This is a genomic window from Pseudomonas sp. SWI44 (assembly GCF_002947915.1).
Lineage (GTDB): Bacteria > Pseudomonadota > Gammaproteobacteria > Pseudomonadales > Pseudomonadaceae > Aquipseudomonas > Aquipseudomonas taiwanensis.
Genome location: NZ_CP026674.1, coordinates 3718323 through 3832246, shown reverse-complemented (window position 1 = coordinate 3832246; position 113924 = coordinate 3718323). Strand labels below are relative to the sequence as shown.

Here is a 113924-nt window from a genome sequence, read left to right as displayed (position 1 = left end):
GCGGTGCAGGTTGTACAGCTCAAGACGCTGGGCCCGCAGCGCACGCAAGCGCAGTCGCCGCTCCAGCAAGTCCATCTGCTCGGCCAGTGCCCGCGCTTCGGCGGTGTCGTTGTAGCTGTCCAGCTCGTCCCGGTATTCGGCCATCAACCGCGCCTTCAGCTCGGTGGCCAAGGTCGCCTGCGCCGCATCCTGGGGTGCGCTGGCATCGATCACTTCTTCTGCCTCCAAGGCATGAATGGCCGCCTCCGCGGTGCGCCGCCAGGCTTCCTGCACTTCCTGGTGCAAACGCTCATCCGGACTTCTGGTAACGCCCCGCAGCAGGAACGGCAAGGCGACGCACGCGCTGATCAACGACAACAGGATCACCCCCGCGGCGATGAAAATCAGCAGATCACGCTCGGGAAACGCCTTGCCCGCCCCTATCAGCAGCGGGATCGACATCACACCGGCCAGCGTCACGGCACCGCGCACGCCGCCCAGAGTCAACAGCCAGCAAGAGCGCGCGGTGGGCATCAGCACCAGGTCCGGTTTACCGCGCCAGCGCCGCACCACACCGATCGCTCGCCAGATGCTCTGTACCCACACGAAACGCAGCAGTATCAACGCAGCGAAGATCGCCAGCACATCGAGACAGCGCCAGGCCAGGGTCGGCCAGACAGTGGTCTCATGGCTGACCACCGCCTTGATGATGTCCGGCAACTGCAGGCCCAGCAGCAGGAAGATCAGGCCATTGAAGGCGAACTCCAGCAACGACCAGACACTGCGGTTCAACAGCCGTGTGCTGGTCTGGCGGGGCAGCAGGTCGAGCCAGCTCTGCATCATGCCGGCAGCCACGGCGGAAAGAATGCCAGAAACGCCCAGGCGCTCGGCCAATACGTAGGCCGCGAACGGCAGCAGCAGCATGAACACGACATGGGTGGCCGGGTCGTCCCAGCCCCGGGCGATCATCCACGCACGCAGGCGGCCGATCAGCCAACTAAGCGCGACCCCCACCGCCAAGCCACCGATGGCAACGAGGACGAAACTCATGCCCGCGTCGGCAAGCGAGAATGCCCCTGTGATCGCCGCTGCCAGGGCGAACTTGAAGGTCACCAGGCCCGAGGCATCGTTCAACAGCGCCTCGCCCTGCAGCATGTGCATGAGCGGGGTTGGCAGGCGGTCCTGGGTGATGGCCGACACAGCCACGGCGTCGGTGGGCGAAAGCACGGCTGCCAACGCGAACGCTACCGGCAGCGGGATAGTAGGCAACAGCCAGTGGATGAAATATCCGGCGCCGACCACGGTGAACAGCACCAGGCCCACCGCCAGGGCCACCACTGGTCCGCGAATACGCCACAGCTCACGCTTGGGAATGCGCCAGCCATCGGCGAACAGCAACGGTGGCAGGAACAGGAACAGAAACAGTTCTGGGTCCAGGGCCACATGCAGGCCCAGGGTCGGCCATGCCAGCAAGGCGCCAGCGGCGATCTGCACCAATGGCAGCGGTAGCGGAATGACTCGCCCGACCAGTTTCGACACGCTTACCAGCGTCAGCAGGATGAGGACGGTGTAGGCGGACTGCATCCGTGAAAGCTTCCTTTGTGAACCAAAAACGACATCAGGGCGAAACATCGCCATTGAAACAATATGTTAGCGGGGATAGGTAAATCGAGACCGCTGCACGATAGTCGCAGGTGGCAAATGTATATGTAACATGATGATACTGGGGTCATGGCTGCCAGGTGTGCGCCTTGAGATCTTGGCGCCCAAGAGATAGAGCGCCCGAAATTTCAAGGCAGGCACCTGGCAATCTCCGAGGTGCTGCAGGACACAAGGCATGCACACCCGTGGCGCTCAAAGAATCGTTCCCGCATAATCCCGCGACTGACATTCGGAAAACGGAGAGATTGGGGGCACCTTTGAACCCCAATTTACGCGATGACTTACACGCTCTACGGCATCAAAGCCTGTGACACCATGAAAAAAGCCCGCACATGGCTCGAAGAACACGCCATCGGCTACGAATTCCACGACTACAAGACTCAAGGCATCGACCGCGACAGCCTGAACCGCTGGTGCGATGAACACGGCTGGGAAGTCATCCTCAACCGTGCCGGCACCACCTTCCGCAAGCTCGACGACGCCAGCAAGGCCGATCTCGACCAGGCCAAGGCCGTGGAGCTGATGCTGGCCCAGCCGTCGATGATCAAGCGCCCGGTGCTCGACCTCGGCGCACGCACGCTGGTTGGCTTCAAGCCTGACCTGTACGGCGCTGCGCTGGCCTGAGCCCATCCCCTATTTCGCACGAGGTAATCACATGTCCAATAACCTGTTCAGCCTGGCCTTCGGTGTCGGCTCCCAGAACCGCCAGGGCGCCTGGCTCGAAGTCTTCTACGCACAACCCCTGCTCAACCCGAGTGCCGAGCTGGTCGCCGCCGTTGCGCCGATCCTCGGTTACCAAGGTGGCAACCAGGCCATCGCCTTCAGCAACGCCCAGGCCGCGCAACTGGCCGAAGCCCTCAAAGGCGTCGATGCCGCCCAGGCCGCCCTGCTGACCCGCCTGGCCGAAAGCCACAAGCCACTGGTCGCCACCCTGCTGGCCGAAGACGCCGCACTGACCTCGACCCCAGAGGCCTACCTGAAGCTGCACCTGCTGTCGCACCGTCTGGTCAAGCCGCACGGCGTAAGCCTGGCCGGCATCTTCCCGCTGCTGCCGAACGTCGCCTGGACCAACCAGGGCGCCGTTGACCTGGCCGAGCTGGCTGAGCTGCAACTGGAAGCACGCCTGAAGGGCGAGCTGCTGGAAGTGTTCTCGGTGGACAAGTTCCCGAAGATGACCGACTACGTGGTTCCGGCTGGCGTGCGTATCGCCGATACCGCCCGTGTACGTCTGGGCGCCTACATCGGCGAAGGCACCACCATCATGCACGAAGGCTTCGTCAACTTTAACGCCGGCACCGAAGGCCCGGGCATGATCGAAGGCCGCGTCTCGGCTGGTGTGTTCGTCGGCAAGGGCTCGGACCTGGGTGGCGGCTGCTCGACCATGGGTACCCTGTCCGGTGGCGGCAACATCGTCATCAAGGTCGGCGAAGGCTGCCTGATCGGCGCCAACGCCGGCATCGGTATCCCGCTGGGCGATCGCAACACCGTGGAAGCCGGTCTGTACATCACTGCCGGCACCAAGGTGAACCTGCTCGACGAAAACAACGAGCTGGTCAAAGTGGTCAAGGCCCGCGACCTGGCCGGTCAGACCGACCTGCTGTTCCGCCGCAACTCGCTGAACGGCGCCGTCGAGTGCAAGACCCACAAGTCGGCCATCGAGCTGAATGAGGCGCTGCACGCCCATAACTGAGAACCCTGCACGGTTTGAAGTGATAAGATCGGGTCTGGCGTAATGCCAGACCCGATTTTCATTCCAGGCCTTGCGAACATGTTCCAGCCCTCCCCCTGGCGTGCCGATTTCCCCGCCATCGCCGCCCTGCAACGGCAGCACCAGACCTACCTGGACAGCGCCGCCACCACCCAGAAACCCCAGGCGCTGCTCGATGCCCTGAGCCATTACTACGGTCATGGTGCAGCCAATGTGCATCGCGCCCAGCACCTTCCCGGCGCCCTGGCGACCCAAGCATTCGAAACCAGCCGGGACAAGGTCGCCGCCTGGCTCAACGCCGCCGATGCCCAGCAGATCGTGTTCACTCACGGAGCCACTTCGGCACTGAACCTGTTGGCCTATGGGCTTGAGCACCGTTTCGAGGCCGGTGACGAAATCGCTGTCAGCGCCCTGGAACACCACGCCAACCTGTTGCCGTGGCAACAACTGGCGCGACGGCGCAATCTGCGCCTGGTGGTGTTGCCGCTGGACGCACACGGACGCATCGACCTTGACCCGGCCCTGCAACTGATCGGGCCGCGCACCCGGGTCCTGGCGGTCAGCCAGTTGTCCAACGTACTGGGTACCTGGCAGCCGCTACCTGCCTTGCTCGCCCACGCCCGTGCCCAAGGCGCGATCACGGTGGTCGACGGCGCCCAGGGGGTGGTCCATGGCCGCCATGACGTGCAGCAACTGGGCTGCGACTTCTACGTGTTCTCCAGTCACAAGCTATACGGGCCGGACGGCGTTGGCGTGCTCTACGGCCGGCGCCAGGCCCTTGACCTGCTGCATCACTGGCAATTCGGTGGCGAGATGGTGCAAATGGCCGATTATCAGAGCGCCAGTTTCCGGCCAGCGCCGCTGGGGTTCGAGGCAGGAACACCGCCCATTGCCGGCGTGATTGGCTTGGGCGCAACCCTTGATTACCTCGCCAGCCTCGACGTCCATGCCGTCGAGAACCACGAAGCGAGCCTGCACCAGCACCTGCTGCGAGGCCTGGCGGACCGCGACGGTATTCGTGTACTCGGCACACCCCAGGCGGCCTTGGCCAGTTTCGTCATCGAAGGCGTGCACAACGCCGATATCGCCCATCTGCTGACCGAGCAAGGCATCGCCGTGCGCGCCGGCCATCATTGCGCAATGCCGCTGCTCAAGGGTTTGGGGCTGGAGGGGGCGATTCGGGTGTCGTTGGGGATCTACAACGACAGCGACGACCTGCAACGGTTCTTCGCTGCGCTGGACCAAGGCCTGGAGTTGCTGCGATGAACTTGTCAGAGCAGGCGCGCCAGGCGCGGGAGAGCTTCGAACAAGCGCGCGGCTGGGAGCAGCGGGCACGACTGCTGATGCAGTGGGGCGAACGGCTGGAACCGCTGGAGGACACGCAGAAGACCGAGAGCAATCGGGTGCATGGCTGTGAGAGCCTTGTGTGGCTGGTGGCCACTCAGGTCGACGGCCAATGGCAGTTCAAGGCGGCCAGCGATGCGCGCTTATTGCGCGGGTTGCTGGCGCTGCTGCTGGTTCGGGTGCAAGGCTTGGCCACCAGCGAACTGAGCAGGCTGGATCTGCAAGGCTGGTTCACCCAACTGGGCCTTGAGCGCCAATTGTCGCCGTCGCGCAGCAACGGGCTGCATGCGGTGTTGCAGCGGATGGCGCAGTTGACGCTGGATCAGCGCTGAAGCGATCGCGCAAGCTGGCCTTTACGGGGTCGGCTTGCGGCTACTGGGCCTTGACCCGCTCCGAAGGCCGCCGCGCGCCTGCCACCAGCTTCTCTATTGCCTTGCTCGCCGCCACCATGCCGAACGTCGCGGTCACCATCATCACCGCGCCGAAGCCCCCGGCGCAATCCAGGCGCACGCCTTCACCGACGAAGCTCTTCTGCAGGCACACGCTGCCGTCGCCCTTCGGATAGCGCAGTTGCTCGCTGGAAAACACGCACGGTACGCCATAGTTGCGGCTCACGTTGCGCGAGAAGTTGTAGTCGCGGCGCAGGGTCGAGCGTACCCGTGACGCCAGTGGGTCATTGAAGGTCTTGTTGAGGTCGCCGACCTGGATCTGGGTCGGATCGATCTGCCCACCGGCGCCCCCGGTGGTGACGATGGCAATCTTCCGCCGCCGGCACCAGGCGATCAGCGCGGCCTTGGCCATCACACTGTCGATGCAGTCGATGACGCAGTCCATCTGCTCGGTGATGTATTCGGCCATGGTATCGCGGGTGACGAAGTCGGCCACCGCATGCACCGTGCAGGCAGGGTTGATCGCCCGCAGGCGCTCAGCCATGACGTCGACCTTGGGCCGCCCCACCTGCCCCTCCAGCGCATGCGCCTGACGGTTGGTGTTGCTGACGCACACATCGTCGAGGTCGAACAGGGTGATTTCGCCCACGCCACTGCGGGCCAGGGCCTCGGCCGCCCACGAGCCAACCCCGCCGATGCCGACGACCGCCACATGGGCCTGGCTCAGTCGTTGCAGGCCTTCGTCGCCGTACAGCCGGGCTACGCCGGCAAAGCGTGGATCTTCTGTGCTCATGTTGGTACCCCGAAAAAACCGGCGCGCATTATAGGCCAAGAGCGCTTGTGGCCTCCATCGTTAGGAAAGTACCTACCAACCCTGCTTTAATGTCCTATCCCTTCGACAGAATTGAACGAACATGTCTTCACGCAAATTCGGCCTCAATCTGGTGGTGGTGCTGGCCATTGCCGCGCTGTTCACCGGGTTCTGGGCGCTTATCAACCGGCCGGTCACCGCACCAGCCTGGCCGGAACAGATCTCTGGTTTGTCGTACTCGCCCTTCCGTCTTGGCGAGAGTCCGCAAAAGGGCCAATACCCCAGCGACGATGAGATACGCCAGGACCTGGAGCAGATGAGCAAGCTGACCGACAGCATCCGCATCTACACCGTCGAGGGCACCCAGGCCGACATTCCCCGCCTGGCCGAAGAACTTGGCCTGCGCGTGACCTTGGGAATCTGGATCAGCCCGGACCTTGAGCGTAACGAACGCGAAATCGCCACGGCCATCGAACTGGCCAACAAATCCCGCAGCGTGGTGCGGGTGGTCGTCGGCAACGAGGCGCTGTTCCGCGAAGAGGTCACGCCCGAGGCGCTCATCCAGTACCTGGACCGCGTGCGCGCCGCGGTGAAGGTGCCGGTCACCACCAGTGAACAATGGCACATCTGGAAGGAACACCCCGAGCTCGCCAAGCATGTCGACCTGATTGCCGCACACATCCTGCCCTACTGGGAATTCGTGCCGATGAAGGACTCGGTCGAGTTCGTGCTCGACCGCGCCCGTGAGCTCAAGCAGCAGTTCCCGCGCAAGCCATTGCTGCTGTCGGAGGTGGGCTGGCCGAGCAACGGTCGCATGCGCGGCGGTGCCGACGCCACTCAGGCTGACCAGGCCATCTACCTGCGCACACTGGTCAATACCCTGAACCGGCGAGGCTACAACTACTTCGTCATCGAAGCCTACGACCAACCCTGGAAGGCCAGCGACGAAGGATCCGTGGGTGCTTACTGGGGCGTATTCAATGCCGAGCGACAGCAGAAGTTCAACTTCGACGGGCCGGTGGTGGCGATCCCGCAATGGCGGGCTCTGGCGGTGGCCTCGGTGGTGCTGGCGATGATCGCGCTCACCGTACTGCTGATCGATGGCTCGGCCCTGCGCCAGCGCGGGCGCACCTTCCTGACCTTCATCACCTTCCTGTGCGGGTCGGTGCTGGTGTGGATCGCCTACGACTACAGCCAGCAGTACAGCACCTGGTTCAGCCTGACCGTGGGCGTGTTGCTGGCGCTCGGCGCACTGGGGGTATTCATCGTCCTGTTGACCGAAGCCCACGAGCTGGCCGAAGCCGTGTGGATTCACAAACGGCGTCGCGAGTTTCTGCCAGTACAGGCCGATACCGCCTATCGGCCGAAGGTGTCGGTGCATGTGCCGTGCTACAACGAGCCACCGGACATGGTCAAGCAGACCCTCGATGCCCTCGCGGCGCTCGATTACCCGGATTACGAAGTGCTGGTGATCGACAACAACACCAAGGACCCTGCCGTGTGGGAGCCCCTCAAGGCCCACTGCGAGAAACTGGGCGAGCGCTTCAAGTTCTTCCACGTCGCCCCGCTGGCCGGCTTCAAGGGTGGCGCGCTCAACTACCTGATTCCGCACACGGCCAAGGACGCCGAAGTGATCGCGGTCATCGATTCGGACTACTGCGTGGACCGCAACTGGCTCAAGCACATGGTGCCGCACTTCGCCGACCCGAAGATCGCCGTGGTGCAGTCGCCCCAGGACTACCGCGACCAGCACGAGAGTGCCTTCAAGAAACTGTGCTACAGCGAGTACAAGGGCTTTTTCCACATTGGCATGGTCACCCGCAACGACCGTGACGCGATTATCCAGCACGGCACCATGACCATGACCCGGCGCAGTGTGCTGGAGGAGCTGGGTTGGGCCGAATGGTGCATCTGCGAGGATGCCGAACTGGGCCTGCGCGTGTTCGAGAAGGGCCTGTCCGCGGCGTACGCCCACAACAGTTACGGCAAAGGGCTGATGCCCGACACCTTCATCGACTTCAAGAAGCAGCGTTTCCGCTGGGCCTACGGCGCCATCCAGATCATCAAGCACCACGCCGGCGCTTTGTTGCGCGGCAAGGGCAGCGAATTGACCCGTGGCCAGCGCTACCACTTCCTGGCCGGGTGGCTGCCGTGGATCGCAGACGGCATGAACATCTTCTTCACGGTCGGCGCGCTGCTGTGGTCGGCGGCGATGATCATCGTGCCGCACCGGGTCGACCCGCCGCTGATGATTTTCGCCATTCCGCCGCTGGCGCTGTTCTTCTTCAAGGTCGGCAAGATCATCTTCCTCTATCGCCGGGCGGTCGGGGTCAACCTCAAGGACGCATTCGCCGCGGCCCTGGCAGGGCTGGCACTGTCGCATACCATCGCCAAGGCAGTGCTGTACGGTTTTTTCACCAGCAGCATGCCGTTCTTCCGCACACCGAAGAATGCTGACAGCCATGGACTGATGGTGGCGATTTCCGAGGCGCGGGAAGAGCTGTTCATCATGTTGCTGCTGTGGGGCGCGGCGGCCGGGATCTACCTGGTGCAAGGGCTGCCGAGTTCGGACATGCGCTTCTGGGTGGCGATGTTGCTGGTGCAGTCGCTGCCGTATCTGGCGGCGCTGGTGATGGCATTCCTTTCGTCGCTGCCCAAGCCTGCGGACAAGCTGGCAGAGCCACAGGAGGCCTGAGCTTGCGGGGCCGCACTGCGGCCCCAATGCCCCGTGCCGACACACCTTGTTTGATATAAGATAACGCCCCTCGTTTTCTCGCCTTGCCTTGCCCCGGAGTCCCCCATGACGGCCCCAGCCGAGCTCTCGCCTACCCTTCAACTGGCCTGCGACCTGATCCGTCGCCCCTCGGTCACCCCCGTCGACGCTGACTGCCAGGCGCAGATGATGAATCGTCTGGGCGCCGTCGGCTTCCAGCTCGAGCCGATGCGCATCGAGGACGTCGACAACTTCTGGGCCACCCACGGTACCCAGGACGGTCCGGTGCTGTGCTTCGCCGGCCACACCGATGTGGTCCCCACCGGCCCGGTACAGCAATGGCAGCATGAGCCCTTCGAGGCCCTGATCGATGCCGATGGCATGCTCTGCGGACGCGGCGCCGCCGACATGAAAGGCAGCCTGGCCTCCATGGTGGTGGCCAGCGAGCGCTTCGTGCGCGACTACCCCGACCACCGTGGCAAGGTCGCCTTCCTGATCACCAGCGACGAAGAAGGCCCGGCCCATCACGGCACCAAGGCCGTGGTGGAGCGCCTGAAGGCGCGCAACGAGCGCCTGGACTGGTGCATCGTCGGCGAACCGTCGAGCACCACCCTGCTCGGCGACGTGGTCAAGAATGGCCGTCGTGGCTCGCTCGGCGCCAAGCTGACCGTGCGCGGTAAGCAGGGCCATGTGGCCTACCCACACCTGGCACGCAACCCGATCCACCTGGCGGCACCTGCCCTGGCGGAACTGGCCGCCGAGCATTGGGACGAGGGCAACGCATTCTTCCCACCTACCAGCTTCCAGATTTCCAACCTCAACTCCGGCACTGGCGCCACCAACGTCGTGCCGGGCGAGCTGACCGCCCTGTTCAACTTCCGCTTCTCCACCGAATCGACCGTCGAAGGCCTGCAAGCGCGGGTCTCGGCCATCCTCGACAAGCACGAGCTGGACTGGACGATCGACTGGGCGTTGTCTGGCCTGCCCTTCCTCACCGAGCCAGGCGACCTGCTCGATGCCGTGTCGGCCAGCATCAAAGACGTTACCGGCCGCGAAACCCAGCCGTCCACCAGCGGCGGCACCTCGGACGGTCGCTTCATCGCCACCATGGGTACACAGGTGGTCGAACTGGGCCCGGTGAATGCCACCATCCACCAGGTGGACGAGCGGATCCTGGCCAGCGACCTCGACCTGCTGACCGAGATCTACTACCAGACCCTCGTCCGGTTGCTCGCCTGATGCTTGCCTGCCCTCTCTGCCAGGCGGCCCTGACGCGGCTCGACAATGGCGTCGTGTGCCCTGCGGGGCACCGTTTCGATCGCGCGCGCCAGGGTTACCTCAACCTGCTGCCGGTGCAGCACAAGAACAGCCGCGACCCCGGCGACAACCAGGCCATGGTCGAGGCGCGCCGCGACTTCCTCGAAGCCGGGCACTACGCCCCGGTGGCCCGGCGCCTGGCCGAGCTGGCCGCCGAGCGCCAACCCGGTGCCTGGCTGGACATCGGCTGCGGCGAAGGCTATTACACCGCGCAGATCGCCCAGGCACTGCCATCGGCCGACGGCTATGCCCTGGACATCTCCCGCGAGGCCGTCAAGCGCGCCTGCCGCCGTGAGCCGTCGGTCACCTGGATGGTCGCCAGCATGGCCCGTGTGCCGCTGGCGGACGCCAGCTGCCAGTTCATCGCCAGCGTGTTCAGCCCGCTGGAGTGGGCCGAGGCCAAGCGCCTGCTAGGCCCAGGCGGCGGCCTGATGCGGGTCGGTCCAACCAGCGGTCACCTGATGGAGCTGCGGGAAGTGCTCTACGATGAAGTACGCCCTTACGCCGACGACAAGCATCTGGCCCTGGTACCGGAAGGCATGGTTCACGCCCATAACGAGGTCCTTGAATTCCGCCTGAGCCTGGTCGAACCCAAGGCCCGCGCCGACCTGCTGGCCATGACCCCGCATGGCTGGCGTGCCAGCGCCGAAAGACGAGCGCGGGTGATCGAACAGCCCGAGCCGTTCGAGGTGACGGTTTCCATGCGATATGACTATTTCGTGCGCCAAGACTGAGCACATCCGGAGCCCCCATGCGCCAACCTGATATCGAGATCTACCTCAAGGACGCCGACGTCGACCACCAGCGAATTGCCCAATGGCTCGCCGAGGCGATCGGCCCTTGCAGCGAGTGGCAACAGAAAGGCCAGACCTTCAAATGCAAGGCCGGTAACATTCCAGTCACTTGGTTACCCAAGGCTGTAGGGAAATGGAACAGCCTTTACCTGGAAAGCGACCAGACGCCATGGGAGGATGACGTCGCCTGCGCCCGCGCCGCATTCGCCGCGCTGGGCGTGGAAGTGCGCTGTGCGCCAGGTGGCTGGGTCGAGGAAGACGGTGAAGAAGATGCCGACCGCTGGGTCCGCATCAGCGCCGACGGTGAAGAAGAAATCACCTGGCGTACCTGAGCGTTTACCTGGTAGGAGCCGACTGGCCGACGACGCGGACGCCGAAGCACCCGATCCCAGCTTCGTGGGTGATCGCCGGCTAGCCGACTCCTACAACCCGGGGCTCAGAGCCCGACTACGTCCTCGGCCTGCAGGCCTTTCTGGCCCTGCACGCAGGCGTATTCCACCCGCTGACCTTCGACCAGGGTACGATGCCCCTCACCGCGGATCGCCCGATAGTGGACGAAGACATCCGCACCACCTTCGCGCTGAATGAAGCCATAGCCCTTGGCATCGTTGAACCACTTTACATTCCCAGTCTCACGAGACGACATCTGAACTACTCCGGATTTTTATTGTGAAGATCGCCTTGTAGGCACAGGGTCACGGACCTGTGCCGACGCCGCTTGCCGAAATATCCTGCAAGTGGCAGGCCGAGTATATGACACAGAACAAAAAAATTTCATGACTGCCCTGCCAATTACCGTATTTTGCTGAACTTGCGCATATACGGCAGACTAACTGGCTGGAAATTCATTGAAATTCACACCCAAGGCTCACACCCCATGACCCGTTCTCCCCTGCGCCGCCTGATCTTCGGTGCCCTGCGCCGCGTGCTTTACCTGTGGGTGCGCTCCGAGACCATCAACCAGTCGTCCTTGACCCTCAAGCTCGACCGCAGTCGCCCGGTGTTCTACGCCCTGCCTTCGCCATCGCTCACCGACCTGGCCGTGGTCGACCGCGAATGCACCAAAGCAGGGCTGCCACGCCCGGTACTGCCCGTGGCCGTGGGCACCCTGCACGAACCTGCCGCCTTCTTCTACCTCACGCCCGACCCGGACTGGCTGGGGCGCCACGACAAGCGTGGCGCCCCACCGACACTGGAGCGCCTGGTGGCGGCCGTGAGCCAACATGCCGAGGAGGATGCCCAGATCATCCCGGTCAGCGTCTTCTGGGGGCAGACGCCTGCCAGCGAATCCAGCCCCTGGAAATTGCTGTTCGCCGACAGCTGGGCTGTCACCGGCCGTCTGCGCCGACTGCTGACCATCCTCATTCTGGGCCGCAAGACCCGTGTGCAGTTCTCCGCCCCCATTCACCTGCGCGAACTGGTACAGCACAACAAAGGGCACGAGCGAACCGTGCGCATGGCCCAACGCTTGATGCGCGTGCACTTTCGCAACCTCAAGACCGCGGTCATCGGCCCCGATCTGTCGCACCGACGCAACCTGGTCAAAGGCCTGGTTCACGACCCCCTGGTGCGCCAGGCGATCACTGACGAAGCCGAACGACAGAATATCCCGTATGCCAAGGCCGAAGCCCAGGCGCTGCGCTATGGCAATGAGATCGCCTCGGACTACACCTACACCGCCATCCGCTTCCTGGAAGTGGTGCTCAGCTGGTTCTGGAACAAGATCTACGACGGCATCAAGGTCAACCATATCGAGCAGGTGCAGGGCATCGCCCCCGGCCACGAGGTGATCTACGTCCCTTGCCACCGCAGCCATATCGACTACCTGCTGCTGTCCTACCTGTTGTTCCGCAACGGCCTGACGCCGCCTCACATCGCCGCCGGGATCAACCTCAACATGCCGGTCATCGGCGGCTTGCTGCGCCGTGGCGGGGCGTTCTTCATGCGCCGCACCTTCAAGGGCAACCCGCTGTACACGGCGGTTTTCAACGAGTACCTGCACACCCTGTTCACCAAGGGCTTCCCGGTGGAGTACTTCGTCGAGGGTGGCAGGTCGCGCACCGGTCGGATGCTGCAGCCACGCACGGGGATGCTGGCCATCACCCTGCGCAGCTTCCTGCGCTCGTCGCGTACGCCAATCGTTTTCGTGCCGGTGTACATCGGTTACGAGCGCGTGCTCGAAGGCCGCACCTACCTGGGCGAGCTGAGGGGGGCGAGCAAGAAGAAAGAGTCGATCTTCGACATCTTCAAGGTCCTGGGGGCGCTGAAGCAGCGCTTTGGTCAGGTCTACGTCAACTTCGGCGAGCCGATCCGCCTGGCAGGCTTCCTCGACCAGCAGCAACCCGGCTGGCGCGACCAGCAGCTGGCCCCACAATTTCGCCCAACCTGGCTCAACGAAGCCACCACACGCCTGGGTGAGACCGTGGCCCGGCACCTGAACGAGGCGGCGGCGGTCAACCCGGTCAACCTGGTGGCGCTGGCGCTGCTGTCCACCAGCCGCCTCGCCTTGGACGAACGGGCGCTGAGCCGTGTCCTCGACCTGTACCTGGCCCTGCTGCGTCAGGTGCCCTACTCGCCTCATACCACGTTGCCCGAGGGCGATGGCTTGGCACTGATCGAACACGTCAGGCGCATGGACCTGCTGTCCGAGCAGAAGGATGCCCTGGGCCGAATCCTCTACCTGGATGAAGCCAACGCGGTACTGATGACCTATTACCGCAACAACGTCCTGCACATCTTCGCCCTGCCAGCACTGCTGGCGAGCTTCTTCCTCAGCAGCTCGCGCATGAGCCGCGAGCTGCTTGGTCAGTACGTGCATGCGCTGTATCCGTACCTGCAGGCCGAACTGTTCCTGCGCTGGACGCCAGAGCAACTGGATGAGGTGATCGACCAATGGCTTGCAGCGCTGGTCGCACAGGGCCTGCTGCGCCAGGAGAACGACCTGTACATGCGCCCGGCACCGAGCTCGCGTCAATTCGTCCTGCTGACCCTGCTCGCCCGAACCATCACCCAGACCCTGCAGCGCTTCTACATGGCCACCTCGCTGCTGCTCAACAGCGGGCAGAACACCCTGAGTGCTGAAGAACTGGAAGACCTCAGCGTGATGATGGCCCAGCGACTGTCGATCCTGCATGGCCTGAACGCCCCGGAGTTCTTCGACAAGACCCTGTTCCGCCATTTCATCCAGACGCTGGTCGAGCAGAATGTGCTGCGCCCCGATGGCAACGGCAAGCTGGGCTACCACGACAAACTGGGCGAGCTAGCCGAGGGCGTGGCCAAGCGAGTGCTGTCGGCGGAGTTGCGCTTGTCGATACGGCAGGTGGCCCTGCACCGTGACGATCCCGTGGAAACTTCGCAGCCCTGAAGGCTTCGCGGGGAGTGAAAATCCGCTACAGTCCCTGGGGTTGGCCACAAGCCAGCTCCAAGGACACCGGAGATTCCATGAAAAAACTCTTTATGCTGTGTTGCGCATCCCTGCTCGCAGCCTGCTCCAGCCACACCCCGTCCAACCAGGCCAGCCTGGAGGGCGAAGTCTTCTACTTGCAGCGCATGGCCCTGCCACCGACAGCCACCTTGAGCGTGAGCCTGCAGGACGTTTCTTTGATGGACGCGCCAGCGGTCACCCTGGCCAGCCAGGCCGGGCCGGTCAAAGGCAACGTGCCGCTGCCGTTCCGTCTCAGCTATGACCCGGCCCACGTCAAGCCCGGCCACCGTTACGCGGTCAGCGCCCGCATCGAACTGAACGGCAAACTGTTGTTCATCAACACCGAACACCACGGCGTTAAACTCGATGGCAGTGACCAGCAGCCGGTACGCATCAAGGTCGATCCGGTTCGCTGAGCCTGTACATTTTCGTTGATAAGGAAATACTCATGATTCGCGCCTCCCTGCGCTTCACTACCCTGTGCGCCGGCCTGCTGCTGTCGGCCAGCGCCCTGGCCCTGTCGCTCGGCGACCTGAGCCAGAAAGACGCCACTGGCGGTCTGAAAGATGCCCTGACCCAGGGCGCCCAACTCGCCGTCAAGCAACTGAGCACCCCAGGCGGGTTCAGCAACAACCCGGATGTGCGCATCGAACTGCCGGGCAACCTGGGCAAGGCTGCCAAGGCGATGAAAATGTTCGGCAAGGGTGAACAGGTCGAAGCCCTGGAAAACAGCATGAACAAAGCCGCTGAAGCTGCCGTGCCGCAAGCCCAGGCGATTCTGGTCGATGCGGTGAAGAACATGAGCGTGACGGACGCCAAGGGCATCCTCAGCGGGGGTGACGATTCGGCGACCCAGTACCTGAACAAGAGCAGCCGCGAACAGATTCGCGCCAAGTTCCTGCCGATCGTCAAGCAGGCGACCGACAAGGTTGGCCTGGCCCAGCAGTACAACAACTTCGCCGGTCAAGCCGTGGCGTTGGGCGTGGTCGATGCCAAGAGCGCAAGCATCGAGAACTACGTGACCGAGAAGGCACTGGATGGCCTGTTCGAAATGATTGGCAAGCAAGAGCAGAGCATTCGCCAGAACCCGGCCGAGGCCGCTACCAGCCTGGCCAAGAAGGTGTTCGGCGCCCTCTGAAGCCTGATCGCGCAAGTCGGCCCCTACAACCGCGTGCGTAGGTGCCAGCTTGCCGGCGAAAGGAGGGCAACGCCCTCCTCACGCTCCTCAGCCCTTCTTCACCCTGAACCAAGCCGCATACAACGCCGGCAGGAACAGCAGCGTCAAAACGGTCGCAACGATCAACCCCCCCATGATCGCCACCGCCATCGGTCCGTAGAACACGCTGCGCGACAGCGGAATCATTGCCAGTACCGCCGCCAACGCAGTCAGCACGATGGGCCGGAACCGTCGTACCGTGGCCTCGATGATCGCTTGCCAACGCTCCATACCCGCCGCGATGTCCTGTTCGATCTGGTCCACCAGGATTACCGAGTTGCGCATGATCATCCCTGCCAGGGCAATGGTGCCGAGCATGGCGACGAAGCCAAACGGCTGGCGGAACACCAACAGGAACAAGGTCACGCCAATCAGCCCCAACGGCGCGGTGAGGAATACCATCACCGTGCGCGAGAAGCTGCGTAACTGGATCATCAGCAAGCTCAACACCACCACGATGAACAACGGCATGCCGGCGTTCACCGACTTCTGACCGCGCTCGGAGTCCTCCACCGTACCGCCAACCTCCAGCAAATAGCCGTCCGGCAGCTTGGCCCTGATGTCTTTCAAGGTCGGCTCGATCTGCCGCACCAGCGTTGCCGGTTGTTCGTTGTCGTAGATGTCCGCACGCACGGTGACGGTCGGCAGGCGGTTGCGGTGCCAGATGATGCCTTCCTCGAAACCATACTCCAGGGTCGCGACCTGCGAGAGCGCAACGCTCTGGCCGTTGTCGGTGGGTAACGCCAGGCTGCCGAGGTTGCCCAACTGGCTGCGTTCCTGCGGGGTACCGCGCAGCAGGATCTCGATCAGCTCGTTGTCTTCGCGGTACTGGCTCACCGAAGTGCCGGTGAGCGAGCTCTGCAGGAAGCTCGACAGATGCGAGGTGCTCACGCCCAGGGCTCGCGCACGATCCTGATCGATTTCCAGGAACACCGCCTTGCTCGGCTCCTCCCAGTCCAGGTGCACGTTCACCACATGAGGGTTCTCACGCACTTTTTCGGCCACCTCGCGGGCCAGGGCGCGGGCCTTCTCGATGTGCTCGCCGGTGACCCTGAACTGCACCGGATAGCCCACGGGCGGACCATTTTCCAGGCGCGTGACACGGGCGCGCAGGTCGGGGAACTGCTGGTCCATGGTGGCGATCAGCCAACTGCGCAGGCGCTCGCGGTCCTCCATCGACTTGGCCAGCACCACGAACTGGGCAAAGCTGGCGGCGGGCAACTGCTGGTCCAGTGGCAGGTAGAAGCGTGGCGAGCCGGTGCCCACGTATGCCACGTAGTTGTCGATGCCGTCCTGCTGCCTGAGCAGCGCTTCCAGTTGCTTGACCCGCTCGGCGGTATTGCTCAACGACGCGCCTTCGGCCAGCTTCAGGTCGACCATGAGCTCGGGACGACCCGAGGCTGGGAAGAACTGCTGGGGAACGAAGCGGAACAGCAGGATGCTGCCGACGAAAGCGGCGATGGTCAGCAGGATCACCGTCTTGCGACGCCGCACGCACCACTCCACCACGCGCCGTACCCGTTGGTAGAAAGGTGTGGCGTAGGGGTCTGGCGCGTGGCCGTCCTTGCCGTGCCGTGCGGCATGCAGTTTGGCCAGGTCTGGCAGCAGCCGTTCACCCAGGTAGGGCACGAACACCACGGCCGCCACCCATGAGGTCAGCAGGGCAATGGTCACCACCTGGAAGATCGAACGGGTATATTCGCCGGTGCTGGAGGCCGCCGTGGCAATCGGCAGGAAACCTGCAGCGGTGATCAGGGTCCCGGTGAGCATCGGGAATGCCGTGCTGCTCCAGGCGTAACTGGCCGCCTTGAGCCGGTCATAGCCCTGCTCCATCTTGATCGCCATCATCTCCACGGCAATGATGGCGTCATCGACCAGCAGGCCCAGGGCCAGCACCAGTGCGCCGAGCGAGATCTTGTGCAGGCCGATGCCGAAGTAGTGCATCGCGGCGAAGGTCATTGCCAACACCAGTGGAATGGCCAGGGCCACCACCAGGCCGGTGCGCAGGCCCAGGGAGAAGAAACTTACCAGCAGCACGATGGCCAGGGCTTCCACCAGCACCTGCACGAACTCGCCGACCCCAGCCTTTACCGCCGCCGGTTGGTCCGAAACCTTGCGCAGCTCCATGCCGGCCGGCAGGCCTCGAGCCAGGCGCTCGAATTCGCCCTCAAGCGCCTTGCCCAACACCAGGATATCGCCCCCGTCCTTCATCGATACCGCCAGGCCAATGGCATCCTCGCCCATGAAGCGCATGCGCGGCGCGGGCGGGTCGTTGAAGCCACGGTGCACATCGGCGACATCACCGATACGGAAGGTGCGATCCCCCACTCGAATAGGGAACTGACGAATCTGGTCGACACTGTCGAAACGCCCGCTCACCCGCAGTTGCAAGCGCTCGCTAGGGGTTTCGAAGAAGCCAGCCGTGCTGACCGCGTTCTGCTCGCGCAGAGCTTGCTGCACGGCCTCCAGCGGCACACCGAGGGTCGCCAGCTTGAGGTTGGACAGTTCGATCCAGATTTTCTCGTCCTGCAGGCCGATCAACTCGACCTTGCCCACATCCTTCACCCGCTGCAGCTGGATCTGGATACGGTCCGCGTAATCCTTGAGCACGGCGTAATCAAAGCCTTTGCCGGTGAGCGCGTAGATATTGCCGAAGGTCGTGCCGAATTCATCGTTGAAGAACGGCCCTTGAATTTCGGGCGGCAAGGTGTGGCGGATGTCCGCGACTTTCTTGCGGATCTGGTACCACAGCTCGGGGATGTCCTTGGAGTGCAACGCGTCACGGGCCATGAAGGTCACCTGGGACTCGCCAGGGCGGGAGAACGAGACGATCCGCTCGTACTCACCGGTTTCCATGAGCTTTTTCTCGATGCGCTCGGTGACCTGCCGCGATACTTCCTCGGCCGTGGCGCCGGGCCAGAGGGTGCGGATGACCATGGCCTTGAAGGTGAACGGTGGGTCCTCGCTCTGCCCCAGCTTGGTGTAGGACATGGCACCAATGGCGGCCAACAATATCATCAGGAACAGCACGATCTGGCGGTTACGCAGCGCCCATGCGGAAAGGTTGAAACCCATCGGGACTTACTCCTTGGCCGTCAGGTTCACCACACGGTTGGTGCGATCCACAGGCCGCACCTCCTGCCCTTCGCGCAGCACATGGCCGCCGGCGGCGACCACCCAGTCGCCAGGGTTGAGGCCTTCGAGCACTGGCACAGTGTCACTGCCGTAAGCCCCAAGACGCACGGCAGCCCGTTCCAGTCGGCTGTCCTGGGTAACCCGCCAGACATAGGCCTGGCCGTTCTCTGCCGTCACTGCCGAGAGGGGCACCGACAACGGGATCAGACCGTCGTGGGCGATGAACACCCGGGCACTCTGACCCAGCTCGGCCGGTGTTTGCGAGGAGGCGAACGCAATACGTGCCGCGAAGGTACGCGAGCGCGGATCGGCGGCGGGTGACAACTCACGAATGCGTCCTTCGAACCGTTGATTGGGGTGCGACCACAGCTCGATGCTCACGCTTTGCCCCACGCTGAAGCGGGCAAACTGTTGCTCCGGCAGGCCGATGGCCACTTCACGCTCACCGTCGGCGGCGAGGGTGAACACCGTCTGGCCGGCTGCTACCACCTGGCCAACCTCAACTTGGCGTTTGGCGATCACTCCTGCCTGTGGCGCGCGCAGTACCGCGTACTCGGCCTGGTTACCCGCCACCTCGAACTGGGCCTTGGCCTGCTTGAGCCGCGCCAGACCAGCCCGATAGAGGTTTTCGGCATTGTCGTACTGGGAATGGCTGACCATCTGCCGGTCCAGCAGCTTCTGGTAACGATCACGTTCGGCTCGGACCAGCGACAGGTTGGCCTCGGCTGCCGCCAACTGGGCACGGTTGGCTTCCAGTTGCAGGCGCACGTCCTGTGGGTCGAGTTCGGCCAGCGGCTGGTCGGCCTTGACCCGCTGCCCTTCCTCGACCAAACGTTTGCTGACCTTGCCGCCGATACGAAACGCCAGCTCGGGCTCCAGGCGTGCACGCACTTCGCCGGGGAAGCTGTCGGCAGCGGCTTGCGCGGGTTGCGGTTGCACCACCAGAGCCGGACGAGGCGCGGCTGGTGAAGCGGCTTCCTGGCCACACGCCGCCAACAACAACGCGGCGACGGCGGGCAAGGCGAGGGACAAGGCATGACGCAACATGATGAATCCTTTCGCGAAGTGCACATCGAATATTTATACTGACGAGTATATTAAATCAGGCCACCCGCGCCGGGAAGCGGGTGCTGGAAAGAAAATCAACATTAACGATTGGTCTGACCTTGCAGCCGGATGCCGTCCGAACCGGTAAGATGGTCGACTTTTCCACCAGATGCGGACTCCAATGCCCAACGACGCAACCATTGGCCCGGGCCGGCCGAAGGACCTGGCCAAGCGCGAGGCCATCCTCGAAGCGGCCAAGTCGCTGTTCCTCAGCCTTGGCTATGCCAACACCAGCATGGATGCGGTCGCTGCGGCGGCAGGTGTTTCAAAACTCACGGTCTACAGCCACTTCCAGGACAAGCAGACGCTGTTCTGCTCTGCGGTAATGGCCACCTGCCAGATCCAACTGCCCGACCTGTTGTTCGAGTACCCTGAAGGTGTGCCCGTGGAAGAGGTGCTACTGAACATTGCCCGTGGCTTCCAGGCACTGATCAGCAGTGACGAAGCGGTCAAGCTCAGCCGCCTGATCATGGCCCAGGGCAGCCTGGACCCGAGTTTCGGCGAGTATTTCTACGAAGCCGGGCCCAAGCGTGTGCTGGCGGGGATGGAAGCGCTGCTGCGCGGGGCGCATGAACGCGGGCTGCTGCGCATCGACAACCCGCTGCGGGCGGCGGAGCACTTCTTTTGCCTGGTGAAAGGCGCACCGGATTATCGGCTGCTGCTGGGGTGTGCGGGGCCGCTGGAAGGTGAAGAGGCCGAGGCTCACGTGCGGGAGGTGGTGGGGGTGTTCTTGCGGGCGTTCAAGCCCTGAGCGGGATTTGTTTACATACCTGTTCAAACGCCTATTCGCGAAATTTCTGCCTTCTGCATTGATAGATGCAAAAGGCAAAGGGTATAGGGCTCATGACACCATGCGCTTTATGCGGTGCGCGTTCTAATTTCTTCTTGTAACGCGGCCTGAATCGTTAGGTCTGGCGACGATCCCGCTCCAGAAAGGCGAGAATTAACCGCATCCAAGTCCCTAAAAAGATGTTCCAAATCGCGAACTTTATTTTCTTCTTGGAGAGAAATTTTATATGCATGCAATGATTGAGCATGGCGCTTTGTGGCCTCGAGATCCGGGCCTCTATTATGCGACTGGAAATATACTTTCTTTGAAATTGAGCTCTCGGACACACCAAACTGCGCAAGTAAACGACGCTGCTCAGCAATCTCGTGTGGCTTGAATAGTGATTCAAATGCAACAGCATCGCCAACCGTCTGCGAAGGACTTGATATAAAACTACCAGATCCATCGCGCTTATTTATATATTTTTTCGACAATGGCAAGTTAGGCTTAACTACTTGCCGGCTAGGCCTTGTGTTGGGTTCTCTTGGATTTAGCCTTCTTATGATTTTCCCCCAGACGCCAGCATGGCCTGTCGGATCAGTATGGTTAGTGGGATCTCCTGCGCAATACATATAGGCATTTACGCCACCGTCCCCAAACGGACTCCAACTATCCGAACTGCAAAACCGCATCATGACCGGGCTGAACTGCCTGTAACCATTCCCCAGCAGATAGTTTCCAGTGATCGCATCCGGTCGCTCGCCATTGAAGGCAAGCAATGAAGGGACGCCACCACCCCGCGTAAGCTGGCCGTATGGCGAATAGACCTGCGGTACCGAGCGGCCTCCTTCAAGCATGGAAAGTACTGAGCGCTTCTGATCGCATGCCATTAGTGCGCTGGGCAAGCCGGGCGCATTCTCGTTCTTTTGCGCGAGTAAATGGCCAGCGGCCTGAAGGACGCGCCAGTGGCCTTGACCATTAATTTCAGTAGACAGAAGGCCCTTACAATAGAAGCGCTTGTGTCCCTGTTGTTGGGTAGCGGGTACGGTAATCATGGCCCAAACACCTTCGCTGTGGAGAATGCTCTCTATTTTTGGCAGACGGACTGTAATTTACAACTAGCAAATTTAACAGGTCCACTCAGGATCTGCGCTTTTCACAGGTATAAGCATTGACCTCAGACTGCGCTTTGCCCAAGGGAATTCGCTTGTTCGCAAAGATGTGACGAAGGTATGACACCGACTTCGTCGGTGTTCGCGGCTAAAGCCGCTCCTACAGAGATTTCACACACTTCGGATTCAGTGAGATCCCAGTGGGAGCGGCTTTAGCCGCGGAGAGTCCCGCACATGCAGAACAGCATCAGGCCTTCAACGCCTTCTTCGGATAAATATCATACCGGCTCGACTTGCCCTCAAGGCTATGGCTCGGCTTCGGCCCCTCGATGATTGGCGCCTTGCGCGGTCGCTTCACCACCACCCGGTGGCTGGCCAGCGCAAGGGCCGCTTCCAACAATGCCGGCGCATCCAGATCGTCACCCACCAACGGCCGGAACACGCGCATTTCCTTCTTCACCAGCGCGCTCTTGTCCCGGTGCGGGAACATCGGGTCGAGGTAGATTACTTGTGGCGGCTCGCCCTCCCAGGCGCGCATGTGCTCGATGGCATTACCGGTCAGCAAGCGCATGCGCCCGACAATCGGCCCCACTTCTTCATCCGCGCGAGCCCGTGCCAGGCCATCCTCCAGCAATGCGGCAATCAGCGGCTGGCGCTCGATCAGCGTCATCTGGCAACCCAGGCTGGCCAGCACGAACGCATCCTTGCCCAGGCCCGCCGTGCAGTCGAGCACCTGCGGGCGCACACCCTGGGCAATGCCCACGGCCTTGGCGATCATTTGCCCGTTGCCACCGCCGAAGAGGCGCCGGTGCGCGGCCTGGCCTTCCACGAAATCCACCCGCACCGGCCCTGGCGCCTGCGCGCCCAACTGCTGGATCTGCAAGCCATCGGCGCCCACCTGCACGGCAAAGCCTGCGCCATCGTCAGACAGCGGCAGCCCCAGGCGCTCGGCCCACGCCACGGCCTGCTCCGCATATTCAACCGACATCGCTTCGACCCTGATCCCCGCACCTTGCTCTTGCATCGTCCACACCTAAAAAATCAAACCAAGCCCTTAATGAATCGGCACCTTCGGCCGATACAGGCAATATCCCGCTATTCTGCCAGAGCACAACGCGCGCGACTGCCATGTCAGATACTCTTCCCATCGGCTTGACCTACCTGTCGCCTGTCGGCAACTACGGTCGACAGAATACCCAGGCACTCGGAGGCGTCAGCCACCTGTGGCAGGACTTCTTCGCCCGCGCGATGGCCGAACAGCAGGCCGAAGAGCCCGACAGCGTCAGCCAGGCGTGGGTGCAGTACGACAAAGACAGCGGTGAGCCGATTGGCGGGGCCAAGGCCCTGGCGCTGATCGAAACCCAGCGCGCCTGCCCGGTGCAGGACACCATCGTCGCGCCGCCCGAGCCGCTGTTCCTCCCCAAGGCAGAGCTTGAGGCCCATTTGCTGGAGCCGGCTCCGGAGCCTTTCAGCGTCGCCGAAATGATCCAGCAGCAGCGCCAGCTCGACGTCAGCAACAACTGGCTGCGCCCTATCGTCATGAGCCAGGGCCACCCTCTCCCAGCGCCAGGCCCTGCGCCCTCGCCGCGCCCGCTGCACCTGCCGATCGCCGAGTTCGAGATGGACCTGCTCGACCCTGCGCCGACCCCGTACGACGATGCAACCATGGCCCAGCAGCAGAACGACCTGGAATTCGATATCCACTGGGCGCGCCCGGTGGTGCTGAACAACGTTCGCGCCCAGGCCTGAAATCAACGGCAGATCTGCCAGCGCCCCATATCGAGATGAAAGTGGTTGTGGTGGGCAGCGTTGTAGTCTGGCCCGAGCACCGTGTTGAAACTGTCACACGCCGCTTGTCGCACCAGACCCAGGAACGCCCTCTTCTGCCCGCCCGCCTGCCAGTCTCGCGCCAGCAGGATGCGCTGGCCGTCCTGTAGGCGAAAACCGCTGATATCCAGGGCATTGGCCGTCGCATGCTGGCTCAGGCGGCCCTGTTCGCGGTTGTAGACATTGCGGCAAGCGAAGCTGCCAAGGTGCTCCACTCGAACCACCGACTGGCCGAACACCCGCTGCGCAGCCGGTTGCAGCCCATGGCGCTCGAACAGCGCGTAAGCCACCGCCAACGGGCAGCTGGCAAGGAAACTACTGCTCAGGTGGGCTTGCCCTTGCTCGATGCGCCACACGTTCTGTAGCGGGCATTTGGCCGACGCCGGGCTGTCGGCTTGCGCCCGGTAGCGCAAGCCAGAGATCTCCAGCGCTTGGCGGCATAAGCGGGGGTCGTTGCGCAGGCGTGACAACTTATAGGCTGTCAGCAGGTTCGGCGGTTGACGCACATCCAGCGCAGCCCAGGGGTTCCAGGCATCAGGCAGGCGCCAGCCGTACTGCCAGGCGAGGCCCGCCGCCAACAGCAGCAAGCCGCACAGCAGCCCCAATGCGCGCATGGCGCCTCAGCGGCGGAACAGGTCGTTGAGCTGGGCGAACGACAAGGCCTGCTCGCCGTAGCTGAAAGTGCCTTGCTCGCGAATCTCCAGCGCTGCGCGCTGCAATGCGCCCAGCGCCGCGCGGGCCAGTGACGAGCCAACGCTGATGCGACGCACGCCCAAGTCCTGCAGCTGATTGACGCTCAGCGGCACACCCGCCAGCCCCATCAGCACATTGACTGGCTTCGGCGCCACCGCCTGTACCACGGCACGCACTTCATCGACAGTGCGCAGTCCCGGCGCATAGAGCACATCGGCTCCCGCCTCGGCAAAGGCCTGCAGACGCCGGACGGTGTCATCCAGATCCAGGCGCCCGTGCAGCAGGTTTTCCGCCCGGGCGCACAGGGTGAAGGGGAATGGCAGGCTGCGGGCAGCCTGCACCGCGGCGCGCACCCGCGCCACAGCCAGCTCGAAGTCGTAGATCGGCGCATCGGCATGGCCAGTGGCATCCTCGATCGAACCACCGACCAAACCTGTTTCGGCGGCACGCAGGATAGTCTGGGCACACTGCTCGGGCAGATCGCCGAAGCCGTTTTCCAAGTCGGCGGCCACCGGCAAAGGCGTCGCATCGACGATCACACCGGCGTTGTCCAGCGTCTCATCCAGGCTCAAGGCGCCTTCGGCATCCGGTCGCCCCAGGCTGAAGGCCAGGCCCGCACTGGTAGTGGCCAATGCCTCGAAGCCAAGGCTGGCCAGCAGCTTGGCGGATCCAGCATCCCACGGGTTAGGGATGACGAAGGCGCCGTCACGCTCGTGCAGTGCCTTGAAGGCCTCGGCTCGTAGGGTCTGTACATCCATGGTCATAACCTCCGGGGTCGGCGAGTGATCAGAGTAGCCCCAGTTGTTCGACCTCGGGGGCGCGCGGCAATTCCGGCAAGGCGGGCAGGCCGGGCAGGCGCGCCATCAGCCGTTGGTGAAACCGTTGCGCCAGCGCCGCGGCCAAGCGATTGTCGGAGGTGTGCAGGAACACATAAGGCATGCGCCCTTGCTCGATCCACACCGCGACCTTGTCCACCCAAGGGGTAAGGAACGTTTCGTTGGCCTCAAGCTGGGGATGGCCGATGAAACGCACCTGCGGGTGCTGGCTGAAGGCAGCAGGGCGTGGCGGCACCTTGGGCTTTTTCGACTGCGCGTGCAGTACGGCAGGGTCACGGGAGTTGCAGCTGAACAGCGCACGGGGATCGAGGCAGATGCGCTCGACACTACGTTCGTGCAACAGCCGGTTGAGCAGCCGTTCCTCCTCGCCCTTGGCGAAGAACGCCAGGTTGCGCACCTCGACAGCTACCGGTACGCCAATCTCGTCGAGGAAATAGCACAGCTCGCCCAACCGCGCGGGGCTGAACTGGGCTGGTAACTGCAGCCAGTACGGCGATACGCGCTGGCCCAGCGGAGCCATCAGGCGGGTGAAATCCAAGGCAGGCTCGAGCTGGTCACGCAGGTCACCCTCGTGGCTGATATCCCTGGGAAACTTGGCGGTGAAACGAAAGTGCTCAGGCATGACCTGCGCCCAGCGGGCAAGGGTGCTGGGCGCAGGGCGAGCATAGAACGTGGTGTTGCCTTCGACGGCGTTGAACACTTGGCTGTAGTAGCCAAGCATTTCAGCGCTGCTGGCATCGGCGGGATACAGGTAGTCGCGCCAGGCGTTTTCGCTCCAGGACGGACAACCGAGAAAATAAGGCAGGGGTGAGGGCGTCATCCCTCAAATGTACAGGTCGAGCCCAAGTACTTCCATGTCCCAATCGGTAAAACCGGCGGTGCTGAGGTAACTGGCCAGCGCAGTGGCGGTTCGGCGGTCTCGGGCACGGGGGAAGATCAGGTCTTGTTGACGGGCGGGCAAGCCGCCATTGCGTCGAGGTGCGGCCGCCTGCTCGTCAACGGCCTCCTCGATCACTTCGGCATCGTCGACAGATTCATCGCGTACCGGAGCCTTGCGCGGTGCACGCTTGATCGGATAGGACTGCGATGAGAAACCGTCGATACGCATGGAGTGAGCACTCAGGACCAATGATGGCAATTTAGCAGCATCAGGGATCCATCGCTAATGCTCGAGTGATAACTGGACCACAGTTCGCACAAAAGGTTTATCGACAACCGCGATAACCGACGAACGACCGTCAACGTGCCTTTGGCGTAGCCACATTATCGCGCAAGTAGACCGGTTGCGCCTGCTCGGCGGCGATGGCCTCGCCACGCGCCCAGGCGTAACCGGCAAGGCTCAGAATATCCAATGCATGGGGCAATGCGCCTGCGTCGCTGGCGCTGACCGGTACGGCCAGGCGCTCGGCGTAGCCCCACCCGGTACCTGCGCCGAACCATTCGTCACGGCTCCCCTCAGGCAAGCTCACGCGCTCTGGCGGCAGTACCGCTTCCTGGCCAACCAGGCGCATTTCGCCGGCCTCGGCCTGGTAGCAACCCCAGTACACTTCGTCCATGCGCGCATCGATGGCGGCTGCCACTTGCTGCACACGGCGCTCGCGCAGAGCGCCCTGGGCCAATGCGGCCAGGTTGGAGACCGGCAATACCGGGCGCTCCAGGGCAAATGCAAGGCCCTGCACGACGCCAATGGCGATGCGCACACCGGTGAAGGCACCTGGACCGCGACCGAAGGCGATGGCATCCAGAGCATTGAGCGCAACGCCTGACTCAGCCAGCAACTGCTTGATCATCGGCAGCAGTTTCTGCGCGTGCATGCGGGGGATGACTTCATAGTGGCTGGTGACCTTGCCGTCATGCAGCAATGCAACGGAACAGGCTTCGGTGGCGGTATCCAGGGCCAGCAAGGTGGTCATCGAACAGGTTTCCAGGCAACGGGGAAAAAGAGCGGCAGTATAAACGACAACGGCCCGCAAGCGGGCCGTCGTGACGCACGGTGATGGATCAGCTCAGCGCTGCCAGCACCTTGGCGGTGATCGACTCGACCGAACCAACGCCTTCGATGTGGCTGTACTTCGGCTTGCCGTTGTGGGCGGCCGACAGCTTCTGGTAGAAGTCCACCAGCGGCTTGGTCTGGCTGTGGTAGACGGACAGGCGGTGACGCACGGTTTCTTCCTTGTCGTCGTCGCGCTGGATCAGGTCTTCGCCAGTGACGTCGTCTTTGCCTTCCACTTTCGGCGGGTTGTACTGAATGTGGTAGGTGCGGCCCGAAGCCAGGTGCACGCGGCGACCGGCCATGCGGCCAACGATTTCTTCGTCGTCCACGGCGATTTCAACCACGGCGTCGATATCGACACCGGCGGCAACCATGGCTTCAGCCTGCGGGATGGTGCGCGGGAAACCGTCGAACAGGCAGCCCTTGGCGCAATCAGGCTGGGCGATGCGCTCCTTGACCAGGCTGATGATCAGCTCGTCGGAGACCAGCTGGCCGGCATCCATGACTTTCTTGAGCTCCAGGCCCAGCGGGGTACCGGCCTTGACGGCGGCACGCAGCATGTCACCGGTGGAGATCTGTGGAATACCGAACTTCTCGGTGATGAACTTTGCCTGAGTACCTTTACCGGCCCCGGGAGCTCCCAGCAGAATTACGCGCATCTTGTGCTCCTCATATTTTTCTATGCAATTCAATGGATTCGGCGACCAGGGCCAAGTCCGGAAAATCGGGTATTGACCAGAAATCGGTCAAAAGGCTGCTCAAGATACACAGCGCCCGGCAGCCAGACAAGCGTCCCAAAGTTTCAGGATTGCGCCATGTACGACCTGCCCAAGAGGCGGTTGCGCTCGGCGCAACCACCCTCCTCACCCGGCCATGCCCCCTTGGCGTAACCCGGGCATGACGGCCGCTTGCAGACCTCAACCGGTGTTGCGCAAGCCCGCGGCGATACCCGCCACAGTCACTAGCAAGGCCTGCTCCAACGGGCTGTCCAGAGCGGCTTCACGGCTGCGCGATCGGGCCAGCAACTCCGCCTGAAGGCGGTGCAGCGGGTCCAGGTAGGTATTGCGCAGGCTGATGAATTCCAGGGTCTCGGGGCTGTGTGCCAGTAGCACCGGTTGCCCGGTCAAACCCAGTACGACCCGGCATGACTGCGACAATAGGTCGCGCAGGTGCGCACCTAAAGGAAGCAGGTGCGGTTGCACTAGACGTTCGTCGTAGGCCTCGGCAATTTGCGCGTCGGCCTTGGCCAACACCATCTCCAGCATGTCGATACGGGTGCGGAAGAACGGCCATTGCTCGCGCATCTGCGCCAGCAGCGGGCCCTGGCCACGGCTCAAGGCATTGGTCAGCGCGGTCTCCCACCCCAGCCAGGCAGGCAGCATCAGGCGGGTCTGGGTCCAACCGAAGATCCACGGAATGGCGCGCAAGCTCTCTATACCGCCGGCGCGGCGCTTGGCCGGGCGACTGCCCAGCGGCAGGCGCCCCAGCTCCTGCTCTGGCGTCGACTGACGGAAATATTCGACGAAATCGGGGTTCTCTCGCACCACCCCGCGATAAGCCTTGAGGCCATCGGCCGCCAACTGGTCCATCACCTCGCGCCATGCCGGCTCAGGGGGCGGAGGCGGCAACAAGGTGGCCTCCAGCACGGCGGCCAGGTAAAGGTTGAGGTTCTGCTCGGCGATGCCTGGCAAACCGAACTTGAAACGGATCATCTCGCCTTGTTCAGTGGTGCGGAACCGCCCCGCCACCGAGCCTGGCGGCTGCGACAGAATCGCCGCGTGGGCCGGGCCACCGCCACGGCCTACGGTGCCACCGCGGCCATGGAACAACAACAGTTCCACCTGATGCTCTTGGCAGATACGCACCAGGTTCTCCTGAGCGCGATACTGAGCCCAGGCCGCTGCGGTAGTGCCCGCGTCCTTGGCCGAGTCGGAATAGCCGATCATCACTTCCTGCGGGCCGCGCAGGCTGGCGCGATAGCCCGGCAGGCCCAGCAGCCGCTCCATCACCGGGCCGGCGTTATCCAGGTCGGCGAGGGTCTCGAACAGCGGCACCACACGCATCGGTCGGGTCAGGCCAGCTTCCTTGAGCAGCAATTGCACGGCCAGCACATCCGAGGCGGCTCCCGCCATGGAGATGACATAGGAACCCAAGGAAGCTGCGGGCGCCGCCGCGACTTCCCGACACGTGGCCAATACCTCGGCGGTGTCGGCCTGGGGCTTGAAATGCGCCGGCAGCAGCGGCCGGCGGTTTTTCAGTTCGGTCTGGAGGAACTCGATCCGCCGGTCTTCATCCCACTCGGCGTAACTGCCCAGACCCAGGTAGTCGGTGATTTCCGACAGCGCATCGCGATGCCGGGCAGCATCCTGGCGCACGTCCAGGCGGCCGAGGAACAGGCCGAAGGTCACTGCCCGACGCAGGCTGTCGAGCAGCGGACCGTCGGCGATCACACCCATGCCGCACGCATGCAGGGACTGGTAGCACAGTTCCAGCGGTGCGATCAGGTCGCGGTTGTCCACCAGCACTTCGGCAGGCATCGGCTGCGGGCTGGCCAGCGAGGCCTGGGCCCAGGCTCGGGTCGCCCGCAGGCGGTCGCGCAACTGCTTGAGCAAGGCCCGGTATGGCTCGGCGCTGTCGCCGACCTGTTCACGCAGTGCAGCGCTGGCCTGCTGCATGGAAAGTTCGGCGGCCAAGGTATCGATGTCGCGCAGGAACAGGTCGGCGGCCATCCAGCGAGCCAGTAGCAAGACTTCCCGGGTAACGCTGGCCGTGACGTTGGGGTTGCCATCCCGGTCGCCGCCCATCCAGGACGCGAAACGGATCGGCGCCGCCTCCAGTGGCAAGTGCAAGCCCGTGGCCTCGAACAGCGCTTTATCGACTTTGCGCAAGTGGTTGGGAATGGCCTGCCACAGGGAGTGTTCGATCACCGCGAAGCCCCATTTGGCTTCATCCACCGGTGTGGGCCGGCTGCGGCGTATTTCTTCGGTGTGCCAGGCCTCAGCGATCAACCTGCGCAAGCGCTCGCGTACCTGTTGACGCTCAGCCGGGATAAGGTCCCGATGGTCCTGGGCGGCCAATTGCCCGGCGATGGCATCGTACTTCTGAATCAGCGTACGCCTGGCAACCTCGGTCGGGTGAGCGGTGAGCACCAGTTGGATATCCAGCTTGGCCAGTTGCCGGGCCAGCGCATCGTTGCTGTGCCCTGCCTGCTTGAGGCGCGCCAGCAGTTCTGGCAATACGCGCGACTCGAACGGCTCTGGCTGGTCAGCGTCACGGCGTCGAATCAGTTGATATTGCTCGGCCATGTTGGCCAGGTTGAGGAACTGGTTGAACGCTCGAGCGACAGGCAGCAGATCTTCGTCGGCCAAGTCCGCCAGGGTCGAGCTCAACTTCTCCCCAGCGCTGCGGCGATCGGCCTTGGCGCTGTGGCGGATGTCCTCGATCTTCTGCAAGAACGCTTCGCCGTGCTGCTGACGAATGGTCTCGCCAAGCAGCTCACCCAACAGATGGACATCTTCACGCAAGCGCACATCGATATCAGTCATTGGCCCTCTCTTTGGCGCGGCTCGCCCGCGCGCTCGCCCAGGTAACAGCACAGGCACCAAGAGTGCCCACAGCCGAGCTGCCATGGCAAGCCGCGATCGGGCAAAGCAAACTAAAGTTAGAGCAAAGCGTCCGATGCAATGCCGTCCTTCAAGGCATAGAAAGAGGTGATCATGAAAATCCGAGAACTCGTCCAGCACTGGGAACAGAATGCAGCAGGCGCCCTGAGCCCAACGCCCCACATACTGCACTTGGACCTTGAGTCCGAAGCGCGTCTGGCTGCGCTGATCGACATGTACCCCAAACGCTCGGCCGAGGAACTGCTCGGCGAGCTGGTCGCCGCCGCACTCGAGGAGCTGGAGGCCAGCCTCCCCTATGTGAAGGGCCAGCGGGTCATTTCCACCGATGAACAAGGCGACCCGCTGTACGAAGACGTAGGCCCGACCCCACGCTTCCTCGCACTGTCCCGCCATCATCTTCACGCACTCAGCGACTTGGCCAAAGACGGCAAGAACTGACCTTCCGGGCCCTGGCCTCTCCCTGCCCTCCTCTCTCGCCGGCAAGCCGGCTCCTGCAGTTGCATTGCCTCGCCTGCAGGAGCGGGCCAGGTGATTTTTTCTGAACTATTCGAAAAACGCCCAAGTCACAGCCATTAGCCACCACGCTAAAACCCTGCACACTTGCGGTTGTGCACTGTGAGGCGCCAGCACGCGGTCGTGTCAGGGAACAAGCGATGGACTGCTACGGACAACGTCGTAAACAGGAGTGATCCAATGGAACTGACTATGAAGCGCCGCACCTGCTCCCCCTCATCCACCCCTGTGCGTGGAATCAAGCTGGCCGCGCTAGCCCTTGGCGGTAGCCTGATCCTGGCCGGATGCGCCGGTAAACCGCCCACCGAGCAGTACGCCGTCACCCAGTCCGCGGTGAATTCGGCGGTCAGCGCCGGGGGCACCGAGTTCGCCGCAGTTGAAATGAAAGCCGCCCAGGACAAATTCAAGCAGGCGGAAATCGCCATGCACGACAAAAAGTACGACGAGGCCAAGCGCCTGGCCGAGCAGGCCGAGTGGGACGCTCGCGTGGCCGAACGCAAGGCCCAGGCCGCCAAGGCCCAGAAAGCCGTACAGGATGCCCGCCAGGGCGCTCAGGACGTGCGTGAGGAAGGCCTGCGCAGTGCTCAATGAGTCTGCCTACGCCAATCCCAGCCTTCGCAACTGATCAAAGGAAGAACACTATGCGCAATGCCATCATGATTCCCACCCTGCTGGCCCTGAGCGTCGGCCTCGCCGCGTGCGCCCACGACCCGAACCCGAACCTGGAGTCGGCCCGCACCAACTTCTCCTCTTTGCAAAGCGACCCTCAGTCGAGCAAAGTGGCGGCCCTGGAAACCAAGGACGCCCAGGACTGGCTGAACAAGGCCGACAAGGCGTTCATGGAGCGTGAAGACAGCAAGAAGGTCGACCAGTTGGCCTACCTGACCAACCAGCGTGTGGAGGTGGCCAAACAGACCATCGCCTTGCGCTCGGCTGAAAACGAGCTGAAGAATGCCGCCGCGCAACGTGCCCAGGCCAAGCTCGATGCCCGTGACGCGCAGATCGCCAAGCTCCAGGAAAGCCTCAACGCCAAGCAAACCGACCGTGGCACGTTGGTGACCTTCGGCGACGTGCTGTTCGACTTCAACAAGGCTGAGCTCAAGAGCAGTGCCTACCCGAACGTCACCAAACTGGCCCAGTTCCTTCAGGAGAATCCGGAGCGCAAGGTGATCGTCGAGGGTTACACCGACAGCGTCGGTTCGGCCAGCTACAACCAGAGCCTGTCGGAACGGCGCGCCAATGCCGTGCGCATGGCACTGGTGCGCGCTGGCGTCGATCCGGCGCGCATCGTTGCCCAAGGGTATGGCAAGGAGTACCCGGTTGCGGACAACGCCAGCAACTCCGGGCGTGCACAGAACCGTCGGGTAGAGGTCACCATCTCCAACGACAACCAGCCGGTGGCGCCGCGGGCGGTGAGCCAGGTGCAGTAAGCTTCAATGACGTGATCGCGGGGGCCGCTTTGCGGCCCTTTCGCGACGCAAGGCTCCCACATCGCCTGCACAATCATTCGCTTGCGGCGGCTGCCCTGTTTCGCGACAGCTTGCGCAGCAGCTTGACCCTTGAACCGCTCCTTTCACTGCGCTTGCTGCGGCGTCTCCTCGCCCATGCAGCGTACCGCCCGCTTGCGGTTGTCCACCAACACGCCGGTCAGGCCTTTCTGCTGCGTATCGAACAGCACCAGCACCCCATCGACGCACTGGGCCACTTGAGGTGCCGGGTCCAGGGAAACCTTGTAGTCCTCCCCTGGAACGGTCTTGAGCATGGTGTAGTCCTGCAACAACAACGCGTCCTCGGGCTTGGCGAAATGCAGGTAACCGTAGTACCAGAGGGCCCCCACCGTCACGATGATGCTGCCGACGCCGGTCAGGATCAGCGGGATGGCGTTGCGTTCTTCACTCATTGCTTGTTCTTCTCGTCAGGGTAATTGGGTATTTCGGCCAGCCGCCGCAGACCGTTGAAACGGCTGGGGTCGTCGAGGAAACGCAGCATCACCTGGCGCCAGACCGGGTCGGCGAAGGTCTGCACATGGCCACCACGGGTCAACTGCAAGACCCGCGGTGGCGGCGCGTGCTGGTACAGGCGAATACCATTGTCCATCGGCACCAGGTTGTCATCGATACTGTGGAAGAACAGCTTCGGCGGTCTGCTCAGTTGCTCGACCGAGCGAATCGCACTGTCGCCGTCCGGCACTAGCCAGGACAGTGGCACCTGCAGCGGCCAGGTCATCCATGAAGTGCTCAAGGCGTAGCGGCCGACGGCGCGATAACTGGCCGGCACGCCGTCGAACACCAGCGCGCTGAAGCGCTGCTGCTGCTCGGGGTGGGCCGCCAGGTAATGGATCGCCATCGCTCCGCCGAGGCTCTGGCCCAGCAATACCAATGGCTTGTTCTTCACCTCGGGAGCCTGGTCCAGCCACGCCATCGCGGCAGCGATGTCCAGGTAGACCTCCGGCAACGACGGCTTGCCTTCGGATAAGCCGTAACCGCGATAGTCAATCATCAGTACCTGGTAGCCCTGCTCCGGCAGCCAGTAGCTGCCACCCAGGTGTCCCGGCAGGTTGCCACCATTGCCGTGCAGGTGCAGCACCGTGCCCTTGAGCTGGACACCGGCCTTGGCCGGCAGCCACCAACCGTGCAGACGGACACCATCCGAGGTCATCAGACTGACATCGCGGTAGTCGAGCTTGGCTCGCGCCGGTGTGAACGCCTGCCCTGGTTCAGGGTAGAACAGCAGGCTGCTGCAGCCACCCAGCCCCAGCAGCACGCTCAGGGCCAGCAGGCGCCAGCATTCAGAGAATGTTCGCGTAGTCGGCTTCAATACGGTCCAGGCTCAGGTGGTTGAGGAAGTTGGAGAAGCACATCCAGGCCGACAGCGCACTCAGGTCCCGGAACTGCTCCGGCAGGTATTTGGGGGGCTCCACCAGGCCTTCTTCGACCAGTTGGCGCAGGGTGCGCATGTCTTCCAGGGTGGTCTTGCCGCAGAACAGCAGTGGAATCTGCTCCAGCTTGCCCTTCTTCACGGCCAACTGAATGTAGTTGTAAACCATGATGAAGCCCTTGAGGTAGGACAAGTCCTTGGTGAATGGCAAGCCATTGGGCACCGAACCGCGGAATACCCGGCTGGCATTGCTGTAGCACTGCGCCATTTCGAAACCTTGCTCGCGGAAGAACGCGAAGACCTGCAAGAAGTCCGCCCCCTCCTCGACCATATGGATGGCCCGGGTGCGGTTGGTCAGCTTGCGCAACCGGCTGGGGTAGGACGCGAAGGCGATCACCTCCATGAGGATGGCCAACCCCTCCTGGGTCACCGTCGACGAGGGCGGGCCCTTGGCCAGGAAGGTGCAGATCGGCTGGTTGAGACCGTTCAGCGTGGTTCCCACATGCACCAGTCCCTCGTGAACTTCCAGCGCGCGCACATCGCGGCTGTTGAACATGGCGTCGGCGCGGACCTTGATGTAGTCGGCTCCCGCCGCGGCATCGGCGACGATACCGTCGGACTCGAATACGCGAATGGTTTCCTCTGCCTCGCCGAACACCTTGTTCAGGCGGTGCTGGAGGATGTCCACGGCCTCCTTGGCGGTAAGGTTCTTCGGTTCGTCCTTGAGGTCGCCACGGCCGTCGATGTTGTTCAGGTAGTCCGAGAGCATCAGGCCCAGATCGGCCAAGGTCGGGTCACCCGCGTGGAAGGCGTCGGAAGCGGCGCCGTAGAGCTCCTGCGAGATCAGACCGAAATCCTCGGTGCCACGCGCTTCGAGCATGCGCACCACCATGCGGTACTCCTTGCACATGCGCCGCATGATCTGCCCAACCGGGTTGAATTGGCCCAACTGGCGGGTGATATCGCGCTCGATGCTCTGGAACTCGGCCTTGACCGCGCTGGAATCGAACGACAGAGGGCGGGACTGGTAATAGGCACGGTCGACGGCCGGCGGTTCCTTGCCCTTGGCCTTGAGAAAGCCTTGGCGGATGCTGTCGTCCCACTTCACCGCGTCCAGGACCCGGATCGGGGTCTGTGCCGCGACGATGCGGTCGGACAGGGCGCGGATGGTTTGCTGGTATTCGTCCACCGGGGACTCCTTATTGGAACTGAGTGCCAAGCCTTTGCATTGCCTGTACCGGCCTCTTCGCGGCTAAATCCACCACAGGTACTGCAATCCCTGTAGGAGCGGCTTTAGCCGCGAAGCAGCCAACACGGTTATTTGCCGGCCCGCTGGAACCGCGCCACCTCGACGAAAAGGTCGGAGTTGGCCGGGTCGTCCAGGTAGGCCAATACCCGCGCCGACGGGCTGTCGATCAATATGCCCTCACCATTGTCCTCAGGCACCTCGGTGCTGCGCCCACTCAGCTCCTTCTTCTCGACCGCCTGCTGCACCTGCTCGACGTCCAGGTTGTAAAGCACCAGCTCCTTGCCATCGACGATGTCGAAACCGCCGATCAGGAAATTGCCGCCCAGGCGCTTGGGAACCCCGGCCGACAGGTACCAGCGGTTGCCGTGGCGCGACACAGTGAACACGTATTCTTCGGGTTTCTTGCCCTTCGCAGTGGCAACCGCCTTGTAGGCATCGGCACCACTGCGGCTGATCACCAGCTTCAGCGGCTCGCCCCACGCGTCCTTGCTGCTCCATTTGCCGAGCAAGGCCTTGGGCGCCGCCTGGTTGCTCGGCAGCGGCTCATGGAAGGTCACCAGACAACCGCCCAGCAGCAGGAATGACAACGTCAACAACACCACACGCCAGGCTTTCATCAAGTTCTCCTTGAAAGTTCGGTCTCAGCTCAGCCCGATGCCAACACCAGGTGCAAGTATCGGGTAAGCATAGCGAGCATCTGCCCATCGGCCTGCGTGTCAGCGTCCTTGAGCAGGCCCTGATATTCCATCTGCTCGATTATCGCCGTCAACATGTGGGCGTCCTGTTCCGGTTGCCGCGAGCCGACCACTTGCAGCAGCTGGCGGGTGCCATGCAGCAGGATCTGCTCGTGGGCACAGACCAGCTCGGCCAGACGCGGGCACAGCAATGCCTCCTGACGGAAGGCCTGCTCGGCCATGAGGAAGTCTCGGCGGTTGAGCAACTGGCGCGACACATAGTCGGCGGTCATGCGCGCCACCTCGTCGGCCAGCCGTGCCCGCGACTCCAGGCTGCCATCACCCTGCGCCACCAACTGGCGCAGCAGCACTTCAGTATTGGCCCACAACTTGGCCATATAGGCGGCACTTCGCTCGACGTACTGGGCGAAGGTATCGGTGAGCAGGTCCTCGATATCCTTGAAGTAATAGGTGGTAGCCGATAGCGGCACACCCGCCTCGGCGGCTACCGCCCGGTGGCGCACACCACGGACACCATCACGCACGACGATCCGCATGGCGGCGTCGAGGATCAGCTGGCGGCGTTGCTCGCTGCCTTGGCGGGCAGTCTTGCGGCCTTGGTATTGCACGCTTTCGGCGACGGCGGTGGCGATGCCGGCGGCGCCCTGGTGAGGCATTGCGGGTGTCACGGGGGGTACCTCATGAACAGTGTTTCGTCAGTGCCGGACGCTTCGCGGCTGCGGATGCGAAGCGGCCGGCACCACCAATACGGATGTACAGGCAAGAAAAAGCCGCCTCGAAAGGCGGCTCGTTCAATTGACTCAGGCCTGCGGACGCATGTGCGGGAACAGGATCACGTCACGGATAGACGGCGAGTTGGTCAGCAACATCACCAGGCGGTCGATACCGATACCTTCGCCCGCGGTCGGCGGCATGCCGTATTCGAGGGCGCGGACGAAGTCGGCATCGTAGTGCATGGCTTCGTCGTCACCGGCATCCTTCTCGGCCACCTGGGCCAGGAAGCGTTCGGCCTGGTCTTCGGCATCATTGAGCTCGGAGTAGGCATTGGCGATTTCGCGGCCACCGATGAACAGCTCGAAGCGGTCGGTAACCGCCGGGTTCTGGTCGTTGCGACGGGCCAGCGGCGAGACCTCGAACGGGTACTCGGTGATGAAGTGGGGCTGCTCCAGCTTGTGCTCGACCAGCTCTTCGAAAATCATCACCTGCAGTTTGCCCAGGCCTTCGTGGCCCAGCACCTTGGCACCGGCCTTCTTGGCGATTTCACGGGCGCGGTCGACGTCCTGCAGGTCGGCAGCGGTGAGTTCCGGGTTGTACTTGAGGATCGAGTCGAACACCGACAGGCGGGCGAACGGCTCGCCAAAGTGGAATACCTTGTCGCCGTACGGCACATCGGTGGAACCCAGGACCAGCTGCGCCAGCTCGCGGAACAGTTCCTCGGTGAGGTCCATGTTGTCGCGGTAGTCGGCGTAGGCCTGGTAGAACTCGAGCATGGTGAACTCGGGGTTGTGACGAGTCGACACACCTTCGTTACGGAAGTTGCGGTTGATCTCGAAGACTTTCTCGAAGCCACCGACCACCAGGCGCTTGAGGTACAGCTCGGGCGCGATACGCAGGAACATGGCCATGTCCAGCGCGTTGTGGTGGGTTTCGAACGGCTTGGCCGCAGCGCCGCCCGGAATGGTCTGCAGCATCGGCGTTTCGACTTCGAGGAAGTCGCGCTCGATGAGGAACTTGCGGATATGCGAGATCACCTGCGAACGAACGCGGAAGGTGTGGCGGGTTTCTTCGTTGACCATCAGGTCGACGTAGCGCTGGCGGTAGCGCTGCTCGGTGTCGGTCAAGCCGTGGTGTTTGTCCGGCAGCGGGCGCAGCGACTTGGTCAGCAGGCGCACATCGGTCATTTCCACGTACAGGTCGCCCTTGCCAGAACGGGCCAGGGTGCCTTCGGCGCTGATGATGTCGCCCAGGTCCCAGGTCTTGACCGCAGCCAGGGTTTCTTCCGGCAGGGTCTTGCGGTTGACGTAGACCTGGATGCGGCCAGTCATGTCCTGGATGACCATGAACGAGCCACGGTTGAGCATGATGCGGCCTGCCACCTTGACCGGAATCGCTGCAGCTTCCAGCTCTTCCTTGGTCTTGTCCGCGTACTGTTTCTGCAGGTCGTTGCAGTAGCTGTCGCGGCGGAAGTCGTTGGGGAAGGCATTGCCTTTGGCGCGCTCGGCGGCAAGTTTTTCCTTGCGCAGCGCGATCAGGGCGTTTTCTTCCTGTTGCAGGTCTTGCGGTTGGGTGTTGAGGTCGCTCATGTCGTCATTCTTTCCATCAGGTGTTCGTTGCCCCTGTCGGGCAGGGCACGCGATACGGGCCGATGGCCTCGTATCGCGGCGGTGGTATGAGATTTACAGGCCCTGCTTGAGGCTTGCTTCCAGGTACTGGTCGAGGTCGCCGTCCAGGACCTTCTGGCAGTCGCTACGCTCGACGCCGGTACGCAGGTCCTTGATGCGCGAGTCATCCAGCACGTAGGAGCGGATCTGGTGGCCCCAGCCGATGTCCGACTTGCTGTCTTCCAGCGCCTGCGAAGCGGCATTGCGCTTCTGCATTTCCAGCTCGTACAGCTTGGCCCGCAGCATTTTCATGGCGGTGTCCTTGTTGGCGTGCTGGGAGCGTTCGTTCTGGCAGGCCACCACGGTGTTGGTCGGCACGTGAGTGATACGCACCGCCGAGTCGGTGGTGTTGACGTGCTGACCACCGGCACCGGAGGAGCGGTAGGTGTCGATACGCAGGTCGGCCGGGTTGATTTCGATCTCGACCTTGTCGTCGATCTCGGGCGAGACGAATACCGCCGAGAACGAGGTGTGGCGACGGGCACCGGAGTCGAACGGGCTCTTGCGCACCAGGCGGTGCACGCCGATCTCGGTACGCAGCCAGCCAAAGGCGTACTCGCCCTTGATGTGCACCGTAGCGCCCTTGATGCCGGCGACCTCACCTTCGGAAAGCTCGATGATGGTGGCATCGAAACCACGCTTGTCGGCCCAGCGCAGGTACATGCGCAGCAGGATGTTGGCCCAGTCCTGCGCCTCGGTGCCGCCAGAGCCGGCCTGGATGTCCAGGTAGGCGTTGTTCATGTCCATCTCGCCGCTGAACATGCGACGGAACTCAAGCTGGGCCAGGATTTCTTCCAGGCCTTGCAGCTCGGTCACGACGTCGCTGACGGCGCCTTCGTCATTTTCTTCGACGGCCATGTCCAGCAGGTCCTTGCAGTCGGTCAAGCCGTTGGACATCTTGTCCAGGGTCTCGACGACCTGCGCCAGCATGGCACGCTCACGGCCCAGCGCCTGGGCGTACTCAGGCTTGTTCCAGACGTTGGGGTCTTCCAGCTCGCGGTTGACTTCGATCAGGCGGTCATGCTTGTGATCGTAGTCAAAGATACCCCCGAATGGACTGGGAACGCTCGGTGAGGTCCTTGATGGTGTTCAGAATCGGTTGGATTTCCATGGGCGGGCAGCTCTCGTGCGAATTCGGTGAAAAGCCCGCGAGTATAACCCAGTCTGGAGCCTGGCGGCAGACCCGCCGGGCGGTAGAAAATGGTGTCGGCCCAGGGGACGTAAAGCGCTTGTACGGTCTTATCGCCAGCAAGCCCGGTGCGACCACGGCAGGCACCCGCTTGCCGGCGATGCGGCCCTGTCAGGCGATACCAACCTGATTGCGACCGCTGTTCTTGGCCAGGTACAACCCCTTGTCCGCCGCCGAGATCAATTGCCGGCAATGACTGCCGATACTCGGCGTCTGCGTTGCCAGGCCAATGCTCACGGTCAGCACCGAGTCGGCGTGGGGGGCACTGTGCGGGATATTCAGCCCGAGGATGGTCTGGCGTAGCTTCTCCGCCACCAGCCGGGCGCCTCCCGGCGACGTGTTGGGCAACACCAGGGCAAACTCTTCGCCACCATAGCGCGCCGGCAGGTCGGAGGGACGCGAGCAGCAGTCCCGGATGGCATCGGCGACCTGACGCAGGGTCTCATCGCCTGCCAAATGGCCAAAGCTGTCGTTGTAGGCCTTGAAGTAGTCGACGTCGATCATCAGCAGCGACAGTTGCTGCTGTTCACGCATGGCCCGACGCCACTCCAGTTCCAGGTACTCATCGAAGTGACGGCGGTTGGACAAGCCGGTAAGGCCGTCGGAGTTCATCAGCCGCTGCAGCATCAGGTTGGTGTCGAGCAGTTGCTGCTGGCTCACGCGCAAGGCGCGGTAGGCTTCGTCTCGTTGCAACAGGGTCAGGTATGAACGCGAGTGGTAGCGAATACGTGCTACCAGCTCGATGGTATCCGGCAGCTTGACCAGGTAATCGTTGGCTCCAGCAGCGAACGCCGCGCTCTTGACCAGCGGGTCTTCCTTGGTCGACAGCACGATGATCGGGATGTCCTGGGTCGCTGCATTGCTACGGTATTCGCGCACCAGGGTCAGCCCGTCCAGGCCAGGCATGATCAGGTCCTGAAGAATCACCGTAGGCTTGATGAGCACTGCCTGGGCCACGGCCTGGTGCGGATCGGCACAGAAGTGGAAGTCGATGTTCTCTTCATGGGCCAGGCCACGACGCACCGCCTCGCCGATCATGGCCTGGTCGTCGACCAACAGGACCATTGCCGAGTTTTCGTTGGTGGTCGTGAAACCGTCGATCGGTAGATCATTCATCCGTAATCATCCAGTCACTGCCGGCCAGGCGGCGTGATGCAATACATATCGTCATTTTGCAAAGATTTCCATCAGTCGCCCGGCGATTCGCTCCAGCGGGCGTATTTCCACCGCAGCATCAATGGCCGCAGCAGCCTTGGGCATGCCATACACCGCGCTGCTGGACTGATCCTGCGCGATGGTCAAAAAGCCTTGCTGGCGCATCAGTTTCAGGCCATGGGCACCGTCGCGGCCCATGCCGGTGAGCAGCACGCCTACCGCGTCACCGCTCCAGAAACGTGCAACGCTCTCGAAGAACACATCGATCGAAGGCCGATAGATTTCGTTGACCGGTTCGGCAGTGTAGGCCAACTGGCCATTTTGCAGCAGACGTATGTGGTGGTTGGTTCCCGCCAGCAGCACCTGCCCAGGTTGCGGCGGCTCGCCTTCACGGGCTAGGCGCACAGGGAGTCCACTGGCGGTGCTGAGCCACTCGGCCATGCCGGCCGCAAACACCTGGTCGACGTGCTGGACCAGCACGATGGCGGCGGGAAACTCTGGCGGCAGGCCCTTGAGCAGCACTTCGAGCGCTGCTGGCCCTCCGGCCGAAGAGCCGATGGCCACCAGTCCGCGGCGCTGTGATGCCGATCGCAGCGGGGCCGATACCGACTTCGCCGCACTGGTGCGTTGCTGGCCGATCAACCAGCCGATATTGAGGATCTTGCGCAGCAGCGGTGCCGCCGCCTCGCGGGCATCTCCCGCCCCCAGGGCCGGGGTATCGACCACATCCAGCGCACCATGGCCCATGGCCTCGAACACCCGGTGCACGTTCTGCTTGCGGTCGACGGTGACGATCACGATGGCGCATGGGGTCTCGGCCATGATCCGCCGTGTGGCCTCGACACCGTCCATCACCGGCATGATCAGGTCCATCAGGATCAGGTCCGGCAGTTCCTCGCTGCAACGGCGCACGGCTTCGGCGCCGTCGCCGGCCACCCAGATCACCTGGTGTGCAGGCTCGAAGGCCAGGGCCCGGCGCAGGGCTTCAACGGCAAGTGGCATGTCGTTAACGATGGCGATCTTCATCCTTGAGCACCCCCAATCAGCTCCACCACGGCATCCAGCAACGCATCGTCATGGAAGCTGGCTTTAGCCAAATAGTAGTCGGCGCCAGCATCCAGGCCACGCCTGCGATCTTCTTCACGATCCTTGTACGACACCACCATCACGGGCAAGGTTTGCAGGCGTTGGTCACGGCGCACCAGGGTGACGAGTTCGATACCGTCCATGCGCGGCATGTCGATATCGGTGATCAGCAGGTCGAAGTCCTCGCCACGCAGCGCGTTCCAGCCGTCCATGCCATCGACCGCCACGGCTACCTCGTAGCCGCGCGTGCTCAGCAACTTGCGTTGCAGCTCGCGCACCGTCAGCGAATCGTCGACCACCAGGATGCGTTTGCGATCCGCACCACGCGCGCCGTGGGCGCTGCGTTCGATGCGCTCCAGGCGGCCGGTGCTGAGCAGCTTCTCGACCGAGCGCAGCAGGTCTTCGACGTCGACGATTAGCACCACTGAGCCATCATCGAGCAGCGCACCGGCGGATATGTCCTGGATCTTGCCCAGCCGCGGGTCGAGCGGCATCACCACCAGCACGCGCTCGCCAATCAAACGCTCCACGGCCACGCCATAAAGCTGTTCGCGCTCGCGGATCACCACCACCCGCAGGCTGCTTTCATCGCCCTGCCCCGCTGGACGGTTGAGCAACTGGGTGGCGGCGACCAGGCCTACATGGCGGCCTTCTTGCCAGAAGTGCTGGCGGCCCTCGACCTGCACGATCTCCTCGGCAGCCACCTCCAGGGTGCGCTCGATGTGAGCCAGCGGGAAGGCATATGCCTCACCGCCTACCTCGACCACCAGGCTGCGCACCACCGACAGCGTCAGCGGCACTTCCAGTTTAAAACGACAGCCTTGCCCGGCCACCTGGGTCAGTTCGATGGCACCGCGCAGGTCGCGCACCATGTGCTGCACCGCATCCAGGCCAACACCACGCCCGGACACCTCGGTCACCTTGTCGCGCAGGCTGAAGCCCGGCAGGAAGAGGAAGGTCAGCAACTCCGCCTCGCTCATTCGCGACAGCGTTTCGGCAGGCGACAATCCGCGCTCGGCGATGCTGCGGCGCAGTCGCTCCAGGTCGATACCGGCACCGTCGTCACTGAGCTCAAGCATCAACTGACCCGCCTGGTGGGAAGCGCGCAAGCGGATCACGCCCTCGGCCGGCTTGCCCGCCAGCACCCGCCGCTCGGGCAGCTCGATGCCATGGTCGACCGCATTGCGCAGCAGGTGAGTCAGTGGCGCCTCGAGCTTTTCCAGCACGTCGCGATCGACCTGGGTCTTCTCGCCCTCGATCTGCAGGCGCACCTGTTTGCCCAGCGAGCGACCAAGGTCGCGCACCATGCGGCTCTGGCCGGTCAGGACATCGGCGAACGGCCGCATACGGCAGGCCAGGGCGGTGTCGTACAACAATTGGGCGCGCTGGCTGGCCTGCCAGCCGAACTCGTCGAGGTCGGCGGCCTGCTGCTGCAGGATCTCCTGGGTTTCCACCAGCAGGCGCTGGGTCTGAGCCAGGGCTTCGAGCACTTCCAGACGCTGACCGCTGCCTTCGAGCTGGGTTTTCAGGCCATCGAGCGCGCGCATGCCTTGGCCATGCATGCGTTTGAGACGCTGCAAGGTGGCCAGGTACGGCTTGAGTCGCTGGGTCTCGACCAGTGACTTGCTGGAAAGATCGAGCAGGCTGTTGAGGCGGTCGGCGGTCACGCGTAATACCCGCTCACTGCCCTCGCTGCCTCGCTTGCCCGCCTTGCGCGGCGTCGGTTCGAGGTCAGCCTCTGGCTCTGCCGGGACAGGCCCGATCACTGGCGGTTGCACGAGCCTCTCAGGTTCTGGAACCTCGACTGCGAGGGGCGCGGCGGCTGTGGCGGGATCCAGCAGGCTCGCCATCTGCGCCAGGAAAGCTGGGACAGCCGCCTCACCGGCGGGGTCTCCCGGCGTGGCGATGTGCATCAGCAAGTCGGTGCCGCGCAACAGGGCGTCGATATGCTCGGCGCGCAGCAACAACCGCCCTTCCTGGGCTGCCACGAGGCAGTCCTCCATGACGTGGGCGACGCTGACGCCGGCATCGATGCCAACGATTCGCGCGGCGCCTTTCAGCGAATGGGCCGCACGCATGCAGGCTTCCAACTGGTCAGCCTGGTTCGGATTGCGCTCCAGGGCCATCAACCCAACGCTGAGCACCTGGGTCTGGGCCTCGGCTTCGAGGCTGAACAGTTCGAGCAGCGAGGCGTCACGCAATTGTTCTGGGGTCATGACAGGCTCCGCTGCACGGCAGACAATAATTGGTGATCGTCCAGCACGCGCACGCTGCGTCCACGCCACTGCAACACGCCTGCGGTGAACGGTGCGCCTTCGTGTTCGCCATCCAGCAAGGCTGGGTCGAGCCGGTGAATACCGTCGATTTCATCCACCGCCATCACCACCGGCCCACCTAAGGCAGCCAGGATCAACAACCGTGGCATGGCCCGAACGCCGCGGGCGTCGCCTTGCACGGCCTCCACCTCGAGCAAGTCGGCCAGCGACAGGCAGGGCACCAAGGCACCGCGCACATTGGCCACGCCCTGCAGCACTCGCGAACGTTGATGAGGCAGCGAATGCACGGGCTGAACCGGGGCGATTTCAGCAAGACTGGCGGTGGCCAGCGCCATCCACTCCTCGCCCAGCCGGAACAGCAGCATCGAGCGGCCCACACACGCTTCCACCGGCACGGCCGCTTGCACCACGTCGTCCTGCAACAGCGCGTAGCGGTCCAGCAAGCGCGTGGCGGCCGCTGCGTAGATTTCACAATTGCGGCAGTGTATGTGCCGATCCAGCAGCGGACACTGCTTGTCACCGTGCACGCCGATGCGGTTCCAGCAGTCATCTATGCGATCGTCATCGTGAGCGATCAATTCCATCGCGCTATCGACCTTCATCGTTCAGACTCCCGCCCTACACGCGCCGCACGCTCCTGCAGACGTCGCGCGCCCGCCTCATCCCCTTGGGCTGCCAATAAGGCCGCCAGTTGCACCAGGGCCTCTGGATGCTGGGGGTCGAGGTAGAGTGCCTTGCGATAGTGGGTCAGCGCCTGCGAGGCGTCACCGTCGGTGTCGCTCAGCAACCCCAACCAGTAATACACCTGCGCCTTGGGGGCGAATTGCCGCAGGTAGCGCTGGCAGCTGGCCCGGGCCTGTGCGCTGTCACCGGCATTGGCCTGGCGCGCGATGCTGGCCAACAGCTCGCTCTCGCTCTCTCGCGGCTCAGGCGAAGGCTGCGCCGGTGGGAGGGTACGTAATGGGCGAGGCTTGGCCGTCGACATCGGTGCCGGCGGCGGCAGCGGCGAACGTGGCGTGAATGGCGGGGGCATCGCACGCCGGGGCCGAACCTCAGGCGTTGGCGCATGGCTGTCCTGGCGAACATAGGCGAACGACTGGGCAATACCCAATGGGCGCATGCCCAAGCGTGCCAGCAGACTGCCCTCGGCGGGGCCGATGAACAAAACCCCCTGGGCATGGATCAGGCGTTTGAGCATCTCGAACACCCGCTGCTGGGTTGCCACATCGAAGTAGATGAGCAAGTTGCGGCAGAACACGAAGTCGTAAAGGCCATCACGGCTCGACAGCGCCGGGTCGAGCACATTGCCTACCTGCAGGCTCACTTGTGAGCACACCCTTTGATCCAGCTGGTGGCCATCCTCGATCTCACGGAAATGCCGCTCACGAAACGCCAGTTCACTGCCCCGGAACGAGTTGCGTCCGTAGATGGCTTGCTGGGCCTTGGTCACCGAATTGGGGCTGATGTCGATGCCGTCGATGTGAAACGAAGCGGGACTCAAGCCTGCATCGAGCAATGCCATGGCCGCCGAATACGGCTCCTCGCCGGTCGAACAGGGCAGGCTGAGCAGGCGTAGGGGGCGCTCGCCGGCGAGCTCTGCCAGGCGCCTCTGGGCCAACCCGACCAGGGCGGTGAACGACTCCGGGTAGCGGAAAAACCAGGTTTCCGGAACGATCACAGCCTCGATGAGCGCTTGCTGTTCGTCGGTCGATTGCTGCAGACGCAACCAGTAATCGTCCAGATCGGCCGCGTCCAGGGCCATGCACCGCTGACGCAGGGCGCGCTCGATCATGGCCTCGCCCACCGACTCCACATCAAGGCCGATGCGTTCCTGCAAAAATCGGAAATATCGATGCAGGTTCATGTCGGCACCTGCAGGGGCTGGGTCGGGAACAACAGCATCCGCACGCTATCGGTCAACAGGTCGTCCACCTCGATGCGTTGCAACATGCCCTCGGCATCCTGAAGCACAGGCCCCAGGTAACGCGCATCAGGGTTATCCAGGCCATAAGGTTGGAAGGCTTCGGGGTGGCAGCGCAGGGTGTCGGTGGCTTGCTCGAGCACCAGGCCGAGCTGCTGGTCTTGGCGGTAGCGTACCAACACCAGTCGGGTGCTGGTGCGCTGCACGGCGGGCCTACCGAAACTCAGGGCCGAAAGGTCGATCACCGGCACCATCACGCCTCGATGGGCAAGGACGCCTGCGACCCACGTCGGCGCCTGGGCGATCGGCTTCAGCGGGCGACGCGGCAACACTTCGATGACTTCCCGGACATCCAGGGCGAAGCGCTGCTCGCCTATACGAAACTGCAGGTACAGCACGCCCTTGGCATCGGCCGCCACTACCGTGTGGGGATGAAGGTCACTCATCGCCGTCAGACTTTGAAGCGCGACACACCGCCGCGCAGCCCCGCAGCCACCTGGCTCAGTTCGTCGATGGCGAAACTGGCCTGGCGCAAGGATTCCACCGTCTGGGTGCTGGCATCACTGAGCTGGGCCAGCGCCTGGTTGATCTGCTCGGCACCGGTGGCCTGGGCCTGCATGCCTTCGTTAACCATCAACACGCGCGGCGCCAATGCTTGTACCTGGTGGATGATCTGGCTGAGCTGCTCGCCCACCTGCTGCACCTCGAACATGCCGCGGCGCACTTCCTCGGAGAACTTGTCCATACCCATGACGCCAGCCGACACCGCTGACTGGATTTCCCGCACCATCTGCTCGATGTCGTAGGTAGCCACGGCGGTCTGGTCGGCCAACCGGCGCACCTCGGTGGCAACCACAGAGAAGCCTCGGCCGTACTCACCGGCTTTTTCCGCCTCAATGGCGGCATTGAGCGACAGCAGGTTGGTCTGGTCGGCCACCTTGACGATGGTCACCACGACCTGGGTGATGTTGCTGGCTTTCTCGTTGAGGATCGCCAGCTTGGCATTGACCAGGTCGGCAGCGCCCATCACCTGGTGCATGGTCTCTTCCATTCGCGCCAGGCCCTGCTGACCGGAACCGGCGAGGCTGGAAGCCTGATCGGCAGCGCTGGTAACCTCGGTCATGGTGCGGACCAGATCGCGAGAGGTGGCGGCGATCTCACGCGATGTAGCGCCAATTTCGGTGGTGGTGGCGGCGGTTTCGGTGGCGGTGGCCTGCTGCTGCTTGGAGGTGGCGGCGATCTCGGTCACCGAGGTGGTGACCTGCACCGATGAGCGCTGCGCCTGGGCGACCAGGTTGGCGAGGGCCTCGGCCATCTCATTGAAGCCACTTTCGATGGCGCCGAACTCATCCTTGCGGTCCAGGCTCAAGCGCATGCTCAGGTCACCCGAGCGCAGTTTGTCGAGGGCATGGACGATACGCTGCATCGGTGCGGTAATGGCCCGCATCAGCAGCAAACCACAGATGCCTGCCGCGACGATCGCCAGCAGCAGTGAGACCAACATGCTGCCCTTGGCGGTGCTTACCGCGCTGACGATTTCCTGGGTGGCTGTACCGGCGGACTCACGATTGTGTTCGATGACGGTGTTCAGATGCTTGCGGCCTTCCAGCCAGGCGGGGGTAAGCACCTCGACGATCAGTCGCTCGGCTTCGGCGTAATTGCGCTGACGGTACGCCTCAAGCACCTGGTTTACAGTCTTGAGGTAGTTTTCTTCCATCTGGATGAAGGTGTCGAACCGGGCCTGATCGTCGGCGCCCTGGATGGTGCCTTGGTAGTTGGCCATCTGTTGCTTGAGCCGATCCTCGAAGCTCTTGAACAACTCCATGTCGGCCGCAGTGATTTCACGCCGCTTGGACAGGCCTACCAATTGTTGGCTGGTGACGTAACTGTCGACCCACGCACTGCGAATCATCGAACTGTAGTAAAGCCCGGGGATGCTGTCGGTCCCCACCGCCTCCTCGGCACTTTCGATCGCCACCAGCCGCGAGTAGGCGGCCACGATCATCAGCAGCATGATGGCGATGATCACGGCGAAACTTGCCAGGATCCGTTGGCGCAAGGTCCAGTTCTTCACATTCAGCCCTCAGGAATTCACAACGAGCGGGAAAAATCGCCGAAGTATAGCCCAGGCTTCCTCTGCAATTGCGGCTGAAATTCGTTGTTTCAGGCATCCTTGCCCGACAATATGGCGTTTTGCCTGATCATGGCGTCGACGCCAACCTGACCTGGGTCTCCAGCTCCTGCCGCAGGGCTGGGTCCAGGCGCAACTGGCGGGCCAGTTCATCCAGGTAAGCACGCTCCATGAAGTTTTCCTGATCGACCATCATCACGCTGGCCAGGTACATCTCAGCGGCCATTTCCGGCGTCTGCGCGGCACGGGCGACTTCCGCCGGGTCCAGTGGCTTGTTCAGCTCGGCGTGCAACCAGTGCTGCAGCTCCTGGTCGCTGTCCAGGCGGGTGAACTCACCCTCGATCAAGGCACGCTCGCGATCATCGATGTGGCCGTCGGACTTGGCCGCTGCCACCAACGCCTGCAGCACCGCCTGGCTGTGCTGCTCGGCCTGGGACGCAGGCAGGCGGTCGAGGGTCTGAGGCTCTGCGCCCGCCCCCAGGCCCTGGCGTGCCTGCCAGTTGCCGTAGGCCTTGTAGGCCAGCACACCGAGCGCCGCCAGGCCACCGTAGGTCAGAACCTTGCCGCCATACTTGCGCGCCTTCTTGTTGCCCAGCAGCAGCCCCATCGCCCCGGCAGCCAAGGCGCCGCCGCCGGCGCCGGAAAGCAGGCCGCCCAGGCCACCGGCACCTGCCGCAGGCTTGCCCGCGCCGCCTGCGGTGGTTTGCTTGTTCAGCAGTTCCTGGCCAGATTTGAGCAATTGGTCGAGCAGGCCTCGGGTGTTCATGTGCACGTCTCCACGGCGCGTAAAGTCACGGCCAGAGTAAGGCTTACCGCCATGAACACCACCTGTGGATTTGCTTCCAGATGTTGCGTTGCCGGCACAAAACCCAACTAGACTCGACTTCGCCGACAACCTGCACAACCGCACTACGCTTATAACAATGGCTTCACAGCTTTCTTGATGACTGCCCCGACCAAGATCTCCAAGAAGAGGGAACACCATGTCAGTGCACAAGACCGCATTGCTCGGCGCCGTGAGCGGCGCGCTAGTGGCCAGCGCCAGCTTGCAGGCCGCCGATTTGCCCAAGGCCCTGGGCGCCGGCGAAGGACGACTGGATATCGTCGCCTGGCCGGGCTACATCGAGCGTGGGGAAAGCGACAAGGCCTATGACTGGGTCACAGGCTTCGAAAAGGAAACCGGCTGCAAGGTCAGCGTCAAGACCGCCGCGACTTCCGACGAAATGGTCAGCCTGATGACCAAGGGCGGCTACGACCTGGTCACCGCTTCGGGCGACGCTTCGCTCCGCCTGATCGCTGGCAAGCGGGTGCAGCCCATCAATACCGCGCTGATTCCCAACTGGAAGCACATTGACCCGCGCCTGCAGAACGGTGACTGGTACGTGGTCGACAAGCAGGTTTACGGCACCCCGTACCAGTGGGGGCCGAACGTGCTGCTGTACAACACCAACGTATTCAAGCAACCGCCCACCAGTTGGAGCGTGGTGTTCGCCCCGCAAGACCTGCCCGATGGCAAGCCCAACAAAGGCCGGGTGCAAGCCTATGACGGGCCGATCTACATCGCCGATGCCGCGCTTTACCTGAAGTCGGCCAAGCCTGAGCTGGGCATCAAGGACCCCTACGAGCTCACCGAAACGCAGTACAAGGCCGTGCTCGAGCTGCTGCGTCAGCAACAGCCGCTGGTCCATCGCTACTGGCATGACGCAACCGTGCAGATGAGCGATGTGAAGAACGAAGGCGTGGTCGCCTCCAGTTCCTGGGGCTACATGGTCAACGGCCTGAAAGCCGAAAACCAGCCGGTGGCCTCGACCATACCGAAGGAGGGTGCAACGGGCTGGGCCGATACCACCATGCTGCACAGCGAGGCCAAGCACCCCAACTGCGCCTACAAGTGGATGGACTGGTCGTTGCAGCCGAAGGTGCAAGGCGATGTGGCGGCCTGGTTCGGCTCGTTGCCGGCCGTTCCGGCGGCCTGTACCGCCAGCGAGCTGCTGGGTGCCGAAGGGTGCAAGACCAACGGCTTCGACAACTTCGACAAGATTGCCTTCTGGAAAACCCCACAGGCCCAAGGAGGCAAGTTCGTACCGTACAGCCGCTGGACCCAGGATTACATTGCGATCATGGGCGGACGCTGAAGCCGGTTGAAACCCGACCTGGCTTCCTCACGGGCAAGCCGCTCCTACAGAGTACCGCGCAGTAGCTGTGGGGGCGGGTTAGCCCGCGAAGGGGCCAGAGCAGGAGTAAGAACGTTTCCTGGAGCCCACACATGCCCCTAGCCGTCCAGTTCACCCAGGTTTCCCGCACCTTCGGCGAGGTCAAGGCTGTCGACCAGGTCAGCATCGACATCGAAGACGGCGAGTTCTTCTCCATGCTCGGGCCCTCAGGCTCGGGCAAGACCACCTGCCTGCGCCTGATAGCGGGCTTCGAACATCCCAGCAGCGGCTCGATCCGTATTCACGGCGTCGAAGCCACGGGCGTGCCGCCCTACCAGCGCGACGTCAACACCGTGTTCCAGGACTACGCACTGTTTCCGCACATGAACGTGCGCGACAACATCGCCTATGGCCTCAAGGTAAAAGGCGTGGCCAAGGCCGAGCGCCATGCCCGCGCCGACGAGGCTTTGGCGATGGTCGCCCTTTCTGGCTATGGCGAGCGCAAACCGGCGCAGCTTTCTGGTGGCCAGCGTCAGCGTGTGGCCCTGGCCCGCGCACTGGTCAATCGCCCGCGGGTCCTGCTGCTGGACGAACCCCTCGGCGCCCTGGACCTGAAGTTGCGCGAACAGATGCAAGGCGAGCTCAAGAAGCTGCAGCGCCAGCTGGGCATCACCTTCGTTTTCGTTACCCACGACCAGACCGAGGCGCTGTCGATGTCCGACCGCGTGGCGGTGTTCAACCGGGGTCGCATCGAACAAGTCGACACCCCACGCAACCTGTACATGAAACCGGCTACCACCTTCGTCGCCGAGTTCGTCGGCACGTCCAACGTCCTGCGGGGCGAACTGGCGAAGCAGCTCAATGGCAGCGCCACGCCGTTCTCCATTCGTCCGGAGCACATCCGCCTCGGTGACGCGGCCACTACGGGAACCGAGGTCCAGGTCAGTGGCTTGCTGCGCGACATCCAGTACCAGGGCAGCGCCACCCGCTACGAAGTCCAGCTCGACAGTGGCCAGTTGTTGGCGGTGAGTCATGCCAACGATCGCTGGCAGGACCAGGCTCAGCCCTGGCAACCGGGACAGCGAGTGCAGGCGCGCTGGCCACGCGAGGCCATGACGGCCCTGCGCGAAACCCTCCTCGATTCACCTGAACGAGCCCTGCCGAAATGAACCCGGCAGCGGCGTCCCCAGGCCTGCTGCGCAGGTTTTCCAACCTGCTGTACCGACGGCCAAACCTGTACCTGGCGCTGCTGCTGATCCCGCCACTCACCTGGTTCGGCGCGATTTACCTGGGTTCGCTGCTGAACCTGCTCTGGCAAGGTTTCTATACCTTCGACGACTTCACCATGGCGGTAACCCCGGACCTGACCCTGGGCAACTTCGCCGCCCTGTTCAATCCGTCGAACTTCGACATCATCCTGCGCACCTTGAGCATGGCCGTGGCGGTATCGCTGGCCAGCGCCGTGCTGGCCTTCCCTATCGCCTACTACATGGCGCGCTACACCACCGGCAGGACCAAGGCGTTTTTCTACATCGCGGTGATGATGCCGATGTGGGCCAGCTACATCGTCAAGACCTACGCCTGGACCCTGCTGCTGGCCAAGGGCGGCGTCGCCCAGTGGTTCGTCCAGCAGTTGCACCTCGAAGGCCTCTTGCAACTGGTGTTGGCGGTGCCGGGGGTGGGTGGCAGCACCTTGTCCACCTCGCACCTGGGGCGCTTTTTGGTGTTCGTTTACATCTGGCTGCCGTTCATGATCCTGCCCATCCAGGCGGCCCTGGAACGCTTGCCGCCATCGCTCCTGCAGGCCTCGGCCGACCTTGGGGCTACGCCGGGGCAAACCTTCGTGCAGGTTGTTCTGCCGCTTTCCATACCCGGTATCGCCGCAGGCTCGATCTTTACCTTCAGCCTCACCCTCGGCGATTTCATCGTCCCGCAGTTGATCGGCCCGCCCGGGTACTTCATCGGCAGCATGGTCTACGCCCAGCAAGGGGCGATCGGCAACATGCCCATGGCGGCCGCCTTTACTCTGGTGCCCATCGTGCTGATCGCAGTCTACCTAGCCATCGTCAAACGCCTGGGAGCCTTCGATGCACTCTGAAAGTGCTTCGCTGGGGCTGCGCCTGGCTGCGTGGGGCGGGCTGCTTTTCCTGCATTTTCCGATCGTGATCATCATCCTCTACGCCTTCAACACAGAGGACGCAGCCTTTAGCTTCCCACCCCAGGGATTCACCCTGAACTGGTTCACCGTAGCCTTCGCGCGCCCGGACGTGCTCGAGGCCATCATGCTGTCGGTGAAAGTCGCCAGCCTCGCCACGCTGATAGCCCTGGTACTGGGCACCCTGGCCTCGGCGGCGCTATATCGACGCAGCTTCTTTGGCAAGGAGAGCATCTCGCTGATGCTGATCCTACCCATCGCCTTGCCCGGCATCATCACCGGCATTGCCTTGCTGTCAGCCTTCAAGATCTTGGGCATCGAGCCTGGTGTGCTCACCATCGTGGTCGGCCACGCGACCTTTTGCGTGGTGATCGTCTACAACAACGTCATCGCCCGCCTGCGGCGCACCTCCCAGAGCCTGATCGAGGCCTCGATGGACCTGGGTGCCGACGGCTGGCAGACCTTCCGCTACATCATCCTGCCCAACCTGGGCTCGGCCCTGCTGGCCGGTGGCATGCTGGCGTTCGCCTTGTCGTTCGACGAGATCATCGTCACCACCTTCACCGCAGGCCATGAACGCACGCTGCCGATCTGGCTGCTCAATCAGTTGAGCCGTCCCCGCGATGTGCCGGTCACCAATGTCGTCGCTCTACTGGTGATGCTGGTGACCATGTTGCCGATCCTCGGCGCCTATTACCTGACCCGCGGCGGCGAAAGCGTTGCGGGCGGCGGCAAATGACCCTGGAGGTGTCTTCCATGCAAACCCAAATGCTCATCAATGGCCGCCTGGTGACCGGCGAGGGGCCAACCTGGACCGTGCTCAACCCGGCCCTGGGCAGTGCCCTGGCGCAAATCAACGAAGCCACCGAGGCACAGGTCGACCAGGCCGTGTGCGCAGCGGACCAGGCGTTCGACAGCTGGTCCCAATCCAGCCCCAAGGACCGCTCCCTTGCCCTGCTGGCGCTGGCCGACACCCTTGAAAATCACGGCGAGGAACTGGCCCGGCTAGAGTCGCAGAACTGCGGCAAGCCTTTCACGGCGGCGCTGAACGACGAGATCCCGGCCATCGCCGATGTGTTCCGCTACTTCGCCGGTGCTGCGCGCTGCCTGGGCGGCTCTGCGGCTGGCGAATACTTGCCCGGGCACACCTCGATGATTCGCCGTGACCCACTGGGCGTGGTTGCCTCGATCGCCCCCTGGAACTACCCGCTGATGATGCTGGCCTGGAAGATCGCGCCAGCGTTGGCGGCGGGCAATACCGTGGTGATCAAGCCCTCGGAGCTGACCCCGCTGACCGCGCTGCGCCTGGGTGAACTGGCGCAGAGCCTGCTGCCGCCGGGGGTACTCAACATCCTCTTCGGCCGCGGCCAGACGGTCGGCAACCCGCTGGTCACCCACCCCAAGGTGCGCATGGTGTCACTGACCGGCTCCATCCCCACCGGTGCGCACATCATCGGCGCCACCGCCGACAGCGTGAAGCGCATGCACATGGAACTGGGCGGCAAGGCGCCGGTGCTGGTGTTCGACGATGCCGACCTGGATGCAGCCATCGATGGCATCCGCACCTTCGGCTTCTACAACGCCGGCCAGGACTGCACCGCCGCCTGTCGCCTGTATGTGCAGGATGGCATCTACGAGCAATTCGTCGAACGACTGGGCAAGGCGGTGGCCAGCCTCAAACCCGGCCTGCAGGACGCTGAAGATACCGAGCTTGGCCCGTTGATCAGCGCCCAGCACCGCGACAAGGTCGCAGGCCTGGTGCAACGCGCCGTCGCCCAGCCGCATATCCGCCTGGTCACCGGGGGCAAGGCCTTGCCGGGTGATGGTTTCTTCTTCGAGCCGACCGTGCTGGCCGATGCCCTTCAGGATGACGAGATCGTGCGCCATGAAGTATTCGGTCCGGTGGTTTCGGTTACCCGTTTCACTGACGAAACCCAAGCGCTGGCATGGGCCAACGACTCGGAGTACGGCCTGGCCTCATCGGTATGGACCCGCGACACGGGCCGGGCACACCGTTTGGCCGCCCGTTTGCAGTATGGCTGCACTTGGGTCAACACCCATTTCATGCTGGTCAGCGAAATGCCCCATGGCGGCCAGAAGCATTCAGGGTATGGCAAGGACCTGTCGATGTACGGCCTGGAGGACTACACCTGTGTGCGGCATGTGATGATCAAACATTGAGGTTGCCGGCTGGGGTATTCCTTTAGAGGTCTAGCGCCAATAATAAGATCGAGCGCACCGCGGGCTGCGCTCGCTCCTACGATCCTTCCGGGCCAATTAATCTGTGGGATTTGTGCGCGAACGTCTTGGCGCATGACGCGATATCGCATCGTACCCACAAGGCGTTCGCGTGCGCCTGTAGGAGCGAGCGCAGCTCGCGATGCGCCGCCCGCGCGGCGCTCGATTTCAGCCCCACCCCACCGCTGTCGCCATACGCCCTAATCCCGCAAATCCGATTCGTGAATTGGGTTGGCTCGGCTGGTTGCCCTTTGATACTGCGCCGGCCAGGTGGCCTTGTTGCCGCCCAGGTCATCATCGGCATGCAGCGGCCAGTAAGGATCGCGAAGGAGTTCCCGGGCCAGGAAGATCACGTCGGCCTGGCCAGTGCGCAGAATGTGCTCGGCCTGGGCCGGTTCGGTGATCATACCGACGGTGCCCGTGGCAATCTCCGCCTCCTTGCGCACGCGCTCAGCGAAGCGCGTCTGATAGCCGGGGCCGGTAGGAATCTCGGCGTTGACCGAGGTGCCACCGGAGGAAACATCGATCAGGTCGACACCCAGCACCCGCAAGCGGCGCGCCAGTTCGACGGTTTCATCCGGGTTCCAGCCATCCTCGACCCAGTCGGTTGCCGAGACGCGCACGAACAGCGGCAGTTCTGCCGGCCAGACCTTGCGAACGGCCTCCACCACCTGGAGGGTCAGGCGGATGCGGTTCTCGAAGCAGCTTCCGTACTCGTCACGGCGCTGGTTACTCAATGGTGAGAGGAACTGATGCAGGAGATACCCATGGGCCGCGTGGACTTCGACGACCTTGAAGCCCGCTTTCAGCGCTCGCTCGGTCGAGGCGACGAAGGCATCGATCACGCCCTGAATCTCTTCCTTGCTCAACTCGCGCGGTGGCGTGTGCTGCGGGTCGAAGGCGATCTTCGAGGGGCCCACCGGCTGCCAGCCACCGTCTTCGATCTTCACACTGCCCTGCTTGCCCAACCAGGGCCGATACGTACTGGCCTTGCGCCCAGCGTGGGCCAGCTGGATGCCCGGCACGGCGCCCTGGGCGGTAATGAAACGGGTAATGCGCTGCAAAGGCGCAATCTGATCGTCGTTCCACAGGCCGAGGTCTTCGGCAGTGATCCGACCATCGGCGGTCACCGCGACGGCCTCGCTGATGACCAAGCCGGCGCCACCCACGGCTCGGCTCCCCAGGTGAACGAGATGCCAATCGTTGGCCAGGCCATCGATCGCAGAATACTGGCACATCGGCGAGACCGCGATGCGGTTGGGCAGCGTCAACTGACGCAGGGTGTAAGGCTCGAGCAGCAGGCTCATGAGGGCACCTCCCAAGGACTCCAATGGTGATCCAGTCCGGACACTCAAGTGCACATCCCTGGCCCGGTGCCGGTCATTAATCAGACTAGACCAGATTGGAGGGCAACAGATTTTCGGTGGCTATGAAACCGAGCGCCGCCCACGCGGCGCATCGCGAGCAAGGCTCGCTCCTACCGCTGCTTCGGGCCAGTCATGCCTGCACAATTTGCGCGCGATCGCCTTGGTGCACGGCCCAATGACCGCACGCGTCTGCAGGAGCGAGCCTTGCTCGCGATGCGCCGCGCGAGCGGCGCTCGATTCACGCCCCCAAACCCTCCAGACAGGCGCGTGGATGCCGTCATGCAGATCTGCCGTCTGAAGGAGCGCTCAGCGCGGCTCCATGTGGGCGATCATCAACTGCACGCTTTCATTACCGCGAAACTCGTTCACATCCAGCTTGTAGGCCAATTCCACCCAACGCACGGTGGGGTTTGGCCAGACCTCGCGGTCGATCCCGAAGGCAATGCCATCCAACTTCACGGCACCACATTCGCTCTTGAGCACCACCTTCAGGTGCCGCTCGCCGACCACCCGTTGCTCGACCAGTTGGAACACGCCATGGAACAGCGGTTCGGGGAAGTGCTGCCCCCAAGGGCCGGCGTTGCGCAGGGCCTTGGCCAGGTCGAGGTGGAACTCTTCGACCGCAAGGGTGCCATCGGACAACAGGCGGCCGGTCAGGTCCTCCTCGCGCAACTGGCGACGGACTTCCTCGTCGAACGCCTCGGCGAATGCCGGGAAGTTGGCCTCCGGTAAGGAAAGCCCGGCGGCCATGGCATGTCCACCAAACTTGCTGATCAGCTGCGGATGCCGGGCTGCCACGGCATCCAACGCATCGCGAATATGAAAGCCCGGCACAGAGCGCGCCGAGCCCTTGAGCATGCCCTCCCCCGCATCGGCAAACGCGATGGTAGGACGGTGGTAGCGCTCTTTCAGGCGCGAAGCAAGAATCCCGATCACCCCCTGGTGCCAGTCGGCGTCGAACAGGCACAGGCCATAGGGCATGGACTCGACCGGCAGGTCCTTGAGCTGGGCCAGGGCTTCGCGTTGCATGCCCTGCTCGATGGACTTGCGGTCCTGGTTCAGGTCATCCAGCTGCTGGGCCATGTCCATCGCCAGGGCGGCGTCCTCGCACAGCAGGCATTCGATACCCAGGCTCATGTCATCCAGCCGCCCGGCCGCGTTCAGCCGTGGGCCGAGAATGAAGCCGAGGTCGGTCGAGGTGATACGCCGATGATCACGCCGCGCCACTTCCAGGATGGCCTTGAGGCCAGGACGAGCGCGGCCTGCACGGATGCGTTCGAGGCCCTGGTGCACCAGGATGCGGTTGTTGGCATCCAGGGGCACCACGTCCGCCACACTGCCAAGGGACACCAGGTCGAGCAACTCGCCGATATTCGGTTGGGCTTGGGTCTGGTAGCGCCCCAGGCTGCGTAGGCGCGCACGTAAGGCCATCAGTACGTAGAAGATGACCCCGACGCCGGCCAGCGCCTTGCTTGGGAACTCGCAGCCCGGCTGGTTGGGGTTGACGATGGCGTCGGCATCCGGCAATTGCTCGCCCGGCAGGTGGTGGTCGGTCACCAGCACCTTGAGCCCCGCGGCCTTTGCAGCAGCCACACCGTCCACGCTGGAGATCCCGTTGTCGACCGTGACCAGCAATTGCGGCTGGCGTTGCAACGCGACCTGGACAATCTCCGGGGTCAGGCCGTAGCCGTACTCGAAACGATTGGGCACCAGGTAGTCGACATGGGCCGCACCCAGCAAGCGCAGGCCGAGCACGCCCACCGTACTGGCCGTCGCACCGTCGGCATCGAAGTCGCCGACGATGAGGATTCGCTGGCGCTGGTCGATCGCCTCCACCAACAGGTCGACCGCCGCCTCGATCCCCTTGAGTTGCTGGTACGGCAATAGGCGCCCCAGGCTTTTGTCCAGCTCAGCCTCGGATTGCACGCCACGGGCGGCGTACAAGCGCGTCAACAACGGGGGTAGGTTACCCAGAAATGGCAGGGTCGGCGGCAGTGGGCGAGGTTCGATACGCATAATGGCTTCGGCAGTCAGGGTCTATGAAGGTCAGCCACGCTCACCGAGCAGCCATTGCAACTGCACTTCGTGCTGGCCACGGTCGTCGGTGACGAAGACCGTCCCTTCGCTGATCATCACGTCCCACTTGATGGTGCGGGGCATGTCGGTGGCCAGGGTTTCCAGCACCTCTTGCGGCACAGCGGCAATGCTGAGGTTCTTCAGGCCCTTGACCGCACCCACCACCTTGCCTTCCCAAACCCGCAGGCTGCCGTAGGCCAGCAGGCTGGTGCGCTCGGTGCGGCGCGAGCACCAGGTCAGGCGCTCGGCGTCCGGCTGGCCGACTTCGATCCAGTGCAGGATGCGATCATCCAGGCTTTTTTCCCACAGCGCCGCTTCATCCACATCGGACAGTCCACGACCGAACGACAGGTTTTCGTTGTACCAGAGGGCATAAGCCAGCAAACGCACGGCCATTCGCTCTTCGGTTTCCGAAGGGTGACGGGCAATGGTCTGCCTGACGTTTTCGTACACGCCACGGTCAAGATCGGTCAGATTCAGTTCGAATTTGTAGGTGGTGGACGGCTGGGCCATGGTCGACGGGCTTCTTGCGCAAAGAAAAGTGGCACAGTCTAACCGATACGCGACGTCGTTGCCGCGCAGCAGTTTCTGCCGCCAGCGACCTATGATAAAACCACCGCTCTGCCCAGTCGCCACGGATGCCACATGCCTACGCCCAGCAAACCCCTCGCAGGTCTGAAAGTCATCGAACTCGGCACCCTCATCGCCGGCCCGTTCGCCTCGCGCATCTGCGCCGAATTCGGCGCCGAGGTGATCAAGGTCGAGTCCCCCGACGGCGGCGACCCACTGCGCAAGTGGCGTAAACTCTACGAAGGCACCTCGCTGTGGTGGTTCGTCCAGGCCCGCAACAAGCAGTCGCTGACCCTTAACCTCAAACACCCGGAAGGCCGCGAAGTCCTCAAGCGGCTATTGGCCGAAGCCGACATTCTCATCGAGAACTTCCGTCCAGGGGTGCTGGAAAAACTTGGCCTGGGCTGGGATGTGCTGCAGGCTCTGAATCCGAAACTGGTGATGGTGCGCCTGTCCGGCTTCGGCCAGACCGGCCCGATGAAAGATCAGCCCGGTTTCGGTGCGGTTGGCGAGTCGATGGGCGGGCTGCGTTACATCACCGGTTTCGAAGACCGCCCGCCGGTGCGCACCGGGATTTCCATCGGTGACTCGATCGCCGCCCTGTGGGGCGTGATCGGGGCATTGATGGCTCTGCGCCATCGGGAAGTCAATGGCGGCCAGGGCCAGGTCGTCGACGTGGCGTTGTACGAGGCGATTTTCGCCATGATGGAAAGCATGGTCCCGGAGTTCGATGTGTTCGGTTTTATCCGCGAACGCACCGGCAACATCATGCCAGGCATCACCCCCTCCTCCATCCACACCACCGCCGACGGCAAGCATGTGCAGATCGGCGCCAACGGTGATGCGATCTTCAAACGCTTCATGCACGCCGTCGGCCGCGACGACCTGGCCAACGACCCAAGCCTGGCCACCAATGATGGCCGCGACCTGCGGCGCGACGAGCTATATGGGGTGATCGACCGCTGGGCCAACAGCCTGACGCTGGAGCAAGTCATGCAGGTACTCACCAGCGCCGAGGTACCGGCAAGCCGGATCTACTCGGCCGAGGACATGTTCAACGATCCACAGTACCTGGCGCGCGAAATGTTCCTCCAGGCTCGCCTGCCTGACGGCAAGCCGTTCAAGATGCCTGGCATCGTGCCAAAGCTGTCGGAAACACCCGGTTCTGCCGAGTGGGTTGGCCCAGCACTGGGAGAACATACCGACGCCGTGCTTGAGCGCTTGGGATATGACGCTGCCGCCATCGCCAACCTGCGCCAGAGTGGCGCAGTCTGATACTGCCGCGCCCGCCCATGCCAGCACCTGGCCTGCTACGTCGGCTGACCGGCCTGCTTGGCCTGCTGGCTACCCTGGCCACTGGGCCGGCGCTGGCCAAGGAACGCGTGCTGTGGCTGGTGCGAGACCTGCCGCCGTTCACCATTTTCGAAGGGACAGAGAAAGGCCAGGGTGTCATCGACCAACTGCTGCCGCTGTTGATCTCGCAGATGCCGGAGTATGAACATGACATCGTGCGGGTTAACCGAGCCCGCGGGATTCAGATGCTCCAGGACCCGCGCAGCCTCACGTGCGACCCGACACTACTGTGGACGCCAGAGCGGGAAAAGTTCGTGCATTTCTCCATTCCATCCCTGGGCGTGCTGAGCGGTGGGCTGCTGGTCCGCAAGCAAGACCGCGACGTGGTCGAACCATTTTTGGATGACCAGCAGGTGGATCTCAAGCGCTTGCTCACCGACACACGGCTTAAACTAGGCATTGTCGCCGAGCGCAGCTACAGCGCCCAGATCGACGCGATACTGCGTCAGTTGCCCGACGAAGCCTTCAGCCGCCATTACGGCAACGACGCTACCGCCAGTCTTCTGCAGATGCAGCAGAAAGGGCGATTGAAGCTGATGCTGGGGTATCGGCACGAGGTCAACTACCTGACAGGGCAACAAGGGGGCTCGGCGGATGACTACCTCTTCTACCCTATCTTGGGTGTGAACCGCTTCCAGTTCCTTCACGTAGGCTGCTCGGACACACCGATGGGGCGCCAAGTGGTCGAGCATATCGACCAGTTGCTACCGGCGCTTCGTCAGGACGCGCTGCCGCTCTATTACTCGCACTGGCTCGATCCCGAGCAACGTGAGAGTTATCTGGAACAGAGCCGCCACTTTTTCCACACCCCATGAAAAAGAAACCCCGGAGCGCTGGGGAAGACGCCCGGGGTCAATCGAAAGCCCTCATGGGCTTCCCGTGACAGCCCCGCCATCACCGGAGCGAAGTTCTGGCTGGCTGCCCTACTGTGTCTGATACCCCCTTCATGCAAAGGTTCCCTGGCTTGCAGGCCGTTGCTGCAGTGCCGCTATCACAGAGGGCTGCAAGCGACCCTCTGCGATCTGCAGGTCGCGGTGCAGGCCATCCACCAAGTCGATCAACAAGCGTTGTTCCTGCAACTGGCGCACACTGACGGTGCGCCTGAGCGTCAGGCTACCAAGACTGTCGTACACGCTCAGCAAGCGATTACCGCTGGCCTGCGCTTCACCGAGTTGGGTTTTATAAGGGGAAAGTGCGTCATTGAGCAGCTTGCAGATTCTTTCCATCCGGATCACTCGCTGGGTGGTGGGACATGAAGGAACTGACCTGCGAATACGGTGCAAAGTTCGCCATGAAGCATTCGCTTCAATGAGCATGCGTAGATGAGATGACAGTTTGAATACGCTGCAAGGCCTGTTGCCAGCGCGGCATTGGCAGCGGCCAAGGCAGCTCGGCCAACACCCAAAGACCGCGCCGCCGGGCTTCGTTGGCGAGGTTCAGGCAGCCCTCGTTCGCCTGGCCGACGAACAGCAAAGCGCGCAAGCAGCGCTTGTTTGCGATCTGCTCCAGCAGGGCCATGCCGCTTTCAGGCGCAATGGCATGGTCGAGGACCAGCACATCGGCGACCTGCTCGCATGCCAGGCACGCATACAGGTCATCGAGCGTTGGAATGACGCGCACATTGAAAACGCCCACGGCATTACAGGCCTGATGCAGGAGGATCTGGTGAGAGGGGCGTGGCTGGTGGAGCAAGACGTGGGGCTGATGCATGAACCGCTCCTGATGGGAGGACCGGTCACTCTAGGCGGGACACCAAACGCCTTATATAGGAGATATCTGAAAGGGGTTTCGGAAAATTCGTCAGCGATAAGTGCGCGCCGCAACCTATCGCCAGCAAGCAGGCGCCTGCAGTACGTCGCAGGCGCCTGTTTGTCAGGTTGCCGGGATTACAGCGGCTTGCCGCGGTTGCCGTGCTGGCTGACGAAGGCCTGGACCGCCTTGAGGTCGTTGGCCAGTACCGTGCAACGTTCCTCACGGCTGAACAGGTCGCTCAGGTGAGCCGGCAGTTCCAGCGCCTTGCCAACGCCCGCCTTTTCCACCGCTTCCGGGAACTTGACCGGGTGCGCGGTACCCAGCACCACCATCGGGGTGTCGAGGCTGCGACGGCACTCACGGGCGGCCTTGACGCCAATGGCGGTGTGCGGATCGAGCACCTCACCCGTAGTGGCGAACACCTCGGCGATGGTCTGGCAGGTCTGCTCGTCGTTCACTGCCAGCGAATCGAACAGCTTGCGCGCTTCGGTCCAGCGGTCTTGCTCGACGCTGAAACCACCCCCTTGCTTGAAGTTCGCCATCAACTCGGCGATCGCTGCTCCGTTGCGACCGTGCAGGTCGAAAAGCAGGCGCTCGAAGTTGGAAGAAACCATGATGTCCATCGACGGCGACAGGGTCGCGTGCAGGGTTTCCTTGACGTACTGGTTGCCGCTCATGAAGCGGTGCAGGATGTCGTTACGGTTGGTGGCCACCACCAGCTGGCTGATCGGCAAGCCCATGTTGCGGGCCAGGTAGCCTGCGAAGATATCGCCGAAGTTGCCGGTCGGTACCGAGAATGCCACCGAGCGAGCCGGGCCACCCAGCTGCAGTGCTGCGTGGAAGTAGTAGACGATCTGGGCCATGATGCGCGCCCAGTTGATCGAGTTGACCGCGACCAGACGAGTGCCTTTGAGGAACGACTGGTCGGCGAAGCTGGCCTTGACCATCTCCTGGCAGTCGTCGAAGTTGCCTTCGATGGCGATGTTGTGGATGTTGTCGCCGAAGATGGTGGTCATCTGACGACGCTGGACTTCCGAAACACGCTGGTGCGGGTGCAGGATGAAGATGTCGACGTTGTCGCAGCGACGGCAGCCTTCGATAGCGGCGGAGCCGGTGTCACCACTGGTGGCGCCGATGATCACCACACGCTCGCCGCGCTTGGCCAGTACGTGGTCCAGCAGACGACCGAGCAATTGCAGGGCGAAATCCTTGAACGCCAGGGTCGGGCCGTGGAACAGCTCCATCACCCACTCATTGGTGTTGAGCTGACGCAGCGGCGCTACCGCGGCGTGGGCGAACTCGCCGTAGGTTTCCTCGAGGATCTTCTTGAAATCGGCATCGGCGATGCTGCCGTCGACGAACGGACGCATCACGCGGAATGCCAATTCGTGGTACGGCAGGCCAGCCCAGGAGGCGATTTCTTCCTGGGTGAAGCGCGGCAGGTTTTCCGGTACGTACAGGCCGCCATCGCTGGCAAGGCCCGCCAGCAGGACGTCTTCGAAGTTCAGGGCCGGTGCCTGGCCGCGGGTGCTGATATAGCGCATGGGTACAAACCTTCGGTGCTGGGGCCCGGGCCGCGCTGGCGGCCCGACGGCGGTATTTGTTAGTTGAGCTGTTCGACGCGGATGCGCACGACCTTGCCGACCACGTCCTGCAAGGCCTCCAGGGCGACGATGGCGTCGTTGATGCGCTGCTCGACCACACCGTGGGTCAGCAGAATCATCGGTACCAGGCCGTCCTGCTCCTCGGCTTCCTTCTGCATGATCGACTCGATGTTGATGCCGCGTTCGGAAAGAATGCTGGCAACCTGGGCCAGTACGCCCGGGTGGTCCTTGGCCTGGATACGCAGGTAGTAGGCGCTTTCACAGGCTTCGATCGGCAGGATCGGGTGAGCCGACAGCGAGTCTGGCTGGAAGGCCAGGTGCGGCACGCGGTTCTCCGGGTCGGAAGTCATCGCGCGGACCACGTCGACCAGGTCGGCCACCACCGACGATGCGGTCGGTTCCATGCCGGCGCCAGCGCCGTAGTACAGGGTCGACCCTGCAGCGTCGCCGTTGACCATCACGGCGTTCATCACACCGTTGACGTTGGCGATCAGCCGGTCTGCCGGAATCAGCGTCGGGTGCACGCGCAGTTCGATGCCCGCTGGCGTGCTGCGAGCAACGCCCAGGTGCTTGATGCGATAACCAAGGGCCTCTGCGTAGTTCACATCGGCGGTGGTCAGCTGGGTGATGCCCTCGGTATAGGCCTTGTCGAACTGCAGCGGGATACCGAAGGCAATGGACGCCAGAATGGTCAGTTTGTGCGCAGCATCGATGCCTTCGACGTCGAAGGTCGGGTCGGCTTCGGCATAGCCCAGCGCCTGGGCTTCGGCCAGCACGTCGGGGAAGGCACGGCCCTTCTCGCGCATTTCGGTGAGGATGAAGTTGCCGGTGCCGTTGATGATGCCGGCCAGCCAATTGATACGGTTGGCCGAGAGGCCTTCGCGAATGGCCTTGATCACCGGGATGCCGCCGGCCACCGCCGCTTCGAAGGCAACGATGACGCCTTTCTCGCGGGCCTTGGCGAAGATTTCGTTGCCATGCACGGCAATCAGCGCCTTGTTGGCGGTGACCACGTGCTTGCCATTCTCGATGGCCTTGAGCACCAGGTCGCGGGCAACGGTGTAGCCACCGATCAGCTCGATGACGATGTCGATCTCCGGGTTGCTCGCAACGTCGAACACATCAGCGGTAATGGGGGTACCGGTAATCTGGCAGTTCGGGTTCTGCGAGCGCATGGCGATCTGTGCCACTTCAATACCGCGCCCGGCACGGCGGGCAATCTCCTCGGCGTTGCGCTGAAGTACATTGAAGGTTCCGCCACCGACGGTCCCCAACCCACAGATGCCTACTTTGACCGGTTTCACTGTGAACTCCCCATTGAACGGCCGGCACCTGCGCCGACCGTGAAACATGCCGTCACCCCATGACGACGGCGTACTGAATGAATTACTTGGCGGCCTGCTGCTGGCCAGCCAGGGCCAGCTTGGCCACTTGCGGCGCGGGCTGGTAGCCCGGAATCACCTGGCCGTTTTCCAGGACGATCGCCGGTGTGCCATTGACACCGATCGACTGCCCCAGCTGGAACTGCTTGCTGACCGGGTTGGTGCACTTGGCGGCCTTGATTTCCTTGCCATCGATCATCTTGTCCAGGGCCGCGCGGCGATCACTGGAGCACCACACCGCCTGCAACTGTTCATCGCCCGGCGAGCCGAGGCCCTGACGCGGGAAGGCGACATAGCGCACTTCGATACCGCGACGGTTCAGCTCAGGCACTTCGGCGTGAAGCTTGTGGCAATACGGGCAGGTGGTGTCGGTGAACACGGTGATGTGCGACTTGGTTTCGCCCTTGGCAGGATAAACCACCATCTCGGCGGCTGGAATGCCGTTGATGAGCTTGGCGATACCAAGGCGTTCGGCCTTTTCGGTCAGGTTGACCGGCTTGCCATCCTGGATCTGGAACAGGTAGCCCTGCATGACGAACTGGCCGTCGGCACTGGCATACAGCACGCGACCACCCTGCAGTTTGACCTCGTACAGGCCACTGACCGGGCTGCTGGCCACGCTTTCCACTGGAACTTCCAGCTCGAGGTTCTGCAACGACTTGCGAATAGCCTGCTCCGCGCCGCTATTGGCATCGGTGGCCGCGGCGACGGCAAAGGTACTGGCCAGCGCCAGGGCGGCGGCGGCGAACATCTGGGTCAAGCGCATGGGAACTCCTGAAGGCGAACCGGGGCCGGGGGACGTTGTACGCGCAAAAACGCGGCAACCAAGCGGCCCTTGGTGCTAAACCGCTCAAGCCTACCACATCAGACGGGTGCTGAATGGGTCTACGGGTACCGGTCGGCGGAACATGAAAATGATTCATCCACGGGGGTGATGCTGGGCGTGCAGTTGCTGCAGGCGCGCCTTGGCTACATGGGTGTAGATCTGCGTGGTCGACAGGTCACTGTGGCCCAGCAGCATCTGCACGACACGTAAGTCGGCGCCATGGTTCAGCAGATGCGTGGCGAAGGCGTGGCGCAAAGTGTGGGGCGAAAGAGGTTTGTCGATGCCGGCAACCCGGGCATGGTGCTTGATGCGGTGCCAGAACGTCTGCCGGGTCATCTGCTCGCCGCGCAAGCTGGGAAACAGCACGTCGCTGGGGCGGCCATTGAGCAGTTCGCTGCGGCCTTGACGCAGGTAACGCTCCAGCCAGACCACCGCCTCCTCGCCCATGGGCACCAGACGCTCCTTGCTGCCTTTGCCCATTACCCGCAGAACACCCTGGCGCAGATTGACCTGATCGAGCGTCAGGCTGACCAGTTCGGTTACCCGCAAGCCACAGGCATACAGCACTTCGAGCATGGCCCGGTCGCGCTCACCGATGGCTTCGCCAAGGTCCGGCGCAAGGAGCAGTGCCTCGACGTCGGCCTCGGACAACGATTTGGGCAACGGACGACCTAACTGGGGCATCTCTACCAGCAGGGTCGGGTCGACCCCCACCCGCCTTTCTCGCAGCAGATAACGAAAGAAGCCACGCAGCCCAGACAAAAATCGCGCGGTGGAACGCGGCTTGTAGCCTTGGTCGAACCGCCATGCCAAATGATCGAGGATCAGGTCGCGGCCGGCGTCGGGCAGACTTACGCCACGCTCCTGCAGCCAGCCGTTGAACAAGGCCAGGTCACTGCGATAGGAAACGCGGGTGTTGTCGGACAGGCCTTTTTCAAGCCACAGAGCGTCGAGGAATTGGTCGATCAGTGGGTGGTCTAGAGCGGGCATGAAAACTCGGTGGCGAAGAACGAAATGACGCTTAGTCTTTCATAACAACGCAGGCATAGGGAGCCCGCATGAGCGAACAGCAAATCCTTCTGAGCTTCGGTGGCATCGGAGCGGCCGCCCTCGCCTGCCAATGGCTGGCCTGGCGCCTGAAATTGCCGGCCATCCTCTTTCTTCTGTTGTGCGGCATTCTCGCAGGCCCGGTGTTGGGCTGGCTCGACCCGCAGGCATTGTTCGGATCGTTGCTGATGCCGCTGGTCTCGCTGGCGGTGGCCCTGATTCTGTTCGAGGGCAGCCTGACCCTGCACCTGTCACAGTGGCGAGAGATCGGCAGCGTGGTGCACCGGTTGGTGACGCTCGGCGCGCTGACCACATGGGCAGTGATCGCTGTCGCGACCCATTGGCTGCTGGGTTTCGACTGGCCTCTGGCGATTCTGTTCGGGGCCCTGACCCTGGTCACCGGCCCCACGGTCATCGTGCCCATGCTCAGGGTCGTACGGCCTAACACCACCATCGCCAACATCCTGCGCTGGGAAGGTATCGTCATCGACCCGATTGGTGCACTGCTGGCAGTGGTGGTGTACAGCTTCATCATTGCCAGCGCAGAGGGTAACGGTCTGAGCCAGAGCCTGGTGACCTTCGCCGGGGTGATCTTCTGCGGTTGTGCACTCGGCGCCGCCGGAGGCTGGCTGTTGGGCCAGATCATGCGCGCCCAGTGGCTGCCGGAATACCTGCATAACCTGGCATCGCTGGCGGCCGTGCTGGGCATCTTCATTGCCGCCAACCAGATCGTTCACGAGTCGGGGCTGCTGGCAGTGACGGTGATGGGCATGTGGCTGGCCAACATGCCGGGCGTGGATGTCCGGCAGATCCTGCACTTCAAGGAAAACCTCAGCGTACTGCTGATTTCCGGACTGTTCATTCTGCTGGCTGCGCGCCTGGACCTGCATGCGCTACTGGCCCTCGGCCCTGCCGTATGGGCCCTGCTGCTGGTCATACAATTGCTGGCACGCCCGTTGAACGTGCTCGTCTCCACCCTGGGCTCACCACTGAACTGGCGCGAACGCGCACTCCTGGCCTGGATTGCCCCGCGAGGCATCGTCGCCGCAGCGGTTTCGGCGATTTTTGCCATCCGCCTGCACGAAGCCGGGCACCAGGATGCCTTGCTGCTGGTACCGCTGACATTCGCCGTGATCATCGGCACGGTGGTGCTGCAAAGCGCCACAGCCAGGCCCCTGGCGCGCCTGCTCAAGGTTGCCGAGCCGGCACCGAGCGGCTTCCTCATCGTCGGCGCCAACGAGCCGGCGCGCGCCATCGGCAAAGCCCTGCAACAGTTGGGTTGCCGGGTACTGCTGACCGATTCGAGTTGGGAGAACATCCGTGCTGCACGCATGGACGGGCTGCCCACCTATTTCGGCAACCCGGCCTCGCAACATGCCGACGCGCACCTGGACCTGGTCGGTCTCGGCCATCTCCTTGGCCTGTCGCCGGCTGGCGAGATCAACACCCTGGCCTGTGCGCGCTTTCGCCATGATTTCGGCCATAGCCGCCTGTTCGTGCTCGCCAGCGGACTGGAAAAACAGCGAAGCGACAAACATCGGGCCGCCGAGGAGCATCGCGGGCATTTACTGGGTGCGAGCCCAATGACCTACCTGCAACTGGCCAACCGCCTGCATCAGGGCGCAGAGCTCTACAGCACCCACCTTACCCAAGGATTCGACTGGGAAGACTATCAGGCGCTGCATGGGGAGCGTGCGCACCTGCTGTTCGCCCGTGACGACCATGGTTGGGTCCATGTGGCCAGCCCGGACAACTCGCTCGCGCCGCAACCAGGGTGGACCTTGGTGGCGTTGATCGAGCCTGCTCCGGCCCAATGAACTCAGGCCTCTGGCAACACTGGCACCGGACGTTTGTCCTCATCGATGGCGACGAAGCTGAACACGCCATGGATTGCGCGCTCACGGCCATCGAGGTACATGTTCTCGACGAATACATCGACCTGCACCTGCAGGCTGGTATTGCCGACCTTGATCACCGTCCCGACCAGCTCGACGATCGAGCCAGCTGGAATCGGGTGCTTGAAATCGATCCGATCAGTGGAAACGGTCACCAACGGCAAGCGACAGAAACGCGTGGCGGCAATGAACGACACTTCGTCCATCCAGGCCAGCGCAGTGCCGCCGAACAGGGTGTTGTGGTGGTTGGTGGTATTGGGGAAAACGGCTTTGGTCACGCGGGTCACCGACAGTTCGGTGCGGCGCAGGATTTCCTGGTCTCGGGTCGTCATGGCTGATACATCGCAAGGGTTTCAAAACGCAAAAAAGCAGCCCGAAGGCTGCTTTTTTGTTCTCGCTGGGTGGCCTTGGCCACCCGGAAAACTGCACTCAGGACAGTTTTTCTTTGATGCGAGCGGCTTTGCCGGACAGGTCGCGCAGGTAGTACAGCTTGGCTTTACGCACGTCACCACGACGTTTCACGGCCAGGCTGTCGATCTGTGGGCTGTAGGTCTGGAAGGTACGCTCTACGCCAACGCCGCTGGAGATCTTGCGCACGGTGAAGGCGCTGTTCAGACCGCGGTTACGCTTGGCGATAACGACGCCTTCGAACGCCTGCAGACGGGAACGCTCACCTTCCTTCACTTTAACCTGGACGACAATGGTGTCGCCTGGTGCGAAGGTTGGGATTTCCTTGTTCATCTGCTCGGCTTCGAGCTGCTGAATGATCTTGTTGGTCATGCTGTGCTCCTAAGATGGATAACTCGATCCACCATCGATACGTTAACTATCGTCCCGCTCGCGGAGATATTCCTCGAGCAGCTTCTTCTCTTCTCCAGAAAGCGAGCGACTTTCCAGAAGATCGGCGCGTCGTTCGAAGGTCCTACCAAGGGACTGCTTCATCCGCCAACGCCGGATATGTGCATGGTTGCCACTTAGCAACACGTCGGGAACACGCTGATCCGCATACACCTCAGGTCGGGTGTAGTGCGGGCAATCGAGCAGACCGTCGGTGAAGGAGTCTTCCTCCGCCGAGTCCACATGCCCTAAAGCTCCGGGCAGCAGTCGTGTAACCGCATCGATCAGTACCATGGCCGGCAGCTCGCCACCGGAAAGCACATAGTCACCAATCGACCACTCCTCATCGACATGAGCCTCGATAAAACGCTCGTCGATGCCTTCATAACGACCGGCGATCAGGATCAACGATTCCTGTTCGGCCAGGCCTTTGACCGCTTGCTGAGTCAGCTTGCGGCCTTGCGGCGAAAGGTAGATCACCTTTGCCGATGCTCCGGTCGCTTGCCTGGCGCTAACCAAGGCGTCTTCCAGAGGCTTGATTTTCATCACCATGCCCGGACCACCGCCAAACGGCCGATCATCCACCGTGTGGTGACGATCTGTGGTGTAGTCCCGCGGGTTCCAGCAAGTCACCTGAAGCAACCCCTGTTTCACCGCGCGGCTGGTAATGCCGTACTCCGTGATGGCCGAAAACATCTCGGGGAACAACGTGATGACGTCTACGCGAAGGTTACCCATCGATTAGAAGTCCGCGTCCCACTCGACCCGCATCACGCCTGCTTCGAGGTCGACGTTGAGCACGCATTGCGCCGTATAGGGCAACAAACGCTCGCGATCATCCAGGCTGCCTGCGCAGGGCTTGACCACCATTACATCGTTCGCACCGGTCTCCAACAGGTGATCGACCTTGCCGAACAGCTGTTCGTCCTGGTTGATGACCTTCAGACCCACCAACTGGTACCAGTAGTACTCGTCAGCAGCCAGGTTGGGCAAAAGGCTCCGCGGAATGCAGATTTCGTAACCGCTCAGAAGACGGGCTTCATCGCGATCATCGAGGCCTTTCAGTTTCACGACCAGGCCCTTTTGGGAGCCACGACCGTTGACCAGTTCGACCTGCTTTACAGTGCCTTCGTGCCGAAGCGTCCAGCGCCGATAATCCAACAGGTTTTCAATCGGATCGGTAAAGGAGTACACCTTCACCTCGCCGCGAACGCCGTGAACCGAAAAAATCTTGCCAACGACGATGAGGTCGTCAGCCTTTTCTGGCGTCGCGTTCATATTACTTAGGCAGCGGCCTTGGCAGCGTCCTTCAGCAGCTGAGCAACACGCTCAGACGGCTGCGCGCCCTGGCTCAGCCAGTAGTTGACGCGTTCCTGGTTGACCGACAGCTTGACTTCAGCGCCCGAAGCGATCGGGTTGAAGAAGCCAACGCGCTCAACGAAACGGCCGTCACGGGCGTTACGCGAGTTGGTCACGGTCAGGTGGTAGAAAGGGCGCTTCTTGGAGCCGCCACGGGCAAGACGGATGGTTACCATGTGAACATCGTTCCTATAGTCGGTGCTGCAAATCTGAATGCCAAATGGGCACACGGGTGCCCAAAAGGCCGCATATTCTCGGGGAATACACGGACATTTGCAAATGCCTTTTTCGGCAAGGCCTCACCTCACCGTCCAGATCTGCCGGTTGAGCCGCGAATTTCACGGCCATTATCCCGCCGCAGCGGGGTTCTGGACGCCTGCCTTGTCAAAGGCGAGCGTCCGAATAGGTTTTACAGTTTCGGCATGCCGCCGCCTGGCAGCATTCCACCAAGGCCGCGCATCATCTTGGCCATGCCGCCCTTGGCGGAGAATTTCTTCATCATCTTCTGCATTTGCTTGTGCTGCTTGATCAGCCGGCCGACATCCTGCACCTGAGTGCCGGAACCCAGCGCGATACGGCGCTTGCGCGAGCCGCTGATCAGCTCCGGATCACGGCGCTCGGCCGGCGTCATGGAGTTGATGATCGCTTCCATCTGCTTGAACTGCTTCTCGGCCGCGCCCTGGGCGTTGCCCATCTGCGCCATGTTGACACCACCGATGCTCGGCAGCTTGTCCATGAGGCCGCCCAGGCCGCCCATGTTCTTCATCTGCTGCAGCTGGTCGCGGAAGTCTTCAAGGTCGAAGCCTTTGCCCTTCTTGAGCTTCTTGGCCAGCTTGTCGGCCTTGGCCTTGTCGATGTTCTGCTCGGCCTGCTCGATCAGGCTGAGCACATCGCCCATGCCGAGGATGCGCGAAGCGACGCGGTCTGGGTGGAATGGCTCGAGGGCCTCGGTCTTCTCGCCCATGCCGATGAACTTGATCGGCTTGCCGGTGATGGCACGGACCGACAGTGCGGCACCGCCACGGGCATCACCGTCGACCTTGGTCAGCACCACGCCGGTCAGCGGCAGGGCTTCGCCAAAGGCCTTGGCGGTATTGGCCGCGTCCTGACCGGTCATGGCATCGACCACGAACAGGGTCTCGATCGGCTTGACCGCAGCGTGCAGCGCCTTGATCTCGTCCATCATGTCGGCGTCGATGTGCAGACGGCCGGCGGTGTCGACGATGACTACGTCGATGAACTTGAGCTTGGCCTCGCGGATCGCCGCTTCGGCGATGGCGACCGGCTTCTGGCTGATGTCGGACGGGAAGAAGGTCACGCCGATGTCGTTGGCCAGGGTCTCCAGCTGCTTGATCGCCGCCGGGCGGTAAACGTCGGCCGAGACCACCATCACGCTCTTTTTCTTGCGTTCCTTGAGGAAGCGCGCCAGCTTGCCGGCGGTGGTGGTCTTACCCGCACCCTGCAGACCGGCCATCAGCACCACGGCAGGTGGCGCGGCATTGAGCGCGAGGTCTTCGTTGGCCGCGCCCATCAGGCTTTCCAGCTCGGCCTGGACGATCTTGACGAACGCCTGGCCTGGGGTCAGGCTGCGCGACACCTCGGTGCCGACCGCACGCTCCTTGACGCTGTTGACGAAATCCTTGACCACCGGCAGGGCAACGTCGGCCTCGAGAAGGGCCATGCGCACTTCGCGCAACGTGTCCTTGATGTTGTCTTCGGTCAGCTTGGCCTTGCCGGTAACATGGCGCAGCGTCTGTGACAGGCGGTCGGTCAGGTTTTCGAACATGGTGATCCTTTCAGGCCCAGTAAAAGCCGAGGTTTGTCAGGCGTCCTGGGGGGGAAACGCACACACCCCGGACACAGCAAGGCGGCGATTATAGCGAAGTGCGGCGGCGGCGCACACCTTGGCGCTGACCCTCTGGATATTCGGTGCTGCAGCCGATCCTTTCGCGGGCAAACCTGCACCCACAGGACAGATGTGCCAGCGAAACGGCCGACCGGGTCGGCCCAGTCTTCCTTGCGCAACGCGTTCTATGCCAAACTCCGTCTCTTTAAGGCTCGCCAACCAGGACTTATGTTCTCCTCACCCAGCCTCATCCCCAACCTGATCGCCGCCGGCCTTTATATAGCAGCGACCATTTATCAGAGCTTGCACCTGGCGCAGGGCCGCAAAGCCGACAAGCGGCTGCTCGGTTTGCTCGGTGCTCTCGCCGTGGCTGCCCAGGGCGGCGCCCTCTACTTCCAACTGATCACACCGTTGGGCTTGAGCCTCGACTTCTTCAGCGCCGCCAGCCTGATCGCCGTGGCCGTGATTGCCCTGACCCTGCTGGCGTGCCTGCGCATTCCGGTAGAGAACCTGCTGGTGTTGCTGTTCCCGCTAGGCGCAGTCACCGCATTGCTGGCCCAGTTCGCCCCTCCCGGCACCGTGCCGTTGATCGACGAGGAACCGGGCATCCTGGCGCATATCCTGCTGTCGATCCTGGCCTACGGCCTGTTCACCATCGCGGTGTTCCAGTCCTTGCTGCTCCTGCTGCAGGACCGCCAGCTCAAGCACAAGCATCCGTCCGGGCTGATCCGCAACTTCCCGCCACTGCAAACCATGGAAAGCCTGCTGTTCGGCTTCCTCTGGGCAGGCTGGGGGCTGCTGTCGCTGTCGCTGATCTCGGGCTGGCTGTTCCTCGAGAACCTGTTTGCCCAACACCTGGTGCACAAGACCTTGCTGGCCTGCGTCGCCTGGGTGGTGTTCAGCGTGCTGCTGTGGGGCCGTACCCGCCTGGGCTGGCGTGGCCACAAGGCGATCCGCTGGACCCTGGCCGGTTTCTGCCTGCTGATGCTGGCCTACTTCGGCAGCAAGCTGGTTCGCGAATTCATCCTGCACATCTGACGACTGCCCATGGACTCCCTGCCGTACGCCCCGCTACTCGGCACCTTGGCACTGGCGCTACTGTGGTCGGCGCTGTTCACCGCCGTGGAGACTGCCCGCGTGCTGCTCAACGGCACGCTGCGCCAGGGCGATGATGGCCATTCCGCCCTGCCGGGCCAAGCCCTGGTGCTGTGCGCCAGCCTGGGCAAGTTGCTGGTGCTGGGCTTGGCATGCCTGATGGGCCAACGCTACAACGGCGAGCACGGTTTCTGGTTGGCCGGCCTGGCAGCGTCCGCGGCACTGCTGGTGTTCGCCGAATTCCTGCCCCGGCGGCTCGCCAGACGCAACCCACAAGCCTTTGCCACCCTCGGTACCAGCCTGCTCAAGCTCCCGCTCACCTTGCTGCAGCCGCTCGCCTTGCTGCTCGATGGTTGCGCCAAACTCATCCTGCGCCCATTCCGTGTGCAACCCACCGCCGTGGCCCTCCACTCTCAGGAAAGCCAGGACTTCGATGAGGACGAACTGCCGGAAACATCCCACGGCTTGCTCGATGGCCTGCAATCGCTGGACAAGATCACTGTCAACGACATTCTGGTGCCGCGCAACGAGGTGGACGGCATCAACCTCGACGACCCGATCGAACGCATCATCGAACAACTGATCGTCAGCCGTCACACCCGCCTGCCGGTCTACCACAGCGATATCAACCAGGTTGAGGCCATCCTCAACACCAAGCTGATCAGCCACCTGCTACCCAAGGCCGAACTGACCCTGGAGAAACTGCACAGCGCCTGCTACGAGCCGTACTTCGTTCCAGAAAGCACGCCGCTGCAGCTGCAATTGCTGAACTTCCACAAGCAGCAACGACGCCTGGGCGTGGTGGTGGACGAGTATGGTGAAGTGCTGGGCATCGTCACCCTCGAAGACATTCTCGAAGAGATCGTCGGCGAATTCGAGGACGAACACAGCCTGGACAACCCCCACGTACACCCCCAGGCCGATGGTCGATTCGTCATCGAAGGCGCGGCCTCGTTGCGAGAAATCAACCGCAGCCTGGGCTGGCACCTACCCTGCGACGGCGGCCCGAAGACCCTCAACGGGCTGGTGACCGAAGCCCTGGAAAGCATCCCGGAAAGCGCCGTTTGCCTGAAGATCGGCCGCTATCGCCTGGAGATCCTCGAAACAGAGGACAATTGCGCCAGCAAGGTACTGGTGTGGACCGTGACCCGATAGCTATACTCGGGTCACGCTTACCCAGCCCCGCCGTTACGCCTGCTACCCGCACCCGGCGCCATACGGCCAGTCCGCTTCACTGACACGCCCCGCGGTCCTGCTTCAACACCCCGAACAGTGCCCGCTCCCGCCCCTATCCCCCTTGGGCTGCCGTCAGTCGAGCGATCACAACAATACGCTTCCGGCGTCCGCGAGACCGTGCCTGCCTGTCGTTTCGAGTGCGCGCGATCGTGGGCCAAGCCCGTGGAGCAAGACCAGACTGTTAGGGACCTACTTAATGACAACCAGCAGCACTTACGCCGAAGCGCCAGCCGCCCCGGTCAATTCCCCGGCTCGGGTCGCCACCGCCAGTTTCATTGGCACCGCCATCGAGTTCTACGATTTCTATGTCTACGCCACCGCCGCCGCGCTGGTGATCGGCCCGGTGTTCTTCCCGTCCGGCTCCGGCACCGCACAGATGCTGGCGGCGTTTCTGACCTTCGGTATCGCGTTCCTCGCCCGCCCGCTGGGTTCGGCACTGTTCGGCCACTTCGGTGACCGCATCGGACGCAAGTCGACCCTGGTGGCCTCGCTGCTGCTGATGGGCGTGTCCACGACACTGATTGGCGTACTGCCGGGCTATGACAGCATCGGCGTCTGGGCCCCGATCCTGCTGTGCCTGCTGCGCTTTGGCCAGGGCCTTGGCCTGGGCGGGGAATGGGGTGGCGCAGCACTGCTGGCCACCGAGAACGCACCAGAGGGCAAACGCGCCTGGTTCGGCATGTTCCCGCAACTGGGCCCTTCGATCGGTTTTCTCGCGGCCAATGGCTTGTTCCTGACACTGGCGCTGGTGCTCAGCGACGAGCAATTCCGTGACTGGGGTTGGCGCATTCCCTTCCTGCTTAGCGCTGCACTGGTGCTGGTCGGCCTGTATGTACGCCTGAAGCTGGAGGAAAGCCCAGTGTTCGCCAAGGCCGTCGCCCGTCATGAGCGGGTCAAGATGCCAGTGGTGGATCTGTTCGCCAGGTACTGGTTGCCAACCCTGCTGGGCGCCGCGGCCATGGTGGTGTGCTATGCGCTGTTCTACATCTCCACGGTGTTCTCGCTCAGCTACGGCGTTTCGACCCTGGGCTACAGCCGCGAGAGCTTCCTTGGCATGCTGTGCTTCGCCGTGGTCTTCATGGCCCTGGCCACGCCGCTGTCGGCCTGGCTCAGCGACCGTTACGGGCGCAAACCGGTACTGATCGTCGGCGGCCTGCTGGCGGTGGCGTCGGGCTTTGCCATGGAACCGCTGCTGACCTCGGGCTCGACCACCGGCGTGGCGTTGTTCCTGGCCATCGAGCTGTTCCTGATGGGCGTGACGTTCGCCCCGATGGGCGCATTGCTGCCAGAGCTGTTCCCGACTCACGTGCGTTACACCGGCGCGTCGGCGGCGTACAACCTGGGCGGTATCGTTGGCGCCTCGGCGGCACCGTTCTTCGCCCAGAAACTGGTGAGCATGGGCGGGTTGAGCTGGGTGGGTGGGTACGTGTCGGTGGCGGCGGTGATCAGCTTGATTGCCGTGCTGTGCCTGAAAGAGACACGCGATACTGCGCTTTGAACATCACGGCCTTCACAGCCTGATCGCCGGCAAGCCAGCGCCTACACGTCAAGGCTGTACCTGTAGGAGCCGGCTTGCTGACGATGGGCCGCAAAGCGGCCCCTTCAGGATCAGAACTCGACCTGAACCGCCTGCGCAGCGCGGGTCGCCTTGGCACGGGCCGCTTCGATCGACTCGTCACGCGCCAGGCATACGCCCATGCGGCGCTGGCCGTTGATTTCCGGCTTGCCGAACAGGCGGATCGCGGTGTCTGGCTCGCTCAGCGCGGCGCCTAGGTTGGCGAAGCTGGTCTGCTGCGACTTCCCTTCAGGCAGGATCACCGCCGAGGCCGACGGGCCAAACTGACGCACCACCGGAATCGGCAGGCCCAGGATGGCGCGGGCATGCAGGGCGAACTGCGAAAGGTCCTGGGAAATCAGGGTCACCAGGCCAGTGTCGTGCGGGCGTGGCGACACTTCGCTGAACCACACCTGGTCGCCTTTGACGAACAGCTCAACGCCGAACAGGCCGCGGCCGCCCAGTGCATCGGTGACGGCCTTGGCCACACGCTGCGACTCGGCCAGCGCCTTCGGGCTCATCACCTGAGGCTGCCAGGATTCCTGGTAGTCACCCTTCTCCTGACGATGCCCCACCGGTTCGAGGTAAGTGGTGCCACCGACGTGGCGCACGGTCAGCAGGGTGATTTCGTAATCAAAGTCGATGAAGCCTTCAATAATGACCCGGCCCTTGCCGGCACGTCCGCCTTCCTGGGCGTAATCCCAGGCCTTCTGCAGGTCGGCATCGCTACGCAGCAGGCTTTGGCCCTTGCCCGACGAGCTCATGACCGGCTTGACCACGCAAGGGTAGCCCAAGTCGGCGACGGCCTTGGCGTAGTCTTCAAAGGTATCGGCGAAATGGTAGGGCGAGGTCGGCAGGTCGAGCTCTTCGGCGGCCAGGCGGCGGATGCCTTCACGGTTCATGGTCAGCTGCGTGGCGCGGGCGGTGGGCACCACATTGAAACCTTCGTTTTCCAGCTCGACCAGGGTCGCGGTGGCGATGGCTTCGATCTCCGGAACGATGTAGTGCGGCTTCTCGGCCTCGATCACCGCACGCAGGGCAACGCCGTCGAGCATGTTGACCACGTGGCTGCGGTGCGCCACCTGCATGGCCGGTGCATTGGCATAACGGTCCACGGCGATCACTTCGACGCCCAGGCGCTGCAGCTCGATCACCACTTCCTTGCCCAACTCGCCGCAGCCGCAGAGCAGTACTCGGGTCGCGGTGGGCGACAATGGGGTTCCGATACAGGTCATTTCAGGTCCTCGAAGGCGTCCGGGGCCGCGCCAGGCTGTGCGCTGCCCGCTGAAAAAAGGACCGCTATTCTACACCATCAACCAGCCACGGCGGCCCGTCGGGCACGAAATGCCATGGCCAGCCACACCGCGGTGACTCCGGCAAACTTGGAAGCCATCGCGGTACCGATGACCACTGGGGTCATTGCCCCGATCATGCCGAAGAAGATGAAGGTATCGACCGGGATGCTCAGCGCCGAGCTCAACCACAGTCGATCACGCAGCGGCCTGCGAGTGATGCTGAACACCAGCCAGTCGATCAGTTCGGAGACGAAGAACGCGGTGGCGCTGGCCAACGCGATGGCCGGTTCCGACGTGACGTACGACAGCACCAGCGCCACCAGCATGGCAACCAGGGCGCCGTGGCCGAAACGGGTCTGCACCATGTCGCGCAGGATGAATACCAGCCCACCCCAGGCGGACCAGATAACGTCCAGGTGCGGTGCACTGGAGAAGGCGTAGTTGATCAGCACTACGCTGCTGATGTAGGCGATGAGATAGAACATGGTGGGGGAGATCTTAGGGCAAGCCTGACAGATTAGCGCCGCCTTCTTCGCGGGTAAACCCGCTGCCACAGGCACGCCGCCCCTTCAAAGGCAACACCCCCATCACTGCCCCATGATCAGGCCAGAAGCCACCGCCCGCTCATGGCAAAGCTTCAACACCGCCCGGCGCTCGTCATTGCTCATGCGCCCCCAACGGCCAATTTCCGCCACGGTGCGCTGGCAGCCGGTGCAGATATCCTGTTCATCCAACGCACAGATGCTCACGCACGGCGAGGCAACCGGGCGCTCGGTCGCTACCACTTCACTCATCGTCGATCACCAGCTCCCGCGCATAACGCTCGGCATTGTGTACATAGTGGGCAGCGCTGGCTTCGAGCATGCGCTTCTGCTGCTCGGTGAGCTCACGTACCACCTTGCCCGGCGAGCCCATCACCAACGAACCGTCGGGAATTTCCTTGCCTTCGGGTATCAGCGCATTGGCGCCGATGATGCAATGCTTGCCGATGCGTGCCCCATTGAGAATCACCGCATTGATACCGACCAGGCTGTAATCGCCGACCGTGCAGCCGTGCAGCATCGCGTTGTGCCCGACAGTCACACCCTTGCCCAGGCTCAACGGAATGCCCTTGTCAGTGTGCATCACGGTGCCGTCCTGGACATTGCTGTCCTCGCCAATGTCGATCAACTCGTTATCGCCCCGAAGCACCGCGCCAAACCATACGCTGGCACGGGCCTGCAGACGCACTTTGCCGATCAGCGTGGCATTGGGCGCAGCCCAGCTGGTGGGATGACTCTCGACCCGCAGGTCGCCGAGGCGGTATTTCATGTTGGCTCCTCATGGCTCAAGGCAGATGGCGGGTGTATCCCGCTCAGTTTTCGATGTAGCGCTCGGGGGGCTCATGCAAGCTGATACCGGCATCGAACAACAGGTTGACCAGCTCGACGATCATGATCGCGGACAATCCCCAGATCTTGTACTCGCCGTAGCGGTAGCTGGGCACGTACCAGCTTCGGCCCTGGTAATCGATGCGATGGGTGTGGTCGCGAGGGTCCTGGCGGAAGAAAGCCAGCGGCACGGTGAATACTGCCGCGATCTCGGCATCATTGGCGCGGTATTCGACGTAATCCGGGATCAAACCGACGAATGGCGTTACTTTCAAGCCATGCAACGAGATCAGCGGACTGAGCGGTCCAATCACCTCGACCAGCCCAGGCGGCAGGCCGATTTCTTCTTCGGCCTCACGCAACGCGGTGAACACCAGGTCAGGGTCATCCGGGTCGCGACGCCCGCCAGGGAAGGCGACTTCGCCACCGTGGGTCGACAACCCCTTGGCACGCAAAGTCAGGACCAGCTCGGGTTCTTCGCTACGGGTAATGGGCAAAAGCACCGCCGCTTCTGGGAAACGTCGGTCGGTTTCCAATGATGCAGGTTCATGGTTGCTCATTCGGCGAAGAAGCTCGTCCAGCATTGCGCACTCTCGTTTCCAAGGCCTTCGAGCATGATGCACCAAAGCCGCGAAGCACCCAAGCCCCGTGAGCTTGCGAGCACCCCGCCTGGCGCGCCAAGATAGGTCGATCACAAGGGAAGAACAGCATGAAATTCTGCAGCGCGTGCGGCCAACCGGTCATTCAGCGGGTACCCGATGGCGACAGCCGCCAGCGGTATGTCTGCGAACATTGCCAGACCATTCATTACCAGAACCCCAACATCGTCGCCGGTGTACTGCCTACCTGGGGTAGCCAGGTGCTACTATGCCGGCGCGCCATTGAACCGCGCCGTGGCTTCTGGACCTTGCCCGGCGGCTTCATGGAGAACGGCGAGACCCTCGACCAGGCCGCCCGTCGCGAAACCGTCGAGGAAGCCTGTGCCCAGGTCGGTTCGATGAGTCTCTACCAATTGTTCGACCTGCCGCACATCAACCAGGTGCATGTGTTCTTCCGCGCCGAACTGCTCGACCTCGACTTCGATGTGGGCATAGAGAGCCTTGAAGTGCGACTGTTCGAAGAAGACGAGATCCCGTGGGACGAGCTGGCTTTCCGCACCGTCACTCGCACACTAGAATGCTATTATCGCGACCGCATCGGGCAGGCCTTCCCCGTTGGCCATGAATACCTGCCACCGATGAACGTCACGTCTACCACTTAAGTTTTCAGGGATACCGCTTCATGCGCTGGTTGTTCGCCCTTTTCTGCCTTTGCATTACGTCGGTGACCCAGGCGGCCTACACCGAGGTCATCATCCGCAAGCCGCAACCGCCCGCGCAGGCGCCTTCGCCCTCCCAGACCGCCATGCAACCGCTGATCGACAAGGTGCTGGTGATCAAGTCCGAGCGCCGCCTACAGCTGATCAGCCGTGGCGAACCGCTCAAGACCTACCGCATTTCGCTGGGCAAGCAGCCCAAGGGCCCCAAGGAACGCGAAGGGGACAAGAAGACCCCCGAGGGGCTGTACTGGCTCGACTGGCGCAAGCAAAGCGACCGCTTCAACCTGGCCATGCACATCTCCTACCCCAACATCAGCGACGCCGCCCGCGCCACCCGCGAGGGCATCAGTGCCGGCAGCATGATCATGATCCATGGCACGCCGATCAACGACGAGTACCCGGAGTGGTACTTCCACACCCTGGACTGGACCGATGGCTGCATCGCCATGCGCAACAACGACATGCGCGAAGTCTGGGACCTGGTCAAGGACGGAACATTGATCGAGATTCGCCCCTAAGGTCCTACATTTCAATTTGAGCTGTAGGAAGCTTCGCACGGTATTTCCACTCCGTGCCTACGCCCGCCTAGGCACGGGATCGCATCCAGGCCCTGCGCTGCATTTTTAGAATCCCCGCATACCGGTACCTGAACGGTACTGACCTTGCGGGGTTGTTCGATGCAGTACCCATCACGCCACTTTCTCATCCTCATCTTTGCCTGGCTGATCGCCGGCGCACTGACCATGGCCCAGGCCCTGGCCGACGACCCCGCCAGCCAGCAACTGCGCGATCAGCAGCGCGCGTTGCGACAGCTGGAACACCAGCAACGTCTGCAACGCTGGCAACGCCCCTGGACGCCTGACAGCACCGAAGTCACCTCCCCCGACCAGCCGAGTGACGGCCACTGCTGGAAAACCTCCGGCGTACGGCTGGCCGGCAGCCAGCTACTGGCGCCGCAACTGCTGGAAACCACGGTACGACCACTGGTCCCCGCATGCATGGGCATCGCCAGCATCAACCGGTTGCTCAAAGCCATCACCCAGCTCTATGTCCAGGCCGGCTACCCCACCAGTCGCGCTTACCTGCAACAAGCCCCCCACGATGGCGAACCGCTCGCCATCGTCGTCATCGAAGGCTTCGTCGAGTCCATCGAATTCGCCGGGGCCGAACTGCCACTGTCGCTGCGCGGCGCATTTCCAGACGTCCTGGGGCGCCCCCTGTACCTTCCCGATCTGGAACAAGGGCTGGACCAACTCAACCGCTTGCGTGCCTACGAACTGGGTATCGACCTATTGCCTGGTCAGATTCCCGGTGGGACCCGCGTACACGTCGTGCCGCACAAAGTGGCTTCACGCTGGCATCTGGACAGCCACTTCGACAACCGCGGCAGCGCGCTCACCGGCCGCCACCGCCTGAGCCTAAGCCTTGGCCTGGACAGCCCGCTGGGCCTGAATGACGACCTGCGCCTGTCACGGGTCTCGACCGTCGTCGATGCGCCGGGCCAGAGCCAGGGCATCAACCTGCACTACAGCATTCCCTACGGTCCATGGACCTTCGCCCTCAACGCCAGCGAACTGCGCTATGGCGCGCCCATTCCCCATAGTCCGCACACCACCAGTGGTCGCAGCAGCTATCAAGGGCTGAACCTCGAGCGCACGCTCTGGCGCGACCAGCGCGGCATGCTCAGTGTCAGCGGCCGACTGAACCGCAAGCAGCTGATCAACCGGAGCAACAACGCGGTACTGGCCTTCCAGAGCCCCACCCTCACGACGCTCGAAGCGGGCGTCAACCTGCTCTGGCTCGACCATGGCTTGTGGAACGCCTACCTGGGCATGAGCCAAGGCGTGGACTGGTTCGGCGCGGACCGATCGGCTCTGCGCGCCGATGCGCCTCGCCCGGATTTTCGCAAGTACAGCGCCAGCCTGTTCCATTTGCGCCAAGGCCCCGCGCACCGGCCATGGCGCTGGCACAGCGAGCTGGCCCTGCAATGGAGCGACGACGTGCTACCCGCCGTCGAACAACGCCTGCTCAGCGATGACTCGGCCGTGCGCGGATTCCGCCAGGCCACCCACGCCGGCGCCAATGCGGCCCTGTGGCGCAACACCCTGAGCCAGGTGCTGCCAATGGACTGGACCGGGCCGGTGCAGGTGCGCCCCTACCTCGGCCTGGACCTTGGCTGGGTGCAGCTTGCCGGGGATTCCCCCTGGCACCGCCTGGCGGGAGCAGCGGTGGGCATGGAACTGAGCCTGCCCAGCAGCCGCCTGCGCCTGGACTACCAACATGCCCTGTATGCCAGCGATTTGCCCCGTTCCGGTCTGGAGCGCGGCTTCTGGGTGCTGGAGTGGTCCCTGAACATCTGATTCACCCACAAAAAGAGAACGAGAACATGCAAACACTCTCGCCGTTGAAATCCCCCCGTCCCGATACCTTGCGCTGGGCCATTTTCCTCGCCGTGCTGAGCCCCGGCACCGCTATGGCCCAAGGTGGCCTGCAAGCGGCACCAGGCCCAGGCGGCACACCCGTGATCAACAGCGGCCACGGCGTTCCGGTCATCGACATCGTCGCCCCCAACGCCAATGGCCTGTCGCACAACCAGTTTCTCGACTACAACGTGGGTAGACCCGGTTTAGTGCTCAACAACGCCTTGCAAGCCGGCCAGTCGCAGCTGGCCGGTGCCCTGGCCGCCAATCCGCAGTTCCAGGGGCAGGCAGCCTCCACCATTCTCAACGAGGTCGTCAGCCGCAACGCATCGTTGATCGAAGGGCCGCAGGAAATCTTCGGCCGCCCGGCCGATTACATTCTGGCCAACCCCAACGGCATCACCCTCAACGGCGGCAGTTTCATCAACACCACCCGTGCAGGCTTCGTGGTCGGCACGCCCGAGATGCAAGCCGAGCAACTCCAGTACCTCGACACGCTCAGTGCCAGCGGCAGCTTGCAGGTGCTCGAAGGTGGGCAGAGCAACAGCGAAGGCGCGCTCGACCTGATCGCACCCCGCCTGAACAGCACGGGGCTGCTGCAGGCCAAGCAGGATCTGAACATCACCGTAGGCCGCCATCGGATCGACCACGGCAGTGGCCAGATCGTCGAGCACCTGCCTGCGCTGCCCTCGACCATCGACGCCAGCCTGTTCGGCGCCATGCGTGCCGGACGCATTCGTGTGGTGAGTACCGCCGAGGGCGCTGGAGTGCGCATGGGGGCGATGGAGGTCGAAGGCCGCGAGGGTATCGACATCCGCTCCGCTGGCGGGTTGCAGGTGAAGGGCGATGCCGAAAATCATGCCAAGCTGCGCAGCGAACAAGGCGCGCTGACGCTCAGCGCTGCCGACGACCTGAGCCTGAGCGCCGTCGACGGCCACGCCAGGCGCGTCGAGCTCAAGGCCGACAAGAAGCTGACCCTGGATGCCGAAACCCGGGAAACCATCGAGCGAAATCGCGACAAGTGGAACAAGAAGTTCCTGTTCGTCACCCGGGAAACCTACAACCGTGAGCGCACCACCACCAACAAGACGCAGCACGGCACAACCCTGCACGGTCGCGACGGCATGGCCTTGCAGTCCGGGGACGACATGCAAATGGTGGCGGCCAACCTCAGCACCCCCAGCGACCTTGAGCTGAACAGTGGCGGCAATCTGAACATCGAAGCCGGTATCGACAGCCTGCGTATCCAGGAAAAGGTGCGCCATCGCAAGGACCTGTGGCGCGGAGACCGTGACTCGGACCTGCTCGCCGAGAAGGCCAATGCCAGCGCCCTCGATGCCGGACGCATGACGGTCAAGGTTGCCGATACCCTCAGGGTCAACGGCAGCACCCTGCACAGCGGCGGCGACCAGACCATCAAGGCAAGGACCGTCGAGGTGCGGACCACAGCCTTGAAAGAACAGGGCACTCAGCGCAATTACCGGGGCGATCTGGTATCCGGCACCTTCTTCGGCGACCGCAAAGGCAAGGAAAGCCAAGGCCAGACCGTGGTCGGCAGCAGCATCACCAGCGACGGCGCCATGCAGGTGGTCGCCGACCAAGTCAGCCTCAAGGGCAGCCGTGTCATGGCCGAGGGCGATGCCGTGCTCTACAGCGAAAAAGGTCACCTGGCCATCGAAGCCGATCAGGGCAGCAGCACGTCCACCCAGCGCGATAGCAGCAGCAAGTTGTTCGGTCTGCTCGGCAACAAGCACGAGAGCAAAACGCAAAGAGCCCAGGTGTTGATCAGTGACGTGTCGTCCACCACCAACCTGCGCCTGGCCAGCGCCGACGCATTGCGTGTGCGGGGCGCCAGGGTGGAGGCCGGCAAGCACCTGCAAGTCGAAGCAAAGGGCGACCTGCTGGTCGACAGTGCACAGTCCCGGGACCTCATCCAAACCTCGTCCCAGCAGCGCAGCTTCAGCGCCGATGCCAGGCAAACCCATGCGGCCCAGGACGGCAAGCCTGAATCGCGCCAGTACGCGGCCAGCGTGGGCTATGAAGTCGCCACGACGACCGGTGAACGCGTCGAGACCCGCCAGGTTGCCAGCGAACTCAAGGGCGCCTCGGTAACCCTCGACAGCGGCGCTCATCTGCAGGTCAATGGTTCGAAGGTTCAGGCCAGCGCGGGTGACCTAGGCCTGCACGGCAAACAGTTGACCCTGGGCGTCACACGCAACGACACGCAAGAAACCACCCGTACTCAGCAGAGCGGTGGCGGCCTGACCGTGACCGGCGGCATCGACCGGCTCGGCAGTGCGTTCGATGGCCACCACGACACCCTCACGGTCACCGCGCTCGACAGCAAAGTGCAACGCAGCGAACTCCAGGCCAGCGGCGACGTGAAGATCGACACGGGCGAACTGGCCAACGAAGCGGCACGCGTCGAGGCCGGTAAAACCCTGCAGGTCGTCGCCACGCACATCGACAACCGCGCCCCGGAAAACATCGAACAGCGTGAGGAAGTCACCGACAACTGGCGTGGCAGCCTGGGGGCCAGCGTGGAGTACCGTGATCTCACCCGCCCGATCGAGCGCCTGATACTGGGCGAGGAGGCTCAGCGCTTCCAGCAAGCTTCGCCCGAAGATGCCATGGCAGCGCCCAGCGTGGGTGCCGACCTGACGCTGGAGCACATCAAGCGCCTGGAAAACCAGCGCCGTGGCTATGCCCAGGTCAGCGAGTTGTCCGGCAGCGCGGTGACCAGCAAGGCTGACATCATCGAAGACCAAGGCACCGCGTGGCGAGCCAACGCCGGCGCCTTGCAGATCGACGCCGACCGGCATCACCTGCGGGCAGCCGAAAACACTCAGCAGACCACTGTGCAGCGGCTGGCCTATGGCGGCGACCTGCGCGTGGACAGCACCACCGGCAGCGACCTGAACATGCGTGCCTCTGGCAAAGGCGGTTCACTGGACAAGCTGGAAGTCGCCAACACAGCGGTGCCCGGCAGCCTCTATGGCCAACAAGGCATCCAGGTACAGTTGGGTAGCGACGGCCGCTACGAAGGCACACGCTTCGATGGCGGTGACGGCCATGTCCTCGTTCGCAGTGGCGGCGACCTGGCCCTGACCCAGGCGACCAACCACAGCAAACAGTCGTCGCGCCAGCTTGATGGCAACGCCTGGGCCAAGGGCGGCAACCGCCCGGACAGCACCGGAGGCGAGACCCGCGGCTACCTCGACCACGTCCAGAAAAACAGCGAGCAAACCAAGGCACAGGTCGCACAGGTCGATGCCAAAGGCGAAGTACGCCTGAGCAGCGCGGGCGACCTGTTGCTCGAAGGCACCCGCATCGGCGATCGCACCGCCAAGGTAGGCGATACCTATCTGGACAGCGGCGGCCGTTTGCAGGTCAAGGCCGCCAGCGATACCCAACAGGCCAGTGGCGCCAACCTGGGCGGCGGCATGGAACTGGCGGCCAAGACGGGCGCTACACAGAGCGGCGCCCTCGGTGGCCACTTCAGCAACGGCAGGGTGGACGAGAACGCCAGCCAGGCGGTCGATGCGCAGATCGCCAGCGGCGGAAAACTGAGCGTGACCAGCCGCGCCCGCGACAACCTCGCTGCGCACTTGCAAGGGCTGCAGGTTTCCGCCGAACAGATTGCGCTGAACGCAAGCAACGGCGGCCTGCGGATCGAAGCGTCGAAGGATATCGAGCGCCGCAACAACCTGGACATCACTGCAGGTGCCGGTTTCAGCATGGCCACGGGCGCGACCGATACCCGCGGCCTGCATGGCCGCGTCAAGGTCGACCTGGACAAGCGCGACAACCAGACCTGGAACGCCAATACCCTGCGCGCCGGGCACATCAGCCTGGCAAGCCTCGGCGACACACAGCTGGAAGGCACCAGCCTGGAAGCCGAGCGCATCACCGGCGATGTCGGCGGTGACCTGAAGCTGGCCAGTCTCAAGGACCGCGTCGATACCCTGACAATCAATGCCGATGCGCGATTGAGCCAGGAAAAGAACCCGCAGGGCTACGTCAATGCCGCCAGTTCGCTGGCCGGGCCATTGGGAGGGAACGTCGCGAAGAAAGCCGGCCCGGCCTTGAGCAAGGCGGAACCCGGCTTCTCGCCAACCTTCAGTCTCGACCTCACCCACGCGCAGCGTGACAGCGTCGCTCACCCGACAGCGCTCAAAGGCAGCGAAGGTATCGACCTGAACGTCGCAGGCGAAGCGCAGTTGATGGGCGCGCGGTTGCAGTCGGCCAAAGGCGATGTCGCACTGCGTGCCCAAGCCGTAACCCGTGAAACCCTGAGCGGCAGCGATTATCGCCGTGACGTGTCGATCGACGCCTCCAACTCGCCAGTCGACCTGGGTACCGCCGTGGCCCAGCTGACCAAAGGCAAGGGGGCGGCCGATGGCGAGAATGCGCTCGACCTGGGCTTGCTGCGCACCAGCGGCTACAACCGCAACCAGGCGTGGGCATCGAGCGTACAGGGCAAGCGTGATTGACTGGACCGGGCGGGTTGGGCGTCGTCGCCCTGCCCGCCTACCACCTCAAGCGACGCTGACCTGAAGTCGCCTGTGCCTCCATCCATTGCGCGCCACGCAGCACGGGCGTCAAGGCGGCATCGGGCTGCATCTGGAATCGGACCTGCGCCGTTCGCTGCATCAGGTCGGCATCCAGGTTCACCTGGTGCTGCCCCTGCAGCGCCAGGTGTCCCAGCAGATGCCAGCCCGCCCGGCAATCCAGCTCGATCGAGCCTTGCCCCAACGCCAATGACCAGGGTGCGCTCACCGCCACATCCACTGCCTGCAGGCGCCCAGCCGAACCCTGGCAGTTCAGCCCCGAGCCTTGCGCCGTCAGCGTGCCTTGCCATTGCCCCGCCAGGCGATAGTCCGCCTGCGCAGTCGCTTGCGCACCTGTCGCCTGCACCTGCAAGCGCCAGCGCCATGGCCAACCTTCGGCACGTAACTGCCAGGCCTGGCCTTGGTAACCCAGCTCGCCGATTGCTACCAGACGCCATGGTTGCAAGGTCCATCGCAACGGACCGACCGCCCCCCAATGTTGCGCCTGTCCGTGCCACAGCGTTCCGCTGACGCCGCCAAGCGCGGCCCCCGAGGCGCGCGCCACCCAACTGGCGGGTAATTCCACCAGCACGGTCAGCCCGAACACCAGTGCCATCCACAACAATCCGCGTCGGCTCATGGCTGCACCAACAGGTCGAACCGCAAGCGCCCGGCGTCCTGCTCCAGCCCCCACTGCAGCGGCTGCACGCCCTCTGCCTGGAGAGTCTGCAACCAGCCCTGAAGATGCTGCGCATCTGCGACCTGGCCGCGCACCTGCCAGCGCTCGCCTTGCGGCTCGACCTGGCTGATGTCGATGCGCGCCACCAGGGCCGACTGATGCAAACGCTCAAGGCTCAACGCCGGCCCTCCAGGCAAACGGCCAGCCGTTTGCGCCAGTTCGCGCCATTGCCCCAGCTCACGCCAAAGGCTCAGCCCTTCACGGGTAACCAGCACCGCCACCAGCAGCCCGATCAGGCACCCTGCGAGCACGCCCCGCTTGCGCTGCAACCCGTACAGGTTCATACCGCATCCCCCAGGTCGAAGGTCACTTGCCACTGCAGCGCCGGCGTCCCGCCTTGAACCTCGACACGCGCACCGGCCGTCTCGGCCATTTCACGCCAGGGCGGCGCAACGCCATCACCCTCCAGGCGCAGGTGCCAACGCTGGCCGTCGAAGCGCACCGCTTGCAGCCGCCACTGGGGGTGCTCACGCAGCCAACCCTGCAGACATGCTTGCAGCTCGTCGAGCTGGCGTAAGCGCAGCTGCTGCTGTACCTGGCCTTCCCGCAGGCGCTTGAGCGCCTGGGCAGCCTGGCGAGGGCTGGCATGCTCGCCGGCAACCGCCGCCACCTCGGCACGCCAGACCTGGGCTTGGTGCCACTGCTGGGTCAGGCACACCCCGCCCCACGTACACGCTAACAGCAGGCAGGCCACCAGCAGACCGCGCTGTTGCCGCGACACGCCAGGCAACTTGCATGCCCCACCGCGCTGCTCGAACACACGAGGCAATTGCGCCAGCGACGCCAAGGGCGTCGGCCATGGGCCTTCCATGAATTGTCTGCGCAGGCTTGACCAAGGGTGTTCTGGCAGCTCGCCCAGTCCATCGGGCCAGGCCAGCCACAGCTCGTTCGCCTCGGCCGTCATGCCCTTGAACAGCGTCAGGCCCGACGATCTTCGCCACTGCCAGGCAGCACCTGGTTCAGGCATCGGCATCAACTGGAACTCGGCCCAACAGTGCTCGGCCTGCAGCCCCCACTCGGCACACTGCTCGCGCCAGCCCGCCAGGGCCTGGCGCGCCACCACCAACAACTGCAGTTGCCCGGGTGGGGCGCAGAGGCGCGCGCACACGACATCCTCCGGGTGCTCAAGCAAGCGATCTTCCAGAAGCATCGGCCACTCCTCGCGCTTGAGCCGCGGCGGTGCCGCCACTTGGAACTGGCTGCAATGCTGCGCGGGGATGATCAGCACAACCTGAACATCCTCCTGCACCGGCGGCTTACCTACCCCTTCTGTTGTCGCGCCCCTCGTGTCGATCAGCATCCAATCCCAGACGATGCCCGGCCGCAGCAACAAGCGGGGCCGATTCGCTGTCCGTCGACGCCACTCAAGCATCATGACCGCCCCCAAGGGAGAACGAAGGTGCAGACATAGGGTGCTCCATCACGCTGCAGTTCCAAGCGCACGCCGCGACCTGGGTGCGCCGGTTGATCGGAAGGCCAGGCCAGCCAACGGCCACCCTGGTGGTAAAGAATGTTCATCGCGCTGACCCGCTCCAGTTGCTCACGCAATACCCAATGGGGCGCGCCAGCGGCGTACAGGTCGGCAGAGCTTTCCAGTAACACGCGCTGTTGGCGGACATCGAAACGCAGACGCTGGCGCTGAAGCCGTGAACCCCCTTCGGCTTCTGGTATGGCGGCAGCAGCCACCCACAGCAGTTGCTGGCGGTCGGGCTGCCAATCGAGCCACCGGCTGGCCAGTGGCAGACGTTGTTCATGGACACGGCGCAGCACCGGGCTGTCGAAACGCCGCTCCAGGGCCAGGCAAAAGTCCAGCACACTGGTTTCCTGGGTCGTCGACTGCAGCCGTTCGCGCACCTTCAGCCAGCCATTGACCAGCGCCGAAAGCATGACGCCCAGTAGCGCGGTCAGGGCCAGTGCGACCAACAGTTCGATCAGGGTCAGGCCCGCCTGGCGCCGCTTCATTGGGTCACTCCCATGGTCGCTTTCATAGCCTGATCTCCGCCAAGCCAGCGCCTACAGAACAGCTGATCGCGGGCATCAGGGGCGCTCCAGAAATACGCTGAACTGGCCCAGCGCAAGGCGCTGGTCGCGGTCGGCGTAAAGCTGCAACTCACCCCGGCGCAAGTCGCGCACACCGGTGCCACGCAACTGCAATTGCCAATGACAGGCTTGCCCGCCCTGGCTCAGCACGCCGCCAACCTGGTTAGCGGTCGGCCAAAACTGCTCGACGGTGAAGCGCGCTTGCAGCTCCCGCGCGCAGAGCAGTCCCAGGCGGTGGTGTTGCACGCTATCCTGAACGGCCAGGCGCTGGCGCAAGACCTGGCTGGTGATGACCGCCAGCACGGCGGTAATCGCCAGGGCGACGGTGACTTCCAGCAAGGTGAAGCCCTGTTGCCTGTGCTTCATGGCGCCGCCGCTACCCGCAAACGGCCATCGTGGCTCCAGTCCCAGCGCTGGCTGCCCTCGGCCCAATGCCAGCGCACACTGCCCGGCTGCGCCCAGCCTTGGGCCGTGAACAGCACGTGAGGTTGCGCGCTGGCCGGCCAGTCAGGGCGCAAGCCCTTGGGCCAAGGGTCGAAGGTGACCGGTTCGACGACCCAACGTGCCCCCTCCCTGCGGACGAACTGTGGATGCTGGCCGGTCCAGCGCAACCCGCGCAGTTGTCCGGTGTGGCGTGCCAACGCAGCCTGTGCGCGGGTCTCGGCGGCCAGGCGCTGCAACGCCTGGTCGACATTCGCCCCACCGCTCTCGAGTGAGGCGACGGCAAGCCCGGTCATCAACCCGGCGATGGCCAGTACCACCAGCAGCTCAAGCAAGCTGAAACCGCGCTGGTCCGTCATGGGCTACAGCTCCCAGTTGCCCAGGTCGGCATCCTGCCCTTCACCGCCGGCCATGCCGTCGGCCCCCAGCGAATACACATCGACCCGACCATGCTCGCCCGGCATGCGGTACTGGTAAGGCGTGCCCCAAGGGTCCTGCGGTAAGCGACGCACGTAACCATCGCTGCGCCAGGCCCGTGGCAGCGGCTCCTGCGCAGGCTTTTTCACCAGAGCGGCCAAGCCCTGCTCGTTGCTGGGAAAGCGCAGGTTGTCCAGGCGATACATGTCCAGGGCCTGTTCCAGGGTGGCCAGGTCGGCCATGACCTTCTGGCGCATGGCCTTGTCCTGGTTGCCCAGTACGCTGGGCGCGACCACGGCGATCAACAGGCCGATGATGAAGATCACCACCATGATTTCCATCAGGGTGAAACCGCTCTGGCGGGTGCGTCGTTGCTGCATGTCGGTACTCCTTGTGTTCACAGTTGCAGGCCCTGGTTCAGTTGCATGATCGGCAGCAGGACCGCCAGCACGATGAACAGCACCACCGCGCCCATCACCAGGATCATCAGGGGTTCGAAAAGCGCCATGGCCGTATCCACCTGGCGGGCGAAGCCCCGCTCCTGGTCGTCGGCCACGCGTTCGAGCATGTCGGACAGGGTGCCGCTGGCTTCGCCGCTGCCCACCATGTTCACCAGCAGCGGCGGGAATTGCTGACTGGCGTCCAGGGCGCGATGCAGGCTGGTGCCGCCCTGCACTTGCAGGCGCACCTGCTCCATGGCCAGGCGGATACGCCGGTTGCCGACGGTTTCGGTGGCCACCTGCAAGGCTTCGAGCAATGCCACGCCACTGCCGCTGAGAATCGCCAGGCTGCGCGCCAGCCGCGCGCTTTCCAGCACCTGCAGCAGGGTGCCGATGCGCGGCAGGCGCAGCAGCAGCTCATCGCGGCGCAGGCACCAGTACGGCTTGCGCAGCAGCCAGCCAGAGAGGCCCGTGAGCAGCAGTGCCAATGCCAGCAACCAGGGACCGGCCTGCACCAAGCCCTGGCTCAGCCCGATCAACAGCGAGGTGATCAGGGGCAGGCCTTGCCCGGCATGGGCGAACTGCTCGGTGAGTTTGGGCACCACGAACGTCATGAGCCCGACCACCACCGCCAGCGACACGCCCATCAGCACGACGGGGTAGATCAGCGCGGTGCGCGCCTTGTGCTGTTGCCTTTGGACTTGCTCCAGATGATCTGCCAGACGTGTGAGCACCTGGGCCAGGCGCCCGGAACGCTCGCCGGCCTCGACCAGCGCACAATAGAGCCCAGAGAATGGCGCCCCTTGACGGGCAAGGCTGCGAGCCAACCCCAGGCCCTCGGCCAGCGAGCCTCGCAAGGCCACCAGCACGCTGTGCAACTGCGGTTCGCGCAGTTGGCGCTCAAGCGTGGCCAGGGCATCGACCAACGGGATACCAGCGCCTGTGAGCGTGGCCAGTTGACGGGTCAGCTCACACAACTGCGCACGGCTCAGCCGCTGTCGACGAGACGTGCGCCCCCCGCCCTTGGCACCGGACAATCGACGGGCGAACAGCCCTTGCTCGCGCAGTAGCTGGCGGGCATGGCGCTCACTGTCGGCTTGCAGGCTAGCCGTGTGGGTTTTGCCGGTTAGATCGACGGCGTGGTAGCGGTAGGTCGGCATGGCTCAGCCCTGCACCACGCGCAGCACTTCGGCCAGGCTAGTCTGGCCGCTTGCCAGGCAATCGCTGGCCATGGCCAGCAGGCTCTGGCGTCGTGGGGCGAGGTAATCGTGCATGGCGACTTCACTGGCACCGTCATACAACAAGCCGATCAGGCCTGCATCCAGTTCGACGAACTCGTACAGGCCAATGCGTCCGACATAGCCGCTACCCTGGCAATCCGCACAGCCTACCGGGTGGTAGCTGTCGCCCAGCGTCGCCAGTTCCGGCCACATCTCGCGTTCGGCCACTTGCAGAGGATGCGCCACCGCACAATGGCATAGCCGGCGCACCAGGCGCTGGGCCAGCACGCCACGCAGGCATGAAGCGATCAGGAACGGCTCGATGCCCATGTCGCGCAAGCGCGTCACGGCACCTACCGCACTGTTGGTGTGCAGGGTCGACAGCACCAAGTGGCCGGTGAGGCTGGCCTGAACGGCGATCTGCGCGGTTTCCTGGTCGCGGATTTCCCCCAGCATGATCACGTCCGGATCCTGACGCAGGATGGCCCGAAGGCCATTGGCGAAGGTCAGCCCGGCTCGTGGGTTGATAGCGGTCTGGCCGATGCCGGTAATGGCGTACTCCACCGGGTCCTCGACGGTAAGGATATTGCGGCTGCCATCGTTGAGGCCATTGAGGCTGGCATACAGGGTGGTGGTCTTGCCTGAACCGGTCGGCCCGGTGGACAGCACGATGCCATTGGGCCGCGCCAGACAGGCGCGCAGGCCTTGCAGCACGGCGGCCGGCATACCCAGGTTGTCCAGCGCCAGCAGGCTGGCCTGCTTGTCGAGTACACGCATCACCACCCGCTCGCCATGGATGCCAGGCAGGGTCGAGACACGCACATCCACTTCACGCCCGGCAGCGCGCAAGGTGATGCGCCCGTCCTGCGGCTGGCGCTTCTCGGCGATGTCCAGGCGCGCCATGACCTTGATCCGCGATACCAGCATCGCTGACAGCGCCCGAGGTGGGCGCAGCACCTCGCGCAAGTGGCCATCGACCCGCAGGCGCACCACCAGGCTCTGCTCGAAGGTTTCGATGTGGATGTCCGAAGCGCGCAGGCGCAAGGCCTGGCCGAACAGCCCGTTGATCAGGCGAATGACCGGGGCTTCGTCGTCACTTTCGAGCAAGTCCTCGATGCGCGGCATGTCGCTGATCAGGCTGTCCAGGTCGACCTGCTCGCCTATGCCTTCTATCAATGCTTCGTTGGCCCCTTCGCCCGCCTGGTACAGCTGGCCAAGGCGCGCATCGAAAGCATCTGGCGCCAGGTATTGGAGTGCACTGGGCTGGCCGTGGACGCGCAGCAGTTCCTGCAACTGGCAGCTGTCGGCCCCGTGGCGCAGCCAGAGTTGCCAGCCACTTTCGGCAGGCGCGATGGCGAGCCCCGCGTGACGCGCCAGGCGGTAGGGCAGCATCACCAGTCACCGCCTTCGAGGCGTGCCCGGCTGGCGGGGAACGCCTGCATCAACGGCGTAGCGCTCTGAGCGCCGGCAAGGCCGGGCAGGTTCAGCGGCGTGGTCTGCTGCAAGGTGCGGTATTTGTCTTCGCTCAAGCCAGCCAGGCTGGGGCCGTCGCGCAGGATGCGCGGGCGGATGAACACCATCAGGTTCTGCTTGGTGTTCTTGCTGGCATCGGAGCGGAACAACCGGCCAAGGCCCGGGATGTCCCCCAGAAATGGCACGCGTTGGTCACTGGTGCTCAGCTCATCGCTGATCAGGCCGCCCAGGATCACCAGGCCGTTGTCCTCGACCATCACCTTGGTCTTGATCTCACGCTTGTTGGTGATCACATCGCTGGCGGTGGTGGAGTCGGCGATGGACGAAACCTCCTGGACGATATCCAGGCGCACGCTGTTGTCGATGTTGATCTGCGGTTTGATCCGCAGCTTCACCCCGACTTCCTTGCGCTCGATGGTCTGGTAGGGGTTGGCGTTGTTCTGGGTGACGGAGCCGGTGACGAACGGCACTTCCTGACCGACCAGGATCGACGCTTCGGCGTTGTCCAGGGTCAGCAGGGTCGGTGTAGACAGCAGGTTGAAGCCGCTCTTGCCTTTGAGGGCGTTGATCAGCATGGCGAAATTGAAGCCACCGCCGATATGGCCGATGCCCGCCGTGGCCCCCGTGGTGGCCGACAGCAGATCGCCAAGTGCCTCGTTGTCGCCACTGGCCGCCGCGCCGGCAATGTTGGCAATGTTCACCCCGTTGCTGCCGAAGTTGACGATACCGGCGCCGAACTTTTCATCCGCGAACAGCCATTGCACACCCAGTTCCTGGGCGCGGCTGTCGGAAACCTCGGCGATGATCGCCTCGACGACCACCTGGGCGCGACGGATGTCCAACTGCTCGACGATCGTGCGATAGGCCGCCAACGCGCTGTCGGGCCCCACCATCACCACCGCATTGGTACCTTCTTCGTACTCCAGGCGGATGCCCAGGTCGTTGGCCGGTGCCAAGCGCTTGTCCTTGCCCTCCTCTTCGCCTTCGCCGGGCACCGCGCCGTCCTGACTCAGCCCGCGCAACACCTTCACCACCTCGCCGGCGTTGGCATGGCGCAGGTAGATCACCTGGGTATTGCTGCTGTGCTGGTTGTCACTGGGGCGGTCGAGCTGCTTGAGCAGGGCACGCACACGGTCTGTGCTGCCGCGTACCAGAAGCGCATTGCTGCGAGGGTCGGCGACCACTTGGGTACTGTCGCCGCCCTGCTCCCGGGCCAACAGACGAGTCAGCAACGGCGCGGTGTCGGTAGCGCTGGCATGCTGCAGGGGCATGACCTGCAACGGTTCGTCGCTGACCTGGTCGAGCTGACGTAGCAGGCTGTCGATGCGTTCTAGATTGCTGCGCCAGTCCGTGACCACCAGCAGGTTAGCCGCCGGATAAGGCGTAATGACCCCGACCCGAGGGTCGATCAGCGGCTTGAGGATGCCGAGCATCTGCTCGCTGGCGGCGTTGCGTACATTGAATACCCGCGTGGCCACGCCATCGCTGCCTTCACCTGGTTGGCCGGCGGACTCCACCGGCACCGGCTCCAGGCGCGCAGCCTGGTCGGGTACGATCTTCACACTGCCATTGGGCAGGTCGACGGCGGCGTACCCCTGTGCGCGCAACTGCGCCAGGAAGATATCGTAGATGGCATCGGCATCGTGACGGTCGACGGTGCGGACCGTGACCTTGCCCTTGACCCGTGGATCGACGATGAAGGTAGTGCCGGTGATACGCGACACGCTGTCGATGAACTCGCCCAATTCGGTATCGACGAAATTCACCTCATACCGCGGTGTGCCATCCTCCTCGAACACCTCGGGTTCCTCGGCCCACGCAAGCGTCAGCGCCAGGCTCATGGTCGCGGCAACGCAGTATCTAACGAGCATCTTTCATCCTTGCCGCTTGAAGCCGGCCACGGCGGGGCGTGGCGGCCAGGGCAGGCGTTCACGCCGCCCCTGGTTGTCGAAAATCAGGCCATCGGCGTCGATGTCCTGCAACACGATACCCGGCGCCAGGCGCTGGCCTCGCCCGAGCGTGCGCACCTGCTGGCCGAAGCGCAGCACCACCACACTGGCGGACAGTGGCTGGGCCTTGAGGCCACCGAGGTACTGCAGCGGCAGACGCGTGATGGCGATGGCACCGTCGTTGCCTGACGCCGACCAGTGACCGACCATCAACCCAGGCAGCGGTGTGTCGCTGGCGGCAGGCGGGCTGGCCGGTTGCGGCGAGCGCCCCAGTTGCAGCAGGCATTGGGCGGCGAGCCAGGCGGCCAGCGTCAGGCAACTGCCGGTCACTAGCCTGGCGCCCAGGCTCACGAGGCCACCTGCCGTGGGTGCCAGCCGGGGTGTCCCTGCACATAACGCACTTCAGGCAACTGAAGCGGCGCCAGCTGCCAGCCTGTCGGCTGGTCCGCCAGCCAGGCCTCGACCCGCTGCCACAGTGGTTCGCCGGCCTGGGCGTCGAACTGCAAGCCGAAGGTGCGACACACCCCCTGGACCGGATCCAGGCCGGTGATGCGCTTGCCCTGCGGGCTGTAGCTGACGCGCCATGGCTGGCCCTGCCAGCGCGGCAGGTCCTGGCTGTTGTCCAGCAGCAATGGGTCGCCGAACAGTTGCTCGGCGGCGTTTTCCAGCACGTGTTCGACCTGGCGCGCTGGCGCTTCGACCACCGGGGCCGGATAGCTGCCGGTGAGGCTGATCAGATGCTCACGGGTGATGGCATCGCCCATTGCCACGGGGTAGTCGTAGCGCAGACCGGGCAACAGCACTGGCATGCTGCCGTCATCCGCCAAGGCCTGGTGCAGCAGTTGGTCCCAACTGCCAGCGCGGGTATCGCGGCGCCATAGCGCTTGCGGCGCGCGGGCCAACGGTTGGTCAAGCCAGGCCGCATGACCTGCGCGCTGCTGGCGCAACTGGCCTTGCAACTGGCCTGCGCGCCGTTGCGCCGCGGGTGAAAGCTGGTACGCGAACGCAGGGAAAAAATGCGCATCGAACTGCCATTGTCCAGCTACCTGCTGGCAACGCAGCCGAAATGCCCCACTGCCACGACAACCGGCGAAGAGCACCGGCACCTGGCGACCGCTGGCCTGGGTCACCGGCACGGGTGCGGGCCACAGGTCCTGACCTCGGGCGCACAACACGACGTCAACTTCCTTGACACGCTCGGCCAGCCACAAACCCGGCCCGGTACCGACATCGGCCAGGGCCACCACCAGGTCGGCCTCGCGTCGGGCCTGTTCGAAGGCCGGGCTCAGCGAGTGGTACCACTGCTTCAATGAGGCTTTCTGGTCCTGGGCGTAGGGGTCGGTGACGCCTACCACGGCGATGCGTACACCGCCGCGTTCGAACAGGTGCAGCGCCTCCAGCCCCAAGGCCTGGCGTTGCTCGCCAGCAAGCCCGGCGCCGAGGGTAACGGAGGAAGACTGACGATACAGGCCGGCGCAACGCTGCGGCCAGAGCACGCGCTCATCGCTGCTGACCCGCACCTCACTGCCCAGCAGTTGACTGCCTTGCAGGCCGCTCTCGCCCTGGGTCAGGTAGGCCAGGCCGCTGCCATTCCAGCCCTGGCCGTTTTCCAGGGTCAGGCTATTCCCCGAACCGGCTTGCGCGCGCAACTGCTCAAGCAAGGCGCCCAGCACCGCGTAGCCTCCCAACTGAGCGGCTGACGCCTGGCTAGCATCGAGCAGTGGTGCAAGTTGCGGGTGAGCGACGCTGGCACTGGCGCCAGTCATCCAGGGTGCGCGGCCCAGATGGCTGACTGGCCCTAACCGCGTGGCCGGCACCACGGCCGGGCCCGGCTGGCGTGCATCGAGGGTATCGGCTATGTACAACAAATCGAGGCTGGCGTCCTCGCGACGCGAGCCGGGCAGTGCGGAACAGGCGCCGAGTAGCGGTGCCAGTGCACCGATCCCCATCCAGCTGATTACTTCACGCCTGTGCATGCTGCCTGCCGTCCCTATCCACGTTCCTGTTGGGCCCTGGATGTTGCGGCGTTCGCGTGACAGTTTAATGGCAGAAATCCGACAGCAATTCCAAATTGATCTTTGTGAACGCTCGGTAAGAACGGGTAGTTTTAAAAACCCCTTAACATTTCTGCCAATCAATCATCACACTTGCGCTCTAAAGTCGCGCTTTCCTCCAACTCAGCCAATTTAAGGACACCCTGATGAGTCGAGAAAGCGGCGATAACCTGGATCGCAACCTGAGCGGTAACCTGCCGATGGCCAGCGTCATGGATGCTTACCTGAGCCGTCGCAGCGTGATGCGCGGCAGCCTCGGCGCGGCCATTGCCATGATCGCCGGGGCCGGCCTAACGGGCTGCTTCGACAGTGGTGGCGGCTCGGACGACGATGCAGCCTCCAAGCCTCCGGTTACCGACCCGCAGCCGCCCGCACTGGCACTGGGCTTCCAGTCCATTCCAGGTTCGCGCACCGACGCCTGCGTCGTCGCCGCCGGTTACAGCGCCTACGTGCTAGCCCCCTGGGGCACGCCGCTCAACAGCAATGGCAATCCGTGGAAGTCCGACGGCAGCAACACCTCGACCGACCAGGCCAACGCCATGGGCATGCACCATGACGGCATGCACTTCTTCCCCATCAACGGCAGCTCCGAAGATGGCCTGCTGGCGATCAACTTCGAATACATCGACACCGCCGCCCTGCACCCCGCCGGCCCGACCACCGATGGCAGCGGCAACCGCCCAGTGGAAGAGGTGCGCAAGGAGATCAACGCCCACGGCGCTGGCGTGGTGCGCCTGCAGAAAGTCAGTGGCCGCTGGCAGGTGGTCGACAACGACCCGCTCAACCGCCGCTTCACCACCGCCTCGCAAATGGACATCGCAGGCCCCCTGCGCGGCACCGACCATGTGAAGACCAAGTTCTCGCCGGACGGCACCCAGTGCCGAGGCACCAACAACAATTGCGGCAACGGCTACACCCCATGGGGCACCTACCTCACCTGTGAAGAGAACTGGCCCGGCATCTTCGTCAACAAGGGCACTCGCCCGGCCGACCAGGCGCGCATCGGCGTGGGTACGTCCAACGGACAGTACAAATGGGAAACCGCAGCGGGCGACGCCAGCGAGGTGGACGATGAGTTCGCCCGCTTCGACGTCACCGTCAAAGGCGCCAGCGCCACCGACGACTACCGCAACGAAGCCAGCACCTACGGCTACATCGTCGAGATCGACCCGTACGACAGCTCCACCCAGGCCACCAAGCGCACGGCCCTGGGACGCTTGCGCCATGAAGGGTGCTGCCCTGGCCTGCCGGTGGCCGGCAAGCCGCTGGTCTGGTACATGGGTGACGACTCCAACAACGAATACGTGTACAAGTTCGTGTCCGATGCCGTGTGGGATGCCGCCGACGCCACCCCGGCCAATCGCCTGGCCACCGGTGCCAAGTACATGGACCAGGGCAAGCTCTACGTGGCGCGCTTCAATGCCGACGGCACCGGCGTCTGGCTGCTGCTCGACGTCACCACCGCCACCACGGGCGGCAGCACCCTGGGGGCGCTGTATGGCGACCTGCCGGGCATCCTCCTCAACACCCGTGGCGCGGGCGATGCCGTGGGCGCCACGCCGATGGACCGCCCGGAGTGGACCACGGTCAACCCGCTCAATGGCGATGTCTACCTGACCCTGACCAACAACAGCGCGCGCACCGCCGACAAGGTCGACGCGGCCAACCCGCGCGGCCCGAACCGCCATGGCCATATCATCCGCTGGCACGACAGCGACGATCATTTGAGCTTCACCTGGGACATCTTCGTGTTCGGCGCCAACGCCGCAGGTACCGCTGACATCAACCGCTCGGGCCTGACCGAACTCAACCAGTTCGCAAGCCCAGACGGCATGAGCTTCGATAGCCGTGGCGTGCTGTGGTTCGAGACCGACAATGGTGAGTCGACCGTGACCGACTACACCAACGACCAATTGCTGGCGGTGATCCCCACCAACCTGGTCGATGCCAGCGGCAAGCAGGTCCCAGTCAATGCCCAGAACCAGGTGGACCTGCGCCGCTTCTTCGTCGGTCCGAATGGTTGCGAAGTGACGGGGATCACCTTCACTCCGGACAACAAGACAATGTTCGTGAACATTCAGCACCCCGAGAACTGGCCGTACACCGACAGGGCTACCGATGCCACGCCAGCAGGCAGCACGGTGCGGCCACGCGCCTCGACGGTGGTGATCCAGCGCGATGATGGCGGGGAAATCGGCACCGCCTGACGTACTCGGCGGCGGGGTCGGCACTGAGGCCGGCCCCATGGCTCACCAGGCCATCGGCGCGCGACTCCGCACTCGCACCTGCTGCGCCGGTACCCGCGCATGCCACTGCACCACTCCCAGCGCCTCCAGTTGAAACTCGCTGCGCATCACCCGCCCCTGCTCCTCGAACGACAACTGCAACAGGAAATGCCCGCTGTTGAGCAGCAAGCCTTCACTGAGTGTCTCGAAGGTCTGGTCATCCACCGCGCCAAGCGCCTGGCGCAACGCTGCGGCATCCGCATAGCCGGACGTTGGTCGGCCACTGACGATGCGACTTAGCAGCGAGCGCGGGTAATGTCCCTCGTACAGCGCATCGAGCAACGGCAGATGCTCCAACCCCAAGGCATTGGCGTTGAGGCGCCAGCCCGTGGTCTGTGGCAAGGCGCAGAGCATCGGCAATTGGCCCTGACGTGAAGCATCGGGCTCCAGCAACAGGTTCAACTCGCTGGTGTCGAGCATGGGTTGGTTCGCTGCCAGGCGTGGCGGTTGCTGGCGCAGGTACTGGGCACTCTCGGCGCCCTGCAGGCGGGCGTCACTGTCGCTGTCGAGCCAGTCGGCCAAGGCATCGACCAGGCGTTCGGCCGCCATGTCGTCTCCCAGCAGGAAGCGCAACTGGCGCTCGGCCCGTTCGCCGTCTGCCCCAAGCAGCGCGTTGACGTTGAAACAGGTGTGCTGGTCGCTGACGCGCAGTTGCGCCTTGCCGGCGCCGAAATCATACGTCAGTGGTTGTCCGCGCAATGCCTGCCAGAACAGCGGGCTTTGACGCCAGGCTGGGTCGCGCAATGCCTGTTCGGCATAGGCCAACCCCGCCTGCTCCATGGCTCGCACCTGCACACGCTGATGCAACAGGCGAACCTCGTCGACCTGGCGTCGGCCATCCTCCACCATCCAGGCCATGCCTGCAGCGAGCATCGCCAGCACCACCATCACCATCAGCAGCGCTGCCCCCCGCTGTCGCCTACCACCCATCCCTCACCGCCTTGCTGGTCACTGAAAGCGCCAGTCAACACCCAGGGTGTTGCAGTCAGATGGCAATCAAGGGGCGGTCATGTTCATGTCATCTGCACCGGGCAGGATTACCTTTCCTTTTCATGACCTTACAGGAGTGGTCGCACATGGGTGGCATTGGAATCTGGCAACTGGTCATCGTTCTGCTGATCGTGTTTCTGTTGTTCGGCACCAAACGCCTCAAAGGCCTGGGCAGCGACGTCGGCGAGGCGATCCAGGGCTTTCGCAAATCCATGGGCGGCGATGGGGATGCCAACGCCAACCCGCAGCCGCCACAGCCCGCGCCGCTGACGACTCAGCAAGCACAGTCGGATCGACAGGCCTGATGTTCGAGGTAGGTTTCAGCGAACTGCTGCTGGTAGGTGTCATCGCCTTGCTGGTACTGGGCCCGGAACGTTTGCCGGTGGCGGCACGTACCCTGGGGCGTGGCCTCGGCCAGGCACGCCGGGCCATGAACGCACTGCGCACGCAGATGGAGCGCGAGATCGACATGCCGAACCTGGACAGCGCACCGTTGCAACGTCTTGAGCAGGATATACGCCGAGGCATCAGCCTCAACACGGCGCCGGCCAACGATGCAGACACCGCCAGCCTACCGAAGGAGAATGCTTCATGAGCGTTGCCATGGACCCGGCAACGGGGATGCCGCTGACCGAACATCTGCGCGAACTGCGCAAGCGCCTGGTGCGCTGCCTGCTGGTGATCGCCGTGGTATTCGCCGGCCTGTTTCCCTTCGCCCAAACTCTCTACACGCTGATCTCCGAGCCGCTGCGGCGCTTTCTACCCGAAGGCGCGAGCATGATCGCCACCAGCGTGACCTCACCGTTCCTGACTCCGTTCAAGCTGACGGCCCTGTGCGCGCTGTTCGTCGCCATGCCGCTGCTGCTGCACCAGGCCTGGGGCTTTTTGGCCCCTGGCCTGTACCGCCGCGAACGGCGAATTGCCCTGCCGCTGCTGGTGTCGAGCATCGTGCTGTTCTATGCCGGCATGGCGTTCGCGTTCTTCTTGGTGTTTCCGATGATGTTCGGCTTTTTTGCCAGCGTGACACCTGAAGGCGTGGCGATGATGACCGACATCAGTCAGTACCTGGACTTCATCATGGCGTTGTTCCTGGCGTTCGGTTTGGCGTTCGAGATTCCGGTGGCGACGTTCATCGTGATCTGGACGGGGCTGGCCGATGTGGCCAGGTTACGGCGCAGCCGACCCTACGTGATCGTCGGCTGTTTTGTGGTGGGGATGATTCTGACGCCGCCTGACGTGTTTTCGCAGACGATGTTGGCGGTACCGATGTGGGTGCTGTTCGAACTGGGGCTGGTGGCGAGCACGCTGGTCGGCGCGCACCCGCCCCCTGGAATGCAGGCCGATGCGACCGGTGAGGAAAACCTCTCCCTCAGGTAAGGCTGCTCGGTTCATCCGGGTAATCCAGGCCACCAGACTGGGCGTTCCATTCTGTACGGAAAGACGCCCATGCCCATTGAAACCAACGTCAACAGCCCAACCCTGGAAAGCACCTATGAGCTGGGCCGACTCGATGCCTTGGCCCGGCACACCGACAAAGCGCTCTTCGTCACGCTGCTGATGTCAGTGTTTGGTACCGACCTGCCAGTCGCTACCTATTTGAAACTGCGGGCAGCCTTGCATGAGGGCAACATCGCCAACCCGAGCTATCGGATCGATGCCCAGGAAAGCACCCTTGCCCGCTATGACGGCGCCAGCCGTACGATTGTCGTAGCGATTTCCGCGATCGCGCAGGCACGCGACGAAGCCTTCATGAGTGTCAATCTGTTCAACGCCATGACCAGGGCGTTCGGCGAATACCTGCGCAGCGTGATACGCCGAGACATCGACGAACGTGCACAGGAACGCTCACCTGAGTCCCAGGCCGAGACAGCGCACGACGTCGGCACCGATTACGCCGCCATGATGTTCTTCTACGGTGCCAGCGCAACCGACCACACCGTGTACGCCAACTACGCGGGTGAAGACTTGCGCCTGACGATGCCTACCCTGGAGCCGCTCCCTCAAACCGCAGCGTTCGTCGCAGGAAACGGCCACGACAAGGCTGGCTCTTTCGGTCACGAGGCCTTGGAAAGGGGCTTGGCATCCGTGGGGTTCACTGACGAAGAACGTCGGAGCATCTACTTCGGCAACTGGTTGCGCGATCACTCACAGTTGCTGGACCCCAAAATCGTGCGTAAACCGGACGAACCGAAGAACTTTCCGTCAACATTGTCGCGAGCCGCGCTGACCAAGCTGGTCGACTTGTTGGCACTCAAGGAATTTCACGACCTGCAGGACACCCCAGCCGGCCGCCGCGCCTACACCGTGGATGAGGAAAAGCTTGGGGTATACCGGCCTTCCGAGCATATCGACAATCCGCTGAACCCGGCCAGCGACAGCATCGACCCTCAGGCCATCGATCCGGACTTCGAGCCGTTGGTAAAGGCTGACGACCCACTGCTGCGGGTCCATCCGGCGCGCTCCATTTCGAACTACGTCGACCATGCCGCCCGCTACATGTACAACAAGCTGATCGACGCCATGAACGCGGGTAACACGATCGAGGGCCGACGCTATTTCGGCGAAGCGCTGCATGTGCTCGAAGACTATTTCTCTCACTCCAACTTCGTCGAACTGTGCCTGCGCAAAAAGGGCCATGAGGTTCTGCCCTGGACCACGGAAACAGACTGCAAGCATGGCTTGCCGATCGTCACGGGCATGTTTGGTGGTCTGGACGTGATCGCCAGCATCGCCGAGCCGCTGGGCCAGATCTTTTTCGAGACGAAAGCGCTCGATTTCAAACGCACCAAACCGGGGGACCGCAGTGACGCAGAGCAGGCCCTGCTGATCCTGCTGGCCGAACATCCTACCGATGTGCCGCTCTCCTGGCTGAAAACCTACCTGGAATTGCGCGACAAGGCAGCGGCGGCGCCCTTGTTCGGCTTATTCGAAGCCGGACGGTGGATCACTCAACTGCCGCTGACGCTGCTGCAAAATGCAATCAACTCCACGATGCAGGGCATGCTGAACTGGGTTGCGGACAGCGTCGACGAATACCAGACGTTGTCCGGGCATAACCCCAATGAGAAGCCTGGCTTGCACCCGACACATTCACAACTGGCCAAGGATCACGACACCCACCCGTTTCATGAACTGGCAGCCTATCTGGCCACTTACGCGGTAGAGCAGGTGGGCCGCTCGATGTATGAATTCTGGCAGGGCAACACCGAGCGAGACCCGGCTAGCGTGGCCATGAATTTCATTCTGCACCCTGATGCCGACAATTGGCATGAGGACATCGTGGCGGCATGGGAGGCGAAAGACCCGGATGGATCGCGGAACAAGATTCAAGCGGGCAGCCGCCTGGAAGACCTGGTGCAACTGCAGGCGCAACTCGAGAGAGAGGAAAAGGACAGGGTGAGAGTGCTGGGAGAGCAGTACCGCAACGCACCCAACACCGTCTCGGAAATTATCAGCAGCGCTTTCCCGTTCGGTTAAGCGCTCAAAACTGTTCGAGCCGCCAGACCTCGTAGGCTGGCGTCTCGTAAGGGTGACTCTGCTTGAGCGCGGCGACGACCTGAGCGATCAGGTCGTCGTCCACGACCAGCTCCACCTTCCACTCCTCCACCACTTCGACCTGGCCGGTTTGCCCCAGGAACGGCTGGCTACCGTCCAATGGGCGGAACTGGCCCTGGCCAAGTGTTTGCCAGGCGCAGTGGTCGTAGTCGCCAATGCGTCCGCCACCCTCGGCGAACACGGCGGCCTTGACCACTTCGAGGTGGCTGGCGGGGACGAAGAAGGCGAGCTTGTACACCCTTAGTTCACCCAAACGCGCGCATTGCGGAACATGCGCATCAGGGGTGCGTCTTCCTGCCACTCATCCGGGCGCCAGGAGTTCTGCACAGCACGGAACACGCGCTCCGGGTGCGGCATCATGATGGTCACACGGCCATCGCGGCTGGTGAGGCCGGTGATACCACGCGGCGAGCCGTTCGGGTTGGCCGGATAGGCTTCGGTGACCTTGCCATGGTTGTCGACGTAGCGCAGTGCCACGCAACCGGACACATCGGCTTCGAGCAGTGCCTCTTCGCTGGCGAACTCGGCATGGCCTTCACCGTGGGCGATGGCGATTGGCATGCGCGAACCGGCCATGCCCTGCAGGAAGATCGAATTGGACTTCTGCACCTCGACCATGGCCACGCGCGCCTCGAACTGCTCCGAGCGGTTGCGCACGAAGTGCGGCCAGTATTCGGTGCCCGGAATCAGCTCGTGCAGGTTGGACATCATCTGGCAACCGTTGCACACGCCCAGGGCGAAGCTGTCGGTACGCTCGAAGAAGGCCTGGAAGGCGTCGCGGGCACGGACGTTGAACAGCGCCGATTTGGCCCAGCCCTCACCGGCACCCAACACGTCACCGTAGGAGAAGCCACCACAGGCCACCAGGCCTTTGAAATCGGCGAAATCGACACGGCCGGCGAGGATGTCGCTCATGTGCACGTCGATGGCGGCAAAGCCTGCGCGATCGAACGCGGCAGCCATCTCGACCTGGCCGTTGACGCCCTGCTCACGCAGGATCGCCACTTGTGGACGTACGCCTTTCTTGATGTACGGTGCGGCGATGTCGTCATTGACGTCATAGCCCAGCTTGGCCGACAGGCCTGGGTTGTCTTCTTCGAGCAGCAGGTCGAATTCCTGATCGGCACCGTCGGCGTTGTCGCGCAGGCGCTGGATCTGGTAACTGGTCTCGGCCCACTGGCGCTGCAGCATGCGGCGCTCGTCGTCGAACAGCACTTCGCCATTGAGGCTGATGGAGACGTCACCGTTGTTGACCGGCTTGCCGATCACCGACACACAGCCTTCGCCCAGGCCGGCGGCGCTGAATTGGGCCAGCACGTCCGGAGTGGCATCCTGGCGAACCTGGATCACCGCGCCCAACTCTTCGTTGAAGAGGATGGCCGGTACGTCCTTGCGGTTGTCGGTCAGCGTGTCGAGCTGCAGGTCGAGACCGCAGTGGCCGGCAAAGGCCATTTCCAGCACGGTGGTCAGCAGGCCGCCGTCGGAACGGTCGTGGTAAGCCAGCAGGTGACCATCGGCGTTCAGGCCCTGGATCACGGCGAAGAAGGCCTTGAGGTCTTCGGCGTCGTCGACGTCCGGTGCCTGGGCACCGATCTGGCCGTAGGTCTGGGCCAGGATCGAGGCGCCCATGCGGTTCTTGCCGCGGCCCAGGTCGACCAGGATCAGGTCGGTCTCGCCCTTGTCCATGCGCAGTTGCGGGGTCAGGGTCTTGCGCACGTCGGTAACCGGGGCGAAGCCGCTGACGATCAGCGACATCGGCGCGGTGACGCTCTTCTCGACGCCGTCATCGCTCCACTTGGTCTTCATCGACATGGAGTCCTTGCCGACCGGAATGGTCAGGCCCAGCTCCGGGCAGAGCTCCATGCCGACAGCCTTGACGGTGTCGTACAGGCGAGCGTCTTCACCCGGGTGACCGGCGGCGGACATCCAGTTGGCCGACAGCTTGATGTCGGAAAGCTTGGCGATTGGCGCCGCTGCCAGGTTGGTCAGGGTCTCGCCGATCGCCATGCGGCCGGAGGCTGGGGCGTCCAGCAGAGCCAGCGGGGTACGCTCGCCCATGGCCATGGCCTCACCGGTGTAGACATCGAAGCTGGTGGCGGTGACGGCGCAGTCGGCCACTGGCACCTGCCACGGGCCGACCATCTGGTCGCGTGCCACCAGGCCGGTGATGGTGCGGTCGCCAATGGTGATCAGGAAGCTCTTGCTGGCAACCGCCGGGTGATGCAGGACACGTTCGACGGCCTGGTCCAGGTCCAGCTCGCTCGGGTCGAAATCATCGCCCAGCTCGGCTTCGCGGGTGACCGAACGGTGCATGCGCGGCGGCTTGCCCAGCAGCACGTCCAGCGGCATGTCCACCGGCGTGTTGCCGAAATGGCTGTCGGTGACGGTCAGGTGCTGCTCTTCGGTGGCTTCACCCACTACCGCGAACGGGCAGCGCTCGCGTTCGCAGATGGCTTGGAAGCGCTCGAAGTCTTCGGCGCTGACAGCCAGCACGTAGCGTTCCTGCGACTCGTTGCTCCAGATTTCGTGCGGGGCCATGCCCGGCTCGTCGTTGGGCACGTTGCGCAGCTCGAAGCGACCACCGCGGCCACCGTCGTTGACCAGTTCGGGGAAGGCGTTGGAGATACCACCTGCACCCACGTCGTGGATGAAGGCGATGGGGTTCTTGTCGCCCAGCTGCCAGCAGCGGTCGATGACCTCCTGGCAACGGCGCTCCATTTCCGGGTTTTCGCGCTGTACCGAGGCGAAGTCCAGGTCGGCGGAGCTGGCACCGGTAGCGACCGACGAGGCGGCGCCGCCGCCCAGGCCGATCAGCATGGCCGGGCCACCGAGCACGATCAGCTTGGCACCGACGGTGATCTCGCCCTTCTGCACGTGGTCTTCACGGATGTTGCCCATGCCGCCTGCGAGCATGATCGGCTTGTGGTAGCCGCGGACTTCTTCACCACGCGGGGTGTTGATGGCCTGCTCGAAGGTACGGAAATAGCCAGTCAGGGCCGGGCGACCGAATTCGTTGTTGAACGCAGCGCCGCCCAGCGGGCCTTCGACCATGATGTCGAGGGCGTCGACGATGCGGCCTGGCTTGCCGTATGGCTTTTCCCATGGCTGTTCGAAGCCCGGGATGCGCAGGTTGGAAACGGTGAAGCCGGTCAGGCCAGCCTTGGGTTTGGCGCCGCGACCGGTAGCACCTTCGTCGCGGATTTCGCCACCGGAGCCGGTGGAGGCGCCGGAGAACGGGGCGATGGCGGTCGGGTGGTTGTGGGTCTCGACCTTCATCAGGATGTGCACCGGCTCCTGTACCGCACCGTACTGGCGGGTCTCAGGGTTCGGGAAGAAGCGACCGGCGACGTTACCGACGATTACCGAGGCGTTGTCCTTGTACGCGGACAGCACGCCTTCGCTGTGCATCTGGTAGGTGTTCTTGATCATGCCGAACAGGCTCTTTTCCTGAGCCTGGCCGTCGATGTCCCAACTGGCGTTGAAGATCTTGTGGCGGCAGTGCTCGGAGTTGGCCTGGGCGAACATCATCAGTTCGATGTCGTTCGGGTTGCGCTTGAGGCCCTGGAAGGCGTTGACCAAGTAGTCGATTTCGTCTTCGGCCAGGGCCAGGCCCAGGTCGACGTTGGCCTGGGCCAGGGCTGCGCGGCCGCCAGCCAGGATGTCGACCGAGGTCATTGGCTTGGGCTGGGCGTGACTGAACAGGTCGGCTGCCTGCTCCAGCTGACCCAGGACGCGCTGGGTCATGCGGTCGTGCAGCTCGGCGGCGATGACTTCGGCGTCGGCGTCGCTCAGGTTGCCCGCGACGTAGTAGGCGATGCCACGCTCCAGGCGCTGGATCGACTGCAGGCCGCAGTTATGGGCGATGTCACTGGCCTTGCTGGCCCAGGGCGAAATGGTGCCCAGACGCGGGACGACCAGGAACAGGCGGCCGCTTGGCTCCTGTACCGGGACGCTCGGGCCGTACTTGAGCAGACGGCCCAGCACCTGCTGCTGGTCGGCGGTCAGCTCGCCGTCGACGTCGGCGAAATGGGCGAATTCGGCATACAAACCAGTAACAGCGGGGACTTTCTGGCTCAGTTGCTCGAGTAATTTACCGTGGCGAAAGGCAGAAAGGGCAGGAGCGCCGCGCAGGATCAACATCGTCGGGACAGCCTCAGGAAGGGGTGTGCTTAGAGGCCGTGCATTCTAGCCTAATTCGATAACTTTCGGCACCCGCTCTACGCCACGGCTGCCGGGCGGTGGAACCGGACTTTCGGGTCAGAAATTTAGGGTGATTGGATTGAGAGGCGCAGGGACTGGGGATCGAGCGCCGCCTGCACGGCGCATCGCGAGCAAGGCTCGCTCCTACGCTTGTTTCGAGCCAGTAATGCCAGTGACGAACGCGCGCGAATCCCACAGGCATAACTGTAGGAGCGAGCCTTGCTCGCGATGCGCCGTGCAGGCGGCGCTCGATCTCCCATCCCCACTCCCCCTAAAGCCGGCCACCTTAGGCACAGGCGCAGCACATAACCCGCTACCAGACAAGCTAACCGTTGTCGAGATATGGCGGGGCCGGTCCTTTGCGTATACTGCAACCTATGTTCGCCCACACTGCTTTGCGCCAGCGCTGCGCCAGATGGCTCATCGCAACCGGACTCTTTCTGATGCTCGGTGCCTGTGTTGAAAAACCCAGCACCCTGGAGCGCGTGAAGGAGGATGGTGTGCTGCGCGTGATTACCCGCAACAGCCCGGCCACCTACTTCCAGGATCGTAACGGCGAAACCGGCTTCGAATACGAGCTGGTCAAGCATTTCGCCGATGATCTCGGCGTGAAGCTGGAGATCGAGACCGCCGACAACCTCGACGAACTGTTCGACCAATTGAACAAACCCTCCGGTCCGGTGCTCGCAGCGGCGGGCCTTGTCAGCAGTGAACGGCGCCAGACCCAGGCCCGGTTCTCCCACCCCTATCTGGAAGTGACCCCACAGGTCATCTACCGCAACGGCCGCCCACGCCCCACCGACCCCAAGGGGCTGGTCGGCAAGAAAATCATGGTGCTCAAGGGCAGCAGCCACGCCGACCAGCTGGCCGCGCTAAAAAAACAGTACCCGTCCCTGCAATATGAAGAGTCGGACGCCGTCGAGGTGGTCGACCTGCTGCGCATGGTGGATGAAGGCCAAATCGACCTGACCCTGGTCGATTCCAATGAGCTGGCCATGAACCAGGTCTATTTCCCCAACGTGCGGGTGGCCTTCGACCTGGGCGATACCCGCGACCAGCGCTGGGCGGTGGCTCCGGGTGACGACAACAGCCTGCTCAACGAGGTCAACGAGTTCCTCGACAAGGCGCAGAAGAATGGCACCTTGCAGCGCCTGAAAGATCGCTACTACGGCCATGTCGACGTACTGGGCTATGTCGGTGCATACACCTTCGCCCAGCATCTGCAACAACGCCTGCCCAAGTACGAGAAACATTTCAAAAGCTACGCCAAGGTCGAGAAGGTCGATTGGCGCCTCCTGGCCGCCATTGGCTACCAGGAATCGATGTGGCAGCCGGAAGTCACCTCCAAGACTGGCGTACGCGGCCTGATGATGCTGACCCAGCGCACCGCCCAGGCCATGGGCGTATCCAACCGGCTGGATCCGAAGCAAAGCATCCAGGGCGGTGCCAAGTACTTCATGAAAATCAAGGCAGAGCTCGATGACAGTATTCAGGAGCCGGACCGCACTTGGTTCGCCCTGGCCGCATACAACGTCGGCACTGGCCATCTGGAAGATGCCCGCACCCTGGCCAAGCGCGAGAAGCTGAACCCGAACAAGTGGTTGGACGTGAAGAAAATGCTGCCGCGCCTGTCGCAGAAGCAGTGGTACCGGCAGACCAAGTACGGCTATGCCCGCGGTGGCGAACCGGTGCATTTCGTGGCCAACATTCGTCGTTACTACGACATCCTCACCTGGGTGACCCAGCCGCAGCTCGAGGGCCAGGTGGCCGAGGGCAGCCTGCATGTGCCCGGGGTCAACAAGGACAAACCAGCGGATCAATCGCCGCCGATGTGAACCTTCACGGCCTGACCGCCGGCAAACCGGCTCCTACAGGCTGTGCACAGCCCCTGGGCAGCGCTAGGCTGAGTGAAAAGTCTTGGGATGAAGCTCAGGCAAGGCGAAAACAGCCGAGGAAGCGGCGTTTACGGGTTGTGAATGAGCATACCGAGGCTGTTTTCAACGCAGCATCACCGCGTATCAAGGCTTTTCGTACAGGGCCTAGGCCTTGGCCCGGCGAGCCTTGAAAAACTCACTCAGGAGCTGCCCACACTCTTCGGCCAGCACCCCGCCTTCGAACATCACCCGGTGGTTGAGAAACCCCTGGCTGAAGAACTGTCCCTGGCTCTGCACGATACCCGCCTTGGGCTCCAGCGCGCCATACACCACCCGCGCCACCCGCGAATGCACGATCAGCCCCGCGCACATGCTGCAAGGTTCGAGCGTCACGTACAGGGTGCTGCCAGGCAGGCGATAATTGCAGGCTGACTTGGCTGCCGCCCGAATAGCCACCATTTCGGCGTGGGCACTGGGGTCGCTGTCGATGATCGGCCGGTTGAAGCCCTGGCCGATCACCTGCCCATGCTGCACCAGCACCGCGCCCACCGGCACCTCGCCCATCGACGCGCCCTCGGCAGCCAGGGCCAGTGCCAGGCGCATGAATTCCTGATCGCGGCTGCGATCGATGATCTGCGCACGCATCAGACCACCGCAATCGCGGCCATCAGGCCGGTTTCCATGTGGTCGATGACATGGCAATGGAACATCCATGTGCCTGGGTTATCGGCCACCAGCGCGACTTGTGCCCGCTCGTTCTTGCCCAGCAGGTAGGTGTCGGTGAACCAAGGCTCGACGATGTCGCGGCGGTTGGAAGCGATTACCTTGAAACTCATGCCGTGCAGGTGAATCGGGTGCTGGTACTGGGTCATGTTCTTCAACTCGAAGATGTAGCTCTTGCCCTTCTGCAGCGTAGCGATGGGGCGGTCGGCGCAGGTCTTGTCGGTAATGTCCCAGGCCTGGCCGTTGATCTGCCACAGGCTAGGCGGCTTGCCGTTCTCGGTGTTGACCGACACTTTACCAACCCATTCGAAATTGAAGTTCAGCTTCTGGGCATTCTCCAGGTCCGGTTCGGCGATCGGGTTGGCCGGCAAAGCCGGCGGCCAATCGCTGGGCGCATCAGTGCTGGCCACGGAGCGCAGGGTGCCCAGGCGCACGAAGCCATCGCGCAGGGAAATCTCCTCTCCCACCTCTGGAATGCGGATGGCCAGGCAAATACGCATGCCAGGGCCAAGCCAGTATTCGTCTTCCAGCGGGCGCGGCGTGACGGGATTACCGTCCAAGGCATAGATCTTCGCCTCGCAGTTGCCCTTGAGGTTGAGCCGGTAGGTCCAGGTGTTGTCCAGGTTCAGCAGACGCACGCGCACCACTTGGCCGGCAGGCAGTTCGGTGACCGAGTCCGGCTGGCCATTGATGGTGATCAGCCGCCCAGCCGTGCCGTTGCGCGCCGCCTCGCGTGGAATGCTGAAGGGCAGCCAGGCGCCCTGCTCGTCCACGTGCCAGTTCTTCAGGCTCAGCGTGCGCTCGTGGCGGAATCCGGTGGGCTCGCGCTCCTCGACGATCAATGGTCCGACCAGGCCACGCCCCAGCTCCTCGGAACTGCTGACATGGGGGTGATACCAGTAGCTGCCGGCGTCCGGCACACGGAATTTATAGTCGAAATACTCGCCTGGTTTTACCGGCAACTGTGAGACGTATGGCACACCGTCCATTTCCAGCGGCAGACGGATACCATGCCAGTGGATGGTGGTTTCCACCGGCAAGTGGTTGATGAAGCGCACCCGCAGCCAGGTGCCCTGTCGCACCCGCAATTCGGTGCCTGGGGCCGATGGACCGAAAGCCCAGGCCTCGGTCTTGAAGCCAGGCACCAGCTCCACATCCAAGGGGGCGGCGATCAACTCGTAGTCGTGCCCGGCGTTCTCGTCTTCGACCTTGCCCAGCCAGTACCGCGCCGCCCCTCCGGCGCCCAGGCCTACCACAACCAGGCCTGTCAGGCCTTTGAGCATTTGTCGACGGGTGAAGGACATCGGTGCGGGTACCTCGTGTTCGGCGCAATCAGTCTGCCAGCAGCCGCTGGCGATGAAGGGCGAATACGATACACCTGCAAATGGGAAATATTAAGTGAAGGATTGTATCGCTGGTTCCGAGCCTCTTCGGGCGGTGGAATCGAGTTGGAGGCGGGTTTGCACCCGCTGTCCTCTCACACTACCGTACAGCATTGCGTGCAAGTATCGGGCTTTGGTGGTCAATGCAACCTTACCCCGCCGTGCCGCCTCTATCGGCTTGCTGTTCGCCAGGCCAGCACCTTGCCTCGGGCTTCCTTCAGATCCGCAGTCGCGACACCCTTGCCCCTGGCTAACACGTGCCGTCGCCGGGTGTGCAGAGGACTTTCACCTCCAAGTCACCCGCTTGGCCACCACTACCAAGCGGGTTGCACTGATGCGCAACGCGCCGAGCCTGGCGCATTAACGACAAGGGCGCCTTGCGGCGCCCCTGTGGCTCAACTCATTCCCACTCGATGGTGGCTGGCGGCTTGCTCGACACGTCGTAGGTAACGCGCGAGATACCGTCGATTTCGTTGATGATACGGCCGCTGACGGTCTCCAGCAGCTCGTATGGCAGGTGCGCCCAACGAGCGGTCATGAAGTCCACGGTCTCGACGGCACGCAGGGCCACGACCCAGGCGTAGCGACGACCGTCGCCAACGACACCCACCGACTTGACCGGCTGGAACACCACGAACGCCTGGCTGGTCTTGTGGTACCAGTCTGCCTTGCGCAGTTCTTCGATGAAGATGTGGTCGGCGCGACGCAGCAGGTCGGCGTATTCCTTCTTCACTTCACCCAGGATACGCACGCCCAGGCCTGGGCCCGGGAACGGGTGGCGGTAGACCATGTCGTACGGCAGGCCCAGCTCCAGGCCGATCTTGCGCACTTCGTCCTTGAACAGTTCACGCAGTGGCTCGACCAGCTTGAGGTTCATTTCCTCCGGCAGGCCACCGACGTTGTGGTGCGACTTGATCA

At 63.3% G+C, this 113924-nt stretch carries 103 protein-coding genes and 1 pseudogene (2 of these 104 cut by a window edge); 37 read left to right on the top strand and 67 right to left on the bottom strand.

Annotated elements, in window-relative coordinates; all coding sequences use genetic code 11:
* On the bottom strand, positions 1–1563 hold the 5' portion of the coding sequence (locus tag C4Q26_RS18010) for a Na+/H+ antiporter (protein ID WP_023381978.1). The gene continues 84 nt to the left of window position 1, outside the view; 1563 of the gene's 1647 nt are visible here — the first part of the coding sequence; it begins with the start codon at positions 1561–1563; the stop codon falls past the left edge of the window.
* Between the two features lie 354 nt (positions 1564–1917).
* Here C4Q26_RS18010 and C4Q26_RS18005 point away from each other — a divergent pair, with 354 nt between their 5' ends.
* The 4 genes from C4Q26_RS18005 (at position 1918) to C4Q26_RS17990 (ending at position 5025) form a co-directional block, all read left to right on the top strand.
* Positions 1918–2265 carry an ArsC family reductase gene (locus tag C4Q26_RS18005; protein WP_023381979.1) on the top strand — a complete coding sequence of 116 codons (348 nt, stop codon included), beginning with the start codon at positions 1918–1920 and terminating at the stop codon, positions 2263–2265.
* Between the two features lie 31 nt (positions 2266–2296).
* Positions 2297–3331, top strand: coding sequence for a 2,3,4,5-tetrahydropyridine-2,6-dicarboxylate N-succinyltransferase (dapD, locus tag C4Q26_RS18000; RefSeq protein WP_023381980.1), 1035 nt, complete (start codon positions 2297–2299; stop codon positions 3329–3331).
* Positions 3332–3409: 78 nt separating this feature from the next.
* The gene (locus C4Q26_RS17995) at positions 3410–4615 is read left to right on the top strand and encodes a cysteine desulfurase (protein ID WP_023381981.1); all 1206 of its coding nucleotides are present in this window, start codon (positions 3410–3412) and stop codon (positions 4613–4615) included.
* Complete coding sequence (locus tag C4Q26_RS17990) at positions 4612–5025, top strand: SufE family protein (protein ID WP_027906530.1); 414 nt, start codon at positions 4612–4614, stop codon at positions 5023–5025. The genes C4Q26_RS17995 and C4Q26_RS17990 overlap by 4 nt, the downstream gene beginning before the upstream one ends.
* Before the next feature lie 40 nt (positions 5026–5065).
* Here the strand turns inward: C4Q26_RS17990 and tcdA are convergent, their stop codons facing one another.
* The gene (gene tcdA, locus C4Q26_RS17985; protein WP_049818684.1) at positions 5066–5875 is read right to left on the bottom strand and encodes a tRNA cyclic N6-threonylcarbamoyladenosine(37) synthase TcdA; all 810 of its coding nucleotides are present in this window, start codon (positions 5873–5875) and stop codon (positions 5066–5068) included.
* Positions 5876–5996: 121 nt separating this feature from the next.
* On the opposite strand from tcdA, the gene C4Q26_RS17980 reads away from it, so the two are divergent.
* From C4Q26_RS17980 to C4Q26_RS17965, 4 genes are all read left to right on the top strand, one after another.
* A complete protein-coding gene (locus tag C4Q26_RS17980) occupies positions 5997–8588 on the top strand; it encodes a glycosyltransferase (RefSeq protein WP_023381984.1) in 2592 nt (863 codons plus the stop codon).
* A 105-nt stretch (positions 8589–8693) separates the two neighbouring features.
* Positions 8694–9845: a succinyl-diaminopimelate desuccinylase gene (dapE, locus tag C4Q26_RS17975; protein WP_023381985.1), complete on the top strand. Its 1152-nt coding sequence runs from the start codon at positions 8694–8696 to the stop codon at positions 9843–9845.
* Positions 9845–10657: a putative RNA methyltransferase gene (locus C4Q26_RS17970; protein ID WP_023381986.1), complete on the top strand. Its 813-nt coding sequence runs from the start codon at positions 9845–9847 to the stop codon at positions 10655–10657. Before dapE ends, C4Q26_RS17970 begins: the two co-directional genes overlap by 1 nt.
* A 17-nt stretch (positions 10658–10674) precedes the next feature.
* Positions 10675–11049: a hypothetical protein gene (locus tag C4Q26_RS17965; RefSeq protein WP_023381987.1), complete on the top strand. Its 375-nt coding sequence runs from the start codon at positions 10675–10677 to the stop codon at positions 11047–11049.
* Positions 11050–11153: 104 nt separating this feature from the next.
* Here the strand turns inward: C4Q26_RS17965 and C4Q26_RS17960 are convergent, their stop codons facing one another.
* On the bottom strand, positions 11154–11363 hold the full coding sequence (locus tag C4Q26_RS17960; protein WP_003252255.1) for a cold-shock protein: 210 nt from the start codon (positions 11361–11363) through the stop codon (positions 11154–11156).
* 231 nt (positions 11364–11594) lie between these two features.
* On the opposite strand from C4Q26_RS17960, the gene plsB reads away from it, so the two are divergent.
* The 3 genes from plsB to C4Q26_RS17945 all read left to right on the top strand — a co-directional run bounded on the left by plsB (position 11595) and on the right by C4Q26_RS17945 (position 15279).
* Entirely contained in the window at positions 11595–14081 is a 2487-nt protein-coding gene (gene plsB / locus C4Q26_RS17955) for a glycerol-3-phosphate 1-O-acyltransferase PlsB (RefSeq protein WP_104881349.1), read from the top strand.
* A gap of 77 nt (positions 14082–14158) precedes the next feature.
* Positions 14159–14557: a YbaY family lipoprotein gene (locus C4Q26_RS17950; protein WP_023381989.1), complete on the top strand. Its 399-nt coding sequence runs from the start codon at positions 14159–14161 to the stop codon at positions 14555–14557.
* A 32-nt stretch (positions 14558–14589) separates the two neighbouring features.
* Positions 14590–15279: a DUF4197 domain-containing protein gene (locus C4Q26_RS17945; RefSeq protein WP_023381990.1), complete on the top strand. Its 690-nt coding sequence runs from the start codon at positions 14590–14592 to the stop codon at positions 15277–15279.
* Between the two features lie 87 nt (positions 15280–15366).
* On the opposite strand, the gene C4Q26_RS17940 is transcribed toward C4Q26_RS17945, so the two are convergent.
* Positions 15367–18432, bottom strand: coding sequence for an efflux RND transporter permease subunit (locus C4Q26_RS17940; protein ID WP_023381991.1), 3066 nt, complete (start codon positions 18430–18432; stop codon positions 15367–15369).
* A 6-nt stretch (positions 18433–18438) separates the two neighbouring features.
* Positions 18439–19539 (bottom strand): efflux RND transporter periplasmic adaptor subunit, encoded by a 1101-nt coding sequence (locus C4Q26_RS17935; protein WP_023381992.1) that lies wholly within the window; start codon positions 19537–19539, stop codon positions 18439–18441.
* Between the two features lie 169 nt (positions 19540–19708).
* Between C4Q26_RS17935 and C4Q26_RS17930 the strand changes: the two genes are divergently transcribed.
* Positions 19709–20350 (top strand): TetR/AcrR family transcriptional regulator, encoded by a 642-nt coding sequence (locus C4Q26_RS17930; protein WP_023381993.1) that lies wholly within the window; start codon positions 19709–19711, stop codon positions 20348–20350.
* A gap of 107 nt (positions 20351–20457) precedes the next feature.
* Here the strand turns inward: C4Q26_RS17930 and C4Q26_RS17925 are convergent, their stop codons facing one another.
* Complete coding sequence (locus C4Q26_RS17925; RefSeq protein WP_104883372.1) at positions 20458–21423, bottom strand: RHS repeat-associated core domain-containing protein; 966 nt, start codon at positions 21421–21423, stop codon at positions 20458–20460.
* A 304-nt stretch (positions 21424–21727) separates the two neighbouring features.
* On the bottom strand, positions 21728–22504 hold the full coding sequence (locus C4Q26_RS17920; RefSeq protein WP_027906535.1) for a class I SAM-dependent methyltransferase: 777 nt from the start codon (positions 22502–22504) through the stop codon (positions 21728–21730).
* A 104-nt stretch (positions 22505–22608) separates the two neighbouring features.
* Between C4Q26_RS17920 and C4Q26_RS17915 the strand changes: the two genes are divergently transcribed.
* On the top strand, positions 22609–23229 hold the full coding sequence (locus tag C4Q26_RS17915; protein ID WP_027906536.1) for a hypothetical protein: 621 nt from the start codon (positions 22609–22611) through the stop codon (positions 23227–23229).
* A 2-nt stretch (positions 23230–23231) separates the two neighbouring features.
* Here the strand turns inward: C4Q26_RS17915 and C4Q26_RS17910 are convergent, their stop codons facing one another.
* From C4Q26_RS17910 to ppc, 7 genes are all read right to left on the bottom strand, one after another.
* Positions 23232–23921 carry an extensin family protein gene (locus C4Q26_RS17910; protein ID WP_023381996.1) on the bottom strand — a complete coding sequence of 230 codons (690 nt, stop codon included), beginning with the start codon at positions 23919–23921 and terminating at the stop codon, positions 23232–23234.
* Between the two features lie 6 nt (positions 23922–23927).
* Complete coding sequence (locus C4Q26_RS17905) at positions 23928–24758, bottom strand: oxaloacetate decarboxylase (protein WP_023381997.1); 831 nt, start codon at positions 24756–24758, stop codon at positions 23928–23930.
* 28 nt (positions 24759–24786) lie between these two features.
* A complete protein-coding gene (locus C4Q26_RS17900; RefSeq protein WP_027906537.1) occupies positions 24787–25656 on the bottom strand; it encodes a DUF72 domain-containing protein in 870 nt (289 codons plus the stop codon).
* 3 nt (positions 25657–25659) lie between these two features.
* Positions 25660–25944, bottom strand: coding sequence for a hypothetical protein (locus C4Q26_RS17895; protein ID WP_023381999.1), 285 nt, complete (start codon positions 25942–25944; stop codon positions 25660–25662).
* A gap of 130 nt (positions 25945–26074) precedes the next feature.
* Complete coding sequence (gene tsaB, locus C4Q26_RS17890; RefSeq protein ID WP_023382000.1) at positions 26075–26749, bottom strand: tRNA (adenosine(37)-N6)-threonylcarbamoyltransferase complex dimerization subunit type 1 TsaB; 675 nt, start codon at positions 26747–26749, stop codon at positions 26075–26077.
* Positions 26750–26837: 88 nt separating this feature from the next.
* Positions 26838–27488, bottom strand: coding sequence for an adenylate kinase (gene adk, locus C4Q26_RS17885; RefSeq protein WP_023382001.1), 651 nt, complete (start codon positions 27486–27488; stop codon positions 26838–26840).
* 258 nt (positions 27489–27746) lie between these two features.
* Complete coding sequence (gene ppc, locus C4Q26_RS17880) at positions 27747–30374, bottom strand: phosphoenolpyruvate carboxylase (RefSeq protein WP_023382002.1); 2628 nt, start codon at positions 30372–30374, stop codon at positions 27747–27749.
* Positions 30375–30545: 171 nt separating this feature from the next.
* Between ppc and C4Q26_RS17875 the strand changes: the two genes are divergently transcribed.
* The 3 genes from C4Q26_RS17875 (at position 30546) to C4Q26_RS17865 (ending at position 32395) form a co-directional block, all read left to right on the top strand.
* Positions 30546–30890, top strand: a complete 345-nt coding sequence (locus tag C4Q26_RS17875; RefSeq protein WP_023382003.1) for a hypothetical protein — start codon at positions 30546–30548, stop codon at positions 30888–30890.
* 255 nt (positions 30891–31145) lie between these two features.
* Complete coding sequence (locus C4Q26_RS17870; protein WP_023382004.1) at positions 31146–31556, top strand: DUF4398 domain-containing protein; 411 nt, start codon at positions 31146–31148, stop codon at positions 31554–31556.
* 50 nt (positions 31557–31606) lie between these two features.
* Positions 31607–32395 (top strand): OmpA family protein, encoded by a 789-nt coding sequence (locus C4Q26_RS17865; protein ID WP_023382005.1) that lies wholly within the window; start codon positions 31607–31609, stop codon positions 32393–32395.
* A 143-nt stretch (positions 32396–32538) separates the two neighbouring features.
* On the opposite strand, the gene C4Q26_RS17860 is transcribed toward C4Q26_RS17865, so the two are convergent.
* The 15 genes from C4Q26_RS17860 to C4Q26_RS17790 form a co-directional block, all read right to left on the bottom strand.
* Positions 32539–32865, bottom strand: coding sequence for a hypothetical protein (locus C4Q26_RS17860; protein WP_023382006.1), 327 nt, complete (start codon positions 32863–32865; stop codon positions 32539–32541).
* On the bottom strand, positions 32862–33782 hold the full coding sequence (locus C4Q26_RS17855) for an alpha/beta hydrolase (protein WP_027906539.1): 921 nt from the start codon (positions 33780–33782) through the stop codon (positions 32862–32864). The genes C4Q26_RS17860 and C4Q26_RS17855 overlap by 4 nt, the downstream gene beginning before the upstream one ends.
* Positions 33754–35031 carry a flavohemoglobin expression-modulating QEGLA motif protein gene (locus tag C4Q26_RS17850; protein WP_023382008.1) on the bottom strand — a complete coding sequence of 426 codons (1278 nt, stop codon included), beginning with the start codon at positions 35029–35031 and terminating at the stop codon, positions 33754–33756. The genes C4Q26_RS17855 and C4Q26_RS17850 overlap by 29 nt, the downstream gene beginning before the upstream one ends.
* A 128-nt stretch (positions 35032–35159) precedes the next feature.
* Entirely contained in the window at positions 35160–35708 is a 549-nt protein-coding gene (locus tag C4Q26_RS17845) for a hypothetical protein (protein ID WP_023382009.1), read from the bottom strand.
* A gap of 29 nt (positions 35709–35737) precedes the next feature.
* Entirely contained in the window at positions 35738–36442 is a 705-nt protein-coding gene (locus C4Q26_RS17840; protein ID WP_023382010.1) for a TetR/AcrR family transcriptional regulator, read from the bottom strand.
* Positions 36443–36586: 144 nt separating this feature from the next.
* Positions 36587–38089 (bottom strand): lysine--tRNA ligase, encoded by a 1503-nt coding sequence (gene lysS / locus C4Q26_RS17835; protein ID WP_023382011.1) that lies wholly within the window; start codon positions 38087–38089, stop codon positions 36587–36589.
* 93 nt (positions 38090–38182) lie between these two features.
* Positions 38183–39278, bottom strand: a protein-coding gene (prfB, locus tag C4Q26_RS17830; RefSeq protein ID WP_104881346.1) for a peptide chain release factor 2 whose coding sequence is annotated in 2 segments (ribosomal slippage) — positions 38183–39205 and positions 39207–39278 — 1095 coding nt in all. Because the reading frame shifts where the segments join, the coding sequence is not laid out codon by codon here.
* Positions 39279–39467: 189 nt separating this feature from the next.
* Positions 39468–40472, bottom strand: a complete 1005-nt coding sequence (locus C4Q26_RS17825; RefSeq protein WP_023382013.1) for a PleD family two-component system response regulator — start codon at positions 40470–40472, stop codon at positions 39468–39470.
* 51 nt (positions 40473–40523) lie between these two features.
* Complete coding sequence (locus C4Q26_RS17820; protein WP_023382014.1) at positions 40524–41537, bottom strand: chemotaxis response regulator protein-glutamate methylesterase; 1014 nt, start codon at positions 41535–41537, stop codon at positions 40524–40526.
* Entirely contained in the window at positions 41534–43813 is a 2280-nt protein-coding gene (locus C4Q26_RS17815) for a hybrid sensor histidine kinase/response regulator (RefSeq protein ID WP_104883371.1), read from the bottom strand. Before C4Q26_RS17815 ends, C4Q26_RS17820 begins: the two co-directional genes overlap by 4 nt.
* Positions 43810–44475, bottom strand: coding sequence for a chemotaxis protein CheW (locus C4Q26_RS17810; RefSeq protein WP_023382016.1), 666 nt, complete (start codon positions 44473–44475; stop codon positions 43810–43812). The genes C4Q26_RS17815 and C4Q26_RS17810 overlap by 4 nt, the downstream gene beginning before the upstream one ends.
* Positions 44472–45737 (bottom strand): protein-glutamate O-methyltransferase CheR, encoded by a 1266-nt coding sequence (locus C4Q26_RS17805; protein ID WP_104883370.1) that lies wholly within the window; start codon positions 45735–45737, stop codon positions 44472–44474. The genes C4Q26_RS17810 and C4Q26_RS17805 overlap by 4 nt, the downstream gene beginning before the upstream one ends.
* On the bottom strand, positions 45734–46240 hold the full coding sequence (locus C4Q26_RS17800; protein ID WP_104881343.1) for a chemotaxis protein CheW: 507 nt from the start codon (positions 46238–46240) through the stop codon (positions 45734–45736). Before C4Q26_RS17800 ends, C4Q26_RS17805 begins: the two co-directional genes overlap by 4 nt.
* Before the next feature lie 5 nt (positions 46241–46245).
* Positions 46246–47868 (bottom strand): methyl-accepting chemotaxis protein, encoded by a 1623-nt coding sequence (locus C4Q26_RS17795; protein ID WP_023382019.1) that lies wholly within the window; start codon positions 47866–47868, stop codon positions 46246–46248.
* 127 nt (positions 47869–47995) lie between these two features.
* Positions 47996–48691, bottom strand: a complete 696-nt coding sequence (locus C4Q26_RS17790) for a tellurite resistance TerB family protein (RefSeq protein ID WP_104883369.1) — start codon at positions 48689–48691, stop codon at positions 47996–47998.
* A 217-nt stretch (positions 48692–48908) separates the two neighbouring features.
* On the opposite strand from C4Q26_RS17790, the gene ydcS reads away from it, so the two are divergent.
* The 5 genes from ydcS to C4Q26_RS17765 all read left to right on the top strand — a co-directional run bounded on the left by ydcS (position 48909) and on the right by C4Q26_RS17765 (position 54414).
* Entirely contained in the window at positions 48909–50060 is a 1152-nt protein-coding gene (gene ydcS, locus C4Q26_RS17785; protein WP_027906546.1) for a putative ABC transporter substrate-binding protein YdcS, read from the top strand.
* A 131-nt stretch (positions 50061–50191) separates the two neighbouring features.
* Positions 50192–51247, top strand: a complete 1056-nt coding sequence (locus C4Q26_RS17780) for an ABC transporter ATP-binding protein (protein ID WP_104883368.1) — start codon at positions 50192–50194, stop codon at positions 51245–51247.
* Positions 51244–52176, top strand: coding sequence for an ABC transporter permease (locus tag C4Q26_RS17775; RefSeq protein ID WP_023382023.1), 933 nt, complete (start codon positions 51244–51246; stop codon positions 52174–52176). The genes C4Q26_RS17780 and C4Q26_RS17775 overlap by 4 nt, the downstream gene beginning before the upstream one ends.
* The gene (locus tag C4Q26_RS17770; RefSeq protein WP_104883367.1) at positions 52166–52972 is read left to right on the top strand and encodes an ABC transporter permease; all 807 of its coding nucleotides are present in this window, start codon (positions 52166–52168) and stop codon (positions 52970–52972) included. The genes C4Q26_RS17775 and C4Q26_RS17770 overlap by 11 nt, the downstream gene beginning before the upstream one ends.
* Positions 52973–52989: 17 nt before the next feature.
* On the top strand, positions 52990–54414 hold the full coding sequence (locus C4Q26_RS17765; RefSeq protein WP_023382025.1) for a gamma-aminobutyraldehyde dehydrogenase: 1425 nt from the start codon (positions 52990–52992) through the stop codon (positions 54412–54414).
* A 257-nt stretch (positions 54415–54671) separates the two neighbouring features.
* Here the strand turns inward: C4Q26_RS17765 and C4Q26_RS17760 are convergent, their stop codons facing one another.
* The 3 genes from C4Q26_RS17760 to C4Q26_RS17750 all read right to left on the bottom strand — a co-directional run bounded on the left by C4Q26_RS17760 (position 54672) and on the right by C4Q26_RS17750 (position 58427).
* Positions 54672–55778 (bottom strand): NADH:flavin oxidoreductase/NADH oxidase, encoded by a 1107-nt coding sequence (locus C4Q26_RS17760; protein ID WP_104883366.1) that lies wholly within the window; start codon positions 55776–55778, stop codon positions 54672–54674.
* Positions 55779–56144: 366 nt separating this feature from the next.
* On the bottom strand, positions 56145–57854 hold the full coding sequence (gene recJ / locus C4Q26_RS17755; RefSeq protein ID WP_023382027.1) for a single-stranded-DNA-specific exonuclease RecJ: 1710 nt from the start codon (positions 57852–57854) through the stop codon (positions 56145–56147).
* Positions 57855–57884: 30 nt separating this feature from the next.
* The gene (locus C4Q26_RS17750; RefSeq protein WP_023382028.1) at positions 57885–58427 is read right to left on the bottom strand and encodes a YaeQ family protein; all 543 of its coding nucleotides are present in this window, start codon (positions 58425–58427) and stop codon (positions 57885–57887) included.
* A 132-nt stretch (positions 58428–58559) separates the two neighbouring features.
* On the opposite strand from C4Q26_RS17750, the gene C4Q26_RS17745 reads away from it, so the two are divergent.
* Together C4Q26_RS17745 and C4Q26_RS17740 are read left to right on the top strand one after the other, a co-directional pair.
* On the top strand, positions 58560–59759 hold the full coding sequence (locus C4Q26_RS17745; protein ID WP_023382029.1) for a CaiB/BaiF CoA-transferase family protein: 1200 nt from the start codon (positions 58560–58562) through the stop codon (positions 59757–59759).
* Positions 59760–59776: 17 nt separating this feature from the next.
* The gene (locus tag C4Q26_RS17740; protein ID WP_104883365.1) at positions 59777–60652 is read left to right on the top strand and encodes a TIGR02285 family protein; all 876 of its coding nucleotides are present in this window, start codon (positions 59777–59779) and stop codon (positions 60650–60652) included.
* 129 nt (positions 60653–60781) lie between these two features.
* Here C4Q26_RS17740 and C4Q26_RS17735 read toward each other — a convergent pair whose 3' ends face one another.
* From C4Q26_RS17735 to xerD, 6 genes are all read right to left on the bottom strand, one after another.
* A complete protein-coding gene (locus C4Q26_RS17735) occupies positions 60782–61063 on the bottom strand; it encodes a DUF3509 domain-containing protein (RefSeq protein ID WP_104883364.1) in 282 nt (93 codons plus the stop codon).
* 79 nt (positions 61064–61142) lie between these two features.
* The gene (locus C4Q26_RS17730; RefSeq protein WP_104883363.1) at positions 61143–61547 is read right to left on the bottom strand and encodes a histidine kinase; all 405 of its coding nucleotides are present in this window, start codon (positions 61545–61547) and stop codon (positions 61143–61145) included.
* A 176-nt stretch (positions 61548–61723) separates the two neighbouring features.
* A complete protein-coding gene (gene thrC, locus C4Q26_RS17725) occupies positions 61724–63133 on the bottom strand; it encodes a threonine synthase (RefSeq protein ID WP_023382033.1) in 1410 nt (469 codons plus the stop codon).
* A gap of 59 nt (positions 63134–63192) precedes the next feature.
* Positions 63193–64497, bottom strand: a complete 1305-nt coding sequence (locus C4Q26_RS17720; RefSeq protein ID WP_023382034.1) for a homoserine dehydrogenase — start codon at positions 64495–64497, stop codon at positions 63193–63195.
* 82 nt (positions 64498–64579) lie between these two features.
* Entirely contained in the window at positions 64580–65341 is a 762-nt protein-coding gene (locus C4Q26_RS17715) for a thioredoxin fold domain-containing protein (RefSeq protein ID WP_023382035.1), read from the bottom strand.
* 153 nt (positions 65342–65494) lie between these two features.
* A complete protein-coding gene (xerD, locus tag C4Q26_RS17710; protein ID WP_023382036.1) occupies positions 65495–66391 on the bottom strand; it encodes a site-specific tyrosine recombinase XerD in 897 nt (298 codons plus the stop codon).
* Between the two features lie 68 nt (positions 66392–66459).
* Here xerD and C4Q26_RS17705 point away from each other — a divergent pair, with 68 nt between their 5' ends.
* The gene (locus C4Q26_RS17705; RefSeq protein ID WP_104883362.1) at positions 66460–68265 is read left to right on the top strand and encodes a sodium:proton antiporter; all 1806 of its coding nucleotides are present in this window, start codon (positions 66460–66462) and stop codon (positions 68263–68265) included.
* A gap of 2 nt (positions 68266–68267) precedes the next feature.
* Here C4Q26_RS17705 and C4Q26_RS17700 read toward each other — a convergent pair whose 3' ends face one another.
* The 6 genes from C4Q26_RS17700 to ffh all read right to left on the bottom strand — a co-directional run bounded on the left by C4Q26_RS17700 (position 68268) and on the right by ffh (position 72325).
* A complete protein-coding gene (locus tag C4Q26_RS17700; RefSeq protein WP_023382038.1) occupies positions 68268–68675 on the bottom strand; it encodes an acyl-CoA thioesterase in 408 nt (135 codons plus the stop codon).
* A gap of 97 nt (positions 68676–68772) precedes the next feature.
* Positions 68773–69123 (bottom strand): 50S ribosomal protein L19, encoded by a 351-nt coding sequence (gene rplS, locus C4Q26_RS17695; protein ID WP_023382039.1) that lies wholly within the window; start codon positions 69121–69123, stop codon positions 68773–68775.
* Positions 69124–69165: 42 nt separating this feature from the next.
* On the bottom strand, positions 69166–69918 hold the full coding sequence (trmD, locus tag C4Q26_RS17690; protein ID WP_008094486.1) for a tRNA (guanosine(37)-N1)-methyltransferase TrmD: 753 nt from the start codon (positions 69916–69918) through the stop codon (positions 69166–69168).
* Between the two features lie 3 nt (positions 69919–69921).
* Complete coding sequence (rimM, locus tag C4Q26_RS17685) at positions 69922–70458, bottom strand: ribosome maturation factor RimM (RefSeq protein WP_023382040.1); 537 nt, start codon at positions 70456–70458, stop codon at positions 69922–69924.
* A gap of 5 nt (positions 70459–70463) precedes the next feature.
* A complete protein-coding gene (gene rpsP / locus C4Q26_RS17680; protein ID WP_023382041.1) occupies positions 70464–70715 on the bottom strand; it encodes a 30S ribosomal protein S16 in 252 nt (83 codons plus the stop codon).
* A gap of 233 nt (positions 70716–70948) precedes the next feature.
* Entirely contained in the window at positions 70949–72325 is a 1377-nt protein-coding gene (ffh, locus tag C4Q26_RS17675; RefSeq protein WP_023382042.1) for a signal recognition particle protein, read from the bottom strand.
* A 288-nt stretch (positions 72326–72613) separates the two neighbouring features.
* On the opposite strand from ffh, the gene C4Q26_RS17670 reads away from it, so the two are divergent.
* From C4Q26_RS17670 to C4Q26_RS17660, 3 genes are all read left to right on the top strand, one after another.
* The gene (locus tag C4Q26_RS17670; protein ID WP_023382043.1) at positions 72614–73423 is read left to right on the top strand and encodes an inner membrane protein YpjD; all 810 of its coding nucleotides are present in this window, start codon (positions 72614–72616) and stop codon (positions 73421–73423) included.
* 9 nt (positions 73424–73432) lie between these two features.
* On the top strand, positions 73433–74635 hold the full coding sequence (locus C4Q26_RS17665) for a transporter associated domain-containing protein (protein ID WP_104883361.1): 1203 nt from the start codon (positions 73433–73435) through the stop codon (positions 74633–74635).
* A gap of 277 nt (positions 74636–74912) precedes the next feature.
* Positions 74913–76214, top strand: coding sequence for an MFS transporter (locus C4Q26_RS17660; RefSeq protein WP_023382045.1), 1302 nt, complete (start codon positions 74913–74915; stop codon positions 76212–76214).
* Positions 76215–76324: 110 nt separating this feature from the next.
* On the opposite strand, the gene purT is transcribed toward C4Q26_RS17660, so the two are convergent.
* The 5 genes from purT to C4Q26_RS17635 form a co-directional block, all read right to left on the bottom strand.
* Positions 76325–77506: a formate-dependent phosphoribosylglycinamide formyltransferase gene (purT, locus tag C4Q26_RS17655; protein WP_104881337.1), complete on the bottom strand. Its 1182-nt coding sequence runs from the start codon at positions 77504–77506 to the stop codon at positions 76325–76327.
* A gap of 77 nt (positions 77507–77583) precedes the next feature.
* Positions 77584–78051 carry a VUT family protein gene (locus C4Q26_RS17650; protein WP_023382047.1) on the bottom strand — a complete coding sequence of 156 codons (468 nt, stop codon included), beginning with the start codon at positions 78049–78051 and terminating at the stop codon, positions 77584–77586.
* 102 nt (positions 78052–78153) lie between these two features.
* Positions 78154–78360, bottom strand: coding sequence for a DUF1289 domain-containing protein (locus C4Q26_RS17645; RefSeq protein WP_023382048.1), 207 nt, complete (start codon positions 78358–78360; stop codon positions 78154–78156).
* Positions 78353–78877 carry a gamma carbonic anhydrase family protein gene (locus C4Q26_RS17640; RefSeq protein ID WP_023382049.1) on the bottom strand — a complete coding sequence of 175 codons (525 nt, stop codon included), beginning with the start codon at positions 78875–78877 and terminating at the stop codon, positions 78353–78355. The genes C4Q26_RS17645 and C4Q26_RS17640 overlap by 8 nt, the downstream gene beginning before the upstream one ends.
* 43 nt (positions 78878–78920) lie before the next feature.
* On the bottom strand, positions 78921–79520 hold the full coding sequence (locus C4Q26_RS17635) for a CoA pyrophosphatase (RefSeq protein ID WP_023382050.1): 600 nt from the start codon (positions 79518–79520) through the stop codon (positions 78921–78923).
* A 125-nt stretch (positions 79521–79645) separates the two neighbouring features.
* Here C4Q26_RS17635 and C4Q26_RS17630 point away from each other — a divergent pair, with 125 nt between their 5' ends.
* The 4 genes and pseudogenes from C4Q26_RS17630 (at position 79646) to C4Q26_RS17615 (ending at position 87167) form a co-directional block, all read left to right on the top strand.
* The gene (locus C4Q26_RS17630) at positions 79646–80197 is read left to right on the top strand and encodes an NUDIX hydrolase (RefSeq protein ID WP_027906552.1); all 552 of its coding nucleotides are present in this window, start codon (positions 79646–79648) and stop codon (positions 80195–80197) included.
* 155 nt (positions 80198–80352) lie between these two features.
* Positions 80353–80772: pseudogene (locus C4Q26_RS17625) on the top strand (murein L,D-transpeptidase family protein); the annotation flags it as partial.
* Positions 80773–80931: 159 nt separating this feature from the next.
* A complete protein-coding gene (locus C4Q26_RS17620) occupies positions 80932–82614 on the top strand; it encodes a ShlB/FhaC/HecB family hemolysin secretion/activation protein (RefSeq protein ID WP_104883360.1) in 1683 nt (560 codons plus the stop codon).
* A 26-nt stretch (positions 82615–82640) separates the two neighbouring features.
* Positions 82641–87167 (top strand): hemagglutinin repeat-containing protein, encoded by a 4527-nt coding sequence (locus tag C4Q26_RS17615; RefSeq protein WP_104883359.1) that lies wholly within the window; start codon positions 82641–82643, stop codon positions 87165–87167.
* Positions 87168–87204: 37 nt separating this feature from the next.
* Here the strand turns inward: C4Q26_RS17615 and gspN are convergent, their stop codons facing one another.
* From gspN to C4Q26_RS17555, 12 genes are all read right to left on the bottom strand, one after another.
* On the bottom strand, positions 87205–87864 hold the full coding sequence (gene gspN / locus C4Q26_RS17610) for a type II secretion system protein N (protein WP_027906555.1): 660 nt from the start codon (positions 87862–87864) through the stop codon (positions 87205–87207).
* Positions 87861–88247: a type II secretion system protein GspM gene (gene gspM / locus C4Q26_RS17605; RefSeq protein WP_027906556.1), complete on the bottom strand. Its 387-nt coding sequence runs from the start codon at positions 88245–88247 to the stop codon at positions 87861–87863. Before gspM ends, gspN begins: the two co-directional genes overlap by 4 nt.
* Positions 88244–89338: a GspL/Epsl periplasmic domain-containing protein gene (locus C4Q26_RS17600; protein ID WP_041925741.1), complete on the bottom strand. Its 1095-nt coding sequence runs from the start codon at positions 89336–89338 to the stop codon at positions 88244–88246. Before C4Q26_RS17600 ends, gspM begins: the two co-directional genes overlap by 4 nt.
* Complete coding sequence (locus C4Q26_RS17595; RefSeq protein WP_027906558.1) at positions 89335–89925, bottom strand: prepilin-type N-terminal cleavage/methylation domain-containing protein; 591 nt, start codon at positions 89923–89925, stop codon at positions 89335–89337. Before C4Q26_RS17595 ends, C4Q26_RS17600 begins: the two co-directional genes overlap by 4 nt.
* Positions 89926–90000: 75 nt before the next feature.
* Positions 90001–90369, bottom strand: coding sequence for a type II secretion system protein (locus C4Q26_RS17590; protein ID WP_104883358.1), 369 nt, complete (start codon positions 90367–90369; stop codon positions 90001–90003).
* Positions 90366–90803 carry a type II secretion system minor pseudopilin GspH gene (gspH, locus tag C4Q26_RS17585; RefSeq protein ID WP_104883357.1) on the bottom strand — a complete coding sequence of 146 codons (438 nt, stop codon included), beginning with the start codon at positions 90801–90803 and terminating at the stop codon, positions 90366–90368. Before gspH ends, C4Q26_RS17590 begins: the two co-directional genes overlap by 4 nt.
* A 3-nt stretch (positions 90804–90806) precedes the next feature.
* Positions 90807–91241: a type II secretion system major pseudopilin GspG gene (gene gspG / locus C4Q26_RS17580; protein ID WP_023382061.1), complete on the bottom strand. Its 435-nt coding sequence runs from the start codon at positions 91239–91241 to the stop codon at positions 90807–90809.
* Between the two features lie 17 nt (positions 91242–91258).
* Positions 91259–92461: a type II secretion system inner membrane protein GspF gene (gspF, locus tag C4Q26_RS17575; protein ID WP_104883356.1), complete on the bottom strand. Its 1203-nt coding sequence runs from the start codon at positions 92459–92461 to the stop codon at positions 91259–91261.
* 3 nt (positions 92462–92464) lie between these two features.
* On the bottom strand, positions 92465–93913 hold the full coding sequence (locus C4Q26_RS17570) for a GspE/PulE family protein (protein WP_104883355.1): 1449 nt from the start codon (positions 93911–93913) through the stop codon (positions 92465–92467).
* Positions 93913–95865 (bottom strand): type II secretion system secretin GspD, encoded by a 1953-nt coding sequence (gene gspD, locus C4Q26_RS17565; RefSeq protein ID WP_027906560.1) that lies wholly within the window; start codon positions 95863–95865, stop codon positions 93913–93915. Before gspD ends, C4Q26_RS17570 begins: the two co-directional genes overlap by 1 nt.
* A 3-nt stretch (positions 95866–95868) precedes the next feature.
* Positions 95869–96294 (bottom strand): pilus assembly protein PilZ, encoded by a 426-nt coding sequence (locus C4Q26_RS17560; RefSeq protein WP_104881331.1) that lies wholly within the window; start codon positions 96292–96294, stop codon positions 95869–95871.
* Positions 96291–97919, bottom strand: coding sequence for a lipoprotein UxpA (locus tag C4Q26_RS17555; protein WP_104883354.1), 1629 nt, complete (start codon positions 97917–97919; stop codon positions 96291–96293). Before C4Q26_RS17555 ends, C4Q26_RS17560 begins: the two co-directional genes overlap by 4 nt.
* 224 nt (positions 97920–98143) lie before the next feature.
* Here C4Q26_RS17555 and C4Q26_RS17550 point away from each other — a divergent pair, with 224 nt between their 5' ends.
* Entirely contained in the window at positions 98144–100204 is a 2061-nt protein-coding gene (locus tag C4Q26_RS17550; RefSeq protein ID WP_027906562.1) for a PhoX family phosphatase, read from the top strand.
* Positions 100205–100246: 42 nt separating this feature from the next.
* On the opposite strand, the gene gspK is transcribed toward C4Q26_RS17550, so the two are convergent.
* The gene (gspK, locus tag C4Q26_RS17545; protein WP_023382068.1) at positions 100247–101212 is read right to left on the bottom strand and encodes a type II secretion system minor pseudopilin GspK; all 966 of its coding nucleotides are present in this window, start codon (positions 101210–101212) and stop codon (positions 100247–100249) included.
* A 146-nt stretch (positions 101213–101358) separates the two neighbouring features.
* Between gspK and tatA the strand changes: the two genes are divergently transcribed.
* The 4 genes from tatA to C4Q26_RS17525 all read left to right on the top strand — a co-directional run bounded on the left by tatA (position 101359) and on the right by C4Q26_RS17525 (position 104749).
* Positions 101359–101577, top strand: a complete 219-nt coding sequence (gene tatA / locus C4Q26_RS17540) for a twin-arginine translocase TatA/TatE family subunit (RefSeq protein ID WP_023382069.1) — start codon at positions 101359–101361, stop codon at positions 101575–101577.
* Positions 101577–101867: a Sec-independent protein translocase protein TatB gene (tatB, locus tag C4Q26_RS17535; RefSeq protein WP_104881328.1), complete on the top strand. Its 291-nt coding sequence runs from the start codon at positions 101577–101579 to the stop codon at positions 101865–101867. The genes tatA and tatB overlap by 1 nt, the downstream gene beginning before the upstream one ends.
* The gene (gene tatC, locus C4Q26_RS17530) at positions 101864–102649 is read left to right on the top strand and encodes a twin-arginine translocase subunit TatC (RefSeq protein ID WP_023382071.1); all 786 of its coding nucleotides are present in this window, start codon (positions 101864–101866) and stop codon (positions 102647–102649) included. The genes tatB and tatC overlap by 4 nt, the downstream gene beginning before the upstream one ends.
* 69 nt (positions 102650–102718) lie before the next feature.
* Entirely contained in the window at positions 102719–104749 is a 2031-nt protein-coding gene (locus C4Q26_RS17525; RefSeq protein ID WP_104881327.1) for an HET-C-related protein, read from the top strand.
* Positions 104750–104753: 4 nt separating this feature from the next.
* On the opposite strand, the gene C4Q26_RS17520 is transcribed toward C4Q26_RS17525, so the two are convergent.
* Positions 104754–105065 (bottom strand): hypothetical protein, encoded by a 312-nt coding sequence (locus C4Q26_RS17520; protein WP_023382073.1) that lies wholly within the window; start codon positions 105063–105065, stop codon positions 104754–104756.
* Positions 105066–105067: 2 nt separating this feature from the next.
* Complete coding sequence (purL, locus tag C4Q26_RS17515; protein WP_104883353.1) at positions 105068–108967, bottom strand: phosphoribosylformylglycinamidine synthase; 3900 nt, start codon at positions 108965–108967, stop codon at positions 105068–105070.
* 437 nt (positions 108968–109404) lie between these two features.
* Here purL and mltF point away from each other — a divergent pair, with 437 nt between their 5' ends.
* Entirely contained in the window at positions 109405–110862 is a 1458-nt protein-coding gene (gene mltF / locus C4Q26_RS17510) for a membrane-bound lytic murein transglycosylase MltF (protein WP_023382075.1), read from the top strand.
* A 204-nt stretch (positions 110863–111066) separates the two neighbouring features.
* On the opposite strand, the gene tadA is transcribed toward mltF, so the two are convergent.
* The 3 genes from tadA to guaA form a co-directional block, all read right to left on the bottom strand.
* Positions 111067–111546 carry a tRNA adenosine(34) deaminase TadA gene (gene tadA / locus C4Q26_RS17505; protein ID WP_104881326.1) on the bottom strand — a complete coding sequence of 160 codons (480 nt, stop codon included), beginning with the start codon at positions 111544–111546 and terminating at the stop codon, positions 111067–111069.
* A complete protein-coding gene (locus C4Q26_RS17500; RefSeq protein WP_023382077.1) occupies positions 111546–112928 on the bottom strand; it encodes a multicopper oxidase family protein in 1383 nt (460 codons plus the stop codon). The genes tadA and C4Q26_RS17500 overlap by 1 nt, the downstream gene beginning before the upstream one ends.
* Positions 112929–113406: 478 nt before the next feature.
* On the bottom strand, positions 113407–113924 hold the 3' end of the coding sequence (gene guaA, locus C4Q26_RS17495) for a glutamine-hydrolyzing GMP synthase (RefSeq protein ID WP_023382078.1). It continues 1060 nt past the right edge of the window; the window shows 518 of its 1578 coding nt (coding positions 1061–1578); its start codon lies beyond the right edge, outside the window; it ends in the stop codon at positions 113407–113409.

Bases quoted from the DNA above. Each gene is read 5' to 3' on its own strand.
- C4Q26_RS18005 (WP_023381979.1), top strand. From the start codon at position 1,918: ATGACTTACACGCTCTACGGCATCAAAGCCTGTGACACCATGAAAAAA.
- dapD (WP_023381980.1), top strand. From the start codon at position 2,297: ATGTCCAATAACCTGTTCAGCCTGGCCTTCGGTGTCGGCTCCCAGAAC.
- C4Q26_RS17995 (WP_023381981.1), top strand. From the start codon at position 3,410: ATGTTCCAGCCCTCCCCCTGGCGTGCCGATTTCCCCGCCATCGCCGCC.
- C4Q26_RS17990 (WP_027906530.1), top strand. From the start codon at position 4,612: ATGAACTTGTCAGAGCAGGCGCGCCAGGCGCGGGAGAGCTTCGAACAA.
- tcdA (WP_049818684.1), bottom strand. From the start codon at position 5,875: ATGAGCACAGAAGATCCACGCTTTGCCGGCGTAGCCCGGCTGTACGGC.
- C4Q26_RS17980 (WP_023381984.1), top strand. From the start codon at position 5,997: ATGTCTTCACGCAAATTCGGCCTCAATCTGGTGGTGGTGCTGGCCATT.
- dapE (WP_023381985.1), top strand. From the start codon at position 8,694: ATGACGGCCCCAGCCGAGCTCTCGCCTACCCTTCAACTGGCCTGCGAC.
- C4Q26_RS17970 (WP_023381986.1), top strand. From the start codon at position 9,845: ATGCTTGCCTGCCCTCTCTGCCAGGCGGCCCTGACGCGGCTCGACAAT.
- C4Q26_RS17965 (WP_023381987.1), top strand. From the start codon at position 10,675: ATGCGCCAACCTGATATCGAGATCTACCTCAAGGACGCCGACGTCGAC.
- C4Q26_RS17960 (WP_003252255.1), bottom strand. From the start codon at position 11,363: ATGTCGTCTCGTGAGACTGGGAATGTAAAGTGGTTCAACGATGCCAAG.
- plsB (WP_104881349.1), top strand. From the start codon at position 11,595: ATGACCCGTTCTCCCCTGCGCCGCCTGATCTTCGGTGCCCTGCGCCGC.
- C4Q26_RS17950 (WP_023381989.1), top strand. From the start codon at position 14,159: ATGAAAAAACTCTTTATGCTGTGTTGCGCATCCCTGCTCGCAGCCTGC.
- C4Q26_RS17945 (WP_023381990.1), top strand. From the start codon at position 14,590: ATGATTCGCGCCTCCCTGCGCTTCACTACCCTGTGCGCCGGCCTGCTG.
- C4Q26_RS17940 (WP_023381991.1), bottom strand. From the start codon at position 18,432: ATGGGTTTCAACCTTTCCGCATGGGCGCTGCGTAACCGCCAGATCGTG.
- C4Q26_RS17935 (WP_023381992.1), bottom strand. From the start codon at position 19,539: ATGTTGCGTCATGCCTTGTCCCTCGCCTTGCCCGCCGTCGCCGCGTTG.
- C4Q26_RS17930 (WP_023381993.1), top strand. From the start codon at position 19,709: ATGCGGACTCCAATGCCCAACGACGCAACCATTGGCCCGGGCCGGCCG.
- C4Q26_RS17925 (WP_104883372.1), bottom strand. From the start codon at position 21,423: ATGATTACCGTACCCGCTACCCAACAACAGGGACACAAGCGCTTCTAT.
- C4Q26_RS17920 (WP_027906535.1), bottom strand. From the start codon at position 22,504: ATGCAAGAGCAAGGTGCGGGGATCAGGGTCGAAGCGATGTCGGTTGAA.
- C4Q26_RS17915 (WP_027906536.1), top strand. From the start codon at position 22,609: ATGTCAGATACTCTTCCCATCGGCTTGACCTACCTGTCGCCTGTCGGC.
- C4Q26_RS17910 (WP_023381996.1), bottom strand. From the start codon at position 23,921: ATGCGCGCATTGGGGCTGCTGTGCGGCTTGCTGCTGTTGGCGGCGGGC.
- C4Q26_RS17905 (WP_023381997.1), bottom strand. From the start codon at position 24,758: ATGGATGTACAGACCCTACGAGCCGAGGCCTTCAAGGCACTGCACGAG.
- C4Q26_RS17900 (WP_027906537.1), bottom strand. From the start codon at position 25,656: ATGACGCCCTCACCCCTGCCTTATTTTCTCGGTTGTCCGTCCTGGAGC.
- C4Q26_RS17895 (WP_023381999.1), bottom strand. From the start codon at position 25,944: ATGCGTATCGACGGTTTCTCATCGCAGTCCTATCCGATCAAGCGTGCA.
- tsaB (WP_023382000.1), bottom strand. From the start codon at position 26,749: ATGACCACCTTGCTGGCCCTGGATACCGCCACCGAAGCCTGTTCCGTT.
- adk (WP_023382001.1), bottom strand. From the start codon at position 27,488: ATGCGCGTAATTCTGCTGGGAGCTCCCGGGGCCGGTAAAGGTACTCAG.
- ppc (WP_023382002.1), bottom strand. From the start codon at position 30,374: ATGACTGATATCGATGTGCGCTTGCGTGAAGATGTCCATCTGTTGGGT.
- C4Q26_RS17875 (WP_023382003.1), top strand. From the start codon at position 30,546: ATGAAAATCCGAGAACTCGTCCAGCACTGGGAACAGAATGCAGCAGGC.
- C4Q26_RS17870 (WP_023382004.1), top strand. From the start codon at position 31,146: ATGGAACTGACTATGAAGCGCCGCACCTGCTCCCCCTCATCCACCCCT.
- C4Q26_RS17865 (WP_023382005.1), top strand. From the start codon at position 31,607: ATGCGCAATGCCATCATGATTCCCACCCTGCTGGCCCTGAGCGTCGGC.
- C4Q26_RS17860 (WP_023382006.1), bottom strand. From the start codon at position 32,865: ATGAGTGAAGAACGCAACGCCATCCCGCTGATCCTGACCGGCGTCGGC.
- C4Q26_RS17845 (WP_023382009.1), bottom strand. From the start codon at position 35,708: ATGAAAGCCTGGCGTGTGGTGTTGTTGACGTTGTCATTCCTGCTGCTG.
- C4Q26_RS17840 (WP_023382010.1), bottom strand. From the start codon at position 36,442: ATGCCTCACCAGGGCGCCGCCGGCATCGCCACCGCCGTCGCCGAAAGC.
- lysS (WP_023382011.1), bottom strand. From the start codon at position 38,089: ATGAGCGACCTCAACACCCAACCGCAAGACCTGCAACAGGAAGAAAAC.
- C4Q26_RS17825 (WP_023382013.1), bottom strand. From the start codon at position 40,472: ATGAATGATCTACCGATCGACGGTTTCACGACCACCAACGAAAACTCG.
- C4Q26_RS17820 (WP_023382014.1), bottom strand. From the start codon at position 41,537: ATGAAGATCGCCATCGTTAACGACATGCCACTTGCCGTTGAAGCCCTG.
- C4Q26_RS17815 (WP_104883371.1), bottom strand. From the start codon at position 43,813: ATGACCCCAGAACAATTGCGTGACGCCTCGCTGCTCGAACTGTTCAGC.
- C4Q26_RS17810 (WP_023382016.1), bottom strand. From the start codon at position 44,475: ATGAAGGTCGATAGCGCGATGGAATTGATCGCTCACGATGACGATCGC.
- C4Q26_RS17805 (WP_104883370.1), bottom strand. From the start codon at position 45,737: ATGAACCTGCATCGATATTTCCGATTTTTGCAGGAACGCATCGGCCTT.
- C4Q26_RS17800 (WP_104881343.1), bottom strand. From the start codon at position 46,240: ATGAGTGACCTTCATCCCCACACGGTAGTGGCGGCCGATGCCAAGGGC.
- C4Q26_RS17790 (WP_104883369.1), bottom strand. From the start codon at position 48,691: ATGAACACCCGAGGCCTGCTCGACCAATTGCTCAAATCTGGCCAGGAA.
- ydcS (WP_027906546.1), top strand. From the start codon at position 48,909: ATGTCAGTGCACAAGACCGCATTGCTCGGCGCCGTGAGCGGCGCGCTA.
- C4Q26_RS17780 (WP_104883368.1), top strand. From the start codon at position 50,192: ATGCCCCTAGCCGTCCAGTTCACCCAGGTTTCCCGCACCTTCGGCGAG.
- C4Q26_RS17775 (WP_023382023.1), top strand. From the start codon at position 51,244: ATGAACCCGGCAGCGGCGTCCCCAGGCCTGCTGCGCAGGTTTTCCAAC.
- C4Q26_RS17770 (WP_104883367.1), top strand. From the start codon at position 52,166: ATGCACTCTGAAAGTGCTTCGCTGGGGCTGCGCCTGGCTGCGTGGGGC.
- C4Q26_RS17765 (WP_023382025.1), top strand. From the start codon at position 52,990: ATGCAAACCCAAATGCTCATCAATGGCCGCCTGGTGACCGGCGAGGGG.
- C4Q26_RS17760 (WP_104883366.1), bottom strand. From the start codon at position 55,778: ATGAGCCTGCTGCTCGAGCCTTACACCCTGCGTCAGTTGACGCTGCCC.
- recJ (WP_023382027.1), bottom strand. From the start codon at position 57,854: ATGCGTATCGAACCTCGCCCACTGCCGCCGACCCTGCCATTTCTGGGT.
- C4Q26_RS17750 (WP_023382028.1), bottom strand. From the start codon at position 58,427: ATGGCCCAGCCGTCCACCACCTACAAATTCGAACTGAATCTGACCGAT.
- C4Q26_RS17745 (WP_023382029.1), top strand. From the start codon at position 58,560: ATGCCTACGCCCAGCAAACCCCTCGCAGGTCTGAAAGTCATCGAACTC.
- C4Q26_RS17740 (WP_104883365.1), top strand. From the start codon at position 59,777: ATGCCAGCACCTGGCCTGCTACGTCGGCTGACCGGCCTGCTTGGCCTG.
- C4Q26_RS17735 (WP_104883364.1), bottom strand. From the start codon at position 61,063: ATGGAAAGAATCTGCAAGCTGCTCAATGACGCACTTTCCCCTTATAAA.
- C4Q26_RS17730 (WP_104883363.1), bottom strand. From the start codon at position 61,547: ATGCATCAGCCCCACGTCTTGCTCCACCAGCCACGCCCCTCTCACCAG.
- thrC (WP_023382033.1), bottom strand. From the start codon at position 63,133: ATGCGCTATATCAGCACCCGCGGCCAGGCACCGGCCCTGAACTTCGAA.
- C4Q26_RS17715 (WP_023382035.1), bottom strand. From the start codon at position 65,341: ATGCGCTTGACCCAGATGTTCGCCGCCGCCGCCCTGGCGCTGGCCAGT.
- xerD (WP_023382036.1), bottom strand. From the start codon at position 66,391: ATGCCCGCTCTAGACCACCCACTGATCGACCAATTCCTCGACGCTCTG.
- C4Q26_RS17705 (WP_104883362.1), top strand. From the start codon at position 66,460: ATGAGCGAACAGCAAATCCTTCTGAGCTTCGGTGGCATCGGAGCGGCC.
- C4Q26_RS17700 (WP_023382038.1), bottom strand. From the start codon at position 68,675: ATGACGACCCGAGACCAGGAAATCCTGCGCCGCACCGAACTGTCGGTG.
- rplS (WP_023382039.1), bottom strand. From the start codon at position 69,123: ATGACCAACAAGATCATTCAGCAGCTCGAAGCCGAGCAGATGAACAAG.
- trmD (WP_008094486.1), bottom strand. From the start codon at position 69,918: ATGGGTAACCTTCGCGTAGACGTCATCACGTTGTTCCCCGAGATGTTT.
- rimM (WP_023382040.1), bottom strand. From the start codon at position 70,458: ATGAACGCGACGCCAGAAAAGGCTGACGACCTCATCGTCGTTGGCAAG.
- rpsP (WP_023382041.1), bottom strand. From the start codon at position 70,715: ATGGTAACCATCCGTCTTGCCCGTGGCGGCTCCAAGAAGCGCCCTTTC.
- ffh (WP_023382042.1), bottom strand. From the start codon at position 72,325: ATGTTCGAAAACCTGACCGACCGCCTGTCACAGACGCTGCGCCATGTT.
- C4Q26_RS17670 (WP_023382043.1), top strand. From the start codon at position 72,614: ATGTTCTCCTCACCCAGCCTCATCCCCAACCTGATCGCCGCCGGCCTT.
- C4Q26_RS17665 (WP_104883361.1), top strand. From the start codon at position 73,433: ATGGACTCCCTGCCGTACGCCCCGCTACTCGGCACCTTGGCACTGGCG.
- C4Q26_RS17660 (WP_023382045.1), top strand. From the start codon at position 74,913: ATGACAACCAGCAGCACTTACGCCGAAGCGCCAGCCGCCCCGGTCAAT.
- purT (WP_104881337.1), bottom strand. From the start codon at position 77,506: ATGACCTGTATCGGAACCCCATTGTCGCCCACCGCGACCCGAGTACTG.
- C4Q26_RS17650 (WP_023382047.1), bottom strand. From the start codon at position 78,051: ATGTTCTATCTCATCGCCTACATCAGCAGCGTAGTGCTGATCAACTAC.
- C4Q26_RS17645 (WP_023382048.1), bottom strand. From the start codon at position 78,360: ATGAGTGAAGTGGTAGCGACCGAGCGCCCGGTTGCCTCGCCGTGCGTG.
- C4Q26_RS17640 (WP_023382049.1), bottom strand. From the start codon at position 78,877: ATGAAATACCGCCTCGGCGACCTGCGGGTCGAGAGTCATCCCACCAGC.
- C4Q26_RS17635 (WP_023382050.1), bottom strand. From the start codon at position 79,520: ATGCTGGACGAGCTTCTTCGCCGAATGAGCAACCATGAACCTGCATCA.
- C4Q26_RS17630 (WP_027906552.1), top strand. From the start codon at position 79,646: ATGAAATTCTGCAGCGCGTGCGGCCAACCGGTCATTCAGCGGGTACCC.
- C4Q26_RS17620 (WP_104883360.1), top strand. From the start codon at position 80,932: ATGCAGTACCCATCACGCCACTTTCTCATCCTCATCTTTGCCTGGCTG.
- C4Q26_RS17615 (WP_104883359.1), top strand. From the start codon at position 82,641: ATGCAAACACTCTCGCCGTTGAAATCCCCCCGTCCCGATACCTTGCGC.
- gspN (WP_027906555.1), bottom strand. From the start codon at position 87,864: ATGAGCCGACGCGGATTGTTGTGGATGGCACTGGTGTTCGGGCTGACC.
- gspM (WP_027906556.1), bottom strand. From the start codon at position 88,247: ATGAACCTGTACGGGTTGCAGCGCAAGCGGGGCGTGCTCGCAGGGTGC.
- C4Q26_RS17600 (WP_041925741.1), bottom strand. From the start codon at position 89,338: ATGATGCTTGAGTGGCGTCGACGGACAGCGAATCGGCCCCGCTTGTTG.
- C4Q26_RS17595 (WP_027906558.1), bottom strand. From the start codon at position 89,925: ATGAAGCGGCGCCAGGCGGGCCTGACCCTGATCGAACTGTTGGTCGCA.
- C4Q26_RS17590 (WP_104883358.1), bottom strand. From the start codon at position 90,369: ATGAAGCACAGGCAACAGGGCTTCACCTTGCTGGAAGTCACCGTCGCC.
- gspH (WP_104883357.1), bottom strand. From the start codon at position 90,803: ATGACGGACCAGCGCGGTTTCAGCTTGCTTGAGCTGCTGGTGGTACTG.
- gspG (WP_023382061.1), bottom strand. From the start codon at position 91,241: ATGCAGCAACGACGCACCCGCCAGAGCGGTTTCACCCTGATGGAAATC.
- gspF (WP_104883356.1), bottom strand. From the start codon at position 92,461: ATGCCGACCTACCGCTACCACGCCGTCGATCTAACCGGCAAAACCCAC.
- C4Q26_RS17570 (WP_104883355.1), bottom strand. From the start codon at position 93,913: ATGCTGCCCTACCGCCTGGCGCGTCACGCGGGGCTCGCCATCGCGCCT.
- gspD (WP_027906560.1), bottom strand. From the start codon at position 95,865: ATGCTCGTTAGATACTGCGTTGCCGCGACCATGAGCCTGGCGCTGACG.
- C4Q26_RS17555 (WP_104883354.1), bottom strand. From the start codon at position 97,919: ATGCACAGGCGTGAAGTAATCAGCTGGATGGGGATCGGTGCACTGGCA.
- C4Q26_RS17550 (WP_027906562.1), top strand. From the start codon at position 98,144: ATGAGTCGAGAAAGCGGCGATAACCTGGATCGCAACCTGAGCGGTAAC.
- gspK (WP_023382068.1), bottom strand. From the start codon at position 101,212: ATGGGTGGTAGGCGACAGCGGGGGGCAGCGCTGCTGATGGTGATGGTG.
- tatA (WP_023382069.1), top strand. From the start codon at position 101,359: ATGGGTGGCATTGGAATCTGGCAACTGGTCATCGTTCTGCTGATCGTG.
- tatB (WP_104881328.1), top strand. From the start codon at position 101,577: ATGTTCGAGGTAGGTTTCAGCGAACTGCTGCTGGTAGGTGTCATCGCC.
- tatC (WP_023382071.1), top strand. From the start codon at position 101,864: ATGAGCGTTGCCATGGACCCGGCAACGGGGATGCCGCTGACCGAACAT.
- C4Q26_RS17525 (WP_104881327.1), top strand. From the start codon at position 102,719: ATGCCCATTGAAACCAACGTCAACAGCCCAACCCTGGAAAGCACCTAT.
- purL (WP_104883353.1), bottom strand. From the start codon at position 108,967: ATGTTGATCCTGCGCGGCGCTCCTGCCCTTTCTGCCTTTCGCCACGGT.
- mltF (WP_023382075.1), top strand. From the start codon at position 109,405: ATGTTCGCCCACACTGCTTTGCGCCAGCGCTGCGCCAGATGGCTCATC.
- tadA (WP_104881326.1), bottom strand. From the start codon at position 111,546: ATGCGTGCGCAGATCATCGATCGCAGCCGCGATCAGGAATTCATGCGC.
- C4Q26_RS17500 (WP_023382077.1), bottom strand. From the start codon at position 112,928: ATGTCCTTCACCCGTCGACAAATGCTCAAAGGCCTGACAGGCCTGGTT.